Raw genomic sequence first — 115,343 nt, 5'->3', positions numbered from 1 at the left:
GAAATACTACAATGACATGACACTATCGGAAATCGCTGCAATCCTCCGCAAGCCAGAGGGTACGGTAAAGACATGGCAGCACAAGGGGCTGGAGCAGCTACGAAAATTAATGATTAATCGGGAGGTATGGCAAGATGAATAGTCCAGAAGAGCAGACGATGTATACTGAGGCGGCCATGATCCGACAGGAACAGAAGCAGCACTTGCAGACAATCGATGCTACATATGCCATTCAGCGTGGGTTAGCGATGGGGAGGAATCGTCGGAAAACACGAGCCTTTTCGATAAAAGTAGCTGCTATATCACTCACAATGATCATGGCTGCTGGTTTGTTATTGTTCAATCCCATTAAGGATACCTTCACATCACAGACAGTGCAGACAGCCCCGGAACAGACCTTGGATTGGGGCGCTCTAAATGACTTTAAGCAGTTGGCTGTACATGATATCGATCGGAGTACATTAGAGTCGGCGATAAGAAACGATTACATTCAGATGGTCAACCAGTCGGCGAAATCGGGACCTTACGAGATTACGATCAATGCCGTAACTGCTGACGAGAACAAGTTAATATTGTTATATACGGGTACGTCGGATTCCAGTCAGGAAATCTACAGTGTGAGTAGTGTTCGTCTTACAGATGCACAAACAGGTCGTTATCTAGGAAACACATCGAAAATAGGCAGCTCTGCAGATAGTCAAAGCTGGCAAGGGCGAGCAACATTGGAGCTCGATCGAAACGATCCATTACCGGATCGAATTGAAGCCGACTTTCAAATTGCATCCGTAGATCCCGGAAAATTGTCCGATCCCAAGACCGGTACCGTCCGCTCAGAGATGAATTACTCAGAGAGAATGAAAATAGAGTTCGATTTGGATTCAAAATTCTCTTCAATTAAGACAGAAACCTATAAACCTGATCAAATCATCATGCTAGGCGGCCACCAGGTGTTGTTATCGAAAGTGGAGATTTCACCGCTCATGACAAAAGCATCGTTCGTTTTCGATCCGGGCAAGAAAAATGACTTTCAGACAAGGATTTCAATAAGTGACATGTTAAATCCTTATGAAATTGTATCAAAAACAGCTGATAGGCGTGTATTTAAATCATCTCGCGTGTCAGGAAGCGGAACCAAGGATGGAATTCAATATATATTTGGCAGCAATATGCTGGATGCCCCTCAATCTATCGTAATGAAGTTGTATCCAGAATTCAGTCAATCATTTGCATCCGTACAGGAAGCTAAAGAAAATGCGCTAGAGTTCATCATAAAATGAAAATGAGAGTGAATCGGTGATAATTCATGATAATAATCGTGTACACCATTTGTAATCGGTATCATGAACTTAATTTTAACATTTTTAAACTCATATGTGCTTCTATGGTTCTTTACAGTAAGTGCCTGATGGGAGTAAGATTCATTCGTAATCATGAATGAGATTACAAATTGGAATATAAATTGAATATTCCTAGATCGCTTAATTCTGTAACCAGAAGCGGGGGAACCAACAAGATGAGAGGATACTCATCTCAGGGGTGAATCACTGGCTATTATGGCAAGTGTAGGGATACTTTCTATCCCGAATCCGTCAGCTAACCTCGTAAGCGTTAAGAAAGAGGAATTTGTCGTGAGCTTTGTTTATTAAAGTCACGGGAAAGTCCAACTTTCCTGTGGCTTTTTTGTTGTGTCTAAATTGCGGGCAGGACGCGCTTAGACACATTGATTCCACTATTTTATACACTGGCGGTGAGCTAACGATGGCAGCATTAAAAAGATTATTAATTGGTCGTCCACTGAAATCAAATGAGTTGGGAGAACAAAAGCTGAACAAGAAAAAGGCGTTAGCTATCCTGTCCTCCGACGCTTTATCTTCCGTTGCTTATGGTCCGGAACAAATCCTGCTTGTTCTGATCACAATCAGTGGAGCGGCTCTCTGGTATTCCATACCGATTGGAATTGGAGTATTGGTTCTATTAACGGCGCTGGTGCTTTCATACCGGCAGATCATATACGCTTATCCGCAGGGTGGAGGAGCGTATGTCGTATCCAAGGAGAATCTAGGAATTCTTCCTGGACTTATTGCCGGAGGCTCTTTGCTTGTAGATTATATTTTAACCGTGGCTGTCAGTGTTTCGGCAGGTACGGATGCATTAACTTCAGCTTTCCCGGCTCTGCATGAACATAAAGTGGCGATCGCGGTTACGTTTGTTATCTTGCTTACTATTTTGAATTTAAGAGGGGTTACCGAGTCTGCTACCGTATTGGCTTACCCTGTTTATCTATTCGTGTTCGCGTTACTCCTGCTGATTGTGGTGGGGATATATAATATTCTTACAGGTCATGTTTCCCCGGAGCTACATGCTCCCATAGGAACACCGGTGGCAGGCATTAGTTTGTTCTTACTCTTAAGAGCATTCGCTTCAGGAAGTTCAGCTCTCACAGGAGTTGAGGCTATATCTAACGCAATCCCGAACTTTAAAGATCCTGCACCCAAAAATGCAGCTAGAACGTTAATGGCGATGGGAATTTTGCTGGCGGTGTTGTTCTCAGGTATTGTATTCCTTGCGTATTATTTAGGCATAACCCCTACGGCTCAAGAAACTGTCGTATCCCAGATCGCTAATCAAACCTTTGGACGTAATATAATGTATTTCTTTATTCAGGGTACTACGGCTTTGATCTTAATTCTTGCAGCGAATACGGGTTATTCAGCGTTTCCGCTGCTTGCAGTCAATCTTGCCAAGGATAAGTTCATTCCCAGAATGTTCACAGCGCGGGGAGACCGACTCGGCTATTCGAATGGCATATTGATTCTCGGTCTATTATCTATCCTGCTGATCATTGCTTTTCACGGACAAACGGAACATCTCATTCCGCTATATGCGGTTGGCGTATTCATACCTTTTACGCTTTCACAGACGGGGATGATGCTCAAATGGATTCGTGAAAAACCGGCAGGCTGGGTCCCTAAACTAGTCATAAATACGATTGGTGCTCTGATTAGTTTGACGGTGTTTTTGATGTTCTTCATGACGAAATTTATGCAGGTTTGGCCATTCTTTATTTTCTTACCCTTCATGGTGTATCTGTTCTATTCCATTAAGAAGCACTATGATGCTGTTGGTGAACAATTGCGGATTACAACTTGTGAACCTTCCGTCGAGATTAAAGGTAATGTTGTTATTGTGCCGGTATCCGGTATTACACATGTCGTCGAGCATTCCTTAAATTATGCGAAGTCATTATCGGCTGATCAAATTATTGCGGTGTACATCCCGTTCGAACGGGAGGAGTTATCTCGGTTTGACGAAAAGTGGAAAAAGTGGCGCCCCGATGTGCGGCTTGTAACGTTGCATTCGCCTTACCGGAGTATCATTCATCCATTAAGCAAGTTTATTGATACGATACAACGCAAAGCCACGGAGTCCCAGTATCAAGTAACGGTAGTAATTCCGCAATTCATCCCTAAAAAAAGCTGGCAAAACCTACTTCATAACCAAACCAGCTTTATGCTTCGTGCATATTTGTTGTATCGCAAAGATGTCATTGTTACGACCGTTCCGTATCACCTGAAAAAGTAATGACAACCTATGCAGCTCCCAGAGGGTCGCTCGATTGAGACGAAGATGATTCAGCTTTATGTAGGATGAGGGCAGACTGTTCAACCTTTTAGCGGATGTACAAAAATATGATTGCAGCAGAAAATCCCCTTTGAAGGGGATTTTCTGCTTTCTTCTGGGGGAAGGTGCCGGTTGCCGGTTATGCCCATGACAACGCATGTAGTAGACTTCATTGGAGTCTAATGTTCCTTCCTTACGGTAATGAACAGAATTGAATGATCCTGCTGTCTTATGTCTAAATCCATGTGATGAATGACATTACAGTGATATATTGCATAATCTGTGAGGGATACTTTAACAGAAGGGAATAGGGAATGTCTTATCCTATTTAGTCATCTCCTATGGAAATATGGACTGCCTATGGGGTTTGAGATTCAGCGCATCGCGTCGAGTATAAGCCCATGGAGAACGGAAGCGGCCAAGGAACTCATTCGCAAGTTTTCGCCGGGGAAGGACTGGGTAACAGCAGGAAATAAGGAGGAAATGCAGAAAACAATTAAATACTATCTGAATCATCCGGCTGAAAGAAAGGCGATACAGCTTCAAGGACAATCTACTATCAAAAAGCATATGTACAAGTACAGAGCGAAGGAGATATTGCAAGTTCTTAAACGGGAAGGTGTTATAACTGCGGATGTTTAATATGATGAAGCCTGATTCCTGGCTTTATCTCGGGAGAGTGAATACATGAATATTCAAGTCAAACGGAAGCCCAAATTAACCATCAAAACTAGCGGTGAAAAGATCATAAAAGAAGGCTGCAAATATTTATCTACACCCTATCGTTGGGGAGCAAAGCCATTTCAGACGAGTGAATTTGACTGTAGCTCATTTGTTCAATTTTTATATGGCCGGTTTCGTATTATTTTTCCGCGAACATCTCGCGAGCAGTGTTTACTTGGTGAAAAAGTAGAAAAAGATCAACTCAAACGAGGCGACTTGTTATTCTTTACGAATCGCATGCGTTGCAAAAAGAAAGGGATCGAGAGGGTAGCTCATATTGCCATCTTCCTGGGGGACAACAAAATGCTGCATTCTTGCAGATATAAGGGAGTCACCGTGTCTAAATTCTCCGAGATTATTAATGAAGCCAAACAAAAGCGCTGGAGCGATTACTATCTTTTTGCAAGGAGACTTCCGGATTATATGGAATCTTTAGTGGGGGATAACACAAGCAGCGCCAAGAAGGAATATCAAGTGTCTGTAAGCACTAGTGCCAGAGTTACAGCAGGGAAGAGGAAGAAGCAGAAGGCGGGCTTGATTTAAAGTGAGGAACAGCATCAAGTGCGATACTCCCTGAGTTTTCGGGGGCTATCGCACTACTCTTCAATCAGCACTTTAAATGCATATGAACGACCTCTTCAGTCGCAGCAGATTTGCAGGCAGGCTTCTGGCAAGTCTTTCACTCAAGTTACCCAGTTTCATTATTTTCTGATCGTAACCGTAGATATTCCAACGGGTATCTGACGGTCTTTATGGGTGTATCCACTTCTATGAGTTGGACGAGCCCATGTCCGAGCAGGGTGTTGATTTTTAAGAGGGAGGTGAATCGAGCGGTGGACAACATAATGATTACAAACAATACAGCGATGGATTTTGAACGAAAGATTGAACACATCCTTGCCTGTGTAAAGAAATGTCTTGAGGAAGAAGAGATCGAGTTATTGAATGTGTGCTGCGACGATATCGGATACAAAACACCAAACTTTACGACATCCGGCATCTATCGTTTACATGGGTCCGCAAGAATCCAGAACCGCGAAGAAAAAACATGGAGTATGATCGTTAAGGTGATTAAACCGGACAGCGAAGAGAAGAATTCTGCCACACATCACAATTATTGGCGGCGCGAAGCTCAGGTGTTCCAGTCGGGCATTTTGAATGATCTGCCGAATGATATCAAGGTTACAAGATGTTTTGGTGTAGAAGAGCTAACAGACGCTACCACATGGATATGGATGGAGCATATTAGAGGCAAATATGCAGAAACGTTAGATGAGTTTTCTTTTATCGCAGAACAAATAGGACGGTTTAATGGTGCTTTTCTAACCGGAGACAAGATATTGCCACGCTATGATTGGTTATGCGAAGCATGGCTTACATCCTGGACGACAGCCAGCTGTAACTATGCGCCTGATGTTGCTACATATGCTGAAAGGATCTCTAACGATCGTTTGCAAATGTTATGGTCTTGGTATCAAAATCTGCTTGCGGAACTTGATCAGACGCTTGAATCGCTTCAGCAATTACCTCGTGTGTTGGCACATCAAGATTTGAGCCAAATGAATATGCTCCTTGTGACAGATGATCACCACCCCACACAGCTTGCATTAATCGATTGGCAGTTTATGAGTATTTCTGGTGTAGGGGAGGATTTAGGCAAGTTGTATGGCGTAAATATGAGTCTAGGAATTATTCAGCCTGATCAGTATGAGGAATTCCAAACCATACTATATCGATCATATTTGGAAGGATTGCGAGCAGCAGGCTGGAAGGGAGACGAGAGGCTTGTTCGATATGGATTCTGTTTAAGTACGGCCTTAAGGAGCGTATGGGAAGTTCCTCAATATTTCTCCATGTTAGCTCAGCTTGAGACAGACCCGCACAACACCAATCGCAGAGATCGTTTGTCCAGGCTGGAAAGAATTTTGTGGATTCATAAGGCTATGTATACGGAAGTTCAATTTATGATGCCTCAGTTATTGTAAGGTACCAACCATTAATCTGACATGGAACAATTTTAACTTCGAATTTGGAATCCATATAAAAAAAGTAGGAGGTCTTTATGCAGAAACAATTGATCATCGGAGACGCCATGCATGAGCTTGCCGCGACGCGTCGCATACTGAATGTTTTACCCGAGGAGCATATGAAGTGGAAGCCGCATGTAAAATCTATGACATTGGGCGGATTAGCCACCCATTTGATCAATCTGCTGAACTGGCAATTAGCGATTCTTCAATACCCTGTACTCGATCTAGCGGCCGTATCGTCTCGGCGAGAAGCTTTGGCAAGTCGTGAAGATGTTCTGAAGGAATTTGATGCGAACTTGACCAAGATTGAACAGATGTTAGCCGATTGTGACGAGAAGACGCTCAGCGAGGAATGGACACTGCGGAACGGGGATCATATCATACTGCGCCAACCACGGGCGATGGCGCTGCGCACCTTCGGATTGAGCCATATGATTCACCATCGGGCACAGCTCGGGGTATATTTGCGGTTGCTAGATGTTCCGGTGCCGGGCATGTACGGTCTCTCGGCCGATGAGGTGAAACAATAAAGGCAGATTTGTGTAGCCGCAGTGCATCGGCATGTCCGCCGATACACTGCGGTTTTCTTTGTAGTGGCATCAATATGCTCAATTGGTAAGATATGAAACTTAATTAATATTTGGCGCGTCTACATGTTTGAAAGGAGCTGGCGGCCAAGTTGAGAAGAGGAAGGCTTGTTGGGAGAATCGTCGTAGGATCGATTAGTTTGTTTTTGCTGCTGCTTGTTATAGGCGTGCTGGAATTTCACTACGGCATGATTCAAAAAACAGTTTATTCATACAAAGTGAGACATTATCTCGAACAAACATATAACGAGCCAATGGTTATCAAAAAAGTCACCTATTTATGGGATAATATTGAACCTATCAGTGCACGAGTGCATCCCAAAAGCTCAGGCAATCTGGAATTCAGTGTATATCCAGGCAAGGATACACCTTCAGGGTATAGGGATGATTATGCAGAAACATTATGGCTTCATCAAGTAAAAGAAGATGTGGAACAACGTTTGTTGAACATAGACAGCGATATCAAGAGTCAGCCTTTTATAGATTTCACTTGTTGTGCAGAAGTAAAGGACCAGGTGAAAGTAATCGAAGGGACGATCCCATCTTACACCCAGTCAAACCTGCAATTCGATTTAATATTTCAACTGGATAGGGGCTTGCAAAAAAATGACCTGGAGCAAATGTTTCATATCCTAACGGCTTTAAAACCCTATGAACAGCCTCGATTTGGCATCATTGTATTCCTGCTGCAGCCAGAAGACAAGCCTTATCGCATCGAATATAAGATACCAGGGGCAAAGCTGAAGGATATCCATACGATAGAAGACCTTAAGGCTTATAATGAAAGCCGCATGCCGGCTAGGGAACTTGCAGAAAGGATTGAAGCTGAAATATCATGGGATGCATCAAACTCTCGGGTCGTATTTTCAAAAGGGGATACTGTGTTAGAGATGAAGCATTGGGGAGAGGAAGTTCTGCTGAACGGAGTCCTGTTACCAGATGCTTTGCCCTCTTTCCTCGGAGAGCAAGGTAACTTGCTTGTACCAGTGGCCCTGCTTGAACAGGCTTTTCAAGTTGAGATTCCTTTAATTGAGTAGGTCTTATCTTCAAGTAGTTTAATTATACGGAAGGACGCTTTCTTAGGATAAAGAGAGCGTCCTTTATATATTTAAATATAAGTGTGTTTGGAAGATTTGAACTCCTTGCTGGATTCGTCTCAAATATTGGGAACATGGTCACATAACCTATGCCTTAATAGTTATACATTGTGAAAGCAAAAGTAAGAAACTTGGTAGGAAGGAGGTTATGTTGAAAATGAAAGTGCAAGAAGTAATCCGAAGGGTTGCTGAAGGCGAGACCGAAGCATTTGAAACTATTGTTCAACAATACCAACAAAAAATTTACATGTTCTGTTATTTTATGCTGGGACACCGACAGGAAGCAGAAGATGCGGCGCAAGAAGTCTTTTTCAAAGCCTATAGAAGTCTGTCCAATTACAACCATGAGAGCGAGGATATGTTCTTGGCTTGGTTGTACCGGATTGCATCCAACTATTGCAATACGCTGCTGAAACGTAAAAAGAAAGGGCAGCTTCTCCTGTTGTTATTCCGCAGCATACGTGACGAGCAGAGCGCGGAGCAGGCTTATGCCGAGCAGGAAGATCATCGTCTGGATTGGCTACAAGGGATGACGGCCGAAGAAAAAGAAATTCTGGCTTTAAGGGTCATTGAAGACAAGCCTTTTGATGAAATTTCAGTGATATTGGATATAAGTTCGGCGACAGTTCGCAAACGATTTCAACGGATCAGGTTGAAACTAAAAAACAATAAAGAGCAGTGGGAGGGAACCATATATGAACAACGATTCGAAAGTCAATGAACTAATCCAAGGCATGAAGGAAGTCCGGATAGGAGAGGTCGATGTGAGCGGTAAAGTCATGCAGCAAGTGCGAAACTATCAATATAGGAATAAGGTTCCTCAGCAGCGAAGGTCCTATGGAGTGAAACTGATTTGGACATTAGCCGGAGCTCTGTTATTAATAACAACAGCAACTGTCAGTGCGGCCACTTATTTCAATGTCAATTGGAACGGTGTCTCGGTTAAGATAGAACCTCCGGACACAACTGTGGATGCTTTCCTCGATCACAGTCAACAACCGTACACGCAGCAACTTGAAACAGCACTTGCAAATGCAGAAGAGGTGTGGAAGAAGGTCACTACAGAAGAAGCAGCATTACATTATTCGTTTCTTCCGCTAAAAGCAGCAGATCCGGAGTATTCCCTTGAGACATCGTATGGAGTCGTTCCGCAGGAACGGGACTACCGTGTGAAATCGGCTGATGAATGGTGGCTCGGCGGATTGTACGAAATATACAGTTGGAAAGGGCATGTTATTGTGGTAAGACAAAATCTGGACGGAGAAATGACCCGAACCTTGCAGGACCCACATGCTACCATGTCGCTTACCTTCAATGAAGGCCCTTGGGAATCGATTGATATGACCGGAGATTCGCTCGCGATGTACCTGCCCGGCCAACTGGAGAATCTACTGGTTGTAAAGCATGCTACAGTCGATCGTAAGGTTGTAACGCTTGAATTAAGGGCGGATATTGCGAAAGAACAACTTGTGCGGCTGGCCGAGCTTTATGTAAATACCGACTAAGGAGATTCCAGCTCAATAAATAGAAGAAGGAGTTGGTCAGCGCCACCTGGTCATCTTAAAGATTGAGGATTGTTCTGGAATCTATGAAAGTTTAAAAATAGAAATCATTGCACCCACGTGAGAATGAATCACATGGGTGTATTTGTGTCCGCTTCGTTTTGACAATCTAACCGCTCCATTAACATTAACAAATAATCTCCCTGATTGTTCGATATTATCCCTTATGTGGCCAACCTATTATCCTGATAATGGAAGAGTAGGAGAGCGTCAAGTAATAACAATTGGCGTCCTGCACAATCCAACACATAAAGGAGGGGAAGGATCTCACCAGACTTTGGAATTTATGTAAACGCCATCATAAGGCGTAATACGAAGGAGGTAAATGAAGAATGGCTATGAAAGGTAAAACGTTACGCAAGCCGATTGTGATGATTCTGATCGCTGTCCTGATTCTGTCGTTATTTCAAGTTCATCTGTTTACAACTCCGGCCCGCGCTGCAGTAGTAAGCAAAACAATGGTCGGTTATTGGCACAACTTTGACAATGGTTCCGGGTTTATTAAGCTGCGTGATGTGTCACCGAAGTTTGATGTCATCAATGTGTCTTTTGCAGAACCTACTTCGGGCGTAAGCAGCGGGGTGATTGGATTCACGCCTTATAATTATACGGTTGCTGAATTTAAAGCCGATGTGGCTTATCTGCAAAGTCAAGGCAAGAAAGTCATCATTTCCATCGGAGGGGCTAACGGTCAAGTACAGCTTCCCACCACGGCAGCGAGGGATCAATTTGTAAGCTCCGTGACTTCCATAATTGAAACCTATGGATTTGATGGTCTGGACGTTGATTTTGAAGGTCATTCCCTGTTCCTAAATGCAGGCGACAATGATTTCCGAAATCCTACGACTCCCGTCATCGTCAATCTGATTTCCGCACTTCGAACGATTAATAACCATTTTGGGACCGAGAATTTTTATTTGACGATGGCGCCTGAGACTTTCTTTGTGCAGTTGGGTTACTCCTTCTACGGAGGCAGCTGCATCAGTTGTGACAATCGTGCCGGGTCTTATTTGCCTGTTATCTATGCGACACGCGATATCCTGGATTGGATTCAGGTACAGAATTACAATTCGGGACCAATCACCGGGCTTGACGATCAATACCATACGATGGGCAATGCCGATTTCCATGTTGCCATGGCAGATATGCTGCTGACGGGTTTCCCGGTAGCTAAAAATCCGAATCATCAATTCCCGGCTCTACGGCCAGATCAAGTATTGCTGGGATTGCCGGCCAACGCGAATGCAGGGGGAGGCTTTACCTCGGTAGCCGAAGTGCAGAAAGCGCTGGATGCACTGATAAAAGGTGTACAATTACCAAGCTACAAAACACGAGGCAGTACGAATGGATATCCGGGCTTCCGCGGAGTCATGACCTGGTCGATCAACTGGGACAAATTTAACAATTTTGAATTCTCAAATAGTCATCGTGCATATCTAGATAATTTGACTCCATCGACGCCAGATACGCAGCCTCCAACAGCGCCGACGAATGTTGTCGCGAATTCCGTAACCTCGACCAGCGTGAACTTAAGTTGGAATGCCTCCACTGATAATGTCGGGGTAACAGGTTATACCGTATACTTCGGTACACAAGCCGTGAACGCAACGGGTACGAGCGCATCGATTGCCGGCCTGAGCCCTTCAACATCCTATGTATTTACCGTTAAAGCCAGGGATGCCGCAGGTAATCAGTCGGCTGCCAGCAATCCCGTAACTGTCACCACATCTGCGGTGGGTGGAGGGGATCAGGTAGCCCCTACAGCTCCAAGCAATGTCCAATTAACGAATAAATCGGCGAGCAGTGTAAGTTTGAGCTGGACAGCATCTACAGATAATGTTGGCGTTACAGGATATACAATAACTTATGGAACCAATAATCTTGATGTAAACGGGACAACGGCTGTGATCAACGGCCTGTCTGCTAACACCACGTACCAATTCACGATAAAAGCGAAGGATGCCGCAGGCAATCTCTCACCGGGCACGACGATAAGTGTGACTACAGACGCGTCCCCGGGAGGTCCACAGGCATGGGCTCCCAATGTGAGTTATAAAGCAAATGACGAGGTCACATATGGCGGGAAAACTTATAAATGCCGTCAGCCGCATACTTCATTAACGGGATGGGAGCCACCAAATGTTCCGGCCCTATGGCTGGTGAAATAAACGTCACCGGAAGTTGATTCAGACAAATACCGGGCATGCTCTGGGTGCCCGGTGTTTGTTCTTTTATATCTCACTGTAAAGTGATTTGTATGTGATGATTAAAGGATGTATCAACGACAGCATTCATACACATATATCGGGTTGAAGTCGCGTATTCCGCGACTTTTTTCGCGTGTCAAGAGATAGCGGTGATTGGGTTTGGATTGACCCTATCAATTTGTGTTATCATTGGGTTAAATAATATAAAGCTGAGCTACTACTTGGAGGGAATCGTCATTAATAACATCGCCCTGAATGAAGCAATGACCATGTTGAAGGACACAAGCCGTACTTTCTATATACCGATAAGTTATCTGGATGTAGGAATAAAAGAGGCTGTTGCATCTGCTTACCTATGTATGCGTGCAATAGATGAAATCGAAGACCATAACGATCTCAGTGACGAATTGAAGGTGGAACTGCTGCTTGGCATTTCCGAAATATTCGAATCACAAGATATTAAGGAAGCACCACAAACACATAAAATTCTATCTCCGTATCGGACGGTACTACCAGCGGTTTCTATGCAACTGGATGACTGGGCACTTCTTTGTCCGCCTTCCGCAGCCTCAATTGTATATCGTTATACTGCAAAGATGTCATTGCATATGGCTGAATGGGTGAAGAACGGGTGGAAGATTCATACGGAAGAGGACTTGGACGGATATACCTATAGCGTTGCTGGGATGGTTGGAGAAATGTTATCAGAGCTGTGGTTCTGGCATGATGGAACGCAATCTGATTCCACGAAAGCGATTGCTTTCGGAAGAGGGCTCCAAGCGGTAAATATCCTCCGAAATAGAGATGAAGATATTAAGCGTGGTGTTGACTTCTTTCCGGATGGTTGGGGATTTAAAGAGATGCAGCAGTACACCCGTCGCAATTTACAAATCGCCGACTCTTATATTGCAGACTTGAAGAATGGTCCGGCATTAAAATTCTGCAAAATTCCGCTAGCGTTAGCTCATGCTACCCTCAAGGTCATTTCTGCTGGTGGAAGCAAGTTAACGAGGAATGCAGTTCTGAAAATCGTGAATACTGTGACTGGATAAGGCATCAATATAAGCTGTTAAGCACAATTGTAAACACCCTGGAAAGCTTATATTTTTAATAATACGGGCGCTAATCAAATAGAGGGGTGACTTTACAAATGTTTCTCATCAGTATCGTTTTGTATGCGATTGTAGTCATTGTCGGGTACCTATGGGATCAAAAAAAAGCTGAGATTATCTGACAATTCAGATAGTCCGATGTATAAGCATATTAATCGATTTCATCTAATTGGGGAGCTCATCATTGTAGCTGTTTCCCTAATCGCCATTTTCTACATGAGATTTGTGATGAAATGGAGATTATCGGCTTATCATGACATTATTCTTATACTGGCTATACTGCACGCTTTCCGATCCGTTGCTGAAAGACGTTTTGAAAAGAACTCCAAGCGATACCTCCTCAGTGCTTATGCAAGTGTTAGCGGTCTGCTTCTATTTCTTGGTCTTGAGCTATTAGTAAATAGCAATCATATCTAAAGGGTGTACAAATAAATGCATCGAACCTGACAGGTTCGATGCATTTATTATTGTATCGGGTTATAGCAAACAATGAAAACGGCTTGTTCATGTCTCAAATAAGATTTCCCCTGTGCGGGACAAATCAAACCCTGGAATCGACTGCAGCTCCTTCTTGAAGGTGTCCGATTGCAATATTTGCAAAAGGGTAGGAATCCAAGTCTGGGACCAAGTTGTTTTAAGCAGTACAAGATCATAACGCTCCTGAATCAAAGGGATAAAATCAACTTGCCCGACGATCGAAGCAGCTTTTTCTATGCCAACGCCCACGTCGGCATCACCGGAAGCGACTTTCGTCGCCACACCGAGGTGATTGGTCTGAATATTATCATAACCGGCAAGCTGTTCTGGCCTGATTCCATGAAGGCGGATTTGCTCGTCAAGCAGTACTCTGGCACCTGATCCTTTCTCCCGATTGACAAATCGCAATCCTGGACGGCTTAAATCGGACCACTGCTTCAGATCGAAGGGGTTTCCCGGCTGGACATAGAGACCTGCATGTCTGGATAGCAAATTAACGACCACATAGGAAGATCCAACGAGCAGTCTTCGTATATACGGCAGGTTGTATTCACCGGTATCACCATCCAAGAGGTGGGTGCTAACAATATCTGCCTCGCCTCGATACATGGAAATTAAGCTGTCGAGACTACCGACAAATGAACGCAAAGGCCGAATGGAGGGGATGGCCTTCTCCATATGCTTGGCCAAGATATCTAAGCTAATGTCATGCCCGGTTATTACGATTGGACGGTTTGCAGTGTCGGAAACCGAAGGCTGGGCAGGTGCAGGTGAATGGGTCTGAATCGACTGGACAAGCACTGGAACCGTTCTCGTGCGTTGTTTGTAAGCCTCCAGGTCAGCGGCGTCCACACGCATTTGCTTGCCGACTCGATAGGATGGCAGCTCTCCTTTTTTGATCAGATCATACACGGTGAGTTTTGATATTTTTAAGAGTTTGGCGATTTCTTCAGTTGTATAGGACATGTCGTTGGACATATCATGATCCTCCCAGTTAGCTATATAAGTTGGTTAACATCTATCTATGGCTAATTATATCACAATAAGAAGAAGGCAGGCGCAGCTGCATATCCTTGCACGATTGAGTACGAAAGTAGAGTTGTTTAATTATAATTAAATATAAATAGATATATTTAATTTACAATCCATGCCGCTTATAAGTATAATGTTTATGTTCAATTATAACTAGATATAACTTCGGAGGAGAAACCATGTTTAAAAAGGCGAAGATTTGTGCAATATTAACTCTTGTTTTAGCCTTGCTGCTGATCGTAGCAGGCTGTGGTACGGCAGCAAGCGGAATTACCGGTTCACAAGCTTCAAGTGTGGAGAAACAAAGCCCGGAAGCGGATGAAAAGGTGGAGTTGATTATATCCGCCGCAGCAAGCATGACAGATGCACTCAAGGAAATTCAACTGGCATATGAAACGCAAAATCCAACTATTAAATTGAATTTTAACTTTGGCGCGTCCGGCGCATTGCAGCAGCAAATTGAGCAGGGGGCACCGGCGGACTTGTTCCTTTCTGCCGCAACCAAAAACATGAAAGCGCTCGTGGACAAGCAACTTATAGATGTTGACCAACAAAACAATGTATTAAGCAATGAAGTGGTCGCTGTCGTTTCCACTGATGGACAAGTATCCGTTACGGGTTTGGATGATTTGCCCAAGTCCGATGTGAAGAATATTGCTATCGGCATTCCTGAAAGTGTACCCGCGGGTGGATACGCCAAAGAAGCGCTCACTAGTGCGAAGCTTTGGGACTCGCTCCAATCCAAAATGGTACAAGCTAAAGATGTAAGACAAGTGCTTCAATATGTGGAAACCGGAAATGCAGATGTCGGGTTTGTCTATAAAACAGATGCATTAACCTCGGACAAAGTAAAAGTCGCCTTCGCTGTAGATTCCACAACCTACACGCCGGTTGAATATCCGATAGGCATTGTAAAGGCAACGAAGCATAGCAAAGAGGCGGAAGATTTCTACGCCTATCTGCAGACACAGGATGCGCTGGACGTGTTTGTGAAATACGGATTCTCCGTTATACACTAATGGAGGCCCTATGAATTGGAACGAATTCTGGATCCCCATTAAACTATCACTGCAGGTGTCCGTGCTATCCAGCCTAATCGTTATCCTGCTTGGTGTGGCTGCCGCCTGGTGGATGTCTCGAAAATCCTTTAAAGGCAAAACGATGCTTGAAACAGCCTTTATGCTGCCGCTAGTACTTCCCCCAACCGTGGTGGGTTTTATACTGTTAGTTATGTTGGGTCGAAAAAGCTGGTTTGGGCAATGGGTGGAATGGCTCTTTGCCGCTCCGATCATTTTCTCATGGTGGGCTGCAGTGATCGCCTCGATTGTGGTAGCCTTCCCGCTGGTGTACCAAACGATGAAGGTAGGATTCTCTTCCGTTGATCGAAGGTTGGAGGAAGCTGCTCGTTCAACCGGAGCTAATGAATGGCAGGTTTTCAGGCACATAACACTTCCCATGACTTATCGCTCATTGGTCTCCGCATATATTCTGGGGTTTGCCCGTGGTTTGGGCGAATTCGGGGCGACATTAATGATTGCTGGAAATATACCGGGTAAAACCCAGACCATCCCCACAGCGATATTCGTTGCAGTTGATGCAGGGAATATGACGATGGCATGGGCTTGGACAGGGGCGATGATCATCATTTCGTTTATCATGCTGCTTCTTACAAGACAAAGAGAATAGCATACAGCATAAAAAAGCCGCAGATTATAGGGGCTTTTTTATGTTGATCGCATTTCATGGAAAAAGATCGCATGAAGCTGACGGGTTCGATTAGTCAAATGCGCATTTATGTGCCGAATCGAGCCAACATAAGACGTCGTTCATACCGATTGGCTAATGCTGACAGTAGGTTCTACTATCGTTATTCTGGTGTTGACCGAATCCAGATTCACGGTTGCGCCAATCGGCAAAGCGGCTTTATAAATACCATGTCCACTGGCAAGGTTCGTGATCATCGGCTTGCCGAGAGGTATTAGAAATTCGGTGATTACATCCTCATAGGATTGGCCATAAGCTGCCAAGCAGCCTGTGCATTCCCCCATAATAATTCCGATACAATCACGAAATTTTCCGGCAAGCTTCAAATCATTCAAGTATCTGTACACTGTATTAGTAGGTTCATGTGTTTCTTCAAGAAGCAGAATTTTGCCTCGTGTATCGATTTCGAAAGGTGTTCCGAGCGTATCGACAAACGATGTCAGATTACCACCTACAAGCTGCCCCGTAACGTTACCTGGAATACGGCTTATGAGCGGCATCCCTGGCGGGTTTAAGATGGTCCGGGTTAATGAATATACAGATGTTGCCGAGAAAAACTGATCGAAATTATAATCGGGCGTTCCGGATTTGAAATCAATAAGCAGCAGGCTATGGAATGTTATTAAATCCACATATTGATGCAGTACGTTTAATAGCACGGTTATATCGCTGTAGCCAGTAACGATTTTCGGATTGTTTCGGATCACACGATAATCCAAGTAGGGGAGAATACCGGCCACTCCTGTACCGCCTCGGGTAGGCAGAATCATTCTTACCTGATCGTCTTGAAACATCCTCATCAAATCGGATGCCCGCTGTTCGTCTGTTCCGGCAAGAAACCCGTTTTGAGCATATACATATTGACCCAATACAACATTGAAGTCCAGCGCTCTCAAAAATTCGATTCGGGCATTGATAATACTTGCAGCGAGCGGGCTGCCCAAGGTAACGATTCCAATGGTATCGCCCCTCCGCAAGATTGGCGGACGTATCGACATATCTTTATCTTCCTCCCTTAATATAGAAGAAAGCCCAACTAAATAGCATTCCTTTAAAATATATTGGCGAAGTCTGCAGCGCAGTACTTAAAAGGAGCTTGAATGAACAAGAAACTGCTCTTTCATAATGGTTGAACGAACTTCCAATTTAAGGATGCATGATTAAATTCCTCTTGCAGAAAAAAGAAGAGGAAGAAGGGAAACGCATATACTACACGGATGCTGGTATATTGTCGGGCGTATCTAAGCCGCTTTGATTGCGGCTTTTTTTGTTTTAACTATATAAGTTCTCGTTGTTAATCAACGACAAGAACTTATATAGTGTATAGTTGAGAACCAGTATCATTTATGATATATTGTTAACTAATTAACAATATTCATCTCAATTCTTGTTTTACTTTTATTATTTAAGCAATTTTGATTATTCACGAGTAAAAAAGGAGTTGATCGAAGGATGGACACAGAAGCTCGAACCAAACAACTGCTATATGAGCAGTATATCCATTTTTTACATGTGTACGAGGGTTATAAGGATATGGAAATCGAACATTTTCTCGGTATCGCCCAAAGGGAAACCATCGAGAAATTACCCCAGAATTTGACCGCGGTTCATGTGATTGATTGCATCGGTCGGCATGAGCCGATTAACAATACGGGGATTGCCGAGGCGATGAATTTGTCCAAGGCGAGTATTACCAAGATCGGCAGCAAACTACTGGAGGAAGGATTTGTCAAACGTGCGCAAATGAATGACAACAAGAAGGAGAGTTTTTTCCGATTGACCCCGCAAGGCAAAAAGATCTTCAAACTGCATGAACGTCTTCATGAGCTTGAAGCTGAAGGCTTCTACCGTTTTTTGGACAAATATTCGGATAGGGAATTGAAGGTGATCCATAAATTTCTTCATGATATTAGTATAGACATCGAATCCAGATGAACCGAAGGAGGGTGAAGGGTATGAATTTGTCTGAATTGATCAGGGAACGCAGAAGTATCCGTAAAAGTAATTCCAGGCCGGTGGAACAAGAGCTGGTAGTTGAATTGCTGAGCAGCGCAGCCCGGCTGCAACCACCCATAGACGCTGGATCCTGGCGCGTTGTGTATGCCGGAACTCCCGAAGCTAACAAACGGCTGGTCGATTGTATGCTTGCACAGATGTCCCAGAGCAAGCTGGGTAAGTTGATCCCTGGAAAACTATTAGATGTATTTAAAAAGAGATTCACCGATATCCCCGCCCATGTCATTGTCATGTCCACAGTAGGGCCCGACCGTCTGACTAACGACCGTAATTATGCGTCCGTCTGCGGGATGATGCAGAACTTCCAGCTGCTAGGCTGGGAACGCGGGTTAGGCATGCTGTGGGATACGGAGTCCATAATTCAGCATGAAGGTTTCTTCAAAGGAATTGGCCTGCGTAAGGATGAAAGATTCGTCGGCATTCTCCATCTGGGTTACTATGACAAAGCACCAAGAAGCCGCAAAAGAACGCCAGCCGAGCAGAAGTGGACCGTATTTCAGGGACATGCCACATAAAGGAGGAGGGTGAGAAGATGAAACTATCCGATTTGGTCGGAGAAATGAGCAATCCGATACATTTTTTAAATCGTCCAGTGCCGCAGGAGCTGATGCTGGAGCTGCTTAATTATGCAATATGGGCGCCGAACGATGGGCTCCGCGAGCCATGGCGGTTTATTTTTGCCGATAACCAGAATGGGGGACTCATGCAGGGGTTGCAGGAACCGGCTCCGGCGTATCTGCTAGTAGTGATGAGAGAAGAGGCGGACCGTCATAAGCGGGAGGAGGACTTTGCAGCCGTCTGTTGTATGATCCAAAATTTCCGCCTGCTGGCCCATGAGCATGATTTGGGTGTGCGCTGCACACTGCATGACTGGATGTATGACCGGAGCCGTGCAGAAACTTTTGGTGTTCTGGGCAGCGAGCGTATCGCTGCGGTACTGGAATTGGGGTACGTCACAGCTCACCTTAAAGAGAAGCCCGAGGCTCCTGAGCTCCAGTTGAGGTTCGAACTGCTGTAGGAGCGTTGACACGGGCATAACTCAGCTTAACCTGCTTGAAAAATATGAATCCGATTTGGATTCTTGAGCATTTAAAAATATGGGTAACATTTGTGTCAAAATTGCCGTCAAAAATCAAATTGTCGGAGGACAACAACATATACGCATTCAAAGTCGCGGAATTCGCGGCTTTTTTTGTTTTAACAATGTACGTAATTGTCCTGATCTGAGGACAAGAACTCACATCGTTAACCAAAAGGGACAATACAGGAAGCCCAAAGGATTCTAATCCAACAAACAGTTCTTTGTGTATATCTATAAGCTGCAGTGTGGTTCTCAGACAGAGGCTTCGTGACAGATCAAGGGATTTCCCGAGAAGAAATAGGAACATTCCCTAATAGGAAGCAGAGTGTGAGCCTTTCATAATGTAGGTATAAGAATAGACAAATCATTGATTCCCGTCATATTTTGTCATTCTGCAGAAGGAGTGTTGAGTTCCTATGAAGCGAAAATTCGGACTAAAGTTCTTCAAACCTACAGAGAGCTACTCGGGAAACTGGTCGATACTCGAAGAGAAAGATCGTACTTGGGAAAACATGTATCGTGGGCGCTGGTCGCATGACAAGGTCGTACGCACAACGCACGGGGTCAATTGTACAGGTTCCTGCAGTTGGAAAGTATTTGTGAAAAACGGAATTATTACATGGGAGAACCAGCAAATAGATTACCCGTCCTGCGGCCCGGACATGCCGGAATTTGAACCGCGCGGCTGCCCGCGTGGCGCATCATTCTCGTGGTATGAATATAGTCCGCTGCGAGTGAAATACCCTTATATGCGCGGCCGATTATGGCGCATGTGGAAGCAGGCGCTGGCGGAATCGTCAGATCCGGTCGAGGCCTGGGCAAGCATTGTTGAAGATCCGGAGAAAGCAGCGTCTTATAAGAAAATGCGCGGGAAGGGCGGGCATGTTCGCGTCTCTTGGGAAGCAGCAACCCAATTAATCGTTGCGCAGCTGATCTACACAATTCGCAAGTATGGACCGGATCGTATTGCAGGGTTTACCCCTATTCCGGCGATGTCGATGATCAGTTATGCTTCAGGCGCTCGGCTGATTTCACTGCTCGGCGGCGAAATGCTCAGCTTCTATGACTGGTACGCCGATCTTCCTCCAGCTTCGCCGCAAATATGGGGCGAACAGACCGATGTGCCTGAATCAAGTGATTGGTACAATTCGGGTTATCTGATCATGTGGGGCTCGAATGTTCCCTTAACACGCACCCCGGACGCTCATTTTATGACGGAAGTCCGTTACAAAGGGACGAAGGTGGTGTCCGTCGCGCCGGACTATGCGGAAAACGTCAAATTTGCAGATAACTGGCTGGCTCCGAATCCGGGAACCGATGCGGCTATCGCGCAGGCAATGACACATGTAATTCTGAATGAATTCTACCATGAGCGCCAGGAGCCGATGTTCCTGAATTACGCCAAACAATATACCGATATGCCATTCCTAATCCTGCTGGATAAGCATGAAGGCAGTTATAAAGCAGGCCGCTTTCTACGGGCCAGCGATCTCGGAGATGTATCGCAGCATGCCGAGTGGAAGCCGGTTATTTTGGATGAAGAGACGGATGAAATCATAGTTCCGAACGGAACGATGGGCCAGAGATGGGAAGAGGACAAGAAGTGGAATCTGATCCTGGAACGTGAGGACGGCACAAAGATCGACCCTGCGCTATCGGTTGCAGATCATGGTGCACAGTGGCAAGAGATTGTATTCCCGTTCTTTGATAATGCCGGCAACGGGATCTTCAAGCGGACGATACCGGTACGGAAGATACAGCTTGCCGATGGAACGGAAAGATTCGCTGCCACCGTATACGATTTGATGATGAGCCAATATGGGATAGACCGCCTCGGCAGCGATACAGAGGGGAAAGGCTACAACGACACAGACTCTCGTTATACACCTGCATGGCAGGAGGCGATTACGGGTGTGAAGCCGTCAGTCGTCATACAAATTGCCCGCGAGTTCGCTCAGAATTCACTGGATACCGGTGGACGCTCCATGATTATTATGGGTGCGGGCATTAACCACTGGTTTAACAGCGACACGATCTACCGCGCGATTCTGAACCTGGTTATCCTGACCGCATCACAAGGCGTGAACGGTGGAGGTTGGGCTCACTATGTTGGGCAAGAGAAATGCCGTCCGATCGAAGGCTGGTCCACGGTCGCTTTTGCGAAGGATTGGCAGGGAGCGCCGCGACAACAGAATGCCACTTCCTTCTTCTATTTCGCAACAGACCAATGGAAGTATGAGGAGATGGGCGCTGAATCGCTGAAATCGCCGACAGGTGGAGAAATACGCTATCAGCATCCTGCTGATTACAATGTGTTAGCCGCTCGCCTTGGATGGCTGCCATCCTACCCTCAATTTAACAAGAGCAGCTTAGCGTTTGCGAAAGAAGCCGAAGCCGCCCAGCAGGGAGCGGTGAAGAACGAAGATATTATTCAGCATACACTGGACCAGATAGTATCCGGAGAGACGAAGTTTGCAGTAGAGGATCCGGACGCACCGGAGAACTTCCCGCGTTCCTTATTCGTTTGGCGATCCAATCTGATCTCCAGCTCGGCAAAGGGCCAGGAATACTTTATGAAGCACTTGCTTGGTACTCATGACGGATTATTGTCCATGCCGAATGAAGAAGACAAGCCGGAGGAGATCGTTTGGCGGGATGAGGTGGAAGGAAAGCTTGATCTGCTTGTTGCACTGGATTTCCGCATGACCTCAACACCAATGTACGCCGATGTTGTACTGCCTGCTGCAACTTGGTACGAGAAAACGGATCTGTCCTCGACGGATATGCACCCGTTCGTGCATCCGTTCAACCCGGCGGTCGATCCGTTGTGGGAATCCCGCTCAGATTGGGATATTTTCCGGACAATTGCAAAAGAGTTCTCAGCTATAGCCAAGGAGCATCTGCCAGGTGTATACAAGGATGTCGTATCCTCACCGCTTGCGCATGACTCGGTAAGCGAGATTGCCCAACCGTATGGTGCAGTCAAGGATTGGCGCAAGGGTGAAGTCAAGCCGATTCCGGGTAAAACCATGCCAAACTTAAGCATTGTTGAGCGGGATTATACAAAGATATACGACAAATATATAACTCTCGGACCGAACCTCGCTACAGGAAAAGTGGGTGCTCATGGTGTCAGCTTCTCTGTTGCCGAGGAGTACGAGGAATTAAAACGTATCAACGGCGCTTATCACGATGACACGATAAAGAACGGCCTGCCGAAGCTTGAAACAGCGCGTCATGCTGCCGATGCCATTCTGAATTTATCATCTGCAACGAACGGCAAGGTATCCCAGCGGGCATGGGAATCTGCTGAGCAGGATACAGGTGTTGCGCTTAAGGACATATCCGCCGATCGTGCAGCCGAACGAATCACGTTCCAGAGTATTACGATTCAGCCGCGAGAAGTCATTCCGACACCGGTATTCAGCGGGTCCAACAAGATGGGCAGACGTTATTCACCATTCACGACGAATATCGAACGTCTTGTACCATTCCGAACGCTAACAGGAAGACAGCATTTCTATATCGATCATGAACTGTTCCTGCAATTTGGAGAAGCACTGCCCGTGTATAAACCAACCCTGCCGCCTATGGTGTTCGGATCAAGGGATAAACAGGTTGAAGGCGGAAAAGATGCGCTGGTGCTGCGTTATTTAACACCGCACGGCAAGTGGAATATCCACAGTATGTATCAGGATAACTTGCATATGCTGACCTTATTCCGCGGTGGTCCGACCGTATGGATAAACGATGAGGATGCGGCGGCGCATCAAATCCAGGATAACGACTGGCTAGAAGTGTACAACCGTAATGGTGTTGTTACCGCAAGAGCCGTTGTCAGCCATCGTATGCCGCGAGGTACTATGTTCATGTATCACGCGCAGGATAAGCATATTAATGTGCCGGGCTCGGAGATTACAAAAGAGCGCGGCGGAAGTCACAATGCACCGACAAGAATTCACGTCAAGCCTACGCAAATGGTTGGAGGTTATGCTCAGCTCAGCTATGGCTTTAACTATTACGGCCCGATTGGAAACCAGCGGGATGTCTATGTCGCGGTCCGCAAGATGAAGGAGGTAGATTGGCTTGAAGATTAAAGCACAAATCGGCATGGTGATGAATCTGGATAAGTGCATCGGATGCCATACCTGCAGCGTAACTTGCAAAAGCACATGGACCAACCGACCGGGTGCCGAATATGTGTGGTTCAATAACGTAGAGACGAAGCCAGGCATCGGGTATCCGATGCGCTGGGAGGATCAGGAGCATTACAAGGGCGGTTGGAAGCTGAAAAACGGCAAGCTCGAATTGAAATCGGGCAACAAGCTGTCCAAGATCGCTTTAGGCAAAATCTTTCATAACCCGGATATGCCGGAGATGAAGGACTACTATGAACCCTGGACATACAATTATGAGCATCTAACGAATGCAGGCGAGAAGAAGCATCAGCCAGTGGCACGTCCGAAGTCGGCCATAACGGGAGACAACATGGACTTGAAATGGGGACCGAACTGGGAAGATGATCTGGCTGGCGCGCATGTTACGGGCCCTCAGGACCCTAATATCGAGAAAATTGAAGAAGAAATCAAGTTTAACTTTGAGCAAGCGTTCATGATGTATCTGCCTCGTCTATGCGAGCACTGTTTGAATCCTAGCTGCGTGGCATCCTGTCCTTCCGGCGCAATGTACAAACGCGATGAAGATGGCATTGTTCTCGTGGACCAGGAGGCTTGCCGCGGCTGGCGTTACTGTATGACAGGCTGTCCTTATAAGAAAGTGTACTTTAACTGGCAGACAAATAAGGCAGAAAAATGCACCTTCTGTTTCCCTCGTATTGAAGCTGGACTTCCTACAGTGTGTTCCGAAACGTGTACAGGACGTATCCGGTATCTGGGCGTATTATTATATGACGCTGACCGGGTGCAGGAAGCCGCTTCGGTACCGGATGAGAAGGATCTGTATCAGGCCCAATGTGACTTGTTCCTGGACCCGAACGACCCGGCTGTCATCGCGCAGGCCCGAGCGGACGGCATTTCAGAAGAGTGGATCGAGGCAGCGCAGAATTCACCTGTATATAAGCTGGCCATTGAATACAAGCTAGCCTTCCCGCTGCATCCGGAATACCGGACGCTGCCAATGGTTTGGTACGTTCCGCCGCTTAGCCCGATCATGAATTATTTTGAAGGCAAAGATTCCCTTCAGAACCCGGATATGATCTTCCCGGCAATCGAAGAAATGCGGATGCCGATTCAATATCTGGCTAATATGCTCACGGCAGGCGATCCGGAGCCAGTGAAGGAATCACTGCAGCGCTTGGCGATGATGCGGTCTTACATGCGGTCCTTCTCGACCGGTAAATCATTCGAAGAGCAGAAGCTGGCACGTCTTGGCTTAACAGCTCATCAGACAGAACAAATCTATCGTTTGCTTGCTATTGCTAAATACGAGGATCGATTCGTCATCCCAACGTCGCACAAAGAAACATACCTGGATACCTATCATGCACAAGGCTCTGAAGGCTTCGGCATGAATTGCGGGGGCTGTGGTATTTCCGGTTCATCGGCAGACAAGAACGCGAAAGATTCGGAGTATTTCTATGGGGGAATTTGGCGTGATTAATCTTGATAAGCTGTACTCATATAAGCACTTGTTCGGTTTTTTTGCCCAACAGCTGACCTACCCGGATAAACTGGATTTTCACCCTTCGGTTCTGGAGGGATTAACAGAAGAAACGGACCCGGCATATGAACATATCGAACGGTTCTGGAAACTTATTCACGGCTACAGCATGGAAGAAATTGAAGAGATGTACGTACAGACATTTGACTTTCAAAAGGATTCGACGCTGTACATGACATACTTCAAATTCGAGGATTCGAAGGAACGCGGGCAGATGCTGGCCAAGCTGAAAATTTTGTATCAGATGTTTGGATTAGATATGCCAGAGGAAGAACTCTCGGATTATCTGCCGCTGATGTGTGAATTTATATACGCAGCGGAGTGGAAGGGATATTCGCAAGCAGAGAAGGATTTCAGTGTGTTTATAAGTGTAATTGAGGACGGTACTTATCATCTGCTGAAGTCGCTTGAGAAGAACAACAGTCCCTATTATCATCTCGTCAAAGCTTTGCGAGAAACGCTTAAGGCTTGTGTAAGGCAGGAGGCTTCCGACCATGAACTGGCTTGATCAATTCCTGTGGGTCATATTCCCTTACTTATGTATGGTTATATTTGTTGGCGGTCATATCTATCGCTATCGACATGATCAGTTTAACTGGACAGCCAAGTCCAGCGAATTCATCGAGAAGAAGCATCTCAAGCTTGGCAGTCTTATGTTCCATCTTGGCATTATACCCGTGATCGGAGGCCATATCGCAGGCTTGGGCATCCCAAAGGAATGGATGGAGGCCATCGGCGTCAGCGACCATCTGTATCACATCGGAGCGATGTATATCGGAAGCCTGTTCGGCTTTCTCACGCTGGGCGGTATGCTACTGCTGACGGCTCGCCGATTGACGATCCGAAATGTTCGCAAGTTAAGCTCTGCGTCGGATATCATCGTGAACTTGCTGCTGCTGTTCATCGTGCTCATGGGCATGTACAGCACGATCGTGACCAATGTGGTCGATCCCGCTTTCGATTATCGCTCGACCATCTCAGTCTGGTTCCGCAATCTCTTTATACTGCGTCCAGATGCCGGATTAATGGGAACTGTTCCAATCTCATTTCAGATTCACATCTTGGCCGGCTTTTTCATTTTTGCATTATGGCCATTTACAAGGCTGGTTCATGTCTGGAGCGTTCCGTTGAATTATGTAGGAAGAAGTTATATCCTATATAGGAAGAATCGCAAACAAGGAATGTAGGAGAGAAGGCTTCGGCCTTTTTTCTTTTGACCGCCATGTTTAAAGAGGTTCTGATCTTCGGATAACTTCTTCGGAAATTTTCTTAATAAGCAAGGGAGTATAACAGTATGAAGGATGAACCGGTTTTTGACTTTCAGCAGGCCATCGACGCTCTTCGGGAACGGTTTGAGTTCGATCTTGTATCGATCGCTTTCGTCCAATCGGCAACTGACCAATTTGTTTTAACATGGCAATATGCCTCAGGCAACTTAAATGAACGTTATAAACGCATCGTTTTGCATTCAGGTAAAGGTTTGGCCGGAATCGTATTCAAAACAGGGAAACCTGTGCTCATTCAAAATGTGGCCGAAGAACTTGACCCCAATGATTTATTTAACTATCCTATTATCGCAGCGGAGCAGCTTCTTAGCGTAGGCGCCGTTCCATTATGGAAGGATAGCCGCGTTGCGGGTGTGTTGTTAGCAGGTTATCGTCAGGAGAACCGGTTAACCTCTTCCCGGCTGCATGAATTCCAGCAGGAGATTGAGCCGTCCATCGGCCCATTTCTCACCAAGGAGTTGGAAGAATATGATTCAATTCAATGATACGGATAAGCATGATCTGTTGAAGAAAATGTATGAAAACAGCATGGAGGCTATCTTCTTCATCAATAATGAGGGAGAGATATTGGATATGAATCCTGCTGCGGAGAATATTCTTGATCTTGATGTGATCGAAGGTATTCATAAAGGAAATAAAATATCGATCTGCCAAACTTGCGCGGGCTATACGAATGAGGAAGCGATGATGTCCTGCCTCAATTGCTTTGTGGGGAATACGAAGGGAGACTTTTCTTCTTTTCAGGTCTACCTGAATACCCGGGGGCAGGGGATTGTGCCATATGCAGCCAGCTTTCATACCATTGATGAGGCAGAAGGTGTACGTGTCTTCATGCTGCTCAACCTGACGAAGCAGTACCGGACTCAGGAAAAGCTGTATAAGACGAATATGACCAAGTACGTAATTAAAGCGCAGGAGGACGAACGGAAGCGGATTTCCCGTGAACTGCATGACAGTGTAGCGCAGGAATTGCTGAGCTCACTCGTTGATCTGCGCGTATTAAAATATATCAACGCAGATGATGCGGTGTTGAACAAGGTTAAGCAAACAGAAGCCTCCTTAACCCGATTGTTAGATGACATCCGGCATATGGCTGTTGAATTACGACCGGCATCTTTGGATGACTTCGGATTGGAAGCAGCCTTTCGTTCCCATTTCAAATGGATAGACAAAAATTATGGCCTTGTAGTAGATTTCGTAACAGAGCTTTCTTCGGCCCGCTACAGCAATGAGATCGAGACGGTGGTCTACCGGATCTGCCAGGAAGCGGTGCTCAACGCCTTGAAATATGCCAATACGGATGAAATTCATGTGCGACTGTTCGAAGGCGAAGGGGATCTGCAGCTTATTGTGGAGGATGAGGGTGCCGGTTTTCAATTGAATACAAGGGACCCTAAAGGAACGGGACTCGGTCTGTTCGGCATGCGGGAGCGGGCAGAGCTGGTACATGGTCAATTGATGATCAAATCGGAGGTGGGGGCTGGAACAACCATCCACCTGCGCATTCCTTTACCGCCGATGCAAAGCGAGGAGGGAAATAATGAATGAAAATTGTCATTGCCGATGATCATGCCGTTGTACGCAGCGGATTCTCCATGATTTTGAATTACCAACCCGATATGGAGGTTGTAGCCACGGCAGCCGACGGGATTGAAGCGTACCAGATGGTAGCCAAGCATCATCCTGACGTGTTATTAATGGATTTAAGCATGCCTCCAGGCGAGAGCGGATTAATAGCGACAGGGAAGATCAGCAGCGACTATCCGGATACGAAGATATTGATTCTCACCATGTATGATGATGAAGAGTATTTGTTCCATGTTCTGAAGAATGGGGCTGCAGGTTATGTGCTTAAGAATGCACCTGATGAGGAGCTTCTGTCTGCAATTCGCACCGTTCATCAGGGCGGAACTTATATCCACTCCAAGATGGCGACCTCCCTTGTAAGGGAGTTTATTAAGAAGGATCAGGAATCGCGCGATACCGATCCATTTAATCTTTTAACCAAACGTGAGATCGAGATTCTGCCTTTGGTTGCTAAGGGCTACGGGAACAAGGAAATAGCGGAGAAACTGTTCATTTCCGTTAAGACCGTCGAGGTGCACAAGGCGAAGATTATGGAGAAGCTAAACCTAAAAAGTCGACCGGAATTGGTTGAATATGCTCTTAAGAAAAAGCTGCTCGATATTTAACGCATATATAGGGATTTCCTCTTTCGAATAAGGGGATTTCCCTATTATTTTTTTGTCTTCATACCACTTACAATAGAGATGGGAATCAAGATGTTGTCTATCAAGACATGTTGAATAGGTGATGTGATGATGAAAAAAATGCAACTGCCTTTGCAAACGCTGAATTTGACGCTTGGTTTTATGGTATGGGTTATCATTTCTGCGCTATTGCCTTTTATTAAAGAAGATATTCCCATTCCGACTGAGCGATTGGCGCTATTAACGGCCATCCCGGTCGTGCTGGGATCGATTCTAAGAATTCCGTTTGGCTATTATGCCAATGTGCTGGGAGCCCGCAAGGTGTTTCTGGCGAGCTTTATCCTGTTGCTATTTCCGGTATTCTATATTAGCGAGGCATCATCTTATACCGATCTGGTGATCGGTGGTCTGTTCCTCGGTATCGGCGGCGCCGTGTTTTCCGTGGGTGTAACCTCTCTGCCGAAATATTATCCGAAGGAAAAGCACGGGCTCATAAATGGAGTATACGGGCTCGGCAACCTGGGAACAGCGATCACAACTTTTACAGCGCCTTTAATTGCTGCGACTGCGGGTTGGTCCTTCACAATCAAGCTGTTCATTGTACTTCTATTAATCTTCACGGCTTTAAACTTTGTGCTCGGCGATCGTAAGGAAGCCAAAGTGAAGACGCCGATTATGGATGAAATAAAAGGTGTTTATAAGAACGATAAATTGTGGTTATTCTCTCTATTTTACTTTATTACTTTCGGCGCCTTCGTCGCTTTCACTGTATATTTACCGAATTTCTTGGTCTCGCATTTTGAACTGGATAAGGTAGATGCGGGTATGCGCACAGCCGGTTTTATCGCGTTGGCTACGTTTTTGCGTCCGGTGGGCGGCTGGCTCGGAGATAAATTCAAGCCATTGTTCTTACTGATGGGAGTATTCTCGGGTCTCACAATATCGGCTATTCTGCTTGCCTTCTCACCATCGATCGGATTATACACATTAGGCAGCTTGACGATCGCGGTGTGTGCGGGTCTCGGTAATGGGGTCATATTCAAGCTGGTCCCTCAATACTTCAGTAAGCAGGCTGGTACGGTGAATGGAATCGTATCGATGATGGGTGGTTTAGGCGGCTTCTTCCCTCCGCTGATGCTATCGGCCATTAATTCGATTACGGGGCAGTATTCGATTGGCTTTATGGCTCTGTCCCAAGTCGCGCTTGCCAGCTTGATTCTCGTCATATGGATGTACTATCAAGATCGACTTGCCCTATCGGATGAAGTATTCCGTTCCACGGGTCAAGGAATTCTGGTCACTGATCAGTCGGGAGTCATTCGAGCGGTAAACCCGGAATTCACGCAACTTACGGGTTATTCGGAGGAGGAAGTCGTTGGTCATAAACCGAGCATTCTAAAATCGGGTAGGCAGTCTGGCTCATTCTACGCTGATATGTGGAAGATCATTACCCGGACCGGCCAATGGCAAGGACAGATTTGGAATCGTCGGAAGAATGGTGAGGAATACCTGGAACTGCTGACAATCAATGCGGTTCGAAACGATGCGGGAGAGGTCATTCGTTACGTAGGATCGTTCAGTGATATCACAACAACCTATTGATTGGTTGTGGAATCGCTGTGAGCCTTTCCATCATCAGATGGAAAAAAATCTGATTTCGGGTCATGCAGGAAACTTGCTTAGCATGAACGTCAAGGGAGGCAAATAACTTGGAGCATCGGTATTCCAGGCAAGTGTTATTTAAGCCTATTGGTGAAGCGGGACAGACGCGCTTATCTAAAGCGTCAGTGGCGATTATTGGCTGTGGGGCGCTGGGTACAGCCGCTGCTGAAATGATTGTCCGGGCGGGTATTGGAACGCTCCATATTGCCGATCGGGATGTAGTTGAATATTCCAACCTGCAGCGGCAGCAGCTTTTTACGGAAGCAGATGCTGCAGGTATGATGCCGAAGGTGCATGCAGCGAGGAATAGACTCATGGAGATTCGGTCAGATATCGAGCTGTATACGTATTTCGAGCATGTGGACGAAGCTCTGATGGAAGATTTAGCGGGGCAAACAGATCTGATTATCGATGCGACAGATAATTTTGAAACTCGCCTCTTAATTAATGATGCCGCCCATAAATATGCAATTCCTTGGATTTACGGTGCATGTGTGGGAGGTGCTGGTACGGTATTTGCCTTTGCGCCGGGAGAATCAGCCTGTTTTCGGTGTCTGCTGCCCATACTTCCGGTAATGAATGAGACATGCGACACGGCGGGCATCATCGCGCCAGCAGTACAAATGACAGCATCCTGCCAGTGCGCGGAAGCGCTGAAATGGCTGACGGGCAACCGGGAAACTATGCGTAAGAAAATGTATAACTTTGATCTATGGCACTCTGAACAGCTGGAAGTTGGAATTACGCGTATTCGCAACGAGAACTGTGAAACATGCGGAAACCATCCTACATTTCCGTCACTTATCAAGCATGAGCAAATGAAATACGCAGTCTTATGCGGACGAGATGCCGTTCAGATCTTAGCCGACCATGGCCGCAGTCTTAGCTTGGACGATGCGGAGCAGCTTGCTGGAAGGCTCGGTTCCAGGTGCAAGAGAACGCCCTATTTTGTGGAGTTTTATGCGGAAGGATATCGCATGGTGCTATTTAATACTGGCAGGCTCATTATCCATGGGCTGCGTGATGTAAATACTGGACGGAGCCTGTATCACAAGCTGTTCGGGTAAGTCAGTTTATTGAGAACCATCTATATGAAAGAAGAGTATTGTTGGTAATTTGTTCCCTTCTGGGTTCAGACAAATGCTGTCACTTCAATAACTTGAGGTAACGTGATCATCATACTTTCTTGCAAGTCTCTTTTTTATCGTACATTGGGCTTGTGATCGTTTATAATGGAGTAGATGTTCCATTGTGGGGATAGGCGAACTTTCCAAAATCATGTGCACGAGTTTTTGATCAATCAATGGATGCTAGATTATATAGAAGGTGATCAATAGATGAAACCATATGCAATTGTAGCGGAGCCCATTAATGTCCAGGATTACATCGATTATGTTCTGCATCCGGGGGCAGGGGCGGTGACCACGTTTACGGGTCATGTCCGTGAATGGACGCATGGAGTCAGAACCTTGTATTTGGCTTACGAGGCATATGTACCCATGGCAGAGAAGAAGCTGGCTCAGGTAGGCCTTGAGATTGAAGAGAAATGGCCAGGTGCACGCGTGGCGATTGCCCACCGGATCGGTGAACTGCATATTTCGGATATTGCCGTTGTGATCGCGGTATCATCGCCGCACCGCAAGGCAGCATATGAAGCTAATGAGTATGCGATTGAACGGATTAAGGAAATGGTTCCGATCTGGAAGAAGGAAATATGGGAAGATGGCGAGGAATGGATAGGGGATCAGAAGAAGAAGCCTAGTCAGGGGGAAACGATGGTATGATTCAGGTGTATTATTTTGCAGGCCTGCGTGATGCTGCCGGAAAGGCCGAAGAGACGATTGATCGAGCAGAGTGGAAGGTGCAAGAGCTTCTCGATTGGGTAGAAGAAGCCTACCCGGCGTTTCGAAACAAGACGGTATTTGTTGCTGTGAACGAGGAGTATGCCAGCCGGGAAGATGTTATCACTTCCGGTGATATCGTGGCCCTTATCCCACCGGTCAGCGGCGGATGATGAATACGCTTGGAATCGTTCTGGCAGGTGGATTGTCCAGTCGCTACGGTTCCCCCAAAGCTTTCGCCCAGGCGGACGGCATGGCTTATTACGAGATTGCGGTCCATGCGCTTAAAGGTATATGTTCGCAAGTTATCATTGTAGGGCGTGAGGAACACCGGGAATGTTATCATCCAGAAATGAGCATGGTGACGGATGTTGAACCTTTTCGCGGATGTGGACCACTCGCCGGTATCTATTCAGCGATGACGATCTCCCCCGCTTCGCGGTATGCTGTATTACCCTGCGATATGCCTAATATGCGTCCTGAAGTGATGGAAACACTTGTGAAATATTGTGCAGATGAAGATGTGATCGCTGTACAAGCAGATGGTGTGTACCATCCGCTGGTTGCCATTTTTGATCAACGATTAAAGTCTGCGATTCGCCAATCGCTGGAGCATGGTCAATACAGTGTGATGAAATTACTAAAGCAAGTTAAGACAACATGGATTCAAGCAAACGAATTAACCGTGAATACAGAATTGGTGTTTCGGAATATGAATACGCCGGGATAGCATGACAAGAGAGGAAGAGGATATATGACAACCATACCCATGCGAGATCAGCTGCAACGACCGATCCGCGATTTGCGCATATCCGTGACCGATCGCTGCAATTTCCGCTGCACCTATTGCATGCCGAAGGAAATATTCGGCGATGACTTTCCATTCCTCCCGAAACAAGAGCTGCTGTCTTTTGAGGAGATCAGCCGTGTCGCACGGCTGTTCGCATCGCTTGGAGTGAAGAAAATCCGTTTAACCGGCGGTGAACCGCTCTTGCGAAGAGATCTGCCGGTGCTTGTAGGTATGCTTACTGAGGTTGAGGGAATCGAAGACATCGGACTGACGACCAACGGACTTTTACTGAAGCAGTATGCCCAGCCATTGTATGATCAAGGTTTACGCCGACTCAACATTAGCCTTGATGCACTCGATCCGGAGCTGTTTGCCAGTATCAACGGCCGCGGGATTAAACCGGATCTTATTCTGGAGAATATCAAGCATGCTCGGGATATAGGTTTTCAGATCAAAGTCAATATGGTCGTGCAAAAAGGCATGAATGATCAGGAAATACTGCCCATGGCGGCTTATTTTAAGAAACAGGGAATAATGCTGTGTTTTATCGAGTTTATGGATGTGGGCAATGACAACGGCTGGAGCTTTGAGCGTGTCGTCACGAAGAAAGAGATTTATGAACGAATGGCCTCTTCTTATGAATTAGAGCCGCTTGAGCAGCATTATTATGGAGAAGTTGCGAAGCGTTATCGATATAAAGACAATGGTGCAGAGGTTGGCTTTATTACTTCTGTATCGGAATCATTCTGTTCATCATGTACACGAGCCCGATTATCTTCGGACGGAAAAATGTATACCTGTCTGTTTGCTTCACAGGGATATGATGTGCGTGAACTTGTTCGCGGCGGGGCGACAGATGAACAGATTCTGGCTGCGATTCGCGGCGTATGGGAGAAGAGAGCGGATCGTTACTCTGATGAAAGAACGGAGCAGACCGCGATCCGGCGCAATAAAATAAACATGTCCTATATCGGCGGGTAGATGTGTAACCCTTGAGAGGAGTCATGAGTTGTGAAGAAGCAGGGAATGGTCATTCCCCATGAACATGGTGGGTGGGCGATGGTCAGCATTCCATTCGTGATCGGTATGTTATCCGGTAAACCGAATTGGATGCACGTATTCTTATTTGTAGCATGGCTATTTCTTTATTTGTCATCCTATCCGTTTCTACAATCGTTAAAGAAGCGTGCTGATCGAGCCCGCATGATCAAGTGGGGGGCAATTTACGGGGCGATCGCTGTTCTAAGTCTGATTCCACCGCTGCTGACATTGCCGCAGCTTGCCTTATTCGCACCCATTCTGCTCGTGCTTCTCATGGTCAACATATGGAACGTTAAGCGGAAGAAGGAGCGGGCAGTATTTAACGATTTATGTGCAATTCTCATATTTTCGTTAGGGGGCGCAGCTGCCTATCTGCTTGGCGGAGGAGGATGGGACCGTATGATGGTTCTCATTATCCTGTACAATGTTCTTTATTTCATGGGGAGTGTTTTCTTTGTCAAGTCGGTATTTCGCGAGCGGAAGAACAAACGCTGGACCGTTTATGCCAAAAGCTATCACATCATCTTGTTGGTAGTGCCCTGGATTGTGGGGAATCCCTGGATGGCAGTTGCCTATCTCTTCTCGCTGCTCCGTACCTTCCTGTATGCCGGACGAGTCATACGTCCGATGAAGGTGGGGATTATTGAAATCATAGGCTCCATTCAATTTCTGATACTTGCGATGTTGTGGTTGTAGAGTGATTGTGAAAAAGTCTTGAACATGTTCTTACGAAATATTGCCGCGCGGCAGTAACTTCGACAAGGCTCGGTATCTATGATATGATGTATGAAACCCATGGGCATTCCACTCTTTTTTGAGTGGGGTGCCTTCGTCTGTATTTCCGGGTTTTTTACATTTAATGTATGGCTAACTATCTGACAGGATTTGGAGGGTCGTGATGCTATGTTTCTCTATTTGTCCCCTGGCAGGGGAGGTTCTGGGGTCGCTGTTACAGCGCTAAGATCACTCATATAAAGGAGAGGTAGAGCATGGCTACATGCATTCATACTGAAAGACGTCCGAGATTGAATTCTTCCGGACTGCGTAATTTGCGTCAAAAGGGGCGTTTGCCCGGGGTCGTATTTGGAAAGAACGTAGACAACGAGATCATACACATTTCCACCATAGAATTTGAGAAGTGGCTTAAAAAAGGGGAGTCCGGGTTCATCGAACTGAAGATGGATGGCGACAAGTCGCTGACCGTATTGCTGGAGGATCTTCAGCGGAACCCTGTGACCGGAGCTCCGGTACATGTTGATTTTCAGCTTGTACAAACGGGCGAAATTATTCGTACGAAACTTGCGGTGAAGTTCATTGGTACTCCTGTTGGGACGAAGACGGGGGGCGTCGTGCATATGCAGGACCCTTTTGTGGAAGTCGAAGCATTGCCGAAGTACCTGCCATCTTCCGTAGAGCTGGATATCAGCGCGATGGAAGTGGGAGATACACTGTTTGTGAAGGATCTGGATTTGCCGTCTGAGCTGACGGTTATTTCAGGCGGGAACGAGCTTCTTGTATCCGTGGCGAAACCATAGTTTTCATTACGAACAAGTTCCCATTATATAAAAGCAACCTTGAAGGTTACATATAGATTAGTTTTTCTTACTTATTGAGTCCGGTCCTGTACCGGGCTCTTTTTTTATGACAAAAGCTCTTCTATTCAGCAAGTTCATCGTTTCCCTTGGCCTGCTTATGGGCAGAATAAACTTAATCTCTTTTGTAAACCCGCTAAGACGGCATCTGGCATCTCCCTGACCGCAATATCTTCACCTAGAAAAAGCAGCCAATTAATGATTTCGGATAATTCTTCTGCGTGATCCACATGGATAAAAGTTTTAAGAATGGCAGTGGTTTGGTAAGGATTTGTATAGGCAATTGAAAACTTTAAAGGATGGTATTTCTTGAACTGGGCAATCGCCTTAGATCCAAGCTCAAGGACAAGATTAGTGGCTTCTTCCTGTTTGCTGAGCTGTTCTAAAATCTTTTTCTTGCTTACTTTTTTTTTCGTCTGGAATCGTTCTACATGGGTGAGATTATCGACAGGAATAATCCGTCTCTTTTCTTCCTCCAAGTCAAAACCTTCAATTAACCATAAACTCTTCTCCCGATATAGGTGCAGGAGATAAATGGGATACGATTTTATTTCTTTCTCTTCTTGGATGGAAACCAATAAACAGCTGTCGAGCAGAATAATTTGGATGAGTTTTTCTAGCATCGGATGGGGCAGGTCTGACAGATCAAGCAAGTCGGGATTATTGGGATTGGTCCCTTCGAACAGTAATATTTGATTTAAAAGAACAAGGGCATCTTGCTGGTTTTCTGAGATAAGCCCAAGTAACTTTTCAGCTAAAGAATGACGACTCTTTAAATAAGGGAGCTGTTGATTTCTTGTAGCCATAAAGGCAATAAACAAAGCTTTAATTTCAGTGTCAGTAAAGCGGACTGTGGGCAGGACGGAGTTATTCATGACAAAATAACCGCCATCCCGCCCAACTTCAGCGACAAGCGGCATCCCCATAGCTTCGATCTCCCGGATATCCCGAATAGCTGTCGAACGAGAGATGTTAAATTCTCGCATGATTTCAGAAATGGAAAAGTGGGCACGGTTGTTGATATACCGCATGATGACATTAATCCGTTCAACTTTTTTCATAGGGGCCCCCTAAACAGTATCATTTTTTGACATGATTTAAGGATATTATAAACCTATCAAGTGAAAAGACAAATCATTTGGTAAATTTAAAACAAAGGAAGGTTTTGAACATGGCAGAATATACGCTTGAAGAAAAAGACAGCTTTATCGTATTAGGAATTGGAACTGAGCTTAAGAGCCATTACACAGACTATGCTGGTATAAACAAGGAAAAGGCAGACTTTTGGTCGGCAGTCAAAGAAGATGGAACGCTTGACACTTTAAAAGGTGTGGCCGACAATGACTACATTTTCGCAGTGAACGAAGCGGTGAATAACAAGATGATGTTTTATGCTGGTGTCATGTCTAAGGCATCGTTACCGGAAGCCACCAGAGTCATTCAATTTCCTAAGGGGGAATATCTTGTCGTCAAAGGGGAAGGGAATTCTGCCGAAGAGTTGAGCAACAAGCTGACTGGCATTGCATTTGGTCAAGTTCTGCCGGAAGCTACAAATTTCGCTTATGTTGGTGGGCCGAATGCAACCGTTGAAATGGAACATCAGAATGGCTTGGTCATTGGTGAATTATGGATTCCAGTCGTAAAGAAATAATGAATTAATAATGCATTCAAGGCGAGTTTTACGCGAAGTACGATTAAGAAGTAAAACTCGCAAAACTTTTAGGAGGAATGATTGAACATGTCCTATATCGTTGACTTTAAGAATGTGTCTACAGCTGGTTTAGAGTCATCGCCTGTAGCAGAGGCTCTTGCTGGTTTACGAGCGAATGAAGCCCGTTATTTTATGAACAAATATAAGCATGAATTTACAGTTGTACCCGCCAGTGAAAGCCAAGAGACCCTTGATTATGTTAACCGCATTTTGAAAGAAGAACGTGATCTTGCGTTTGCGGCAAAACCATTAGAAACATCCCGTTTTCAAGTGGAGAACATTCAATTTTCCTATGTTTTTTATGAGGATGGTCTCGGACTCAATGTCATGTATACGGTTGATGATCCTAAGAAGCGGGCCGTTGGCTTTAAGCTTTCGGAAGGGATGGAGGTACCCGAGGAGCTGGAAGGGAAGTTTAAGTTTGCAAGACAGAAGTCTAAATTAGCCGGAACCATTCGGGGCTCGTTCTTTGTAATAAAAGGAGAGTATTAAGATCGAAAGTTCATAGCATACGTGGTATTAACGCTGCGCAAAGCGTGGATGACGAGAATATGATGGGACACAAGTCGCGAATGGAATCGCGGCTTTTTGTTATTGAACGATGGAAGCCTTGTCACCAAACTGAGGACAAGGCTTCCGAGGAAGATCAAATGAGATTGTGTTCGGATAGGATAGCGGAATAGAAGGACAGTAAACAGTTTATAGGGATTTACTCAGTCTCTTCCAGAATAGCCGAGAAGTAATCATTTACATGCTTTACGAGATTCAGCATGCGCTCATTGAACTGATTCGAAGTAATACTGCCTTTATTGTAATCATTTATCAGCTCTTTGACGGTTGAAGTTTTAAATTTGGTGATTTCTTTTAAATCGTTATTGGCAGCTTTTTTCAGCTCAGCAGTCTTGATACTACAGGCTTTCTTAGCTTCACTAAGACTCTTCTTGGACTTATCAAGTGCTGTCTTGGCTTGGTTTAGTGCTGTTTTGTCGGCCTTGGATTTCTTGAGATTATTGTAATTCGTTGTTAATTGCTTGTACTGGCTCGAGAGTGAAGCTACGTTTTGGCACACTGGAGCTTTAATTTTGCTTATGTTGCTCTTCACCTGTTTCAGCCTGACATTGTACTCCTCGAAGTAGATTTTGTTTACCTCGGAAGTAGACATTTTGACTTGGGGGGCGGCCAAGGCCTGCGATGGCAGAATAAATAATGCCAACATGATGAGTAGGGCTAAAGTCTTTTTCATATGTAGTACACCTCTAATAAGTAGTACATATATCATATCCGATAATCTTGAGCTGAACAATCTCGAAATGAACAAGATTTACTAACAAATTCTATTCGAAATCGATAGAAGGAGAGGCAACTCAGAGGAACACCGACATACTGATGTCCACATTAGACCTGTATTATCAGATGTAGGAGGGAGAACAACACGCAAAATCGGATTAATTCGGATAGATGACGATGAAACCTAAATCATCAAGGAGGAATATATGAAATACGCTTATGTTTATGTACTGGATACGATGGCCGATTGAGAGCTTGGTTATGTCATTGCAGAGCTCAACTCAGGTCAATATTTTAAAAATCGAAAGGGGCGTATCCCCGTTAAAACGGTGGGCGCTACCAAATCTCCCATAACAACCAAGGGTGGAATGACGATCCTGCCTGATACAACGATAGAAGAGATCACCCTTGAAAGCACCGCTATATTGCTCCTGCCAGGGGCAGACCAATGGCATGTTCCCGAACATACACCCATTGTTGCAAAAGCAAAACAACTGCTTGATGCAGGCGGCAATGTTGCTGCAATATGCGGAGCAACCGCTGCGCTCGCCAATGCCGGTATATTAAATCATCGTCAACATATGAGCAACAGTCTGGAGTATTTGGCTATATGCTGCCCCGCATACGAGGGCGCTGCTTGCTACAGAAATGAGAAGATCGTTGTAGACGGCAACCTGATCACGACCAGTGCTGCCGGCGGATTATTACTAGCACGCGAGGTTATTAAGCTGTTGGATTTGTTCCATCATGAAACATTAGAAGCGTGGTATCGCTACTTCCTGACTGACGATTCTCAATATTACGATGTCATGATGCAGACCATGCAAGGGAGCGATTCATCCCTCTATAATTAATCCATAGACCCGAGATCATCGTGCAATCTGCGCAGGCGGTAAGCATTCATGGCGAATTCACGCAGCTCCTCAAGAATGGAGTAATTTGCCCATGCACCTGCGATGGCACCGATGCCTGGCACCATCTGCAGCATTTTCCGAAAGTCCATGGCGTCGCGATACTCGATCTGAAAGGTCTCCCAGTCCATATTCTTGGAATACTCCGCTTCAGAATGCCATTGCTCCTTCTCAATATGCCAACGCTTGATAGAATCGAGCAGACGGGCACGGTTTTCCGGCCCAGAGAAAGTCATCTGAAATACCTTAAGAATAAATACACGCTCGGAGAAGTGTTTGGTGTCATAACCATAAACATGTGCCATCTCAAACAGAAATTTCATTTTGATGGCAATTAGTGCCGGGAAATCGACCATGCTGAGCATCATGCCGCCAGCTCCCGTACCAGCGCCTTCGGCGACCGCGATTTTTTGATAGAGGGCAAATAACTCTTTAGCTTCTTGGTCAGCGGACTCCAGCTGTAGTCTTTTTTGCACTGGACGGCTAGGCGTATATTCCGCACCGAAGAGAGCTGTGCGCACGATTGATCGAATGGTGGTCGTAATGATGCTATGCACTTTCGGCGGAATCCAATGATTGATCCGACTGCCGATGCTTTTCGATGTTTTTTCCAGCCATCCTGGCGGTTTGAACAGGGTTTGTTCCCAATCGGCAATTTCCTTCTGTATTTCTTGCTCATAATTCATGATCAATCGCTCCTCCGTAAATCTTCCCTTTATTGTACGAAAATCTCCGGCATTCGAAAACCGTCCTCGGCAGGTAGCGAACCTCGACTAAGGTCCAGTTTTTATTGAATCCATTTTTGAATCCATTGTGCAGTTATTTCCGGGTGAGAAATAGGAAATTGATGTCCTAACGGTAAGTGAGTGATTGGTTTGCGGCTCCATTCATCCGGAACAGAATACTCCAAATCTTTATCTCCCCAAAGGATGTTGAGCTTGTTCAAATCAATCTCGTCAGGATTCGCTTGAATCGAATGGGGGGTTGAAATAGCAGCCATAACTTCCGCTGAAGATGTTCTAACTCGAGGCGACTCCAAATCTTCCATTACGTAATTTAAATAGGACTCGGGGATCTCCTTCTCATTTACAAAGCTTCCGTTTGCCAAGAGCCTTCTTTTGAACATCGATTCATTCATCAGTGATAAAAAGAACTTTGTTACTTTGGGAGAACGATATATGTAAGGTGCTGGTTGTAAGACCGGTTGTAAGAGAATTAACTTATGGAGTCTCTCTTGAATTAGTCCTGCTGCTTGTGCTGCGACCAATCCCCCAAAAGAGTGTCCAACCAAGATAACCTGTGATTGAAAGCTAAGGATCAAATCAACAACGGAATTAATGTAACCAACCATCGTTTGGGGATTGTGGTGATAAGGTGTACGCCCAAAACCAGGCAGATCTACAAGCCAAATCGGCCTTTGAGGCAAGGAGTTTGCCAATGGAATGAGGCAATCCGCCCCAGAAAATGTACCATGGAGCATGATAATCGGTATTCCAATTCCCTCCCTAACTAGTGCAGTCAAATTCCCAATTCGGCTATTGTGGAATCTATCGGGGAGGGTTGAATCCTTATGGGATAAACGATGGTCCAAGTCAGTAATAACAAATGGCAGGATAGTTTGTTGAAGCGATACATTCAAATTGTGTTTAACACTCATATCTGTTTTTGACTTGGTAGGGAAATCTGGTTTCACAATAAAATCCATGGAGGCTTCAGGGATTTTCACTAAGTTCCCTCCTCCCAAACGAAGTAAACTTTTCATTAATTTTAGTGAAACTGCGCCTACAGGAGGTTTTACACGAACTTCTTTTGCGATTGCTGTAACGAGTTCCTTCATATTAGGGGTATTATATTTCTCATCCAGCAAAAAGTACGTGTTGTTTTCTGGCTGATCCTCCTCAACTAAGGCAGAAACCAAAGAAGCAACATGATCCACATGAACCATAGGAATCCAGTATTCTTTTCCTCCAGGGACGAGAGGCATTAGTTTTCTCCTCGTGGAATCGACCAAAATACTTAAACCGCCGAGCTGCTCTGTCTTTCCCGTTACGGAATCTCCGATTACGACGCCGGGGTTAACGACAGACAAAGGTATGCCTAGATCACGCATGGTTTGTCGAATATACATATCCGCTTTGAATTTCATTTGTTCATAGGGTGGGGCTTTCTCTAGATGGAAGCCCGTCTGATCGTCTGAGAAATTCTCCTCGTTATAAGGGCTCATAAATCCGACTATGTGTATGAATTGCTTCAAAGCTTTTTTCTGATGAACCAATTGAGCAATTGCGGCGATTTCCTTGGAGGCTTGTAGAAAGACCCGTTCTGCTGTGCCTTGATCCAGTTCTATATTCATAGGGCCACCTGCATGAATAATGATATCGGCATCCATGACAAGGTGTAGGTCATTTCCCTTTAAACCCAGGTTCGGCTGTGTAAGGTCGCCCAAGACGGGAACCACATTTTGTTGTCCAGTGGGCACTAAGGAGTCTACCAATTTATTGAATTTGTTGATGGAACGAACTAAAACAATGGTGCGATGATGTTTTGGAATAAGCTTTATGATCTGTTTTCCGATAAAACCTGTCCCGCCTGTCAAAAATATATTCATGTTATAAATTTACTCCTTTGATATAGTACTGATTAGTACTAGTAATGAGAAAAAAATTACTTCTTTAGCAAAAATGCTACAGAAGTAAGGATATTATTTAACAACAAGGGGTTGTTTGTGGCTTTGGTGAGGAACAATCCTCCTTCTATGGAAGAAATAATCAATGCTGCTGTTTGTTTGATGGGGGTTTGTTCCGGTAATTCTTTATTTTGAATGGCTTCCGATAACAGTTGTTCCAGTAAAGTGGTTTGATGTTCGAAGAAATCCTTAACCATTTCCTGAACTTTAATCAAGTCATTAGAAACTTGAGTATAGAAGGTAATAAATGGACATCCCGCTAAATAATCAGTTCCAGTATTATCTTCAGCTATAACATTGATGAAACTTCCTAGCTTGTCAATGACGGACAAGTCCGTTCGCGCCAGTACGGTGTCAATCCGTTCTTGGTAATGAATCATAAACTGGCTCATAATTTGTAGCAACAAATCCTCCTTACTTTTGAAGTGATAATAGATGTTTGTTTTTGAAACTTTAGAGTGGTCAACGATTTCATCCATGCTTGTTAGCTGATAGCCTTTTGTTAGGAACAAATGTGCGGCAACTTGTAGTACGGTATCACGATTCGATTTTCTTTTTCTTAGTTTTTCCATACTAGTACTATATAGTACTAGTTCATGAGTGTCAACTAGATCCCATCACATATCTAATGATAATTCCCCTGAATACAGCCATCCGAGGAAGTAGCCTTAAACAAAGATACAGTATCGCATAGAGGATAGACAAAAAGGGAATATTCAACTCAAAGGCTATCGTAAGTTTCTAATACGAGAGGAAAGCGATTTAAATTTTGTCTTGACGAAAACCATTTTCATGATTAATATTGTTGTGAAAATGATTATTGGAAGGTGGTCGCCTAAGTGAAACGTTATTTTGAGAAGGCGCAGAAGTTTGGTAAGTCCTTCATGCTTCCGATTGCCGTACTTCCGGCTGCGGGTTTATTATTAGGCATCGGCGGAGCATTATCGAATGCGAATACGATCAAATCGTATCCATTTCTGCAAATAGAATGGCTGCAGCAAGTATTCACCGTCATGAGCAGCGCCGGAAGCATTGTATTTGATAATCTGGCATTGATCTTTGCTATTGGCGTGGCAGTGGGGATGGCAAGAGCGGATAAAGGAACGGCAGGATTGGCTGCGGGTTTATCCTACCTTGTCATGAATGCATCCATCAATGCCATGCTGGTGAATACCGGGCAGCTTGCTGTAGATAATCTCGCAGGTGCGGGACAGGGAATGGTCTTAGGGATACAAACGTTACAGACAGGCGTACTTGGAGGTATCGTTGTTGGATTGGTTACAGCATGGCTGCATAATCGGTACAACAAAATAGAGCTTCCTCAGTTCCTCGGATTTTTCGGCGGTTCACGATTTATTCCGATTGTTTCGTCCTTTGCCGCCATTTTCATTGGAATCGCTCTATTTTTGATCTGGCCAACAGTCCAGCTCGGGATCTCAGGGCTTGGAAATCTGGTCGACAAAACCGGTTACATTGGTACTTTCATCTATGGGTTCTTATTACGGATGCTTGGACCACTTGGACTGCATCACATTTTCTATCTTCCTTTTTGGCAAACCGGAATCGGCGGCATTATGGAAGTTGGCGGTAAAGTTTACGAAGGGACGCAAAATATCTTTTTCGCACAACTAGGGGATCCGACAACCGAGAAATTCTTCTCCGGAACATCAAGATTTATGTCAGGCCGTTTTATTACGATGATGTTTGGACTCATGGGTGCAGCACTGGCTATTTACCATACGGCTAAACCGGAACGTAAAAAAGTGGTTGGTGGGCTGATGTTATCTGCCGCTCTGACTTCATTTTTAACTGGAATTACGGAGCCTTTGGAGTTCTCCTTCTTGTTCGTAGCTCCAATCTTGTATGTCATCCACGCCGTATTTGATGGACTGGCGTTCATGTTGTCGCACATCTTACAGATTACCATCGGTCAGACGTTCTCCGGTGGACTCATCGACTTTATCCTGTTCGGAATATTGCAAGGCAATGATAAAACGAATTGGATATGGGTACCGATCATCGGTGTAGTATGGTTCTTGTTGTATTACTTCACATTTAGAATCTTGATCGTCAAGATGAATCTGAAGACGTCCGGACGCGAGGATGAAGCTGTTGCTGATCAAGAAGCAGGTATGAAAGAAGATAGCAGCGCATCTGCGCAAACCGGAAATGCCAGATCGATTGCCATTCTGAATGCTCTTGGAGGAAAGGACAATATTACAGATTTGGACTGCTGCGCTACACGGCTTCGAGTGTCCGTCGTTGATAAAGATAAGGTGCAGAAGGATGCATTTACGGAAACTGGAGCAAAAGCGGTTGTGTTTGTCGGGAATGGTGTACAAGTGATTTACGGACCGCAGGTAACCGTGATCAAGAATGAAATTGAAGAATATTTGGAAACGGAGTAATTGTAATGATGGATATAGACAAATTAGGCTTAAAAGGCGGTCTTGTTGTATCATGCCAAGCTTTGGAGCATGAGCCGCTGCACAGTCCGTATATTATGAGCAGAATGGCGGTTGCAGCTGCACAAGGCGGAGCCATTGGGATTCGAGCGAACTCGGCACAGGATGTTAAAGAAATTAAAACCCAGGTCGATTTACCCGTAATTGGGATTGTAAAAAGAAACTACGGAACCAACCCGGTATTTATCACGCCGACCATGCGCGAAATTGATGAGCTTGCCGAGACAGGGGCAGAAATTGTGGCCCTTGATGCAACATTGCGTGAAAGACCAGACGGCAAGACATTGAAAGAGTTGGTCAGCGATATTCGTAGCAAGTACCCTCATCTCTATCTGATGGCAGATATCTCGACAAGAGAGGAAGCCATATATGCGGAACAACTCGGTTTCGATTTGATATCCTCTACGCTTGTTGGTTATACAGAAGAGACGGCGGGGCAGAAGATTTATGCTCAGGATTTTGCCATACTGAAAGATATTGTGTCGCATGTAAAAACTCCGGTCGTTGCGGAAGGGAATGTGATGACTCCGGAAATGGCGGCAGCTTGCCTTAAGGCTGGGGTGTATTGCGTTGTTGTTGGTGGAGCGATCACTCGTCCGCAGCAAATCACGGAACGTTTTGTGTCAGAGATATCGAAGTTAAATCCGGCAACTTCCGGAAAATAAAATCATGAAAGAAAAGACAAACAGCCAACTTGATCAAGTTGGCTGTTTTGTTTTGTCATTCTTCCGAGTACAATGCATTGAGGGTTTGCTGCCGTGCCTGTAGCAATTTCTCATCTTCAAGTAAGAGAAGGGACACGACGTCCAAAATATAAATAATAGCGAGTTGGCTATTGATGAAATTCACGTCTCCCGATCGGCCGATATCCGGAGTAAACAGGCAAATATCCGAAACTTCAGATAGAGGGGTATGGTCAAAATTTGTGATCCCAATCGTCGTGGCGCCTCTTTTTCTGGCTTCCTCCATAGCGTGACTCACCTCTGTAGTAAGTCCGGAGTTAGATATCCCAATGACAAGATCATGTTTCCCTAGAAGGGAAGCGCTCATCATCATCATATGTGCATCCGTTATGGCATCCACGACGATATTCATCCGGGAGAGTCTGTATTTAAACTCCAGGGCGGATAGCCCTGAACTTCCAAGCCCGTATATGTAGATTCTGCGCGATACTTTAATGAGTTTAACGACTTCTTCAATTCTTGAGGTATCTAGCATCTCCGCCGTAGCATTGACAATATCGTTATATAGATGTTGGGTCTTCATAAAAAAGTTCGCATCATTACGAGGTTTTTGCACCTCACGATTCAGGCGGATTTTAAATTCGACAAACGTATCACAGCCCGCTTTTTTGCAAAATCGAGTGATCGTCGATGTTGAAGTATTTGTATGCGCAGCTAATTCTTTAATATTGATATTGTTAATGGATGATCGATTACGCATGACATAATCAGCAATTTCTTTTTCTTTCGCAGAAAAACGTTGATATTCAAGCTGCAGTATATCAATTACACTGGACGACATCACATAAAGCCCCATTTCAAATATGTTTGTTATAGGGTCTATTCTACCAGCCAGCCGCCTCGAAGTAAAAAAGCAGATGGATTTAGCATGATCTGAAATAGCATTTAATCTGACAGCAAAAAGCGCCTCAAGTAGCCGTCAATAACGAGAGAATCCGCTTCGTTGGCTCCGATCCCAAAGCAATGTCCCCACTTAGATTCAATGAGTTGATACGTAGCATTCGGCATATGTTGAACGTCATACGCACTGTCCTCTGGGGTGAAAAACAAATCGCTTGAACCCGGCATAACGAGTGCAGGGGAGGTGATTTTGCGTAATGCCTGTTCGAAGTTACAGCGGTCCACTGAATTATCACTTATGTCTCCATGTATTCCTGTACGCAACATGGCAATCAAGTCGTTAGCATCGAAAGACAAAAATACCTGATCCCAGTAATCTTCTACATAAGACTTCAAGGAATAGTAACCCTCAGAATGATACAAATTCTCCAAGTAGTACGCCTGCGAAAATCCCCAGGGAGCATAGGCTCTTCCCATCGCTGCGAGACCGGCAACCGGAGGATGCTCATACTTTCCTTTTCTAAAATTCGTGTCCGCTTGCAGTGCCGCTATCATTCCTTCAAATACGAGCTGTGCATGTGGTCTGGTCTTTGCCGTTCCGCCAAACGGGGCAATACGTTCGACCATTTCAGGATAACTCGTTCCCCATTGAAATACTTGCATAGCTCCAAGGGACCAGCCCACAACGAGTTTGATTTTGTTAATACCGAATTGCTGAGTGATTAGCTGATGCTGAAAGCGTACATTGTCATACATGGAGATGAGAGGGAAATCCGCCTTGTCAAATGGAGCGGGCGTATTGCTGGGCGAAGACGACAATCCATTCCCCAACATATTGGGCACGATGATAAAATACCGATTGGGATCGAGCGCTTTATCCTCACCAATCAACCATTCATTATCAGTGTGCCGACCGGCAAACCAAGTCGGGTATACAATGACATTGTCTTTCTCTGCATTTAAGGTTCCGTAGGTCTTGTAAGCAAGAAAAGCTTGAGGGAGTTGCTGGCCCGATTGAAGCAAGATATCTCCAAGATGATATGTATCATAATCGTTCATAGATGGATGCTCCTTCAAAATAAAATGAGTAATAACTTGATTTTCACTCTACAATACGCATATCATCAAATCAACGAAACGTTTTTGATCGATACATTCATTTTTTTTGAACGAAGAGGGTGCTAAACTTATGGAAATACGACAACTAAAAACATTCTGCACTCTTGCAACTACGAGAAGCTTTAGTCAAACTGCTGAACTATTGAGTTATGTTCCTTCAACCATAACCATGCAAATAAAAGCACTGGAAGAAGAGTTGGGCGTGAAATTGCTGGATCGTTTAGGCAAGAATGTCGTTTTAACGGATGCCGGTCGCCAATTCTTGCCGTATGCCCATAAAATATTGAATGATGTTGAAGAGGCAAAAAGTGTATCCAGTCAGCTTGGAGAATTGGCTGGAACTGTTGTAATAGGAGCAGATGAAGTTCTTTGCGCATACTTCCTTCCCCCCTTGCTCAAACATTTTCGTGATCATTATCCAGACGTTCGGCTTTTGTTCCGTCCCTTGTCTGGCCATGAGCTTAAAGAAAGTCTGAGAGAAGGGCTTGCTGATATTGTTTTTGTATTGGATGAAACCGTTGCAGCCAAAGACCTTCATTCAGAGTTTTTGAAGGATGAGTCATTTCAAATGGTGGTTTCTCCTGATCATCTGCTGTCATCCCGTTCCCAGCTGGTCCTTGATGATTTTCATGGAGAACATTTTTTGTTGACCGAGAAGAGCTGTTCTTATCGCTCTCATATTCACCAGTCCATCTTGAAAGAAGCCAACGCCTTAAACGAACTAGAGTTTCACAGCGTAGAAGCGATTAAACAATGTGTCATGGCGGGCCTTGGGATTGCCCTGTTGCCAGAAATGGCTTTAAAGGATGAGTTGAGAGAGGGGGAGTTGGTTGCTTTACCGTGGGATTTATCAAGTATTTCATTTTCGGCGCAAATGCTTTGGCATCGTGAAAAATGGATTTCTCCTTCGATGGCAGCCTTCATTCATGCAGCAAAGTGTAAATTACAAACTAAGTAAAGTGACAAAAATGTCATGCGAAACTGAATAATGTCATGTTAATCGATGGGAAACCTATGGATGTCCCCCTTATACTGGAAATGGTTATACGAGATTAATTCCGATGGGGGGAAAACGACTAATGACGGACGTAGTTAAAGCAATCATCCTTGGCATCATAGAGGGCTTAACTGAGTTTTTACCAGTATCGTCAACCGGGCATCTGATTTTGGCGGGCGATTTGCTCAATTTTGATGGAGAGGCTGCCATAACTTTTAAAATTGTGATTCAATTGGGTGCTGTGATGGCTGTTCTGATCCTTTATTGGAAAAGATATATGGAGATTGGTGCTAATCTGGTTAGAATGGATTTTGCCCAAAGTAAAGGGTTAAATGTCATTCATATGATCTTGGCGATGTTACCAGCATTAATCTTATATCTTCTCTTAAAGGACACGATAAAAAGCCAGTTATTCGGCCCGGCCCCTGTCTTGATCGGTCTAATTGCAGGAGGGCTGTTGATGATCCTCGCAGCACGGAGCAAGAGGACGAAAACCGCTGATACGATGGATGATATGAATTATAGACAAGCTTTGGGGATTGGCCTGTTCCAATGTTTGGCGTTGTGGCCGGGATTCTCGAGGTCGGGAACGACCATTTCGGCTGGTCTGCTGCTCGGTGCTAGCCAAAAAGCCGCGGCTGATTTTACCTTCCTGATATCTGTGCCTGTTATGTTTGGAGCAAGTTTGTTGGATTTATACGATAGCCGCAATTTACTGAATGCCGATGATCTTATTCTGATGGTAATTGGCTTTATAACATCCTTTCTTGTGGCATTGATTGCCGTTGCAACGTTCATTAAACTGATTAAGCGGCTTCGATTGGAATGGTTTGCTCTATACCGTTTTGCTTTAGCAGCTATCTTCTATTTCATCGTTATACGGTAATGCTCCTTCTTTCATACAGTGTTCTGCTCTTCCACAATCACAAATAAAAAATGTGGACTATAGGCTGCTACTTTGATAGAATGTCATCCCATGTATGTAATCAAAAGCAGATTAGAGAGGTGGATGCTAATGGGAAATACTGATAAGTTTGAAATGATTGCTCATACCTATGACACGCCGGAGAGAATTCAAATTGCACAGGCATCTGCTGATGCCCTTCGCGAATATATCGTTGATGCCAAGAGTAAGAAAGCTATGGATTTCGGGTGTGGTACTGGCCTAGTCGGTATGAACTTGATAGATGGTTTTGATTCGATGCTATTTGTGGATACTTCTCCTAGTATGGTTCAGCAAATAGAGCATAAAATTTCTGATCTACATATTCATAATGCTGCTACATTATGCTTTGATATTGAAAAGGAAGAACTGGCAGGCGTACATGCTGATTATATATTCATGGCTCAGGTGCTGCTCCATATTCAAGATATTGAATTGGTGTTGTCCAGGCTTTACCGTGTTCTGAATGATGGAGGGCATCTACTGATCATAGATTTTAATAAGAACGAAAATGTGGTTTCCGATATGGTTCATAACGGATTTGATCAAGCCAAGCTCACTGACATGATGACGCAAATAGGGTATAGGCATATTCAGTCTAAAACCTTCTATAACGGGAGTAAGCTATTCATGGGACAAGATGCATCGATGTTTATTCTTGATTCTCATAAATAATATCTGCTTCATCGGAGAGCCGCAGTGAATGCGGCTTTTATTGCGTTTATTTGCAATAATTTATCCATTTGCACAGGTATTCAAGCTTATATCTCAAAAGTGAAGAGTGGTCGATTCGTTTTTACATTTTCATGGGATAACAATATAAATACAATATTAATCGATACTTATTTATTGCAAAACGATAAATATTTTGCTAAAATCAATTTCATAATAATGAAGTGAGGTGCTTTTTATGAAGCGAGGGTCTACACTATTTCTAAGGATAGCCGTAATTCTCATTGGTATTCCAGTTCTTGCATTGTGCATATTTGTGGTGCCTGTGATAGCACATTTTATTGCACAATTGTATCCAGAACATAATTATTTGAAATATCTCGTTTTTATCGATTTGTATGCAGCCGCGATACCTTTTTATATTGCTTTGTATCAGGCTTATAAGCTTTTAGGCTATATTGACCAGAACAAAGCTTTTTCAGAACTATCTGTACGCGTATTAAAAAATATAAAATACTGTGCAACCATAATCAGCAGCATATTTGTGGTAGGCATGCCGCTGTTCTATCTGATAGCCGAGAAGGACGATGCTCCAGGCATCATAATCATTGGATTAGCTCTAATTTTTGCGTCCATGGTGATTGCTGTTTTTGCTGCTGTTCTTCAAAAGCTTCTAAAAGAGGCAATTGATATAAAATCTGAAAATGATTTGACGGTCTGAGGTGATAACTATGGCGATTATTATCAATATTGATGTCATGCTGGCTAAACGAAAGATGAGCGTAACCGAACTCTCGGAGAGGGTTGGAATAACCATGGCCAACCTGTCTATATTGAAAAACGGAAAGGCCAAAGCAATTAGGATCTCAACGTTAGAAGCTATTTGCAAAGCGCTCGATTGCCAACCAGGAGATATTTTAGAATACAAGAGTGATGAGTTCACGGAAGGAACATAAAGCAGCAACTAAAAAGCCGCCATTTCGGCGATTTTTTTTATTAAGTTTCACAGCCGACAGCCATCGTACGTTCTATAGCCCGAAGGAGCCATTTTCATATATAGACAATTAAGAGAAAATGAGAAAACCAGATGAATAATGAACAAATCATCTCGTATGGTGGCAGACAAAAATGGAAGGGAGGAACTATTAGAGATGAGTAAAACAGGAATTTGGTTATTCTTTGCATGGACTGTATCTGCTGTGGCAACTAGCGGAAGTTTGTTTCTTAGCGAGGTTTGGCATTTTACGCCATGTGTCTTATGTTGGTACCAAAGGATCTTTATGTACCCGTTAGTCATCGTGTTAGGAATTGCAGCATATCGGGAAAAGACACACATCGTCCCATACATCCTACCCCTTGTCATTATTGGCGGAGGTATATCTACTTATCACAGTATTATTCAAAAGCTCCCCAAAGCGTCGGATAGTGCAGCATGTGGGCCGGTGTCCTGCTTGAATGACTATTTGAATTGGTTCGGCTGGTTGACTATACCGATGCTGGCATTTACCGCGTTCGTGCTCATCGCAATTGCTTTATTGATGGCCGTTCGCTCGCAGAAACAACAAACAAGCCAGTAAAGAAGCAGTAACTTTATTCATACCAAAGAAAAAAGCCGGGTTGTTTACACATTATTCCTCGAATGATTTACGTTCACCCGTGCTACCTTTGTAGCTCGATGTTATATCATATTTATTACGCCAGCTCGGTTTACACATCCGATTCTTTTAATGTACAGTCGGAAGATTTTGACGAATAATTGCTGTATAAAATGTACAGAGTAAGGGGGGACTTGAAGAGAAAGGAAATATGTTCTTATGAATCAATATTGGGATGAGTTTTGGAAATCGCTTGTATTAATTATATTTGGAATGTTGCTGCTTCGTATTTCGGGAAGAAAGTCCATATCACAGATGACCATTCCTACAACGATTACCATGATTTCAATTGGCACTATCATTGTTCAACCCATTGCTGAAGAAAGTATACTCCTTACCGGCCTTGCCGCAATCGTGTTTATATTAGTATTAATATCTGTTGAGATTTTGCAGGTTCGCTTCAATCGGTTTGAGAAGTGGATTAAAGGGCCAGCCATTATTGTTATTGAGGGCGGACAATTGGATGAGCGTAATTTAAAAAAACTGAGATTAACCGTGGATGCTTTGGAAATGAAGCTGCGGCTGCAGGGAATATCAAAAATAAGCGATGTTAAGACAGCAACGATCGAACCAAACGGCCAACTCGGTTACGAACTGAAGGATTCGGCCAAACCGGTAACTGTTTCGCAATTGGAAAGCCTCTTATCTAAATACTTCAACGGTACAGAAGATGGGAGTGATGTTGCAATCTCGAACTTACCTAACCAAGAGACAACCTTATTTAACGAGATAAGAAAAGGAGATCAACACGTGACAAACAAACAGCTTCAGTAATCTCCAGCATATCTGTAATGCTAATTCAGGGAGCCCGCTGAACAAAAATATAACGCCGCGGGACCATGTACACACAATTTCTATTTACATACCTATTACTGTATTACGCCTTCTGATTAATTGTCAGAAGGTTTTTTAATGGTCAACATTCATATGGAAATTATTGAGGAGAAAAAGTAAGGGATTCCCCCCATGATTTTGGTTAGCATCTTGCTCTATCGACTGGGATATTATCATCGCTAAAAAGCAGATTTATAATTTTACATGCTTCGAGGCCTACTATACAATGAACAAAACAGCCTACAGTTTAAAAGAAGGGGAGGAATTCATTTGAAAGCAGCTATTCATCATGGTCGCAGTGGGCTGGATGGACTTCGGGTCGGCGATATGATATCGGAGCAACCGGGTCCCGGTGAGATCAGGGTCCGTTTAAAGACGGCCGGACTAAATCACCGTGATCTATTTATCATGAAGGGAAGAAGTTCATCGGATGGTCCGCTCATTCCGGGTTCCGACGGCGCAGGCATCATTGATGCTGTGGGTGAAGGAGTGAATGGATGGGATGTTGGCGCAAGCGTGATCATTCATCCAACAATCGGTTGGGATAAAATCGAAGAAGTACCGACCGTGCCGCAGATCCTTGGAGGACCCACAAATGGAACATTTGCAGAGAACGTCATTATTCCAGCGGAAAATGCCTTCAGCAAACCGGAGAACCTAAGCTGGGAGGAAGCAGGAGTGCTGCCACTATCAGCATTAACAGCCTATCGTGCGCTGTTCACAAGAGCGAAGCTCAAGGCAGGCGAGCATGTGCTCATCCCTGGAATTGGAGGCGGGGTCGCTACCTACGCCATGCTTATGGCGCAAGCTGTAGGAGCTGTCGTGAGCGTCACTTCACGGAACGAAACCAAGCTTGAACAAGCACGCCGCTTTTCTGTGCAACATGCTGTGCTCAGCGGAGGGGATTGGAATGAAGAACTGAAAGGAGAGAAGGTGGATGTGATCCTGGATAGCATCGGTCCGGCTACCTTCTCTAAATACTTGGAAGTGATCAAACCGAATGGGCGGATCGTCAGCTTTGGGGCCAGCTCTGGCGATGCGGTAGAGGTTCCGCTAAGGGCTTTGTTTTATCCGCAGCTTTCCTGGATCGGAACATCGATGGGAAGTCGGGAGGAGTTCGGAGATATGTTAAGGTTTATGGAAGAGCACGCCATTCGGCCGCTGATCGACCAGATGTACCCGCTAGATGAGACAGTGGAAGCATTCCGCCGGATGAGGGCTGGCGAACAGTTTGGCAATATTGGGTTGGATCTGACTAGTTTGAGCAGATAATGCATGCGCACACCCTAAAAGCCTATCATCACATGTTCATTCATATATAAATCTAAGGGTCGCATAATATGAGACCTTTTTTTATTTTAGTATAATGCACATTATAAAAGGAAATTTTCCCTCCCGAGTGAATAATTAAGGAGAGGCAGATACACCCGAGTATCGAACAATATCAATTTAGGAGGTAACTATGGTCTATGTCGCATTACTCCGCGGGATCAATGTAGGCGGAAATAATAAAATCGATATGAAGCAGCTAAAAATATCTTTCGAGCAGGCCGGTATGAACAATGTCGTTACGTATATCAATTCAGGCAATATTGTTTTCACATGCCATACCGGAACTAAGGCGGAAATATCCCGCATTTTGGAATTATCTATTCAAGAAAACTTTGGATTACAAATCAAAGTACTGGTTCTTAATTTTGATGATATGAAAACAATCATGTCCGTGCTTCCGGAAACGTGGACAAACGACGCTAATATGAAATGCGATGTGCTTTTTTTATGGGACGAAATCAATAATAAAACTGTTCTGGACAGCTTGGTCATCAAACCCGATATTGATACGGTGATATATGTTGCAGGAGCAATCATCTGGTCCGTTGATAAGCAGAATCTCACAAGAAGTGGCATGACCAAAATTATCGGATCTAATATATATCGCAAAATAACAGCAAGAAATGTAAATACAACTCGCAAAATATATGATCTTATGCTGGCATCTGAAAAGTAATACTGGGAGTATTACTAATTAAATCAATTGATGAATAAGTGCTCATATGTTAATATAGCATCTAAAATTGCAGGAGGCTGCATACTTTGATGTTGGATACGATCATTATCGGCGGTGGACAAGCTGGGCTAGCGGCTGCTTATTATCTCAAACAAAATTCGCGGGATTTTATTATTCTGGATCAACATAAGGAGGTAGGTGATTCTTGGAGAAACCGATATGATTCACTTCATCTGTTTACACCAAGAATGTACAATAGCTTACCGGCTGTCCCCTTTAGCGGAGATCCTCAGGGCCTACCTCATAAAGATGAGGTTGCTGATTATCTGAAGAATTATGTTAGGCGAATGGAGCTTTCAGTACAAGGAAATACTCAAGTATTTTCATTAATAAAGAGATCCGGGGTATTTGAAGCAGCTACATCCCATGGACTGTTTACCTCGAAGAATGTCATCGTAGCGACAGGACCTTTTCAGAAACCATTCATACCTTCCATTCAAGAACAATTGGGGAGTAACATAATCCAATTGCATTCATCACATTATCGTAACCGTAAGCAGCTTAAGAAAGGGGTAGTTCTTGTAGTCGGTGCAGGCAATTCGGGAGCACAGATTGCCTGTGAACTGGCAAAGACCCATGAAGTACATCTATCCGCGAGCGGTGAAATTAGATATAAACCATTACATATTTTCGGTAAAAGTATTTTTTGGTACTTCAATAAAATGGGCTTCTTAACGGCGAATAGGAATAGTACGCTGGGTCGTTGGTTGTATAAACAACCTGAACAAATATATGGAAAAGAATTAAAACATCTCATCAAAAGAGGAAGCATAAAACTTCATTCACGAACCGTGAAGATGTCGAACCATGAGGCATATTTTCAGAATGAGGCAGCACCTATACATATCGATAACTTGATCTGGGCTACAGGTTTCAGGCAAGATCATGAGTGGATCGAAATTAAGGAAGCATTTCATAATGGACATATTGCACACCAGGAAGGTGTGTCTGTCGTGAACGGTCTTTATTTTGTAGGATTTCCATGGCAAACAAGCAGAGGTTCTGCATTACTGGGATGGGTAAAGTACGATGCCAAGAGAATTGTTGATCATTTAGTGAACCAGCCTTGAAGAGATAACGATAATGAGATTATGTATATTTTCAATCAATTCGGGTTTCTTAATCGTAATCCTTCCGTTTTTCTTGCCTTTGCTATACAATAAGTAGTAATGGTAAATAGGATGGTGGAACATAAATGGAGCATAAAAATCCCTTGGTTGAAGATTGTGATGGATCATGCTTTGGCACTGATGCTGATTTGCAGCAAGTTAGATCAGGCATGATCGATGAGCAGGCAGCTATTAAAGTGGCAGACTGGTTTAAAGCTTTCAGTGATCCAACTCGAATTAAATTAATCAATGCTCTATTACAGAAAGAATTATGTGTCCATGATCTTTCTGTACTACTTGAGATGGGACAGTCCGCGATCTCGCATCAGCTGCGGTATCTGCGCAATATGAGAATTGTGAAACGTCGTAAAGTTGGTAAGACTGTGTTTTATTCTTTGGATGATACGCATATCGAGCAAATCTTCACACAAACCCTAGAACATACCATGCATGCATAATACTATTAAAAGCACCGGCAGGCGACTGCTGGTGTTTTTTTATGTCAGTGAGACTATTTCTCATTTCATTTGTTAAGAATATGCGAAATCATTGACATCTGACTTTTCATTTGAATATAATGGGTTTAATAATATATGAATAAGTGTTCAAGTGTTATCGGGAGTGCTGATGGAAGGAGAATAAGGAATGAATGCTCAAACTACATCAAAAGCGAAAAAAGAATTGATCCTGGAAGGATTAGATTGCGCAAATTGTGCAATGAAGATTGAGAATGGCGTAAAGAAAATTGATGGAATTACAACCTGCTCCGTCAATTTCGTAACCAAAACGCTAACCTTGGAAACGGCGGCGGGGCACGAGGAAAGTGCCGTAACCAAAGCCAAGGCGAAAGTAAACATTCTGGAACCTCATATTCGTGTGATCGAAAAAGGGAATGCCGGAACTGGCACTGTGCGATCGGAAGAGGATCAGCATGATCATGAGCATGGCCATTCACATGATCACGGAAATGAAAATATAAAACGTATCATTATTCGATTAGTGATCGGTTCGATCCTTACAGTAATTGGTTTCCTCACATCATTCTCAGGCTATGTCGAATTCGCACTTTTTGCAGCGGCATATATCATTATCGGTGGAGATGTTGTCCTTCGAGCTGTGAAGAACATCGTTCGTGGACAGGTATTTGATGAGAATTTCCTCATGACAATTGCGACACTGGGTGCTTTTGCAATTCAACAATACCCTGAGGGTGTAGCTGTTATGTTGTTTTATCAAATCGGGGAGATGTTTCAGGGGATTGCGGTTAACCGCTCTCGGAAGTCAATCAGTGCCCTAATGGATATACGTCCGGATCATGCGAATTTAAAAGTGGGGAATGACACCAAGCGTGTTTCTCCCGAGGAAGTCAAAGTTGGCGACTATATAGTCGTAAGACCTGGTGAAAGAGTACCGCTTGATGGGAAGGTTATCGAAGGTAAATCCGCTATGGATACTTCAGCTCTAACCGGGGAATCCGTACCGCGAGAAGTGGAGCCCGGCATTGAAGTATTGAGTGGTTTTATTAACAAAAACGGTGTGTTGACGATCGAGGTCGCCAAAGAGTTTGGCGAATCAACGGTCTCCAAAATTCTAGACCTGGTTCAGAATGCTAGCAATAAGAAAGCTCCAACGGAGAATTTCATTACAAAGTTTGCACGTTATTATACACCGGTGGTTGTGATTGTTGCGGTTCTCCTTGCCGTAATCCCGCCTTTGGTTATTAATGGGGCTACATTCTCTGAATGGGTATATCGTGCTCTTATATTCCTTGTTATCTCGTGTCCTTGTGCTTTAGTGGTTTCAATCCCCCTTGGATTCTTTGGCGGTATTGGAGCAGCTTCCAAGAAGGGTGTGCTGGTGAAGGGCAGCAATTATCTTGAGGCACTGAACGATGTGAAATATGTTGTGTTTGATAAGACGGGAACGCTTACGAAAGGTGCATTTAAAGTAACAAAAATTCAGCCAAAAGGAACAATGACACAAGCGGAATTGCTTAAGTTTGCGGCTTATGCTGAAATGCATTCTACCCATCCCATTGCTGAGTCCATAAGAGCTGCGTATGGACAAGAAATACATGAGCAAGAATTAGAGGATTATAATGAGATATCAGGTCATGGTATTCAAGTAAAAGTAAGCGGCAGGGAAGTTCTCGCTGGAAATGCCAAGTTAATGATCAAAGAGAACATTCCTTTTGAGCAGCCGGAAGATCTGGGTACCATCGTACACGTTAGTATGGATGGGGAATATGCAGGCTACATTGTCATTTCCGATGAAGTGAAAGAGGACTCGGCCGAAGCCATTCGAGCTTTGAAGAAACTGGGCATCAAAAAGACGGTTATGTTAACAGGTGATTCGAAAACGGTAGGTGAAGCAGTCGGACGTCAGCTTGGTCTGGACCAAGTTCATGCTGAACTTCTCCCACAACATAAAGTCGAAGAGATTGAAAAATTGGATCGTGAAAAGAACCCGAAAGAGAAAATCGCCTTTGTCGGTGATGGTATCAATGATACGCCGGTATTGGCCAGAGCGGATGTCGGGATTGCCATGGGCGGACTTGGTTCCGATGCAGCTATTGAAGCAGCAGATATCGTGATCATGACAGATGAACCCTCCAAGATATCGACTGCCATTCATATTGCAAAGCGTACAAGAAGAATCGTATGGCAAAATATTATCTTCGCATTAGGAGTAAAATCGATATTCTTGATCCTTGGGGCATTCGGAATTGCGACCATGTGGGAAGCTGTATTCTCAGATGTTGGTGTAACACTGTTAGCCGTTTTGAACGCGGTACGTATTCTTAGAAGCTAAATAATAAGAGAGAGCCGGTCACGGCTCTTTTTTTACTTACAAACAGGAAAGTTTGTTACCAAACGTATTCATTAAAAATAACTTGACTCTGACACTAATGTCAGGGTTTACAATGATTACGAATCGTTCACTAAGGAGGTGTTGAAGTATGAAGATCGGGGAATTATCCCTCCGCACCGGTGTCAGCATTCGATCTCTCCGATATTACGAACAGCAAGGATTAATTACACCGGTACGAAGTGAGAACGGTTATCGTGAATATTCTCCTTTTGCGGAGGAGCAGGTCAAGAGTATCAAATTGTACCTTAATCTTGGATTATCGACAGAACAAATTGCTGGCTTTTTACAGTGTGTTTTAAAGAACAAAGAAGCTTTCTGCCAAGAGGTGCTTCCTATTTATCGCCAAAAGCTTGATGAAATTGAGACACAAATTCAGTTGTTAAATAACATCAAGTCTAATTTAGAAGAACGTATCCAGTCCATTCTGGATGAACAAAATACAATTGAAGGGGAGTTTTAATGATGAGTTTACCTATGATTGATCAAGTAAGTTTTCAAAGTGCAATTAATGAAAAGTCCATCACTTTAGTTGAGTTCGGTGCGAGCTGGTGCCCGCCTTGTAAAGTGCTTAAGCCAATTCTTGAAGAGCTGAGAAATGAAGAAGAGTATCTGGAAGTCCTTCAGGTGGATTGTGACCTGTCACCAGAGCTTGCAGCTGAGTTCGGGATCATGTCGATGCCGACAGTGATTGTATATCATCATGGAGAGCCTCAAGATAAAATTATAGGACTTAGACCGAAAATCGTATACCAAGCAGCGGCCTCTAGTTTTAAATCCTGACACTATGTATCAGGTTGAACAATTAAAGAACATTCTCTGTATAAAACTGGTACCTTCAGACATACAGAGGAGCAGATAAATGTACGTAGCAAAAGGATTATGGAGATCGTTGTTAACTGCTTGAAAGGTGACTAGAAAGCGGATATTGCTGCAACCGACAAAAACGAGATCCATATGATTCATTTAGCGGATATCCTCACAGAAGGGATTATCAAACAGTTTCCTGAAAAGTTTTAAGATAGAAGTTGCATAGCAGATACGCTTTTCATAATCATCCTTAGGGGTGGCTATGAAAAGCTTTTTTTATATATACATAGCAATCAAAAAAACAAATCACAGATGCAATTTTCTGGTAAAATGTAAGCAGGCAAATCATTCTTTGAATCTTATTTTAAAAAGTGTAATCAATCGTACTAAATTTAAAGGAGGCTGTATTATGGCATCAACGATTACAGTGGAAACCGTTGTTCATTCCCCTATTGAAAAGGTGTGGGAATATTGGACAGAGCCGAAGCATATTACAGGGTGGAATGCTGCTTCGGAAGATTGGCACACCCCATATGCGGAGAATGATTTAAAGGTTGGCGGTACGTTTGTCTCGAGAATGGAAGCGAAAGACGGGAGTTTTGGGTTTGATTTTACCGGAGTCTATGACGAAGTGAATAAGAACGAAAGAATATCGTATACGATCCCTGACGGCAGAAAAGTAAAAGTTGAGTTTTTCAGTCAAGATAACGACACACGGGTCGTCGAATCGTTCGATGCAGAAGATAGCAACGAAATTGAAATGCAGCGAGCCGGATGGCAAGCGATACTGGACAATTTTAAGAAGTATGTGGAGTCGTCTATACATAAATAAAAGATCATATGGATTTCATAGGTGCGTGCCGACTGCGGTACGCGCTTTTTCTATCTCTAAATCAGAAAAAAGTCCAACAAAAAAAGAACCTGTGCAAAATCATCAGATTCTTTGTTATTGCTTATGTACAGAGTCAATGATACAATCAGAAAGCAAATCGTATCTTACATTTAGACATGAGAATTTCATCTTATATATCAAGAATAACATGCGGGTGAATCTCTTGTCAAATGTTTTTTTAGCAAACTGAATGGGTGGGAGAGATGCTTAGTGAATTCTTTAGCTGTGAGCTTTCAGGAAACGGATAAAACTCAGCTTTTACTCGTTGGCGGAAAAGGATTAAATCTGGGTGAGTTATCAAACATCGAAGGAATACAGGTACCCGAAGGGTTTTGTGTTACTACGGTTGGATTTCAACGAGCAATCGAACAAAACGAGATGTATCATGGGTTGCTGGGTCGATTAACTAAGCTAAAAACAGAAGATCGGGAGCAAATTAGTGAAATTAGCAGAAGAATTCGGCAGCTCATTTTAGAAACTGAAATTCCTTCTGATGTGGTGCAAGCAGTGACTCATTATCTCTTCCAGTATGGCGAAGAACATGCTTATGCCGTGCGTTCCAGTGCAACAGCCGAAGATTTGCCGCATGCTTCTTTTGCTGGTCAACAAGACAGCTATCTAAATATTATCGGTACAGAAGCTATTCTAAGGCATATCAGCAAATGCTGGGCTTCCCTTTTTACGGATCGTGCAGTCATCTACCGTATGCAAAATGGATTTGATCATAGTCAAGTTTATATATCTGTTATCGTTCAGAGGATGGTCTTCCCCCAAGCGTCAGGAATTATGTTTACTGCAGATCCGATCTCCTCTAACCGAAAGCTGCTATCCATTGATGCAAGTTTTGGGCTAGGAGAAGCACTGGTCTCTGGCTTGGTATCTGCTGATGGCTATACAGTACAGGAAGAGGAAATAATCGATAAACGAATTGCAGCAAAAAAAATGGCTTTAGATGCACGGGCAGAAGGCGGCACAGAGACCCGCCAGCTTGATCCTGACCAGCAAAAGACTCAAACACTGACGGATCAACAAATTATGCAATTGGCTCGCATTGGCAGACAGATCGAAGCTCATTTTGGCCAGCCGCAGGATATCGAATGGTGTCTGTCCGATGATACATTTTATATTGTCCAGAGCCGGCCGATTACGACTTTATACCCGATTCCTGAAGCGAATGATCAAGACAATCACGTCTATGTATCTGTGGGTCACCAACAAATGATGACGGATCCGATCAAACCATTGGGATTGTCCTTCTATCTGCTTACAACTCCGGCGCCTATGCGTACAGCTGGGGGAAGATTATTTGTGGATGTTACACCTATGCTCATCTCACCTGCCAGCAGAGATATGATATTAAATACCTTGGGACAATCAGATCCGCTCATTAAAGACGCACTTATGACCATAATCGACCGGGGAGATTTTATACGATCAGAAACTGCTGGACCGGAAGGGGCGCAACCTAACCATAGCAGCAAAGGAGTAGCGTCCCTTGGTGTTCAAACACAGATTGAAAACGATTCGACCATCGTATCTGATTTGATCAAGCGTAGTCAAATATCAATCGAAGAGTTAAAACAACATATCCAGAGTAAAACAGGAGAAGATTTATTCGATTTTGTTCTGGAAGATATACAGCAGCTCAAGAAAATACTATTTGACCCACAGAGTTCTGCCGTGATTATGGCTGCTATGAATGCTGCAACATGGATCAATGAAAATATGCACAAGTGGTTGGGTGAAAAGAACGCAGCAGATACGCTAGCTCAATCTGTACCTGGTAATATAACTTCGGAAATGGGCCTGGCGCTGCTGGATGTCGCAGATGTAATTCGTCCATATCCGGAAGTCATTGAATTTTTGGATCAAGTAGAAGATGATCACTTTATGGATGAACTGGTTAAGCTGGAAGGTGGACCGGAGACCCGTGATGCGATCCATGATTACCTCAGCAAGTACGGCATGCGATGTGCCGGGGAAATCGATATCACCAGAACTCGGTGGAGCGAACAACCCATGACACTTGTCCCGTTAATTCTTGGCAACATCAAAAACACTCCGCCTAATGCCAGCCATCTAAAATTTGAGCAAGGACGCCGCGTTGCACTAGCAAAAGAACAAGAATTATTAAGTCGATTGAAGCAATTACCGGACGGTGAACATAAAGCCAAAGAAACCAAACGAATGATCGATTACATCCGAAATTTCAGCGGGTACAGGGAATATCCTAAGTACGGCATGGTTCATCGCTACTTTATTTATAAGCTGGCATTATTGGAAGAAGCCGAGCGACTTGTGCAAGCAGGCGTTATTCAGGAAAAAGAAGACATATACTATTTCACTTTTGAAGAACTTCGCGAAGTCGTACGTTCAAACGAACGGAAAGACCCGGGATCCATGGTCGAGCAGCAAGCGAAGCTTGCGACCAGACAGATCATTAGCCAGCGAAAAGCCGAGTACAGATTATATGAAAAACTAACTCCACCACGTGTGATGACGTCTGACGGTGAAATTATTACAGGTACGTACAAACGAGACAATCTCCCTAACGATGCGATTGTAGGGCTGCCTGTTTCATCCGGAGTGATCGAAGGAAGGGCACGCGTCATCTTAAACATGGAGGATGCAGAACTGGAGAACGGGGATATTTTAGTCACCGCATTTACTGATCCTAGCTGGACACCATTGTTTGTATCCATAAAAGGGCTGGTTACCGAAGTCGGTGGACTGATGACTCATGGAGCCGTTATTGCCCGTGAATATGGTTTGCCTGCTGTTGTAGGAGTGGATAATGCCACCAAGCGGATCAAAGACGGGCAACGGATTCGCGTGCATGGGACAGATGGATATATCGAAATATTATGATAACGACTGCATCGAAGTTTTTCATAGTATCATAGTAGGTGAACTCAATTACCACACGAAGGAGGGATTATCATATGCAATATGGACCTGATCCTAATGCAATCTATCCTAATGAGGCAATCAAAAGTATATGTTATATTAAAAATGTTGTAACACGCTCAAACATTATTGTCGGTGACTACACCTATTATGACGACATTAACGGTCCAGAAAAGTTCGAAGAGCATGTCACACATCATTATGAATTTATTGGAGATAAGCTGATTATCGGTAAATTTTGCGCAATAGCAAAGGGTATTGAATTTGTAATGAATGGTGCTAACCATAGAATGAACAGTGTCACTACCTATCCATTTAACATTATGGGCAATGGTTGGGAGAAATCGACTCCAACACTGGATGACTTACCTCTTAAGGGTGACACTGTAGTTGGAAACGATGTATGGATCGGTCAAAATGTCACTGTAATGCCCGGTGTGCATATTGGTGATGGAGCAATCATTGCAGCTAATTCTGTCGTTGTAAAAGATGTTCCGCCGTACCATATTGCAGGCGGGAATCCCTCCAAAATAATTAAGAAAAGATTTGATGACGAACTCATCGCTCATCTCCTCAACATTAAATGGTGGGAATGGCCTGCTCGTAAAGTTTTCGATAATCTTGAGACTCTATGCAGCGGTGATCTGACAAAAATTAAGGGTATTTCCTAACTATAAAAGTAAATTGGTAAGTGAATATCAAGAGTCTAGCAATATAACATGAAACGCAGCCGAAAGGCTGCGTTTTTTTAGTATCTTGAGGAAGATCATGTTCAAGGTTACGATTACAATCAGGGGAAAATCCTTATTATAAATCTATTTTTTAACATTTTAATGAACCTTATTGGGCTATCGGGCCAATATCAGGTGTAAGTCTTAAATGGAGGCCGGCCCTATGAATGAAATGGATGTAAAACCTTGGCTCATCCGGATGAGCCAGGGAGATGAAGAAGCATTCCAGGCAGTTTATGATCTAACGCGTGATCAGGCTTACGGTTTGATCTATTACCTTGCTCCCAACAAGCACGATGTCCCAGATATTATGAGTGAGGTGTATATCGAATTATTCAAGAGTCTGGACAATTATCAGCAGGAGCAGAAATTCAGTTCTTGGTTCAATGGCTTGATTATTCGGCAAGTTCGAAACTGGAAGCGAAAGAGCTGGCGTAGAATTCGCATAATGGAAAGAATGAAAGGGATGTCTTTTGAACCGCTCCATATGGTGATGGAAGATCGCGCCTCTCTTCTTAGCGACCGTCTTGAGCTACTTCCGATGCTAGAAGATCTGCCTTTGAAGCTCAGAGAGGTTGTCGTGCTCAGATACTATGAGGACTGCACACTTGAAGAAATCGCCCAATTGTTAAAGATTCCGTTAGGTACCGTTAAATCCAGGCACCATCATGCCCTGAAGCGACTGCGCTCTATGTATAGTCAGCGGGACCACAGAAAGGAGCAGGACGGCTATGTCTATTGAAGAACAATTGAAAGAAGAGTTTAAACATAACGCTAAAAATATTGTGTGTCCTCCTACTATAGATCTGCGTGTAATGAACGCCTGCAGAGAGCAGATGCTGGAAAAGAAGGGAGTACAACCAATGAGAAGAAGAGGAAAATTGTATAAATCTATAATGTTCATCTTAGTGATCGCTGTCGTAAGTGGCTTTGCTTATGCGGGTCGGACACTGCTGTTCGAAGAGACGAAAGGTAATATGACGATGTCTGCCGCTAAGTTAGAGGAGTTCAAGTTAAGTAACACCCAGATTGAAAGCATTCGCGAGGCTCGAAAAGAAGTGAAAGCACAGTTGAATCCCGGAGAGTCCGCTGTCGTCTATTTAACCGAATTGGATAAAATCACGGACCTACCGTTTATTACTGTTTCTAAGCCGGAAGTGAATGAGGATCTGGATAACTGGAGCAAGGCAATGGCTCATCAATTCAATGTTCTGCCTCCGGATTCCCTGCTTGGATCGTATAGTTTTGCAGGAGGTATGGAATTGTCTCCTTTCGGCGTTTTTTGGGGATCTGAAACGGACATGACAACACTTAAGAAGGAAATGAAGGATGAGAGTGAAGCGAGTGGAAAAGACATGGTATGGCGTATTACGCAGGCGCCGAGTTCATTACCAATGTTGTCTTACACCACCACATACCGAAACTCAGAACAGGAAACCTTGTACTTGGTTATGGAAACCGCCCTTGATTCCAAAATTAAAGTACAATTGGTTACTCCACCGTCAACGAAATATGAAAAAATGGATCTGAATGGATATTCGGCCCATTATTTTAAAAACGATTCCTATATCTATACCGATAACAATTTCTACCAAGAAATCAGCTGGATGACCGAACGAGAGGGGCGGGCGATTATTTATCGAATTGGAACCGATTCGCCTTCTATGACTAAAGAGAAACTGATGGAAGCCGCACAAAGTCTGTAGGGAACAAAGATTCAGTTGGATCGTACGATAACATACAGATATGATTAAACTAGGCGCAGGGACATTTCCCTGCGTTTTTGCATAATATCCCTAAAAGAGAAATTTCCACATAAGAAAACCGCCTTGGTGAAAAGGCGGTTTATTAAGTAGTACTGATCATTCCCCTTAGTGGAATATCAGTATAACTAAAATTATTAAAACTTACGCTTATGATAGGGGATACCTTCGCCATCTTCGCAATAGGATTTGAGACTATAAAGTAAAATAGCCCAGTTGTAGTTACATGAGCGATAAAATGGCGTTACTTCTTTCCAGTTCATATGACGTAAAGTAATAAAAGACTTCCCGATCTTCTCTTGAATATCAAAGGAAATAATCGTACCAATCCATTCTGGATCTGAATCTATACACTGCCAAACAACTTTTTTATTAGGGATCAATTCTTCTATTCTCATCTTAGTTATGTCATTGCTGCCAAAACGAAATTCATTAATAAAGCCAATCTGATTATTAATAATGAGTTCATTGGTCCATATTTCCGACAGCCCTTCAGCGGTGGTTAAAGATTCATACACCTTCGACGCTGGGACATGTACAGTTTGCAAGTGCTCGATATTTGCCATTTCCTACTCCTTTCTAACTGTAAAAATTAATGTTTAATGCTTATGCTAACATATGATGAATATAATATTTTCTTTTGGATTGCTATGTTGCAGTTATTACATTTATTTCTAAAAAAAAGATATTACATTTGTTACCATAAATACAAGATTACATCATCTTAGCTAAAGTTTCAATTCAGACACTGCCTTTCTTTCCTGGGATCGAAATTATAAATGGATTCATGTTTATATAATAAGGGAGAGGCCTTTGCAGGCATGTTTCCGCATTAATCAGTGAGCAAGGGGCAACCTATTTATGGAATTATGAAGGGACGGGAGATATGCATAAGCTGGTTTTGATTAGACATGGGGAAAGTGAGTGGAACAAAGCAAATTTATTTACAGGCTGGACGGATGTAGACTTAACGGATAAAGGTATTCAAGAGGCTCAGCATGCTGGCAGTTTACTTCAGGAAGAACAGTTCGTATTTGATATAGCGTACACCTCTTATTTGAAGCGAGCGATCAAAACATTGGATTATGTACTTGAAGAAATGGATTTGCTGTGGATCCCTGTGTATAAGACTTGGCAGCTGAATGAGCGGCATTATGGTTCGCTTCAAGGTTTAAGCAAAAAAACCACAGCTGAGTTATATGGAGAAGAGCAGGTTAAATTATGGCGCAGAAGCTATGATGTACTGCCTCCTGCTTTGACAAAAGATGATGAACGCTATCCAAAGCATGATCTTAAATATCGCAACATGGATGAGAAGCTTATCCCGTTATCGGAAAGCCTGAAGGAAACCATTGTTCGAGTAAAGGATTATTGGGATCGGGAAATTGCACCGCAAATCATGTCTGGTAAAAATGTAATTATTGCTGCACATGGCAATAGTTTGCGATCCTTAATTATGTTTCTGGACAATCTGAGTCCAAAAGAAATCATTGATTTGAATCTGCCAACGGGGATTCCACTTGTATATAATCTTGATGACCAATTATATCCGATTGAGAAATATTATCTGGGAAGCGAGAAGCATATAGAGAGAAAGATCAAGCAGGTTGCCGAGCCAGACAATATTATGGAATAAGTGTGTTAGCTGGTTATGGTTTGTCCATTAGTGATCACCTGGATACTCAATCAGAGAGTCCGTTCCATGAAAAGCCGCCTATATGGCGGCTTTTCATGCTGTGAACCCTTTGGATGCAGTATTATTTATACTGCTTTTCGTTTCAAATCTTATACTACTAGGTAGTCATTAAAGTAGATCGGCTGCAGGGGCTATCTAACCCCTGCAGTACTCATTCTTCACCAACTTCGAATCGTGTTCGTTTATTACTCTTGTGCTTACAGAGCTGCTTCGCTATAGTGTACCCGATAAGATATGCAGCAGAGGAGGTGTTTCCATCCACTGTAAAAGGTACGATGGATGCATCTGCAACAATCAGATCTTTAACTCCATGGACATGTCCTTTACGATCAACGACTCCTCCTTTAGATAAAGGGGCCATACGCAGAAAGCCCTGCTGATGGTGATTGTGATCGAAGTTTTCCTTAATAAATTCTTCAAGCAAGTTCTCATCTTCAATGATGTCAAATGAGGGTGATACGAGCTGATAAGAGGAATCAATTCTTTCCAATTCTTGCGCAATATCTTTGATATACGTTCGATAAATTCTTTTTATTGCTTCCATGTCGTCCGGATCAGAGAGAAATCCTTCGTCTGCAAGTACGATGTTTAGCGGATCTTTGCTCTGAATACGGATGGAACCCTTACTCTTCGGCTGCAAGTATAAAATTGCTAATGTCAAATGTTCTTCCGATCCGATGCCAACAAGCTGAACCGCCCGTTGATCATTAATACCCGATGGATCTGGCAGGAAAGCTCCTCCTGTATAAAGAGCATTCGGATCCAGGGCAGGGCGGGGATGATCTTTAGAATTGGTAGCAAATACAGCAGTATTTAAAGTATGGTTTTTTAATCTTTGTCCGACGTTTGGATTATTGAAGATAACCGGGATTCCCGACTTTTTCAAGATTTTTGCAGGTCCGATTCCAGATAGCATCAATAACTGAGGACTGTTGATTCCAGCCGATATGATAACTTTTTTGCTCGAATACGCACGCCGACACTTACCATCCTTCAAATATTCAACACCTATGGCACGCTTGCCGGAAAATAGGATTCGGAGAACCGTTGTCCGAAATTTAACAGTTAATTTTCGGTTATGAACTCCACGACCTGTTGGTGTCATAATATCCGAAGAGAGGAAGGCTGTGGAAGAGCTTTCCCTGCGGCCATCAGGCTGTTGGTATAACTGCCAACGAGTGAACGGTCCTAGAGGTGTATCCGGATCATTATAATCAAGAATGGCAGGATAACCTGTTGCACGCTCGATCGCAGTTGTCAGCTTGTGAGCCATCGGAGTTGGCGTGTCCGGTGCTTGCCTAATGTTAATTCTTCCATGATACCCGCGAGCAGCAGGATCTGTGGTTTCACCATTATAATTCTCCAGAGCTTTGAATCGTCTTGTGGCTTTATCAGGTGACCACTGAGGTCCAAGCAGTCGTTCCCACTTTTCCAGCACAGCCGCTGTTGGTCGTACATATTGTTCTCCGTTTATGGAAGAGCCGCCCCCTGACAACCGCCCTGTTGTCCATTCAAAAGCGCGTCCATCAAGTCCTTCCTGGGGTGTCCCTTCTCCCTGCCAAAAGTAATTCGGAAAGAAACTTTCCTCAAGTTCAAGTGCCATGGATGAATCCTTGATTGGTTTGTCTTTGTCATGATTACCGCCCGATTCCAAAACAAGCACGGAAGTCTGTAAGTCATCAGTTAGTGTCTCTGCGAGTACAGCCCCAGCTGGACCTGTGCCTACGATAATGTAATCGTAAGTTGTTTTTTTGTCCATTAACACACTCCTTTAGAAATCAACTAGTTCAGGATATTAATGTATTCTGACAAAGGTGCCTAATTCTGCTGTGGTCAAAGGGTGACGCACAGTTTTGTGTTTATATTCATAAACCGTGAAACATACTGCTTGTTTATTAGTTTTGAGTGGCTCCAAGCCTTAAAAACCGGGGATCGTTGATGTAGAGAATTAACCGTTGGATAATACTGACATTGACAAGAGAAGGCTTTTCCAAAATAATAGAAAGTAATTGAATACTGGTACCTTTAAATCAGTCCAGAGAGGCTGGCAAGGGCAGCGGATTTTTATGATCACGCGTAACTCAGGGCATATCCCGTCAGGGAATGTTCTGCGTCTTCGCGCGGGTTATGATGCAAAGAAGAGGCTACTTGTCAGTTTGAGACTTGACGAGTAGCCTCTTTTTTCTGCTTTTTTGGTATCAGGACACTTAAACTGGAGGTATTCTGATGAGCAAACTAGATAAGGAGTTTTCGTGGCAAGCGGTACCGAAAACGCAGAGAAATCACTTTGGAAAGACGTTCTCCGTCATGTTGGCGTTCACTTTCTTCTCGGCAAGCATGCTGGCGGGAGGGACGCTCGGAGTCAGCTTGACGTTCATGGAGTTTATGGCAATTGTGCTTGGTGGTAATTTGGTACTTGGTATTTATACGGGAGCACTCGCACATATCGCGGCCAAAACAGGCCTTTCCACACATTTGCTGGCGAAATATTCGTTTGGTAATAAAGGTTCGTACTTGCCTTCATTCCTGCTCGGCTTCACACAGGTCGGATGGTTTGGCGTCGGTGTAGCCATGTTCGCAGTTCCGGTTGCCAAAGCGATGGGGTGGAACGTGTACTTGCTGATCTTCTTGTTTGGTCTCGCGATGACAGCATCCGCTATCTTCGGTATGAAGTCGCTCGTTATACTGGGCTATGTAGCGGTTCCGGCCATAGCGATTCTCGGTGGCTACTCCGTATTCAAAGGAGTTAACACACTGGACGGCTTGCAAGGTTTGCTCGATTACACGCCAACACAGTCACTCACCGCGGCAGCAGCATTGACCATTTGTATTGGGTCCTTCATTAGCGGCGGAACACTGACGCCCGATTTTGCCCGATTCGCTCAGACGTCCAAGCAAGCAGTTACCGCAACCGTCATTTCATTCTTTTTGGGGAACTCACTCATGTTCCTGTTCGGTGCAGTCGGCGCAATGGCATATAATCTGTCCGATATTTCAGAGGTTATGTTCTTGCAAGGATTGATCGTTCCTGCGATCATCGTTCTGGGACTGAATATCTGGACGACCAACGATAACGCACTTTACGCTTCCGGGCTAGGTTTCGCCAACATCACTAAGATTTCGAAAAAGTTCTTTGTCGTCATAAACGGCATCGTGGGTACCGTATTCGCCATGTGGATGTACAACAATTTCGTCGGTTTCCTGAATGTACTGGGCGCAGCGATCCCGTCCATCGGTGCCATTATCATCGCGGATTACTTCTTCGTGAAGCGCAGAAACTACAAACCGTTTGCAGAAATGACATTTAAGAATGTAAACTGGATAGCGATGGCTGCTTGGGCTATCGGCGTTGCTTTCGCTCAACTGGCACCGGGAATCACGCCGTTGAACGCACTCATCGGTACGGCAGTGACCTACATCGTCTTGATGCTGATCATTCCTGCCAAAGAATCTACAGAAAAGGGGAAAAACAATGATTATACAGAACGCAAAATTGCGGGGTAAAGAAGGTTTATGGAATATCGTCGTGAAAGACGGGAAGTTTGAGCAAATTACGAAGTCACTTGAAACAACTGCGAATGAGGAAGTCGTTGATGTGGGTGGCTCGCTGGTACTGCCGCCATTCATCGAGCCGCATATTCATCTGGATACAACGTTAACGGCTGGTGAGCCGGAATGGAATTTGAGCGGTACGCTATTCGAAGGTATTCAGCGCTGGTCAGAACGCAAGGCATTTCTGACACATGACGACGTCAAAACACGTTCCAAAACAGCATTGAAATGGCAGATCGCGCAGGGCATCCAGCATGTACGTACACATGTGGACGTTACTGATCCAACCTTGACTGCTGTAAAAGCAATGCTTGAAGTGAAGGAAGAAATGGCGCCATATGTTGATATTCAACTCGTCGCTTTTCCACAGGAAGGTATTCACTCTTACCCGAACGGTGCAGAATTGCTGGAAGAGTCCTTGAAAATGGGCGTTGATGTCGTCGGCGGTATTCCTCACTTCGAATTTACGAGAGAGTATGGCGTAGATTCGATGAAGGTTGCATTTGACCTGGCAGAAAAATACGATCGTCTCATCGACATCCACTGCGATGAAATCGATGATGAGCAATCCCGTTTCGTGGAAGTTGTCGCCAAAGAAGCTTACGAACGCGGGCTAGGCTCCCGGACGACGGCAAGTCACACGACAGCGATGGGATCATATAATGATGCATATACTTACAAATTGTTTAGATTGCTGAAGATGGCTGACCTGAATTTTGTCTCCAATCCTTTGGTTAACATCCATCTGCAGGGACGCTTTGATACCTATCCGAAGAGAAGAGGGCTAACTCGCGTTAAAGAGCTTCAGGAAGCCGGTCTTAACGTGTGTTTTGGTCACGATGACATCTTTGATCCGTGGTATCCACTCGGTACAGGAAACATGCTTCAAGTATTGCACATGGGCATCCATGCTTCGCAGCTGCTTGGTTACGACCAAATCGTGAATTCGATTGATCTCATTACGAAGAATAGTGCAAGAACACTTCATATCGAAGATAAGTACGGCATTGAAGAAGGTAAGCCTGCCAACTTTATCGTTCTTGAAGCAGAGAACGAATATGAAGCCATTCGCAAACAGGCTGGAGTGCTGTATTCTTTCAGAGAAGGACGCAAAATCGCGGAAACGAAGCCGCGTGATACATCGATCATTCTGGAAGGTAGCTTGGAGAAAGTAACCTTCAATAAATAAGCTAACATGCAAAAAAATCCGCGGATTCCGCGGATTTTTTTGGTTTAGCGATGCCGATCACTATGGCTAACGCAAAGCTTAACACAGAGAGGAAGGGGGCTAGAAGCCCCTCTTCCACATTCATCCTAAATCATTTTAATGCTGTAATTTTCGGAAAACACGATAGCTTCTTTGAGCGCATTCGGAGATGGCAATGGGGTGAAAGCCACTGACATCGGCATACAACGTATCGTTTAGCGGCGAGATCCACTTCTCAGGGAGCGCCGCTACTCCAAGTGATGCGCCAAGAATGGAACCGACGGTGGCGCCATTGCAATCGGTGTCCCAGCCACCAAGTACGGCTGTCGTTATGCCTTTCTCAAAATCGCCTCCGGAATGAATGAGCGCAGCCGCGCATAATGCAGCATTGTTATTGGTATGAACAGGGTGATAGTGCTTAAATGCTTCCCATATTGTACTCACCAATTCTAATGAATCTTCCGTTTCCTCAGCAATGTTGACCGCTAATGCGATATCTTCTGCAAGACGGCTGCGTTTCGGAATTTCACTCAATCCGATCTCAACAATTCGCTTCATATCACGTTCAACGAATGCGGCGGCAATCATAGCCGAACAAAACATGGCGCCGTAAATACCATTCTTCACATGGGAGAAGGAAGCGTCCCGCCAAGCAAGCTCAGCTGCAAGCTGGGGCTGGCCGGCAGCGCCGTATGCATAGCCGTCCACACGGATTTGGGCGCCGATCCATTCGCGGTAGGGATTTAGATAAGAGCGTCCCCAATGGATATGTTTCTCCCAGTCGTCTGGCCGCTCGCCGCTAATATGTGAAGTGACACGAGCGAAATTAAGATAGGACTGCGCTTCAGCCGTAAATACCTGCCCGAATGACAAATGACGATGCCACAGCTTGCCCACATCCCAGGCGTTGAAATCAAGCCCGCGCTCCTCAAGCATGAGCAGGCCGAGAACGGTATAACGAATATCATCGTCTGTTTCCATAAAGCGAATGTTTTCCCGGCAGCTGGCCAAGCTGCTCCACCTTGCTATCTCGATACCGTACTCGGCTTCTGCAGTTGATTCGCCCGGTGTATAATGGCGAATTGGCCATTGCCCTGCGCCTTCGAACCACAATTTAATATTGTGCCAGCCTGGCCTTCCGCCGGAGCCTTGCATGAAGGAAGGAGCTTCGAGAGGTTTTCCGAGCGCACAACCAGCCGAACGGCCAAGCCACGCACCATGAAATTTATCCTGCCATTTAAGCTCATCCCAGTTTCCGGACAGGAATCTCGGTCCATCCGGACGTTCGGCGCGAATGGCTTCCAATTCCGACGGCTCGATATACTTGAAATCCGCACGTGGTTCAAGAGCCATTAAAGCCTGGTATACTTTCATTAGCTTTGCTTCGTCTGTGCCGGCTGCTTCCAGACGCTCGGACATCCCCTCAATATTACAACCTTCTTCTCCGCGCTGTTTTATTTCTTCCCGAACGAGTTCCCTCAGTCCAATCCATTTCGTCATCACAGTTGCCCTCCTGAAATTAGTGAAATTAATATGTACCTTGATTATATCCAGCCATGACGACAATGGCTTCTCAACTAATGAAAGCATTATTCTCATTATTTGCTCATTCTGTCATCCCTCCAGAGTGCCGATAACGGATCGGAGACATGCCAACATTCTCTTTAAACACGCGGTAAAAGGTCGGCAAGCTCTGAAAGCCGCATTCGAATGCAATATCAGAAACAGCTTTGTCCGTTCCCGCCAATTCTCGCTTGGCAGCCTGAACACGCAGCAAGGAAACATATTCCGAGAAGCGATAACCGGTCGTTTCCAGAAATGCCCGGCTCACGCGCGAGACGCTTAAACCAAGTTCATCAGCCAATTCCCCTAAGTTAACCGGCTCGTGGTAACGATGCTCAACCAAAGCGGCCAGCGAATGCGCCTGGCGAACGGAATGTACCATATGATGACGCTCATCATCGGTTAGCAAACCGTTGTAGTGCCGAAGGAGATGGCCGCACAGCTGAATGAGCGCGCTTTTGGCCATGACCAAATAACCCGGTGACTGCTCCTGCAGTTCTTCCGCTATAGCCAGCACCCATGGGGTAAGCTGATTGGCGAGGGGAGAGCCGCTCATAATATGATTGCAAAAATGAGTGGAGCGATAGGAGAAGGGCAGAAGCAGACTGGGCTCCTCCGCTAGCAGCAGCGCGGGATCAAAGTTAATAAAGAGATAGCGGCTCGGGTCGTCGGGAGCAGATTGGGCAATATGCCGTTCCTCATTATTGACCAGAAATAAGTCGCCAGGATTAGCTGCATATTGTTTGTTGCCAAAGAAAAAATAGCCTTTGCCTGTTAAACAGAGGCCGATCTCCAGACTCGCGTGCACATGAGGCGGCTGCCGATAAGTGGCAGGGGTCCATTCGAAAGCATTGATAGCAATGGGATGGTCATAGGCAATATGAAGTTTCATTATGTTCCAACGCCTCCAGACAATCATGAATTTCTGTGCTAAGTATATAGACAAGGGATGCGTTCAACCAGATACTGTAATTTACTTTTATACGTCAATCACGTAATTATTCATTTTCTCTGGTGTCAAGAGGTGTATACGAAAGTAAAGACTAGTATATAGAACAGCGGGGAGCTTCTTTCTATACTGGAATTATGAAAGGCTGCAGTACCATTTGCAGCGAACTATAACGAATTATACCGGAGGGGTTAAATTTGAAGAGCAAAAAGGCACTTGCAATGATCTCCTTGACGCTTGCACTGGCGATTTCAGGCTGCGGCTTCAAATCGTCGTCTGAGCCAAACCAACAGCTTGGAAACTCCAAGGATCCGATCCAAACAACAGGCACAGGAAACAGCGATGATATCATTGAGGTTTCAACGGTTTCGCCAAGCGATCCTTACTTGAAATTTGACGAAGGTGAAGACTTCGACAAAAACTCAGTTTATGACGCTTATGAACAAGATATCGGTGTCAAAATTACAAACAAGTGGATTGCAGATGTAAGCCAATTTAAAGAGAGAGTAAAAATTGCGATTGCATCCAACGATCTTCCGGATTTCTTGCTTGTAAACGCTTCACAACTTAAAGAGCTGACTGAAGCGGATATGATTATGGATTTGACAGAGATTTATGATCAGCATGCTACGGAAGAGACGAAAAAGTTTCTGACCGTGGACGGCGGCATGCAAATGAAAACAGCGATGTTCGACGGGAAAATGATGGGTATTCCAAGCTCATACAACCCGTTCAACTATCAATTCTTGTTCGTTCGTACAGACTGGCTGAAAGAACTGGGCCTGCCTGAGCCTAAAACAATGGATGATCTCATTGAAATTGCCGAAGCTTTTAAAGCGAAGAATCCTGGTGGTACAAAACAAGCTTACGGTATTTCGGTCAGCAAGAACCCATTTAGTACAGAGACAGGAGTTACCGGTCTGAGAGCGTTCTTGAACGGCTATCATGCTTATGAAAACACTTGGATGGAAGACGGGAACGGCGGTTTGATGAACAGTGATATTCAGCCCGAGATGAAGCAGGCCCTTGCAGCGCTGCAAGACATGTTCAAAAAAGGGCTGATCGATCCTGAGTTTGCGGTCAAAGATTCGGAAAAAGCCGCTGAGCTCATCTACGACGGCAGCATTGGCATGGTATTTGGCGCTTCCTGGACACCGGCGCAGCTTGCAAAAGGGGCTGTGAAAGACGGCAAGGTTGTTCAAGAATGGGGCGTATACCCGATTCCTTCTGTGGACGCTAGCCCAACGCTGAACCAAATCGGTTTAGGTGTTGACGAGTACTATGTTATTTCCAAAAAAGCTAAGCATCCTGAAGGCGTAATCAAATTGCTGAACCAATACATCGTAACGCAGTCTCATCCAACAGAAGAACAAAAGGTTTACGAATACGGTAAAGATCGGGTAGAAAAAGGAGCTAACTACTGGTTGCTTAACCCGCTTCGTGTAGGTAGACAAATCGATAATAATGGGGAGATCTTGCCGAAAGCGATCGAAACAAAAGATGCTAGCATTCTGGAAACAAAAGACCAAAAAACGCGTTATGAGCGTGCAATGAAATATGTTGACGGCAGCGATATCAACATGTGGTGGGAGTACCTGATTTCGGGTCCGAACGGAGCGGTATCGCATAACCCTAAAATCCAGCAAAACAAACAATACCTGCAAAACAAATTCTACGGAGCGCCTACTCCGACGATGGCAGACCGTCAAGAAATCTTAACGAAGAAACGTGATGAAATATTCATCAAAATTATAATGAACCAAGTATCCGTAGACGAGTTCGATACATTCGTTGAAGAGTGGAAGAAGCTTGGCGGCGATGAAATCACGAAAGAAGTTAACGAGTGGTATCAATCGCTTCAATAGGATCAGTAGCGCAAAGGAGGGGTTGAATCGATGCAATCCCTCCTTTTTTCAAGAACAATCAGGTTCTTGAGTAAGGAATGAACAGCATGAAAAGTGAATCAGCGAGGTGAATATATGAATAGTCTGACGCGCATGTGGAAGAAGGAATGGCCGCTTCATTTAATGCTGCTGCCGGGTTTGGCTTTTATTATTATTTTTAGTTACATTCCGATGTCAGGAATCATGATGGCTTTTCAAAAATATGTGCCGAATAAAGGGTTGTTCGGATCCCCGTTTATCGGATGGAGGAACTTCCAATTGTTAATGGATTATCCGGATATCCGCCGTGTCTTCTTTAACACGGTATATATTGCTGTAATGAAAATCGTTGCCGGTTTGTTCGTGCCGATTACCATTGCTATTTTGCTTAATGAATTGCGTAGAGAATGGATTAAGAGAACATTCCAAACCCTGGTCTATCTGCCCCATTTCCTATCATGGGTGTTGCTGAGCGGTATTTTGGTCGACATTTTGTCTCCATCCTCCGGCATATTCAATCAGATGCTTGGATGGTTTGGCATTAAGCCGATTTTCTTTCTTGGCGACAATAACTGGTTCCCTTATGTCATGGTCATCTCCGATGTATGGAAAGAATTTGGATTTGGCACCATTGTTTATTTGGCGGCGCTGACAGGAATTAATCCTACGCTTTATGAAGCCGCTGAAATTGATGGCGCGGGCCGCTGGAAACAAACGCTTCACGTGACCCTGCCGGGCATGATGCCGATCATCGTTCTTATGCTGACGCTTAATATCGGCAATGTGCTGAATGCCGGATTTGATCAAATATTTAACCTGTACAGCGCACCGGTTTATGAAAGTGCCGATATCATTGATACTTTCGTCTACCGCATGGGGATACAGCAAGCCCAGTTTGGATTTGCCACAGCTGTCGGCTTATTGAAATCCGTCGTATCCTTTATTTTCATTTCCGTATCCTACGTACTCGCCTACCGACTAGCGAATTACCGTATTTTCTAGTAACGGAAAAGTCGGTGATTCAGAAAGGAGACAGACCGTGGTCATTAAACCGTCATTCGGAAGAAGGGCTTTTCTCGTTAGCAATCTCATCTTTCTTGCGTTTATATCTTTTTTATGCTTAATGCCGATCATTCATATTTTGGCGATTTCCTTTAGCTCGGGTTCAGCGGCGGCAGCCGGCAAGGTTGCGCTGTGGCCTGTAGAGTTTACAACGGCGGCTTATGATAACGTGTTCGGCAAGCCTGAATATGTAAGAGCCTTCGGCATTTCTATTCAACGGGTTGTTGTCGGGACAGCATTAAGCATGCTATTAACGATTGTTACGGCTTATCCTTTATCCAAGGACCGCAATACGTTCCGTCTAAGAACCGTTTATGCCTGGATTTTCGTTTTTACGATTTTGTTCAACGGCGGACTCATTCCTACCTATTTGACGATTAAAAGCTTGGGACTTATTGATTCTCTCGGAGCGCTGGTGTTTCCTATGGCGATTAACGTGTTTAACGTCATCCTGCTGTTGAATTTTTACCGCAATTTGCCCAGGGAGCTTGAGGATGCTTCACGGATAGACGGAGCCGGGCATTTTTCAACACTTTGGAAAATATATGTTCCGCTATCGCTTCCCGCACTGGCGACAACGGGGCTGTTTACGATGGTAGGGCATTGGAATAGCTGGTTCGATGGCATGCTTTATATGAATCATCCGGAAAATTACCCGCTGCAAACCTTCTTGCAAACCGTTATTATTAAGATGGATTTTCGATTTCTTAAATCAGAAAATGTGGAACTCATGCTCCAGCTGTCTGACCGTACAAGCAGGGCAGCACAAATCTTCGTAGCGGCTTTCCCGATTCTTATTGTCTATCCATTCTTGCAGCGGTTTTTCATCAAAGGCATTGTAATGGGAAGTGTAAAAGAATAGACAAGGAAGGTCGTAGATCTCAGGCACAGGAGAACAAACGATGAAAAGTATATTCTTTTTACAGGATTCCTCTATATTCAGAAAAATAATGGCTGCCTTTTTGGCGGCCTTACTGCCGCTTATGGCATTTACCTGGATGATGAATGAGCAAGGGGCCGATCATATCCGTAGTGAAATATCCGATTCGATATTAAATACGACGCGGTTTTATTTAGACTCCTTGGATCAGGAAGCAGACCGGATCAGCCGATATTTGCCTAACTACGTCATGGACAGGGATTTAATGGAAGTAGCGGCGACAGGCGAGCAGATGAACTCCTATGAGCGGTCGTATAAAATATTGGATATTCAGCACCGCCTGGATTTAATGAAAAATTCTAGTCCGTTCATTCGCGAGGCGAAGGCGTACATTCCGCTTATCGAGCGCACCGTGCTGAGCAACAGCTTTGAAACCAGGCTGAATACGGAAGAATATGAAGCGATGCAGTCAGACAAGAAGCTTTATACGGAGCCCTTTATTTATTGGAAGGACCGGCTGTTTATTACGATGCAGTACCCTGCAAGCAAAAAAGACCCGCTCTATGTGGTAGGCGTAGAACTCTCAACCGGCAAAATGAAAGAAACATTAGCGCAAATCGGCAATAACAGGGGAGGCCAATCTGTATTATTTAATCTGGAGCGCGGCTGGGAAATCGATAGCGGTTCCGATCTTGAATTGCATGAATTGATGAAGCAGCTGGCTTTTGAAAAACAGGCAGGGAAAGTGGATGAAGGCTATGACACCATCCATTATAAAAATAAGCGATATCTAACCGTATTCAAGTATTCCAGCCTATGGAATTCATACATGGTAACGAGCATACCGGAGGAGATGATTCTCGGATCGCTCGAGGTATATAAAGCATTGTTTTGGTGGGCTTGCGCGCTTGCTGTTTTTATATTTTTATTCTTTACCTATTTTTTAATCCGGTTAATATACCGTCCGTTGATCAAGCTGGTGCGTTCCTTCCGCCGCATGCAGCAAAACGAGCTAGAGCCGATCCTGATCGACCGCAGAAAGGATGAGTTCGGCTATCTATACCAGGCCTTTAACGATACGGTGAAATCTTTGAAAACATTGATTGAGGAAAATTATGAGCAGCAAATTCGCAATCAGCGTTCGGAGCTGAAACGATTGCAATCGCAGATTAACCCTCATTTTTTATATAATTGCTTTTTCGTGCTTTGCCGCTTGATTAAATCCGATAATCAGAGGGAAAAAGCCTACCAGTTCTGTTTATACATCGGGCAATATTTTCAGTTCATTACCCGTCATCATGATGACGACATTCCGCTGGAGATGGAGCTTGAGCATTCCCGCACGTATGTGGAGATGCAGTCGATCTGTTACGGGGATCGAATCGAAGTGCTGTTTGAAGTTGAAACCCAGTCGATAGAAGTTCCCCGATTAATTTTGCAGCCTATTATTGAAAATGCTTACAAGTACGCCCTGGGCAATATGATCGGCACAGGCGAGCTATGGGTGCACAGCAAGCTGCGCAATGATGCTTATTACATTTATATAGAAGATAATGGCGAGTTCATTACGGACGATGAGATTGAAGCGCTTGACAAGAGGCTGCATTATTCAACCAACCTGATGGAGGAGACAACCGGCATGCTTAATGTTCATCGCAGAATTCGGCTTCGTTATGGAGAAGAGTATGGGATTACCGTATCACGCTCTGAGCTTGGCGGGCTTCAAGCTATTATTAAACTGAGTTTGAGCTAAGGAGGAATCGCCATGTACAGGCTATTAATCGTGGATGATCTGCCGATTATTGTAGATGGTCTTCTGGAGTTGTTCGAGAAGACGGAGCATTTGGAGCTTGAAGTCATGAAGGCCTATTCCGGCGAAGAGGCGCTTGAGGTGCTGTCCCATCATCGGATGGATATTGTGATTTCGGACATTAAGATGTCCGGCATCGAGGGCATTGAGCTGCTGCAGGAAATCAAATCGCAGTGGCCGGCGTGCAAAGTTATTTTATTGACAGGGTTCAATGATTTTCACTATGCGAAGAGCGCCCTTACATTTGGCGCTTTTGATTATTTGCTGAAAGTGGAAAGCGACGAGAAGATCATTCATACCGTTGAACGGGCCATAGAGGAAATTGAAGAGGAACAGGATCAGGCGCAAATGATCTTACGTGCCCAGTCCAAAATGAGAATAGCGATGCCTTCCTTGCAGAAGGAATATATTTGGGGCTTATTTCAAGGCAAGACGATGACGGGGCAGCAGCTTCGGGACGCTTTTGCGGAAATGGACATTCCGCTTGACGCATCGCTGCCTGTCTATTTACTGATTGGCCGGATCGATGCCTGGAAGGAAATGTTCACGGCGCCGGACAAGGCTTTGCTCGCTTACGCTCTTCAAAATATCGGCGATGAGTATTTATCCGCCCATATGCGCTGCTTCTCCGTCGTATTTGATATGAACAAAATGGCATGGATCTTTCAGCCTAAAGCCGGCCCGGAGTTAACGACGGATACCGGTACGATGGAATGGACCAGGGCATACCGCTATGTGAGCGGCAATTTGGAGACGATACAAGCTACCAGCAAAAAGTTGCTGAGCCTCTCCGTATCTTTTCTTATTGGCAGCGAGGCTGTCCCATGGAATCGGCTGTCGGATCGTTTTCATGCGATGAAATACGGTCTTATGCAAGGCCATGGCTTGTTCCATGAGGTCATCATGACAGATAAAGATATTCAGAAGTCCGAAGAAAAAGAGAAGGCGAACAGCTATCATGACAGCTTTTTACACGCTCGCGTACAGCTGCTGATGAGCTGTCTTGAAAATAATCACCGTGAGCAGTTTAATCATCTATTTGTTGAATTGACAGACATCTGGAACGATCCGGATACTCCTTATGAGCGCAAGATTGAGTTGTACCATTTTCTATCTGCGGTATTTCTGGCGCATTTGCACAAAAGTAAAGATATGCGAGACTATATGAATACTCAGATTAATTTGGATATGCTGTTCCGCCAGGAGAAAACGGCTTCATGGACGGAGCTCATTCCATACTATTGGCAAGTTGCGGACTGCTTTTTTGAATGGAATGCGATTAGGGGAACAGAGCTGCCGGCGGAGGTCGTCAATAAGGTGCATCGGTATATAGAGGAGCATATTGCGGGTGATATTTCCCTAACCGCTCTTGGGGATTATGTCAGCTTGAATCCATCCTATCTATCAAGGCTTTACAAGCAGATAACAGGAATTGGACTCTCTAAATACGTAAATGATTACCGCAATGTCATTGCAAAGGACATGCTGCTCAATACATCCATGAAGGTCAATGAAATTGCCGCCAAGCTCGGCTACAATTCAGCGCTTGCCTTTATCCGCTTCTTTAAAAAGCAAAATGATATGACACCGCAGGATTTTCGGACGGCCCGCACCGAAACGATGCAGCAAGGTCAATAAATGTATATGGAATGTAAGCAATGATCTATTTTGATGCGCGGAATCACCCCTTACAATGAAATTATGATGCAATTGTATAGGCAAGGGGGAAGAACATTGAAGACATTAACAGCTGTACTATTAGGCGCAGGCAGTAGAGGAAGATACATCTATGGACCGTATGCGGAAAAATTTCCGAATGAGCTGAAGTTTGTTGCCGTAGCCGAGCCGGATGATGAACGCAGACAACGTTTTGCAGAGATTCATCAAATCGCTGAAGAACACGTTTACAATTCGTGGGAAAAAGCATTCGAGCAAGGAAAAATAGCCGACGTGATGATCATCTGCACGCTTGATCGGATGCATTATATACCAGCAATGAAAGCGATGGAGCTTGGCTATCATGTCATGCTGGAGAAACCGATGTCGCCGAATGTGCAGGAATGTATAGAACTGGAGCAAGCTTCCCTTAAGCATAAGCGTTTGCTGGTGGTCACGCATGTGCTTCGCTATTCCCCGTTCTGGTCGGGCATCAAGAGATGCATTGAGGATGGGGAACTGGGCGCAATCGGCACCATTCAGCTGACCGAGAACGTAGGCTATCACCATATGGTTCATAGCTACGTACGCGGTAATTGGCGGAATTCCGAGGAAACAAGCCCGATGATTTTGGCTAAATCCTGCCATGACCTGGACCTCATCTCCTGGCTGATGGATGAGCCGTGCACAGCGGTCAGCTCATTCGGTTCTTTGCTTCATTTTAAAGCCGAGAACGCGCCGGAGGGTGCAACGGACCGCTGCATCGATGGCTGCGAAGCCGAGAGGGAATGTGCCTTTTCAGCGATTAAAATGTATTTAGAGCAACCTGCCGATCATTGGGCGCGCTATATGACGCACGATTTATCACAGGAAGGCATTATCGGGGCGCTCAAGGAAGGACCGTTCGGCCGCTGCGTCTATCGCTGCGATAACAATGTTGTTGACCATCAGGTCGTCAATATGGAATTTGCCAGCGGCGCCAACGCTAACTTTATTATGTCGGGTCTAACCCAAAGCGGTACTCGTCGTGTGCAGATTATGGGCACGCAGGGAGAGATCATTGGCGACATGGATAAGGGCTCATTTACGCTGTACCGCTATGCGACGGGCGAAGAGATTGAAATTAAATGCAGCGTGCAGGGAGATGGACACGGCGGAGGCGATGAGCGCATGATGAGCTCCTTCCTTAACAATGTACATAAGTTCGATCGCAACCCGTCCCAAGGCCTTACATCGGCTACAGCTTCCTTGCAAAGCCATTTGATTGCCTTCGCTTCCGAACGATCCCGTTTACAGCAAGGCAGAAGCATAAAGTTGACCGAGATGTATGAGAAAGAATCAGCGGGCGTTTAATTGTTGAAATCTGCGAGACGATGTGGCAAAGGCAAACTAGAACAGAATCACGTGCTGCGAAGTAATCATGGCGGACATCCGCGGCATCCGGGCTTGGGAAGTTCGTACCCCGGACGCCGCACAAGTTCGTGAGCAAAGAAGGAAATGGGGAATGAGATCTCTTGAATGGTGTAAGCGCTTACAAGTTAAGGCGTGTCAAATTTCGTGAAAGGAGGGATCCATTTATATATTCATCACAAAGCGGATAAAGATTTCAGGTACTTCTACAGTCAAGATTAAAAAAGGAGTTGACCGAGATGATTTCAAATAAGAAGTGGGGATCCGTCCTGATGGCAACCGTATTGCTGATGGCTCCGGTTTCTGCGGTGCAGGCGAAATCGCCTGTTCCGGCAGTGGTTCTTGCGCAGGCAGGAAATGCAGCGCAGATGGAAGGACAAGATGCAGAAAATCCAAAGTTCGACCTGAATCAACCGATGGATGCCGGAGAACCGGCTGTGGAACAGGCATCCTCAGTATCGAATACAAACCAGGCGGCAGCATCTTCGGCAGTGGAGGAGACGCAATTCCGCAATCTTGCGGCCGAACTCCCTTATGAATGGTCCGAGGAGCCGGAAGCGTCACGTCCTGACGGCGGGTACAAGCTTACGGACGGAAAATACGGCACATTGGATATGAATGACCCGGCATGGGTAGGGCATCTGCGTGGAAAAACGCGGGAAGTCGTCTTTGATCTCGGTGAGGAAAAATCAATCGGAAAGATTGCAGCTCACTTCTTCCAAGATTATCCTACGAACTCGATCCTCGTACCTTTGACGGTATCGATGTATGTCTCTGACGATAAAGAAAATTGGGGACTGCTTTCCCATAACGCTACCCAGCTGCTCTGGGGGGAAGGACCGCCAAGACAGGAGACCTTTGAATGGGACGGCAGCCGGGATGGAATCAAAGGCTGGAATACAGACGGTAAGCTGGCTTATGCCCGTTATGTTAAAGTTACCTTTACGATGCATCCTTCGCAATGGAGTTACATTGATGAAATCGAAATTATTGGTACAGACGGCAAGGCTGAAGGGGCGGTAAAGGTTCCTGCCGAACAGCCTCGTTTTTTGGAGCCGGGAGAAGCTACCGCCGGTATCCGTAATCTGAATCTGCTGTATAACGGTCAATATGCAAATGGTTTGGGTGATTGGAACAAGGAACGGATCATTCCCAACATCAGTTATGTAAATAAAGACGGCGAGCCTGTCGACTGGCTTTTTGACGGGATATTATATCTCGGACTGGCTTCGCCTGCCGGCCGTGACTTCGGTGTCGGACAAACGATCTTGGAGGACTGGAACTGGTATTTAGATAAAACCTTCGCAGCCGCGGGGGATATGCAGCAGCTGAATGAGGCTACAGTGGAAGTCGGAGCCAAGCTGAACCAGCCTGATCATAAAATGAAGGTCGTGCTCATGATTCCGAACCCGGGGGAATACGTAAATGACTTTGGCGACGTTGACGGTGACGGGGTATCCGATAGCTTTAACGACTCGGTTGTCGGCAAAGAGAAAGCGCTCGAAAACCGGATAAAAGCGATGCAGTGGTGGCTGGATCAGGTCCGCCAAAGATGGCAAGAGGCGAACTATTCCAATCTGGAGCTTGTCGGCATGTACTGGCTGGAAGAACAAATCAGCACAAGCGATACAGGCCCCGATTTACTTAAAGCTGTAAGCGGCAAAGTTCATGACTTGAACTTGAAATTTTTCTGGATTCCTCACTCATTGGCTTATAAAAGCTTTATGTGGAAAGAGGTAGGGTTTGATGCCGTGGCGCTTCAGCCTAACTATTTCTTCGGCGAAATGGATTCCGACCGCTTGGAAGACGCCGCGAACCTGGCCAAGCAGTATGGGATGTCGATCGAGCTTGAGTTCGATGACCGGATGCTGACGGAGGGCGTATTCCGCGATCGTTATATCGAATACTTGAACAGCGGCGTTGAAACCGGTTTGATGCAGAATGGATTTAGAGCTTATTACCAAGGCAATAATGCCATTTATAACTTAGGGGTAAACAAGGACCCGAGCTTGCGTTTAATGTATGACTGGCTGTACCAGTTCTTGAACGGAACGTACACGATTGACAGCAGCCCGGCGCTGGAGACAATGGAGGAGCTTGTACGGAGTTATGTCGCATCGAACGAAATCAATTCGGTTTTTGGCAATGAGTTGTTGTATCGTTTGCAGATCATCAAGCTGCTTCTGGAACAAAATAAGCCGAAGGACGCCGTAACGTATATGCAGGATTTCCTCGCACACATACACGACCCGGCCGTGCAAGCACAAGGGTTGATTTCGGCACCGGCAGCAACGGTGCTTGATACCTATGCCCAAATTCTCATGGAAACTTGGTCTGACGACTGGGGCCTCAGCAATCTGGCTCAAGGTCTAAGCTATACCATTTCGCGACCGTCGAACAGCAACTATCCCGATTCCGGGAATGAACTGACGAACGGCCTATTCGGCGGAACGGACTTCAGCAATGAACAGTGGCAGGGTCATGCGGGAAGCGCCTACCCTGAGGAACGAAGCCGCACCATCACATTGGATTTGGGCCGCAACAAATCGATCGGATCAATCAGAGCCCATTTTCTTCAGGATCAAGGACCCGGCATCTATTTCCCTCAGAACGTCGCTTTTTCCGTTTCAACGAACGGCCAAACCTGGAGCACGCTGGCAACCGTTTCTCCGCCACCGGCACAAGATGCTGCCTCTGCTGAATTCGTGAGATGGAGCGGGTCAGCAGACGGCGTGCCAGGGAAAGCGGGAGCCGATAAAGTATACGCCCGCTACGTCAAGATCGAGTTCCCGGTCAACGGCTGGGTATTCCTGGATGAAATCGAGGTTCTTGGCATTGACGGCAAGGCGAATGGAGCCGTAATTTTGCCACCGACGCCGTAAATACCGGGCATCCGGTAACTGCAGGGAATTCCCTGACAAATTATGTCGTACTCATGATGTACAATAACTTACGATTCCTAATAAAAGCCATGGGTAAAGCGTGATTTTTCACGCTGTGACCCATGGCTTCTGCTTATAGCTCTCTTGCTACCTACAAAGATTACATAACTTTTCCTGCAAATTCAGGATATCATTATATTTTGAATAGCTTCGATTTCATAACCCTCAGGTTGCTACAAAGGCACCCTGAGGGTTTTTGTATAAATTTAAGGTTGCTGTAAGGTTGGGATTAAGACGGTGTAAGATAGGGCCTTTAAGATTGGATTTACATTCATGAAATCCAACGATTAAGGAGAGACACCATGAAAACCATACTGCAAGCAAAAAATGTGAACAAAACCTTTGGCACAAAAGGAAATTTATATACGGCGCTGCAAAACATCAATCTGAGCATTGAAGAAGGGGAGTATGTCGGCATTATGGGCCCATCCGGAGCCGGGAAGTCGACGCTGTTGAACATCTTCTCGACCATCGATACGCCGACCTCCGGTGAAATTACGATCGATGGGCAAAACATTGTTGCTATGAACGAGGAGAAACTGTCTGATTTTCGTCGCAATAAACTCGGATTTATTTTTCAAGACTACAATCTGCTTGATACGTTGACAGTCAAGGAAAACATTCTACTTCCGCTGGCTCTTTCCAAAGTTCCGGCAGCCGAAATCGAAAAGAGAGTTGAAGAAATCGCCGATACATTCGGCATACGTCAGATTCTCGATAAGTACCCGTACCACATTTCGGGCGGTCAAAAACAGCGTGCGGCTGCGTCGCGGGCAATCGTGTCGAATCCGAGCCTGATTTTGGCGGACGAGCCGACCGGCGCGCTCGATTCGAAATCGGCGACCGGTCTTCTGGAAAGCTTGAGCAAGCTAAACCTTCACAATCGAGCGACCATTCTGATGGTTACGCACGACGCCTACGCGGCGAGCTACTGCAAGCGGGTCATTTTCATCAACGACGGCCGGCTGTTCAAAGAGCTCCATAAGGAAGGCATGACGAGACAAGCATTTTTCGGACAGATTATTGAAGTTTTGGCGACGCTCGGAGGTGGTCATCATGACACTATTTAAGATCGCCGGGAAGAACATCCGAAAGAACTTCACGAATTATTTTCTATATTTCGCCTCGATGATATTCAGCATCGTCATATATTTTACGTTCGTGTCCTTGAAATACGACAGCACTATTTCATCCGCAACAGAAGGATCACAGAAGATCAGCTCGGCCTTCAGCGGAGCCGCAGTCGTGCTGATCGTTTTCGTGGCCGTGTTCATCTGGTATTCGAATTCGTTTTTCACACGCAAACGCAAAAAAGAGGTCGGACTGTATTCGCTGCTTGGCGTCCGCAAAAAACAGATCGGGCGGATGCTGTTTTACGAAAATTTCCTGATGGGCATTCTGGCCCTGATCATCGGAATCGCGCTTGGAGCGGTGCTTAGCCGGTTTTTTGTGATGATTCTGATGAAAGTGATGGGTTACGCCGTCGTGGCGGATTTCACCATTTCCCCGGCTGCGATCCTGAATACATTCCTGGTGTTCATGATCATCTCGCTGATTACTTCGGTCCAAGGCTATCGCTTGATTTATCGATTCAAGCTAATCGAGCTGTTCAGGGCAGATCAAGAGCGTGAGAAAGAGCCAAAATCTTCCCTGATCATTGCGTTATTATCCGTAGCGCTCATCGGGTTCGGCTATTGGCTTGCGCTGCAAAATATACTTACGTCCAAGGCATGGGCGACCATCGGGTATATGCTTACTCCGCTCGTTATTTTGATATCGGTCATCCTGGGCACATACCTGCTGTTTAACACGTTGACCGTTACGCTGCTGAAGCTGGCCCGCAAACACAAAAAAAGCTACTGGCGTGGACTGAACCTGATCGGGACTTCCCAGCTGCTGTACCGGATGAAGGGCAACGCGCGGACGCTCACGATCATCGCTGTGCTAAGCGCAACGACGCTGACAGCGGTTGGAACGGCGTACAGCACGTATTACAACACGCGGACGAACGCGGCGCTTGCGAATCCGAACAGCTATATGTTTATCGGGGTGGACAGAACAGCCACAGGAAAAGCCGATCAGGCGATCGAGCAGGCTGCGGGACATAAAGTGCTGTACCATGAGTCCATACCTCTCCTCGAGGTAGATGCCGACACCTCCGGCTTAAACAATGCTCAAGGATCAGATGAGCAATCGTTTACCGTCATATCAAGCAGTGATTTTAACCGGTTGGCCAAGCTGCAGGGGCGGGATGATGTCATAAGTGTTAAAGGCAGCGAGGCAGCAGTGCTCGAACCTGCCTATTTGGAAGGCATATCGCCGGAGTACGTCGGTTCTTCGATTAAGCTGAAGGGCAACGGAATCCATAAAACCATCCAATTCAAAACTTTAAAAAACTACAACGTGCTGAATCTTGGAACGGTCTATTCCACCATTGTCGTCAGCGATGATATGTTTGCGGAGCTTAAGCCGAATGCCAAGGCCATGGCTGTAGAAGCATACGGCATCACGCATCAGGACAAGGCGAAAGAGCTGACAAAGCAATTGGAAGGGATTTTACCGGAGAACGCCGGGCTTTCAAGTTTTTACAGCGTTTATTCGCAGGGAATGGAATCATCCGGCCTCTTGATGTTTATGGGGGGATTCCTCGGCCTCGTGTTCCTTGCAGCAACGGGAAGCATCATTTACTTCAAACAGTTAACGGAAGCAGGCAGCGACAAAGCCCGTTATGTGATTTTGCATAAAATCGGCGTCAAAAAACGGGAAATTCGCAAATCTGTCGCCAAACAGGTGCTGTTCATTTTTGCCCTGCCGCTTGCTTTCGGCATCGCCCACTGCGCTGTCGCTCTGTCTGCATTGTCGAAGCTGATGATGACCAATCTGGTCGTTCCCGTCGTGAGCTGCATGGCGGTCTATGTTTGCATTTACCTGATCTATTATTTCGTTACTGTACATGCGTACTGCAAAATCGTTACCAATACAAAATAAGGAGTTGAATTGAAATGAAAAAGGGGATTATCACTTTAGCAGTTGTGGTGATCGTACTGGTCGGATTCGTTGTTTTCATCCAAAATGTGAATGTGAACCGCCTAGGCGCACAGCAATATTACGTGCAGATTAACCAAGACGGAAAGAGAATGGAAGATAAGTCGGACAGTGGAGAAAAGCATGTTTCTTACGAATACACCCTGGAAGGCTTTGATGCAAAAGGTAAGGAAAAAAGCCTGACTTTTACAGCAGGCAAGGAACTGCGCAAGGACGCATACCTTCGAGTCTATGTGAAGGGGAATGACGTCAGCTCTTACCAGGAAGTACAGGTCAGCGAGCTGCCCGAGCAAGCGAAACAAAAGCTCGAGGGTGCCGAGAAATAACTATTATACGAAAACAAAGATGTAGTCTACTAAACATATGCAAGAGGGAGAGAATTCAATGTATCGAACAACCTTCAAATCAGTATCACAAAAAACGCTGGCTTACTCGTTGGCTCTTACGCTTGCGGCCTGTCCGGTCGCCGGCGCTGGCCAAGCGCTTGCAAAACCAGCCGCCGCATCCACGGAGTCCATAGAAATGGCGCAAACGCATGCACAGGTTCAATATCGGATCAATGCAAGGCTAGATGAGAAGAATATGCGCATTCAAGGAAGCGAGACCGTCACTTACCGGAACACGTCCAACGATACGCTGCGTGAAATCGTCTTTCATACGTTTGCCGACGCCAACCGGTCCAAAGCGACCCAAACTTCCATGTTTGAGCGAAACAATGAGGAGATCCGGAAGGAAAATCCCGAAAAGAAGCCGGAGGACTATCTGGGTGGCATCTACATCCAGAGCGCTGCTGCTGACGGACAATCCTTGGATTTTTCGAACAGCAATCAGGCTTTGACCGTTAAACTGCAGCAGGAACTAAAACCTGGCGAAGCGGTGACGGTCGAAATCGGCTTTGAAGTGAAAATCCCTTATGGCATGCAGCGCCTGTCTTACTACAAAGACATCATCAACGGCGCACATTGGTTCCCGGTTATGTCAGTCTACGACGAGAACCAACATGAGTGGGACAAAACGCCTTATAGCCAGTCGTTCGAGACCGATTATTATGATTCATCCGATTTCGAAGTGCATTTTAACGTGCCGGAAGCCTATCAAATCCTGATGCCGGGAAATATTACGGCGAAGGCCCAACCGAAGGAGCCCGGCCGTAAAATCGTGACTGCCGTTGCTGATAACACCCGGGAGCTCGTTTTTTTTGCCAGCCCGAATTATAAGGTTGAGCGTGTAACGCGTGACGGCCTGACGGTTGAATATTATTACTTCGACAACATGCCGGATAAGAAAAAACTCGTGGACGGATACATCGATACAGCTTTTAAGGCCATTTCGTTTTTTAACGATAAATACGGGAAGTATCCTTACCCTGAGTTCCGGATCGCGGAGTCGTACGTAGAGGGGGTAGCGGTAGAGTTTGCCCGGGTCATTCAAATGGGACAAATCGGGGCGAAGAGCGATCCGGCTCAAGATTACGTGTTCGTGCATGAAATCGCCCACCAATGGTTCCATGCCTTGATCGGCAACAACTCGGAAACAGAGTCATTTTTAGACGAAGGGTTTGCCGACTTTTCGAAGGTGTATTTCGCAGAAAATCAAGGTGACAACTTTAACGGATTCAAATCGATTCAAATCGATGATTTGTCTTCGATAGACAAGCCGATCGCCGCCACCAATACGGAAGTGGGAGATTTGGAGAGTCCAACCTTTTACAATAAAGGTCGCCAGGCGATCTACCAGTTGTACCACATGGTGGGCGAGGACAATTTCGATGCGTTCATGCAGGAATATTTCAAGCGACACGTATACAAAAATGCGACGATACACGGTCTTTTGCAGACAATCCAGGATACGCTCGGTGATGAAGCGAGAAAGGAAATGGACAAGATCTTGCATGACCCGCATTTTGTCCTTAAACCCGAATATCAGTTGTCTGATGTAGAAGCAGCCGCATATTGGCATGAGCAGTTCAAGAACATGTACCGTTCATCCCTGACCCAAGTTCCGAATCTTCCGGAGGAAATGATGAGCCGTATCATGGATAAGGCACTGCAAGGAGAACCGCTGACGATCGTGCTGAGCGATCAGGCTGGCAGCAAAGCGAAAAAGCAGCAGCAGACAATCCTAGCCCAGCTTGAAGGGACTCTTGGGATCATGGGCATTCCATACGAGGTAGTTTCCGACCGACAAACACTTAAGAAAAAGCTGAAAAGGGAGCTCGGAACCAGCAATATCATTGTCATCGGCAGCGCGAAAACGAACGGACTCATCCAGGCGATTAAACCCGGAATTATCCAGAAATCGAAGGCCATCAGCTTCGACTGGAAAGGCAAGATGAACCAAAAAGCATCTTCTGGCGCATACGTGATTAAGCATCCTTACAATCAAAACCGCCTGCTGCTTCATTTTTTCTGGAACGGTGATGCATTGAGCGACAGCGGGGTCGAGCCTTTTGCTGAGCAGATGCTGCAATCGCTTGGCTTCAGCGGCGACTTTTATCAATATTACGTACTAGACCAATCAGGCAAAATAGTATCCGTCGAAAAGACTGATAACCCGATGGCGAGATATTTTGCCGAAGAATAATAGAGTCTCTGGCCAATATGACAATTTCAATATATGGTTATAGTAATGGAAGGGCGGGGAAGAGGATTACTGAAGACTCGACAGATTTTAGCTGTCGGTCTTTTTCCCTGCTTGCTGAAAGGAGGTCGACCCATTGCCGCTAAGTCAAAAAATACTCATCGTGGACGATGAGGAGGATATCGTTAAGCTTTTGAAAACCGTGCTGGTTAAGGAAGGCTTCGAGTATGTGTATACTGCCTCTTCCGCTGAAGAAGGCTGGATTCGGTTTCAGGATAAGCAGCCCGACCTCGTCATTTTGGACATTATGCTACCGGATGGCGAGGGGTATGACGTATGCAAACAGATTCGCAGTGTTTCGAACGTGCCGATATTCTTTTTATCAGCCAAAAATGAGGAAATCGATAAAATACTCGGATTTGCCATCGGTGGTGACGATTACATCACCAAGCCGTTTAGTCCGAAGGAAGTGGCTTATCGAATCAAGGCCCGTTTCAGAAGAACGGAGGCTGCCCCGGAGGAGAACAAGGACGAGCACACCGTGAAAGCTGGGCCTTTCGAGCTTGACGAACACAAATTCGAACTGAAGAAAAACGGTGAGATCATCGATCTCAAACCGAAAGAGATTGGCCTCATTAGCTATTTGCTGAAGCATCCGAACCGAATTATAAGTAAGGAAAGCCTGTATGATCAGGTGTGGGGGGAAGAATCCTTCGGTTATGACAACACGGTTATGGTTCATATTCGACGGCTGAGGGAAAAGATCGAGGAGGATCCTTCAAACCCGCAATATCTGGTGACCGTAAAGGGACTGGGATATAAGCTAGTCTTGGGAGAACAGGAGCGATGAAATGGCGGCTGACCGGCAGATACTTGGCATCCGTCGTTCTAATTGTTGTCGTTGTTATTTTTATTAACATTTTATTGGTAACGGGTTTTTTTATATACCAAAGTGTATCTCCCCAGTACCCGATCCAACAAGAAGAAGCTTCAGCCGAAGCCATTACCCGTTCATTCAGTAAAGAAATCGTTCTATCCGAGCCGGGGATCGCCATTACCAGTCAAGGGAAGGAGACGCTAGAGCACAATCACGCGTGGGTTCAGATTCTGGATGAAAACGGTAAAGAGGTCTATGGCTATCGGGTGCCGTCTGAAGCGAGAATCAAATATACGCCGATGGATATCATCCAAACCTACAAATATATGGAAAAAGAATTGATGTCGACCGTTTTTATCGGGGAAAAGCTTGAGAACGGGGATCGCTACAGTTATTTGATCGGTTTCCAAAACCCTTATCTGGAGCGGAATATACTTACCTATGATTTACGGAAGGTCGGGCGGTTCCTTCAAATCGGAATCCTTACCGTACTTTGTATCGACGGCTTCATCGCGCTTTGCATCGCTTATTTGTTCAGCAAAAGGTTAACCAGGCCGCTTTCCTCGCTCATTGAAGGGATTAAACAGCTGGCTCATAAAAACTACCGGGTGCGCTACGAAACGAAGGGCATCTACAAGGACGTGTTTTACAACGTCAATGTCCTGACGGAGGAGCTGCAGGCAAGCGAATTGGAACGAAAGAAACTGGACCGGATGAAAGAGGAGTGGATCGCGAACATTTCGCATGATATCAAAACACCGCTTGCTTCGATTCAGGGGTACGCCGAAATGATGCGGGACAAGGATTATGACTTTACATTCGAGGAAATGCGGGATTACGCGGAAATTATTGAACGGAAGTCGCTTTATTTGAAAGACGTGATCGAGGATCTGAACCTGTCCACCCGTCTGAAAAACAAGGAACTAGCGCTCAATTCAAAAAGCGTAAACATTGTCAGTCTGGTCCGGAACGTTGTCATCGATACGTTGAATGATGCTCGGTACGGCAATCGAAATATCGAATACAGGTACAGTGACGAAGTGATTCTTATCGAGGCCGACGACATCCTGATTCGCCGTGCCATCGCCAATTTGATCTACAACGCTGTCGTCCATAATGAAGAGGGTGTGGCCGTTGAAGTCAGTGTCGAGAAAGAAGGGGATTTCGTTCGCATCGTTGTCGAGGACCATGGTAAAGGGATCAAGAAAGAAGAGCTGGAACGGATTTTCGACCGTTATTATCGCGGAACGAACACGGGAGAGCTGCACAAGGGATCGGGCCTCGGCATGGCCATCGCGCACGATATCGTGAAGGCTCATGATGGGGAAATCCATGTGGAAAGCGAGCTTCACCAAGGAACGAAAATCGAAATTTTACTGAGATTTCAGCCGCACGTGAAGGCAATGCCCTCCGTCCTTTAAAGGATGCAGGGCTATTTCTGTACTATTGGCAGCTATAAAAAGGCGAGGTCTTGGATTCACCACTCAGGACATTTGACCATATTCTAATCATAACTTGAGAAGTAAAGGAGAAGTTTTAATGTATAAGCTTACTTTAACAGCAGCTAAGAAGTTATTAGAAATTGCCGAAGAGCGTGCCAGGCAATTAGGTCTAAGCTCTGATATCGCCATCGTCGATGAAGGAGGAAACCTGGTTGCTTTCTATAGAATGGATAATGCTCGAATTGCAGGTATAGACATTGCTCAAGGAAAAGCATGGACCAGTGTAGCTATGCAAATGCCGACAGCGAATTTAGCTCAGACAGCGCTTCCTGGAGGAGCAACATATGGAATCAACACAACGAATCAAGGCAGGCTTGTAATACTGGGTGGAGGAATTCCTCTCATAGACCAAGGCAAAGTTGTGGGTGGCATTGGTGTAAGTGGAGGAACAAGCGCCCAAGATATAGACGTTGCGAATGCAGCTGTTCAGGCGTTTGAAAAAAGACAACACACTGATAATGAATATACAAGAGCACGGATTGGGTCATCTAAACAATTTTATAATTATTAATTTCATGGAGGAACAAAGGGTCCCCACAACGTTTTATGTTAAGAGGGACCCATTAAGAATATATCTCTACCATTTCATATAAATAATTTCGAAATTCTTCTACATAGGTTAGGGGCTCAACTATTTTTAAATTTGTACCGAAACTCGCTAAAAACTGAAATCCAATACTGTTTTGAGGAACATGAATTGTGGCTAAGAATAATTCAGAACTATACTCAGCAATACTCTTACGGCCATACCTTTCTATAATTTGGTCCTTTATGCTGGGCGAAATAAGGGCCTTAATCGTGGCTAGTGGTGGCTGATAAGCTACTTCATGCTCTCGTTCCGATACATAATCTCGAGGGTTAAATGTTTGCTCATCTATGGAGAGATCATCAATTCTGGATAATTTAAATGTTCTATAACTCTGACGATCTAAACAGAAACCCTTCAAATACCAACTCATTTCGCTAAAATTAAGCTGATATGGCTCGACCTTCCTATTCGTTTGGACACCATCCTTATCCGTATAATTAAATGAAATTATCCTTCTTCTTGATATGGATTCTTGGCATGTCTTCAAGGTTTGAAGAATCTCAGCTCGACCCTCCCAATCATAAAATGACAGCTCTATTGAACCATTCAAAGAAAATGGGCTAACCATTGCTTCAATTTTTTTAATGGTCACTGCCACTTCTTCACTAATTAGAATTTGTTCCAATCCGCTGAGCGCAGTCAATATATTCTCCAGGTCGGAGCTGCTTAACAGTCGTTTATCAAACTTGTATTCATCCATAATGCCGTAACCACCATGAACTCCATGGATCGAATAGATGGGTATGTTTGATAGACTCAGTGTTTCCATATCGCGAAGAATCGTTCTTTTGGAAACATGAAATAATTGTGCAAATTCATTTGCAGAAACAATATCTCTTCTCAGCAAAATCATAATAATAGATATTAATCTCTCGACCTTCTCCATGGGCTACTCCTTTTTTGTAATTAATTTAGAAAAGACGACATACTGCTGTCACCATTCATAAATTATACTTCATTTATCACAAGAAGGAGGTATGACTTTATGTCAGCTGTTGCATACTTGAATTTTGATGGAATCGCAGAACAAGCGATTGAATTTTATTCGGAGGCATTAAATGCAAAGGAGGTAAAAAAGGTAAAGTTCAATGATTTTCCTCAAGATCCCAACTACCCATTGCCAGAGAATGAATTAAATATGATCATGGAATCCTCGATAGATTTCGCAGGCGGGAAACTCATGATGTCGGATATTTTACCTTCCATGAAGAGGCTAACAGGTGAGTTGGTGCAAGGAAATAATGTACTTATAAGTCTAGTCATTGATGATAAACAAACACTGACAGATTACTTTAATAATTTGTCTGTTGGTGGCAAAATTCTAATGCCTTTATCCAATACTCCTTGGTCTTCGTGCTTTGGAATGCTGGTTGATAAGTTCGGCATATCCTGGAAATTTAATCGTGATGCAGAACAGTTTCTTGATAGAGTTATGTCGAGTAAACAGTAAATTGAATGTTGACCAAATACTTGGAAGGCTTACTCCACTTATTGAAGAGGGAGTAAGCCTTTTTGGCATATTTTCAGACCCGCTTCAGGCGCTATGAAAAAGTGTCTATAAAAGAGTACATACATAATTTTCAGTTTCTCTTCTTTAACATATTGCGGATTTCACATTTCCCGCGTGTAAGGAGAACAGTTGAAATGTATCCCTGGAGAGTGGGCCTGCCTCACTCCTTTCTTTTTGGACAGGCATTATAATCCAATTTGACAGTGAAAAGTTTTAACGGAGGGAGGGCTTGATCGTCCGAAAAAATGGTAGCGCATTCATAGCGCCATAAACAAGAATACGGTTGGGCGAACGGAGCTGCGCTGCCTTATTATCGGTGGGAAGACGAATAATGTTGAGGAGGTATTAATGCTTACCATGACAAGAAAAGCAGTGAGTCTGTTGGTCGTGCTTGCCATTATAATCACCGGATTTTTACCCCGAGCTGCGAATGCGACCGAGATGGAGAGCCATTCTGTTTATTCGGCGGATATGATAGATGCCATTGATCCGGCATCGTTGACACAGGCCGCAAGTAGTCCAGCCACGATACAGAACTACCCGATGCCATCCATCTATACCGCATCCAGTCTGTTTTCATTAAAAGCGGATAACGAAGCGGTTCCTGTTATCAGTTATCTGGCTGACTATGATTACGCTCAATTTTCTTTTTCCGGCACGGTCAAGATCGAAGTTACTGTGAATGAGCCGATTACATCTTACTCCATCAGTCCGCAGGCCAAAAACATCGCAGGTACGGTCAATGGAAACAAGCTGACATTTACGCTTTCTTCCTCCACTTATGTGATCGTAAAAATCAACGACTGGAAAAAGAAAATTGTCATCGCAGCAGATCCCTTGGAGACAGATATTCCCCCGTCCACAGGTGCCGGGATTTATAATGTGACAGAGTCGCCATACAACGTGGATAACACGGGGACATGGATGGCATCGGATGGTATCCAGCAGGCTATCGATGACGCTAATCAAGCCGGCGGCGGTGTTGTATTTGTTCCGGCAGGTGTCTATAAAAGCGGGAACCTGACTTTAAAGAGCAATGTGACCTTTTACCTCGCCGGAGGTGCCGTGATTGTCGGCACAGGCAAGGGTGAGGACTACACGAATGATTTTCGCAAGGATTCACGTAATGCGGATGGAACGTATTTTATTCGTACGGCGACAGATTCCAGCAATATTACGATACGGGGACGAGGAACTATTGATGGTAAAGGCATAGCGATGCGCGAGCGGAAGATGCCGGCACCGAACAAAAATGAAGGATTCCTGAATAACCTGCTGGTTCCGATCGCAACCACGAATTTTAATTTTGATGGTTTAATATTGCGGGACGGCGGCTTCTGGTCGTTTATGGTTGTTCGTTCCGACAATGTGACGATAAAAAATCTGAAGGGCTTCCAGGATTTATACAAAATCGAGAATGACGTTATCGATATAAACGAAAGTCAGGACGTGCTGGTCCAGCACGCGATCGGGATATCGGATGATGACACATTTTCTACTAAAACCTGGCTGCAGACGGGCATGTCCAAAGGATGGCCGGGAGAGCTTGAACATTTGGAAAATGTGGTCTTTGACGACGTTCTTGCATGGACCCGATGTGCGGCTTTCAAGATTGGCATGGGGGTAGCTCAGCCGCAGATTGGCGTAACCATCCGAAATTCGTATGTGTATCAGAGCGCCCGAGCACTGCTCATTGACCATGGTTACCAATTGAATACCCTTCCGGAGGAAGGATACGCCCAGAATATTACATTTGAGAATATCGATATCGAACGAGTCGGTATCAATCAATTCGGGAATTATTGGTTCGGGGTTTCAACCAGTACTTCCGGCGATGTCAGCAATGTTACATTCAAGAACATCAATGTTCGTGAGACGGGATCTCAGAAATCCAGGCTTTCCGGGAATGCCACAAAAGGTGGAATGGTTAACGGTGTCACGTTCACGGATGTGTATGTTGAAGGCAAGCTCGCAACCAACTTGAACGACCTGAATGCCACCGCTAACAGTAATGTAAATGGTATCGTCTTCGCCAATTCCAAGCCACCGCTGTTCAGCGACAATTTTGAAGACGGAAATACGGCGGGATGGACACCGGTTTCTGGCGGCTGGACAGTACCGACAGACGGCACAAATAAAGTGTTATCCAGCGGGAACCAGACGACTACATCGCTGATTACCGCGAATGCCGGTGGCTCATGGAAGGACTATGCTTATGAAGCCAGAGTGAGAATGCCAATTACCAATGCCAATGCAGGTATTCTCTTCAGAGTACAGGATGCAGCGAATTTTTATATGTATCGAATCAATTCAGCAGCTAAACAGCTGGAGTTATTCAAATCTGTAAACGGACAATTGACGTCTGTAGCCAACACTCCGTTCACAGCCAGAGAGAAGCAGTGGTATAAGGTTAAGGCGGTTGTACAAGGGAACACGATTTCCTGTTATGTGGATGGAGAATTACTAATGGAATGGACCAATCCTGCAACAGAATTGACAGCAGGGGGAATCGGATTCCGGACAACCTCGGCGGGCGTCCATTTTGACGATGCCATTGTTTCCTCAATCAATAAAGCGCCTGAGGATATTGTGCTCTCCCACAGCAGCGTAGTTGAAAACACAACGGCAGGAGGTATGGTCGGAACATTCTCCACCATCGACCCTGATGAGGGGGAGACATTTGCTTACATGCTGACAGCAGGAGCCGGGGACGCGGACAACAAAAGCTTCACCATATCGGACAATGCATTGTTTCTTGCTGTGACGCCTGATTACGAAGTGCAGGACAGCTACAGTATCCGGGTGAAGAGCATAGACTCAGGGGGAATGTACTACGAGAAGATGTTTACGATCCAGGTCACGGATGTGAATGAACCTCCCGTTAATCCGGTCCCTACGTTCATCCAATTCAGCGACGATTTTGAAGATGGAGATACGACTGGATGGACGCCGGCTTCAGGATCCTGGAGCGTTGCAGCAGACGACACCAATGCTTTGATTCAGCATAGTTCAGCTGCTGCACTCATTACCGCCGGTGATGCATGGACGGACTATACGTATGAAGCCAAAGTGAAGATGCCCATTAGTAATGCCAATGCAGGCATTCTCTTCAGAGTACAGGACGCAGAGAATTTTTATATGTATCGAATCAATTCAGCAGCTAAAAAGCTGGAGTTGTACAAATCCGTAGATAACAACATGACGCTTGTATCCAGTACTCCGTTCACGGCGATGGAGAAGCAGTGGTATACGATTAAGGCTGCCATCCAAGGGAACACCATGAAATGTTATGTGGATGGAGAATTGAAAGTGGAATGGACCAATCCTGTAACGGAATTGACGGAAGGGAAGATAGGATTTCGGACAACCTCAGCCGGCGTAGCTTTTGATGAAGCTCTGGTTCTGGTTCCCGACCCGAATTAACGGTTACCGCATGACGCAGGCCCGTATTCGTCCAATATGAATCGAGTCATATATCGGCCAACGTAAATGGAATCCTGCGAAGGAGCTGCCCCAAAAGCCCAAAAAACGGCTTTTGGGGCCAGCTTCTTTTTTAACATTGTCGAACAGGGGACTGCGGTGACATAATCGAAGGATACAGATTTTAACGGAAGGCGTGAAAAGCTTGGATTATTTCCACAGGCAATCATTCCGCAACAAACTCAAAGTCGCATTTCTGGCCGTCATTGTGCTCTCTGTTCTGATGACCGGCGGGTTATCTTATTACATCTCGGCCGCTACCCTGGAGAAAAATGCGCTGAAGCTCACGCAGGACACGGTGGTCCGCTCGGCGCAAATTGTGGATGAGAAGCTGAATAAACTGATGCTGATTATGATGACGTTCATGGTCAGCCAGCCTTTCTACGATATGCTAAGGGATGCCGCCTCCGGCGAAACCGGCAGGTATTTTACACATTTGAACGATCTTGATAACGTTTTCTCACAGGCGCGGATCGCTGAGCCGCTAATCCAGTCAATCTATGTATCCACGCCAATTGGCGAGTTTTATCCCTCGTCTGCGAATCGCAACCGACTTACCGCATTCGAGGATACCTTCCTGTATGAGCGCATCGAACAGGAGAAAAAGAACCTTTGGGTGGAGGGGCATGAGGACATGCTCTTCTCGGGCAGAGAACGCGTTATTTCGCTGATTCTGGTGCCGATTTTTGACAACCCGGTAAACGATGTTTATATTGTCGTGAATATCCGGGAGGACGGCTTCCGAAAGCTGGTGCAGGGAGATAGCGGTGAAGGAGCGTCCAGCTTCCTGCTGAACGCTGAGGGCGAGGCGGTCTACCCTGTGAAGGAGCCGCTGGTTCGGCAGGCGGTTGATGAGGGTAACTTAAGCGGCGTCATGAACCGTCCTGAGGGCAGACAATCCTTTGAACTGAATGGTAAAACCTATTTGCTTAATTATGCCCAGCTTGGCATTGCGGATTGGACGATGACCACCATTCGGTCCCAGGCCGATGTTCTTCAGGACTTGGTGTATGTTAAATGGCTGATCGCCGGGGTAGCTTTGGTTGCTTTCGTGGTTACCATGCTGATCTCCGGCGCGTTTTCGCGCCATTTGTTAAAGCCGCTGCAAGGACTGCTGAAGGTGATGAAGCGGGTGGAGAATAACGATCTGACCGCCCGATTTGAGAGCAGCAGCGGAGATGAGCTGGGACAGGTGGGCTTTCGGTTCAACCGGATGCTGGAGCAGATTGTGGTGTTGATCGATGAGGTCACGGAAGCGCAGACGCATAAGCGGTCTGCGGAGATCAAAGCGCTGTCGGCGCAGATGGACCCACATTTTCTGTACAACACGTTGAACACCATCTACTGGAAGCTGAAATTAAAGCAGATCGAGCCGTCACAGCAGATGGTTATGTCGCTCTCCCGTCTGTTCCAACTTGGGCTGAACAATGGCCGGGAAATTACGACATTGTCCAAAGAGCTGGAGCATGTGCGCCAGTATATGGAGCTGCAGTCAAACTGCTATGAAGGCTTATTCTCTTATGAAATCCATGTACGCGAACCGGAATTGTCCGCGCTTTCGATTCCGCGCATCATGCTGCAGCCGCTGGTTGAGAACAGCATTTTGCACGGATTTCGCGACCTGAAGGACGGCGGTCGGATCGAGATCGACGTTGCCGGTGACAGGGAGCGCTGGACAATTGCCGTGCGCGATAACGGCAACGGCATGGATCAGACCCAAGTACGCGCGCTCTTTTGGCTGGAATCGAAGAAAGGGTATGCCGTGTCCAATATGATCCGGCGGCTCCAGCTCTATTATGGGGATGATGCGGAGTTGCATGTGAACAGTGCGCCGGAGCGCGGAACAGAAATACGGATTTCTTTACCAAGGAAAGGGGGGCATTGGGATGAGCAATCCTGAGGCGATCCGTCTTTGCATTATTGATGATATCAAAAGCGTGGTAGACGGGCTGACCGCGATGAACTGGGAAGAACAGGGCATTCAGGTCGCGGGTGTATCGAGCAATGGGGAAGATGGGCTTAAGCTGATCAACGAATTGCAGCCGGATCTGATCATTACCGATATAAGAATGCCGAGAATGGACGGGCTGAGTATGCTGCGCGCAGTTCTGGAAGAGAACCGCAGCTGCAAGGTTATTCTGATCAGCGGGTATGCGGACTTTGAATATGCGCAGCAGGCGGTGCAGCTGGGGGCATTTGATTTCGTGGTGAAACCCTTCTCGGAAGAAGATATTATGTCGGCAGTGCTGCGAGCCAAAGCGGAGATTATGGAAGAGAAGTCCAAGCTGCTAAGCCTGAGGGAATTGGAGAACAAGCTGCGTGAGAGCATGCCGGTGCTGCGGCAGGAATATTTTGCGCTGCTTGTCAGCCACCGCACTTCATGGGAAGAGGCCTCGGGACGGTGGGATTTTCTGAATATCGAGCTGGAGCCGCGGGGGTTCGTAGTGATGCTGATTGAAATTGACCGTTTTCGGGAGCAGGTTGCCGAGCAGTCCATCCGGGAGATGGAGCTGATCCGGTTCTCGTTGTTGAACATTATGCAGGAGACACTTGCCGAATATGCTTGCAGAGTTGTTTTTCGCGCCCGCCATGACCGGTACTTGGCCGTACTGAACGATACAGGACCGTCCAGTCCGATCGAAATTGCCGAGCAGTGCTGCCGGAATATTGAACACTATACCAAGTTCACGGTTTCGGTCGGTGTCGGCGGCAGAGTGGAGGAGATCAGCGAGCTGCCGGATTCCTATCGTCAGGCTCATCGCGCGCTCTCCCACCATCTATTCACCGAAGGCAATGCGGCTATTATGTATAACGACATTCATCAGAGCGGAAGTCAGGAGCCGCTGGCGCTGGAATACAAGGACGAGTTGCTGCTTGCCCTTCGTTCCGGGAACGTGGACCGGACGAACACTATTTTGTCCACAATTTCGGAAACGCTGCAGAAGCTGATCTCCAGGCAAAATCCGGACTATCTCCTCAGCTTGTACGATGAGCTGGCCGCTTCAGCAATCCGCACCTTTTATGAAATGGTTCCATATTCGGACATACAACCGCTGATCCAGAGATTCAGGGCAGGGCAAGGGACGACAGGGGTACCGCTGGCCTCTTTGCAGCGTCAACTGCTTGTCTTGTGCACGGAGGGAGCCGAACTGGTGCGCCGGAACAGCTTATCCGAAGGGCAGAAGGTTATTTATAAAGCCATTGACTATATCAAGCGCCGTTTGTCCGAGGATATTACCGTCGGCGATTGCGCGGCCCACGTGCATCTCAGCGCCAGCTATTTTTCCAGCTTGTTTAAGCAGGTGACCGGGATGACCGTCACACAGTATATGACCTCGGAACGTATCCAAAAAGCGAGGCTACTGCTTGTGGAGGGGGCGCAGGTGCAGGAGGTGGCTGCGGCTGTCGGGTATGAGGAGCGCAGATATTTCAGTGAAATGTTCAAGAAAATCACGGGGCAGACGCCTTCGGAGTTCAGGGCAGGCTATCATATGGACCGACCGGAGACGTAAGGTACATGCTGCACAGACCATAGAATTCTGTCCCTGGAGAGTGAAATTGCCGCACTCCTTTTCTGAATACGAGGGTCTATAATAACAACGAGTTCACAATATAAGAGTCAATCAAGGGGGAGAATGTATGCGAAAAAAATGGTTAGGCCTCGGCTTGAGCCTCGTTCTGGCCGTCGGCATCGCAGGCTGCGGCGGGAATGATAACAACAATGCGAATGGAGGTTCAACGAATGGAAAGTCCGAGGGCAGCACGGAAACTCCCACAGCCGAGACGGGCCAACCCGTACAGCTTAAATACTGGACCGACGACCGTCACGATCAAGAGTATATCAAGGAATTGATCAACAAGTTCAACGAGACAAACGAGGATAATATTCAGGTGGAATTGACGGTGATGTCTGAGAATTACACACAAAGCGTCGACATTGCATTTTCCAGCAACCAGGCACCGGATGTGCTGCGGCTAAAGAGCGCCAATACGTCCGGATTTGTCAAAAAAGGTTATCTCGCGCCAATTGACGAGTATCTTACCGATGATATGAATACGAAATTCGGCAGCCTGCTGATCGATGAGGTCAACCGTTTTGATGGCAAAGTGTATACGCTCGCCAATACTGGTCTCACCTTGCGTTTGGTCTATAACAAGGACCTCTTTGCCAAAGCGGGCATCGAGAATCCCCCGGTATCGCTTCAGGAAATGGTGGACGATGCCAAGAAAATTACCGAAGTTGGCAAAGCTGAAGGCATCTATGGCTTCGCGCTGAACTTCAAAAATCCGAAGCAGGCATTTGACCGTTCCATCCGGGAGATTCTTTCCTTGAGCGGTCATCAGGGACTTGGCTTTGATCTGAAAACAGGACAATTCGATTTTGAGCCTTACGCTCAAGTCATCGAATATTTCAAGCAAATGTATGCTGACGGCAGCATTCTGCCTGGGGCGGAGGCGCTGGACATCGACCCGCTGCGTGCTCAATTTGCCGCAGGCAAGATCGGTATGTATCTGTCCTTCTCGACGGAGCCGGGTGTGTACATGGATCAATTCCCGACTGAAATCAACTGGGGCGGTGCCCTGGCCCCAACATTGGACGGACAGATTAAAGGGACTTCCGAAATCGTGTCTGCCGGAACATGGCTCGGCATTAGCGCCCAATCGGCCAATAAGGAAGCCGCTTGGAAATTCATACAGTATATGTACGGTGACGAGATTCTGAAGACCTATCATGAAAAAGGCTTCGGTATCGCCATTGTGCCAAGTATTGTGGAACAGGCCAAAGAACCTGAGATCGGCGGCATGGAAGGCTTCCTGGTTGGAGAACACGACTCGCTCTGGCCTGTGTCGCCAAATATCACGCCGGAGGGTTCCAACTATGCGGACGCTTTCTTCAAATACATTCTCGAAGGTGGAGACACGAAAGCGATTACAGAAGATTTGAACACCAGGTATAACGCCGCATTGTCCACAGCGGTCGAGAAAGGCGAGGCCACTGCAACGCCGAACCCTGCCTTTGATCCAACCAAACCGCAGGGAGAATAACTGGCCAAGGATGGGGCTGCCGCGCACTTTTTGGCGGATGCCCCTTTTCTTTCCCCGAAGGAGGAACGAATCGTGAGTTTTAAATGGAAACGACTTGGGGAGAACTCCCTGTTTCTGGCCCCAAGCATTATTTTGACGACGGCCCTGGGAATCTACCCTTTGTTTTGGATGCTGCGCTATATGTTCTACGAATATGCCGGATACGGCCAGCCGCTGTTCGTTGGCCTGGATAATTTCCACCGGCTGATGCGAGACGCGCTGTTCTGGGAATCGGTGGGCAACACCTTTATCTATGCCGGAGGCAAGTTGCTGCTAACGCTGCCATTGTCCCTGCTGTTGGCTGTCATCCTGAATGGCAAGCTGCGCGGCGGAAATCTGCTGCGCGGGATCTATTTTATGCCAACGATCATCAGTACCGCAGTGATATCCGTTGTGTTCTATACGATCTTCAATTCCTACAACGGGATGGTGAACACGGTTTTGATGAAGCTGCACCTGGTCTCCCAGCCGATTGACTGGCTAGGTCCGAAGCATGCGATGCTTACGGTCATTCTTGTAGCCGTATGGGGCGCGGTCGGCAATTATATGCTGCTGTTTCTGGCCGGATTGCAAAGTATTCCGCAGGATTTGTACGAGAGTGCGGCCATTGACGGGGCGAACGCCGGAAGACGGTTCTGGAACATCACGCTTCCGATGCTGGCACCGGTTGCCCAGCTGGTCATTATGCTCGCCATTATCGCATCCCTGAAAGGGTATGAGAGCATTATGCTTATCACCGAGGGCGGACCGATCGGCAAAACCGAGGTCATGTATCTCTATCTGTATAAACTGTTGTTCCCGGTATCCACGGGTTCGCCTGTAGAGCAGCAGCTCGGATATGGCAGCGCGGTAGGCTTCGCAACCGCTGTTATTGTCGGGGCCATTACAGGCTTGTATTTCTTATTGAGCCGTAAAATGAACAAAATGTATTAGCGATTATGTATGACTTTAAGATTTGATGACAACGCCGCAGATCGGTTTAGAATGAACGGCTGCAGGCGTGCAGGAGGATCAGCAAATGAAAGAACAGGTGTTACCTCAAACCCAACAGCCGGCCAGACGCGGCAAAACCGAACGCCCGTTAACCGGTCGCGCAGGCAGAATTATGGGGCGTACGGTCATGTGGCTGTTTCTATTAATAACGGCGATCCTGACATTATTTCCTTTGTTGATGACATTGTCCGGTTCTCTCAAGACTGGAGCTGAAATGATGACTGGCGGTAGCCTGCTGCCAGCCAAGCTGCAGTTTGTCAACTATGCGGAAGCCTGGAAGCAGGCCAATTTTGCCCGTTATACCTGGAACAGTGCTTTTGTCAGCATTATGGTTACGGCAGGCACTCTGCTGGTAGCTGCGATGGCGGCTTATGTGGTAGATCGGCGCAATTTCCCCGGCAAATCTCTGTATGTGACAACTCAGGCTTCGATGATGTTTATATCCGTTGGTGCCATTGTGATGCGCCCGCAATTTGATTTGATGGTCGCGCTGAACCTGAATACCACGCTGTGGGGAGTTATCCTGATTCTGATCAGCGCGCATTCCAGTACATTTTTTATGCTGCTGGGTTTCTTCAAAGCGATTCCCCGCGAGCTGGATGAAGCGGCAATGGTGGACGGTTCCGGGTTCGCCCGCACCTTCTTCCGAATTATTCTGCCGCTCTTGACACCGGGGCTGGGCGTTGCCGGGCTGTTTGCCTTCCGCCATGCCTGGAACGAATACATTCTTCCGCTGGTGTTCACGATGACGAATCCGCACCTGCAGACGCTCACCGTCGGTCTGGCGAACCTCCGTTACGGCTCCTCTGCGGCGATGCAGATCCACTTGATGATGGCGGGAGCATGTCTGTCTATCCTGCCAATGCTGCTCGCTTATATTGTGGCAAACAAGTCATTTATTCAGGTGACAGCAGGTTCAGTCAAAGGTTAAATTCAATTCCATCTACAAGTGCGAGTTCGAAAAGGCCGGTTTTCAGCACCGAGAAGGTTGGATAAAGCTAGGGACTTCAGGAGCGGAGCGTACGTTTGGGGTACGTGAGCACCGGAAGGCCCGGCTGAATGCAAGATTCGATGCCGAGTTACTTCCTGATTCACTTCGTGTTAGATATAGAATTTATACGTTATCAGCAGAGCTGATGAAATTCTGTATCGCAAGAAAAACCAACCTTTGAATCGCGGTCGCTCATCCTTGAACTAACATCGATCAGGTTTTCTTATCAAAAGTGGACTTTTTGAACAACCTCTACAAGGAGCATGATGCAAATGAGAGATTCTACAATAGGACCTTTGTTTTCCAGCCCGGTTATGACCCGGCATGCCGCGAACCCGATTTTGTCCCCGGGTGATGTGCCTTACGGTCCGGCGATGGTCTTTAACGCCGGGGTTGCCAAGTTTAAAGGCAAATATGTGATGGTATTTCGCAATGACTACGGCGATGAACATCAGGGCCTTGTCGCCCCTCATCATACGACCAATCTCGGGCTGGCCTTCAGTGATGACGGCATAGCCTGGGATGTGCAGCCGACACCGTGCTGGTCCTGGCATGATGAAGAGGTCATCCGTGTGTATGATCCGCGTTTAACGGTAATCGGCGAACAATGTTATATGTGCTTTGCGGTCGATACCAAGCACGGGCTGCGCGGCGGCATCGCCGTGACCGAGGATTTCGCTTCCTTTAAGGTGCTGAGCCTGTCGCTGCCGGACAATCGAAACATGGTGTTGTTCCCGGAGCGGATCGGAGGTAGGTATGTTCGGCTCGAACGTCCAATGCCTGTATACAGCCGGGGCGGCATAGACCGCTTTGACATGTGGATGAGCGACTCGCCTGACTTGAAATACTGGGGCAACTCCAAGCTGCTGCTGGCGGTGGAAGATGTAGCCTATGCCAATGACAAGGTAGGGCCGGGCGCTCCGCCTGTCAAAACGGATAAAGGCTGGCTGACCCTGTTCCATGCGGTGGACATTGATCGCAGCCGGGGCAAGAACGGCTGGGAGGACAGTTGGCAGAAGCGTTACACTTCCGGCATTATGCTGTTGGATCTCGAAGATCCCAGCCGGATCATCGGCAGGGCGGAGACGCCGCTGCTGGCGCCGGAAGCTGCTTATGAGACCGAAGGGGGCTTCCGCAATGATGTTATTTTTCCAGGGGGCATGATTCTGGAAGAGTCCGGTGAAGTCAAAATCTACTACGGCGCCGCCGATACCGTAGAATGCCTGGCTACTGCGCACGTAGATGAGCTGCTGCATCTTTGTCTGAAAGGCACGGTCAAATAAGCAATGATAACATCATAAAGCTATACAGAAATGGGGAGATCTCTATGAACGGACATATGACGCTGCCATCGGTCAACATTCCGGTTGCCGATGAGGTGGATGTGCTGGTAATCGGCGGAGGAGCTTCCGGTATCGCCGCGGCTATTGCCGCTGCGCAAGGGGGAGCGCGAACGATGCTGGTGGAGCAGAGAGGATTCCTTGGCGGCATGGGCACTGTTGCGCTTGTCCCGGCCTTCTGTCCCTTTACGGATAAGCGGAAGCCGATTATCCGCGGTCTCGGACTTGAGCTGATGGAACGGATGAAGCAGGCATGCAATCCCCAGTACCGTGAGGAATATCAGGAGCTTCTGGATTGGGTGCCAATCGATCCCGAGGTGCTGAAGCGGGTTTATGACGATGCCATTCTGGAAAACGGCGTTACGCCGCTGTATCATACCTTTGTTTACGATGTGGTGCTGTCTGAGGACCGCCGGAAGATTGAAGGTGTCATTGTTGTCAACAAAACAGGACGTTCGTTCATTCCTTGCCGGTATATTATCGACTGCTCGGGAGATGGGGATATTGCCGCTCTGGCGGGAGTTCCTTTTCAAAAGGGCGGGGATGAAGGCGAACTTCAGCCCGGCAGCATGTGTTATCTGCTTGCGAATGTGGACCGTCCGAAGTTCAAGCGTTTCCTGGAAGAGAGTGGGGATACAGGTCAACTGCATAAGACGGTAGAACTGGCGATTGCCGATGGTGCACTGCCGGAGGGGAGAAAGTCGATCTCCGGCTTGGCTTGGGTCAGCGACTATTTGGTAGGGGTTAACTTCGGCCATGTATTCGGCGTGGACGGCACCCTTGCGGAGGATCTGACGCGCGGGGCAATTGAAGGACGCCGTACGGCGGAACGCCAGCTGCAGTTCTTCCGCCGCTATGTGCCGGGATTTGAGCACGCCCATATGGTGGCGAGCGGGGAGCAGCTCGGCATCCGGGAGACGCGGCGTATCGAAGGGGATTATATCCTGACAGTGGATGATTTTCTTGCTGCGCGTTCCTTCCCGGATGACATTGCCCGGAATGCATATTATATCGATATTCATCTCGCTAACAGCAAGAGCGACATGACCTTCAACCACTTGCCGCCGGGGGTTTCCCACGGCGTACCGTATCGGATCATGCTGCCTGTTGGCATCGACAACCTTTGGGTGGCCGGACGCAGCGTCTCTTCCGATCGTGCGGTGCAAGGCTCCCTGCGGGTGATGCCGAACTGCTTCTCCATGGGCCAGGCTTCTGGCACGGCAGCTGCATTGGCGCTGCGGGATGGTTCCGCCTCGCGCGGCATTTCCGTAGCCGAGCTTCAGCAGCGGCTGCTGGAGCAGGATGTATGGCTGGGAGAGGATTTCACACCGGCTGAGAAACAGAAGGAAGGGGATGCACCGTGAAGCAGCTTCCTTTAACGGATGAGTGGTTTCACGGCGCCGTGTCGCTCCAGCATCGGGAGGAGGGAATCAAGCCTTGGCGTATTCCTTACATGGATTACGAGCTGTATCCGCCTGCGGGCATTGATGGCAAGGCCGAGATTTGTGCCGGTGTTCGCCTGCGGCTGCGCACGGATTCCGCAGAGGTGGCAGTATCCTTCACATCTCTTGCGGATGCTGCCGTTATGGATTGTGTCGCAGAAGGAGAACTGCTCCAGAGAATTCGCCTGCCCGTCGGAGCCACAGAAGCCTTGTTTACCGGACTTCCCGCCGAAATTAAGGATGTGGAGATTTGGCTCCCGCAAAACATAGGAATGACCGTCACCGGCCTGCGGATTGGCACCCAAGCTGTCGGAGTCCCGCTGCCGGACACCCGGCCCCGCTGGATTACTTACGGCAGCTCTATTACCCAGTGTGTCGGGGCTTCCGGCCCCTCTCGCGCTTGGCCTGCCATTGCCGCCGAAGCCTGCGGCTTCAGTTTGACCAATCTCGGCTTCTCCGGCAACTGCCACATGGAACCGATGATCGGGCGGCTGATACGCGACCTGCCGGCCGAGTTCATCTCCATATGTGCGGGCGTAAACATCTATGGCGCAGGCACCTTAAGCCCTCGCATGTTCAAGCCGCAGCTGATTGGACTGCTGGAGACCATACGCGAAAAACACAGGGAGACTCCGCTGCTTGTCATCTCCCCGATTTATGGCACCGTCCGCGAAACGGAGCTCAATCCGCTGGGCTTCACCCTGCCCATGATGCGCCAAGCGATCCGCGAGACGGTGGAGATGCTCAGGGAGCGGGGCGATCGCCGATTATACTATCAGGATGGCCTGAACTGGCTTGGACCGGAGGATGAAGCCTTTCTGACGGACGGCCTGCATCCAGGAGCCGAGGGATATGAGCTGTTAGGCCGGCGTTTCCGGGATCTTTATGGTCAAACAAAATGAATTGAAAAAGCAGTTGACTTCATCACTACTCAGTGTTACGATATACTCGTAATAAGTATTACTCAATAGCTTTTGAATCCCCAAAAGCTATTGAGTAAAAATTCCCCTTGGTACTATGTCATACTGAATATAAGTTAGACTAATTAGAGGAGGGACGAAATAAAGGAGGATCTGAACATGGAAAATTTAACCGAAATGCTGAAGGGTTCGCTGGAAGGTTGCGTAATGGAAATCATTAGCCGACATGAAACATATGGCTACGAGATTACCCGCCGATTGAACGAACTTGGGTTTACCGAAGTCGTGGAAGGGACGGTTTACACCATCCTTGTGCGATTGGAAAAGAAAAAGCTGGTGAGCATCGAAAAGAAACCGTCCGATATGGGTCCGCCCCGTAAATTTTACTCGCTTAACGAGGCTGGCCGCCAAGAGCTTAAATTGTTTTGGGAAAAATGGGATTTTGTATCATCCAAAATCAACGTCTTGAAGTCAACCTAACGTCATAAGATATCCCGCACCATGATTTGGGAGTGTTTTGTTAAGCTTTATGATCAAAGGAGGAGAAATGATATGATGGAAATGTTCAAAAAATTGATTGGTGATAAAAAAGAGTACAAGATGATGATGGCACGTGTTGAAGCCTTGCCAGAGGACTACAAGTTTGTATTTAAGAAAATTCAAACCTATATGTGGAATTTTGCAACAGGCAACGGAATGGATATGCTGCACATTCAGTATGAGCTTATCGATTTATTCGAAGCAGGAGCAGCGGAGGGCAGACAAGTGCTGGATATCACAGGGGAGGACGTAGCAGGCTTTGCCGATGAGTTAGTCGCAAATGCTAAAACCTATGTTGCCAAGTACCGAGAAGATTTAAATCTTAGTATCAAAAAACGATTTGAAAACAAATAAATGTAATAAATACAGACTGATTAGCTGACTACGTATGTCAATCACTCCCGTGCTACTCAGTTATATTTTTACCTCAGTACTAAGTAATACTGATTATCAGTAGCACTCAATAGATGTGTGAAACCTATCTAGACCCACCTGGGGCTGGACCGTAATTTCTGTGTTTAAACGGCCTTGTGGGGCTACCTAAGGAGGAGTAACTATGAGTCATGAAGTGATCTCAGTAAAAGGGTTGAAAAAATCATTTAAAGACAAGGAAGTCCTTAAGGGAGTGGATTTTGAAGTGCGGCGTGGTGAAATATTCGCACTGCTGGGATCAAATGGAGCGGGAAAGACGACGACGGTTAACATCCTATCGACGCTGATGAAGCCCGATGGGGGCGAAGTAGGTATCTGCGGCTTTGACGTCCAGCGTCAAGCAGATCATGTTCGTCAAAGCATCAGCCTGACAGGGCAGTTCGCAGCTCTTGACGGCATGCTCACAGGGCGGGAAAACCTCATAATGATTGCCAAGTTACGCGGAGTTTCCGACCCCGTTCAAGTTGCCGATAATCTGCTTTCAAGATTCAGCTTGACCGATGCGGCGGGCCGCCGGGCGGACCAGTATTCCGGAGGGATGAAGCGCCGGCTTGACATCGCGATGAGTCTGATCGGCAGTCCAGCCGTCATTTTTCTCGACGAACCGACAACAGGGCTTGACCCGGAAGCGCGGATTGAGGTCTGGAATACCGTCAAAGAGCTTGCCGGTGGCGGTACGACCATCTTGTTGACGACGCAGTATCTGGAGGAAGCGGAACAATTGGCGGACCGTATCGCCATCTTGCATGGCGGAACCATAATCACGACCGGTACCCTTACCGAACTCAAAGCGATGTTCCCGCCAGCGAAAGTGGAGTACATCGAGAAGCAGCCGACTTTGGAGGAAATTTTCCTCGCGATCATCGGCAAGAAGGAGGAGATGTAAATGAAGAACAAAACAGGGGTATTACTAGAGCGTTTAATGCGCAACATTATGCGAAGTCCGGATACGATTATCACGGTGGCGATTACGCCGATTATGATGATGCTGCTGTTTGTCTACGTATTTGGCGGTGCTATAAACACAGGTGCTAACAATTACGTAAATTATTTACTACCTGGAATTTTGCTGATGGCTATCGCCTCTGGTGTCGCCTACACCTCACTGCGATTGTTTACGGACGTAAAAAGCGGTCTGATGGCACGTTTCATTACCATGCCCATCAAACGATCTTCGGTATTGTGGGCTCACGTGTTAACCTCGCTTGTTTCCAATGCTCTTACTGTCGTGGTGGTAATCCTCGTCGCGCTCTTGATGGGCTTCCGTTCAGACGCTGATATTCTAGATTGGCTCGCGGCAGCTGGGATACTCGGGTTGTTTACGTTGGCACTGACATGGCTGGCGGTCATTCCTGGATTGACAGCGAAGTCTATGGAAGGTGCGACAGCCTACTCGTATCCGCTGATTTTCCTGCCGTTTATTAGTTCGGCTTTTGTTCCCACCGAAACCATGCCTCGAATTGTCCGTGCGTTCGCTGAGAACCAACCCGTGACGTCAATCGTGAATACGAATCGTGCACTCTTGTATGATGGAGCTGTTGATAAGGATATCTGGATCGCGCTTGCCTGGTGTGTCGGCATCATGGTCATCGCATACTTCTTCGCTGGTAAAGCATTTAAACGACAGTTAGGATAAGTACTCTTTTAAAAAATCAAAAATTGATTAGGCTGTTACGATGTAATCCGGTAAAAGTTACTTTCACGGTTCGTGATTCAGCCTGAGGCATCCAAACTGGAAAATACAGTACTATCTCTAATTTCATTGGAACTCTATTGAGTTTGTCATAATCAAATCTAGAAACTGTTCAAGATGATTTGCTATTTTTTCAACTTCTTCAAATTCTGGTTCATGCCCGCGTACAATAGCACCTTTATCATTGTTTAAATCAATCGCGTAGAAAGAATAGCCGTCATCGACCGAGATTACAATTGGCAGGTAATTATCCCACCACGCTGTTATCTCTGATCTCCAAATATCGTTATCCATTGCTGCTTCTAAGCTGAGTAATTCAAATTCATTCCATTTAAATGCATCGTCTGAACGATTGTTATATTCATCCTCACAGAGAAACCAGGTCTTTTCATTAGGTGTGGTGCATTGTTTTACTGCACTTAGAAAACTTATATATTCATTAGGGATGACTTTATATCTGGATCTGATGCTATCACCTAGATTCAAATTGCAATCCTGATTTAGGGTGATAGTCCAACCGTTTTCTTTAGCCCAAATCATAAATTCATTAATCTTGTTATTCATAATTCACCTACTCCCGTAAATTCCACCAATTTCATTTTAGGTAATGTTAATAATTCTAGTCAATCTTCTATATATCCTTCATTAAACATTATTGGCTTCAGCCCATACGCACCATTGATTTCCTTCATACATTATACGGAATCCGCCTAATTCTTTAACAACAAGCAATTACTTATCAATTCTAGGGAGTTGGACAAATCCGTGAAGTCAGATTTGAAACTTACAGGACGGGTGATCTTCAGGGGAGACCCTGGGTATGAAGCTGCTCGAAAAAATTGGGATCCTCATACGGACAGATTTCCTAAGGTTTTTGTTTTTGCTCAGAACACAAAGGATGTAGCAAACGCGATCCGCTGGGCTCGCAAAAACAATGTCCCGATCCGCCCGAGAAGCGGCAGGCACGCCTTGGAAACCAACCTATCACAAGTGAATGGTGGCATTGTAATTGACGTTAGCGAAATGAAGAAAATTAAACTAAGCAAAAAAAGCGGCACAGCTGTAGTTGAGACAGGGAATCGTGTAGGGAGAATTGTGGATACACTTGCACGGCAAGGTTATATGGCGCCATTTGGGGATAGTCCGACAGTGGGCATTGGTGGAATAACACCTGGCGGCGGAATCGGGCCACTGCAAAGGACGATCGGACTCATTAGTGATAACCTCCTCGAGCTCGAAATGGTGGACGCCAAGGGAAGAATTATTCGGGCGAACAAAAATCAGAACGCCGACCTTCTGTGGGCAACCCGAGGCGGCGGCGGTGGCAACTTTGGCGTATATACCAAGTACAAATTCAAAGTGCTGCGCGCCCCGGCCAAAGCCACCGTATTCCGGATTACCTGGCCTTGGGAGCAATTCGAACAAGTCGTAAAGAAATGGCAGTTGTGGGCACCTAATGCCAGCACCAAGCTCGGAAGCGAATTAAATGTTGGTCCCAAAAAAGGCGGGAATGTCAGCATGTTGGGGATTTACCTCGGTTCAAAAAGCGAGGCCCTTCGCCAGCTGGAACCTATTCTTAGCGTAGCACCGACCCAAAAAGTCATCCGCAACTTGCCGTACACGGAAGCCACCAAGTTTTTGCTTGCTCCCGACCCGATCCTAACGCAAAGGTTCAGCAACCAGTTCTCCAGCGGTTTTGGCAGACGCCCATTTCCGGATAAAGCCTATAAAGCTATGCGCAAGTTTCTGGAAAAAGCGGAGGGAGGGACACCAGCCGGTTTCTTCTTCCTGAATTGGGGCGGAGCTATAAGCCGTATCGCTCCCAAAGAAACTGCATTCTACTGGAGAAAGGCTAAATTCTACGTGGAGTGGAACAGCTCATGGGTGAAGCCATCGCATGCGGCCAGGAATATTGCTTTAGCTCGAAATACGAGGAAGAAATTGCAGCCTTATATCGTAGGATCCTACATTAACGTTCCTGACCAAGGTATCAAACATTCGGGTCCAGTCTATTATGGAAAGAACTACCCAAGATTAAAGAAAATTAAAGCAAAATACGATCCGGGGAATGTATTTAACAATCCTCAAAGCATTCCTCCAGCAAAATAAAAACGAGCAGCGACATTGATGTAATAATACTAGAGGCCAGATGCTGTAATTAAATTTGATTCTTTAAGAACAACTCATATCGTCAGGTAGAAAAAAGAACAAGCCAAGGATGAACTGCACCCCAATTGTTAGACACACTCTAACAGTTGGAGGTGCAGTTTTTTATGACTAAATTTACGAAGGA

104 protein-coding genes, 1 pseudogene and 1 riboswitch (1 of these 106 cut by a window edge) are annotated in these 115,343 nt (G+C 45.7%); of the genes and pseudogenes, 90 read left to right on the top strand and 15 right to left on the bottom strand.

Going from position 1 to position 115,343, the window contains the following annotated elements; translation table 11 throughout:
• The 13 genes from AM231_RS10705 to AM231_RS28150 form a co-directional block, all read left to right on the top strand.
• Positions 1 to 142, top strand: partial view of a sigma-70 family RNA polymerase sigma factor gene (locus AM231_RS10705; protein ID WP_207383561.1) — the final stretch only. The gene continues 407 nt to the left of window position 1, outside the view; 142 of the gene's 549 nt are visible here — the last part of the coding sequence; its start codon lies beyond the left edge, outside the window; it ends in the stop codon at positions 140 to 142.
• On the top strand, positions 135 to 1,277 hold the full coding sequence (locus AM231_RS10700) for a DUF4179 domain-containing protein (RefSeq protein WP_054402600.1): 1,143 nt from the start codon (positions 135 to 137) through the stop codon (positions 1,275 to 1,277). Before AM231_RS10705 ends, AM231_RS10700 begins: the two co-directional genes overlap by 8 nt.
• Before the next feature lie 188 nt (positions 1,278 to 1,465).
• A riboswitch (cyclic di-AMP (ydaO/yuaA leader) is annotated at positions 1,466 to 1,624 on the top strand.
• A gap of 134 nt (positions 1,625 to 1,758) precedes the next feature.
• Positions 1,759 to 3,582, top strand: coding sequence for an APC family permease (locus AM231_RS10695; protein ID WP_054402599.1), 1,824 nt, complete (start codon positions 1,759 to 1,761; stop codon positions 3,580 to 3,582).
• 399 nt (positions 3,583 to 3,981) lie between these two features.
• Positions 3,982 to 4,263 carry a glycosyltransferase family protein gene (locus AM231_RS10690; RefSeq protein ID WP_053493109.1) on the top strand — a complete coding sequence of 94 codons (282 nt, stop codon included), beginning with the start codon at positions 3,982 to 3,984 and terminating at the stop codon, positions 4,261 to 4,263.
• A 45-nt stretch (positions 4,264 to 4,308) separates the two neighbouring features.
• Positions 4,309 to 4,887, top strand: coding sequence for a C40 family peptidase (locus tag AM231_RS10685; RefSeq protein ID WP_054402598.1), 579 nt, complete (start codon positions 4,309 to 4,311; stop codon positions 4,885 to 4,887).
• A 290-nt stretch (positions 4,888 to 5,177) separates the two neighbouring features.
• A complete protein-coding gene (locus AM231_RS10680; RefSeq protein WP_054402597.1) occupies positions 5,178 to 6,329 on the top strand; it encodes a phosphotransferase in 1,152 nt (383 codons plus the stop codon).
• A 77-nt stretch (positions 6,330 to 6,406) separates the two neighbouring features.
• Positions 6,407 to 6,904: a DinB family protein gene (locus AM231_RS10675; protein WP_054402596.1), complete on the top strand. Its 498-nt coding sequence runs from the start codon at positions 6,407 to 6,409 to the stop codon at positions 6,902 to 6,904.
• Positions 6,905 to 7,053: 149 nt separating this feature from the next.
• Entirely contained in the window at positions 7,054 to 7,998 is a 945-nt protein-coding gene (locus AM231_RS10670) for a stalk domain-containing protein (protein ID WP_054402595.1), read from the top strand.
• 217 nt (positions 7,999 to 8,215) lie between these two features.
• Positions 8,216 to 8,779 (top strand): RNA polymerase sigma factor, encoded by a 564-nt coding sequence (locus tag AM231_RS10665; protein WP_054402594.1) that lies wholly within the window; start codon positions 8,216 to 8,218, stop codon positions 8,777 to 8,779.
• On the top strand, positions 8,754 to 9,563 hold the full coding sequence (locus AM231_RS10660) for a hypothetical protein (protein WP_054402593.1): 810 nt from the start codon (positions 8,754 to 8,756) through the stop codon (positions 9,561 to 9,563). The genes AM231_RS10665 and AM231_RS10660 overlap by 26 nt, the downstream gene beginning before the upstream one ends.
• 389 nt (positions 9,564 to 9,952) lie before the next feature.
• On the top strand, positions 9,953 to 11,788 hold the full coding sequence (locus AM231_RS10655) for a fibronectin type III domain-containing protein (protein WP_054402592.1): 1,836 nt from the start codon (positions 9,953 to 9,955) through the stop codon (positions 11,786 to 11,788).
• Positions 11,789 to 12,048: 260 nt separating this feature from the next.
• Positions 12,049 to 12,879: a squalene/phytoene synthase family protein gene (locus tag AM231_RS10650; RefSeq protein ID WP_082341699.1), complete on the top strand. Its 831-nt coding sequence runs from the start codon at positions 12,049 to 12,051 to the stop codon at positions 12,877 to 12,879.
• A gap of 198 nt (positions 12,880 to 13,077) precedes the next feature.
• Positions 13,078 to 13,356 (top strand): DUF4181 domain-containing protein, encoded by a 279-nt coding sequence (locus AM231_RS28150; protein WP_242615117.1) that lies wholly within the window; start codon positions 13,078 to 13,080, stop codon positions 13,354 to 13,356.
• An 87-nt stretch (positions 13,357 to 13,443) separates the two neighbouring features.
• Here the strand turns inward: AM231_RS28150 and AM231_RS10645 are convergent, their stop codons facing one another.
• On the bottom strand, positions 13,444 to 14,394 hold the full coding sequence (locus AM231_RS10645) for a helix-turn-helix transcriptional regulator (RefSeq protein ID WP_054402591.1): 951 nt from the start codon (positions 14,392 to 14,394) through the stop codon (positions 13,444 to 13,446).
• Between the two features lie 233 nt (positions 14,395 to 14,627).
• Between AM231_RS10645 and modA the strand changes: the two genes are divergently transcribed.
• Together modA and modB are read left to right on the top strand one after the other, a co-directional pair.
• Positions 14,628 to 15,467, top strand: coding sequence for a molybdate ABC transporter substrate-binding protein (modA, locus tag AM231_RS10640; RefSeq protein WP_054402590.1), 840 nt, complete (start codon positions 14,628 to 14,630; stop codon positions 15,465 to 15,467).
• Between the two features lie 10 nt (positions 15,468 to 15,477).
• Complete coding sequence (modB, locus tag AM231_RS10635; RefSeq protein WP_054402589.1) at positions 15,478 to 16,134, top strand: molybdate ABC transporter permease subunit; 657 nt, start codon at positions 15,478 to 15,480, stop codon at positions 16,132 to 16,134.
• A gap of 140 nt (positions 16,135 to 16,274) precedes the next feature.
• Here the strand turns inward: modB and AM231_RS10630 are convergent, their stop codons facing one another.
• Positions 16,275 to 17,210, bottom strand: a complete 936-nt coding sequence (locus tag AM231_RS10630) for a S66 peptidase family protein (protein WP_054402588.1) — start codon at positions 17,208 to 17,210, stop codon at positions 16,275 to 16,277.
• 454 nt (positions 17,211 to 17,664) lie between these two features.
• Here AM231_RS10630 and AM231_RS10625 point away from each other — a divergent pair, with 454 nt between their 5' ends.
• The 18 genes from AM231_RS10625 (at position 17,665) to AM231_RS10540 (ending at position 35,353) form a co-directional block, all read left to right on the top strand.
• The gene (locus AM231_RS10625; protein WP_054402587.1) at positions 17,665 to 18,147 is read left to right on the top strand and encodes a MarR family transcriptional regulator; all 483 of its coding nucleotides are present in this window, start codon (positions 17,665 to 17,667) and stop codon (positions 18,145 to 18,147) included.
• Positions 18,148 to 18,167: 20 nt separating this feature from the next.
• Positions 18,168 to 18,743, top strand: a complete 576-nt coding sequence (locus tag AM231_RS10620) for a nitroreductase family protein (protein ID WP_054402586.1) — start codon at positions 18,168 to 18,170, stop codon at positions 18,741 to 18,743.
• 17 nt (positions 18,744 to 18,760) lie between these two features.
• Entirely contained in the window at positions 18,761 to 19,246 is a 486-nt protein-coding gene (locus tag AM231_RS10615; protein WP_054402585.1) for a nitroreductase family protein, read from the top strand.
• Between the two features lie 479 nt (positions 19,247 to 19,725).
• Positions 19,726 to 23,406 carry a nitrate reductase subunit alpha gene (locus AM231_RS10610; protein ID WP_054402584.1) on the top strand — a complete coding sequence of 1,227 codons (3,681 nt, stop codon included), beginning with the start codon at positions 19,726 to 19,728 and terminating at the stop codon, positions 23,404 to 23,406.
• On the top strand, positions 23,396 to 24,928 hold the full coding sequence (gene narH, locus AM231_RS10605) for a nitrate reductase subunit beta (RefSeq protein ID WP_054402583.1): 1,533 nt from the start codon (positions 23,396 to 23,398) through the stop codon (positions 24,926 to 24,928). Before AM231_RS10610 ends, narH begins: the two co-directional genes overlap by 11 nt.
• The gene (gene narJ / locus AM231_RS10600; protein WP_054403611.1) at positions 24,921 to 25,496 is read left to right on the top strand and encodes a nitrate reductase molybdenum cofactor assembly chaperone; all 576 of its coding nucleotides are present in this window, start codon (positions 24,921 to 24,923) and stop codon (positions 25,494 to 25,496) included. The genes narH and narJ overlap by 8 nt, the downstream gene beginning before the upstream one ends.
• On the top strand, positions 25,483 to 26,175 hold the full coding sequence (gene narI / locus AM231_RS10595; protein ID WP_054402582.1) for a respiratory nitrate reductase subunit gamma: 693 nt from the start codon (positions 25,483 to 25,485) through the stop codon (positions 26,173 to 26,175). Before narJ ends, narI begins: the two co-directional genes overlap by 14 nt.
• Before the next feature lie 107 nt (positions 26,176 to 26,282).
• On the top strand, positions 26,283 to 26,759 hold the full coding sequence (locus tag AM231_RS10590) for a GAF domain-containing protein (RefSeq protein WP_054402581.1): 477 nt from the start codon (positions 26,283 to 26,285) through the stop codon (positions 26,757 to 26,759).
• The gene (locus AM231_RS10585; protein WP_054402580.1) at positions 26,743 to 27,822 is read left to right on the top strand and encodes a sensor histidine kinase; all 1,080 of its coding nucleotides are present in this window, start codon (positions 26,743 to 26,745) and stop codon (positions 27,820 to 27,822) included. The genes AM231_RS10590 and AM231_RS10585 overlap by 17 nt, the downstream gene beginning before the upstream one ends.
• On the top strand, positions 27,819 to 28,466 hold the full coding sequence (locus AM231_RS10580) for a response regulator transcription factor (RefSeq protein ID WP_053493131.1): 648 nt from the start codon (positions 27,819 to 27,821) through the stop codon (positions 28,464 to 28,466). Before AM231_RS10585 ends, AM231_RS10580 begins: the two co-directional genes overlap by 4 nt.
• A gap of 126 nt (positions 28,467 to 28,592) precedes the next feature.
• A complete protein-coding gene (locus tag AM231_RS10575) occupies positions 28,593 to 30,086 on the top strand; it encodes an MFS transporter (RefSeq protein ID WP_054402579.1) in 1,494 nt (497 codons plus the stop codon).
• A gap of 107 nt (positions 30,087 to 30,193) precedes the next feature.
• Positions 30,194 to 31,213 (top strand): ThiF family adenylyltransferase, encoded by a 1,020-nt coding sequence (locus tag AM231_RS10570; protein WP_054402578.1) that lies wholly within the window; start codon positions 30,194 to 30,196, stop codon positions 31,211 to 31,213.
• 270 nt (positions 31,214 to 31,483) lie between these two features.
• Positions 31,484 to 31,930, top strand: coding sequence for a molybdenum cofactor biosynthesis protein MoaE (locus tag AM231_RS10565; RefSeq protein WP_054402577.1), 447 nt, complete (start codon positions 31,484 to 31,486; stop codon positions 31,928 to 31,930).
• Positions 31,927 to 32,160: a molybdopterin converting factor subunit 1 gene (gene moaD / locus AM231_RS10560; RefSeq protein WP_053493135.1), complete on the top strand. Its 234-nt coding sequence runs from the start codon at positions 31,927 to 31,929 to the stop codon at positions 32,158 to 32,160. Before AM231_RS10565 ends, moaD begins: the two co-directional genes overlap by 4 nt.
• Entirely contained in the window at positions 32,157 to 32,717 is a 561-nt protein-coding gene (mobA, locus tag AM231_RS10555) for a molybdenum cofactor guanylyltransferase (protein WP_053493136.1), read from the top strand. The genes moaD and mobA overlap by 4 nt, the downstream gene beginning before the upstream one ends.
• A gap of 24 nt (positions 32,718 to 32,741) precedes the next feature.
• Positions 32,742 to 33,758, top strand: a complete 1,017-nt coding sequence (moaA, locus tag AM231_RS10550) for a GTP 3',8-cyclase MoaA (RefSeq protein ID WP_054402576.1) — start codon at positions 32,742 to 32,744, stop codon at positions 33,756 to 33,758.
• A gap of 30 nt (positions 33,759 to 33,788) precedes the next feature.
• Positions 33,789 to 34,514 (top strand): YwiC-like family protein, encoded by a 726-nt coding sequence (locus AM231_RS10545; protein WP_054402575.1) that lies wholly within the window; start codon positions 33,789 to 33,791, stop codon positions 34,512 to 34,514.
• 293 nt (positions 34,515 to 34,807) lie between these two features.
• Positions 34,808 to 35,353: a 50S ribosomal protein L25 gene (locus tag AM231_RS10540; protein WP_054402574.1), complete on the top strand. Its 546-nt coding sequence runs from the start codon at positions 34,808 to 34,810 to the stop codon at positions 35,351 to 35,353.
• A 155-nt stretch (positions 35,354 to 35,508) separates the two neighbouring features.
• On the opposite strand, the gene AM231_RS10535 is transcribed toward AM231_RS10540, so the two are convergent.
• Entirely contained in the window at positions 35,509 to 36,471 is a 963-nt protein-coding gene (locus tag AM231_RS10535; RefSeq protein ID WP_054402573.1) for a helix-turn-helix transcriptional regulator, read from the bottom strand.
• A gap of 110 nt (positions 36,472 to 36,581) precedes the next feature.
• On the opposite strand from AM231_RS10535, the gene AM231_RS10530 reads away from it, so the two are divergent.
• Together AM231_RS10530 and AM231_RS10525 are read left to right on the top strand one after the other, a co-directional pair.
• Positions 36,582 to 37,061, top strand: coding sequence for a GyrI-like domain-containing protein (locus AM231_RS10530; RefSeq protein ID WP_054402572.1), 480 nt, complete (start codon positions 36,582 to 36,584; stop codon positions 37,059 to 37,061).
• An 87-nt stretch (positions 37,062 to 37,148) separates the two neighbouring features.
• Positions 37,149 to 37,613, top strand: a complete 465-nt coding sequence (locus tag AM231_RS10525) for a hypothetical protein (protein WP_053493142.1) — start codon at positions 37,149 to 37,151, stop codon at positions 37,611 to 37,613.
• A gap of 217 nt (positions 37,614 to 37,830) precedes the next feature.
• Here the strand turns inward: AM231_RS10525 and AM231_RS10520 are convergent, their stop codons facing one another.
• Complete coding sequence (locus AM231_RS10520) at positions 37,831 to 38,364, bottom strand: hypothetical protein (protein ID WP_054402571.1); 534 nt, start codon at positions 38,362 to 38,364, stop codon at positions 37,831 to 37,833.
• Between the two features lie 310 nt (positions 38,365 to 38,674).
• Between AM231_RS10520 and AM231_RS10515 the strand changes: the two genes are divergently transcribed.
• On the top strand, positions 38,675 to 39,262 hold the full coding sequence (locus AM231_RS10515) for a DJ-1/PfpI family protein (RefSeq protein ID WP_341271619.1): 588 nt from the start codon (positions 38,675 to 38,677) through the stop codon (positions 39,260 to 39,262).
• Here AM231_RS10515 and AM231_RS10510 read toward each other — a convergent pair.
• From AM231_RS10510 to AM231_RS10500, 3 genes are all read right to left on the bottom strand, one after another.
• Positions 39,259 to 40,005, bottom strand: a complete 747-nt coding sequence (locus tag AM231_RS10510; protein WP_054402570.1) for an EcsC family protein — start codon at positions 40,003 to 40,005, stop codon at positions 39,259 to 39,261. The genes AM231_RS10515 and AM231_RS10510 overlap by 4 nt on opposite strands.
• Before the next feature lie 101 nt (positions 40,006 to 40,106).
• Positions 40,107 to 41,927, bottom strand: coding sequence for an alpha/beta fold hydrolase (locus tag AM231_RS10505; RefSeq protein ID WP_054402569.1), 1,821 nt, complete (start codon positions 41,925 to 41,927; stop codon positions 40,107 to 40,109).
• A gap of 56 nt (positions 41,928 to 41,983) precedes the next feature.
• Positions 41,984 to 42,577, bottom strand: coding sequence for a TetR/AcrR family transcriptional regulator (locus AM231_RS10500; RefSeq protein WP_082341595.1), 594 nt, complete (start codon positions 42,575 to 42,577; stop codon positions 41,984 to 41,986).
• Positions 42,578 to 42,844: 267 nt separating this feature from the next.
• On the opposite strand from AM231_RS10500, the gene ptsG reads away from it, so the two are divergent.
• A complete protein-coding gene (gene ptsG, locus AM231_RS10495) occupies positions 42,845 to 44,413 on the top strand; it encodes a glucose-specific PTS transporter subunit IIBC (RefSeq protein ID WP_054402567.1) in 1,569 nt (522 codons plus the stop codon).
• A gap of 8 nt (positions 44,414 to 44,421) precedes the next feature.
• Positions 44,422 to 45,135, top strand: a complete 714-nt coding sequence (locus tag AM231_RS10490; protein WP_106406087.1) for an N-acetylmannosamine-6-phosphate 2-epimerase — start codon at positions 44,422 to 44,424, stop codon at positions 45,133 to 45,135.
• Positions 45,136 to 45,190: 55 nt separating this feature from the next.
• Here AM231_RS10490 and AM231_RS10485 read toward each other — a convergent pair whose 3' ends face one another.
• Positions 45,191 to 45,994 carry a MurR/RpiR family transcriptional regulator gene (locus AM231_RS10485; protein WP_242615115.1) on the bottom strand — a complete coding sequence of 268 codons (804 nt, stop codon included), beginning with the start codon at positions 45,992 to 45,994 and terminating at the stop codon, positions 45,191 to 45,193.
• A gap of 104 nt (positions 45,995 to 46,098) precedes the next feature.
• Positions 46,099 to 47,112, bottom strand: coding sequence for an alpha/beta fold hydrolase (locus AM231_RS10480; RefSeq protein ID WP_054402564.1), 1,014 nt, complete (start codon positions 47,110 to 47,112; stop codon positions 46,099 to 46,101).
• Between the two features lie 130 nt (positions 47,113 to 47,242).
• Here AM231_RS10480 and AM231_RS10475 point away from each other — a divergent pair, with 130 nt between their 5' ends.
• From AM231_RS10475 to AM231_RS10380, 20 genes and pseudogenes are all read left to right on the top strand, one after another.
• On the top strand, positions 47,243 to 48,130 hold the full coding sequence (locus tag AM231_RS10475; protein WP_054402563.1) for a LysR family transcriptional regulator: 888 nt from the start codon (positions 47,243 to 47,245) through the stop codon (positions 48,128 to 48,130).
• A 121-nt stretch (positions 48,131 to 48,251) separates the two neighbouring features.
• The gene (locus tag AM231_RS10470; protein WP_054402562.1) at positions 48,252 to 49,055 is read left to right on the top strand and encodes an undecaprenyl-diphosphate phosphatase; all 804 of its coding nucleotides are present in this window, start codon (positions 48,252 to 48,254) and stop codon (positions 49,053 to 49,055) included.
• Positions 49,056 to 49,184: 129 nt separating this feature from the next.
• A complete protein-coding gene (locus AM231_RS10465) occupies positions 49,185 to 49,787 on the top strand; it encodes a class I SAM-dependent methyltransferase (RefSeq protein ID WP_054402561.1) in 603 nt (200 codons plus the stop codon).
• 235 nt (positions 49,788 to 50,022) lie between these two features.
• The gene (locus AM231_RS10455) at positions 50,023 to 50,505 is read left to right on the top strand and encodes a DUF2975 domain-containing protein (RefSeq protein ID WP_054402559.1); all 483 of its coding nucleotides are present in this window, start codon (positions 50,023 to 50,025) and stop codon (positions 50,503 to 50,505) included.
• Positions 50,506 to 50,515: 10 nt separating this feature from the next.
• Positions 50,516 to 50,740, top strand: a complete 225-nt coding sequence (locus AM231_RS10450; protein WP_054402558.1) for a helix-turn-helix domain-containing protein — start codon at positions 50,516 to 50,518, stop codon at positions 50,738 to 50,740.
• Between the two features lie 195 nt (positions 50,741 to 50,935).
• The gene (locus AM231_RS10445; RefSeq protein WP_054402557.1) at positions 50,936 to 51,361 is read left to right on the top strand and encodes a disulfide oxidoreductase; all 426 of its coding nucleotides are present in this window, start codon (positions 50,936 to 50,938) and stop codon (positions 51,359 to 51,361) included.
• A 237-nt stretch (positions 51,362 to 51,598) separates the two neighbouring features.
• A complete protein-coding gene (locus AM231_RS10440) occupies positions 51,599 to 52,213 on the top strand; it encodes a DUF421 domain-containing protein (RefSeq protein ID WP_054402556.1) in 615 nt (204 codons plus the stop codon).
• 330 nt (positions 52,214 to 52,543) lie between these two features.
• On the top strand, positions 52,544 to 53,545 hold the full coding sequence (locus AM231_RS10435; protein WP_054402555.1) for a zinc-binding dehydrogenase: 1,002 nt from the start codon (positions 52,544 to 52,546) through the stop codon (positions 53,543 to 53,545).
• A gap of 190 nt (positions 53,546 to 53,735) precedes the next feature.
• Positions 53,736 to 54,281 (top strand): DUF1697 domain-containing protein, encoded by a 546-nt coding sequence (locus AM231_RS10430; RefSeq protein WP_054402554.1) that lies wholly within the window; start codon positions 53,736 to 53,738, stop codon positions 54,279 to 54,281.
• Positions 54,282 to 54,370: 89 nt separating this feature from the next.
• Entirely contained in the window at positions 54,371 to 55,411 is a 1,041-nt protein-coding gene (locus AM231_RS10425; RefSeq protein ID WP_054402553.1) for a flavin-containing monooxygenase, read from the top strand.
• A 125-nt stretch (positions 55,412 to 55,536) separates the two neighbouring features.
• Entirely contained in the window at positions 55,537 to 55,908 is a 372-nt protein-coding gene (locus AM231_RS10420) for an ArsR/SmtB family transcription factor (RefSeq protein WP_053493162.1), read from the top strand.
• A gap of 187 nt (positions 55,909 to 56,095) precedes the next feature.
• Positions 56,096 to 58,261 carry a heavy metal translocating P-type ATPase gene (locus AM231_RS10415; RefSeq protein ID WP_054402552.1) on the top strand — a complete coding sequence of 722 codons (2,166 nt, stop codon included), beginning with the start codon at positions 56,096 to 56,098 and terminating at the stop codon, positions 58,259 to 58,261.
• A gap of 148 nt (positions 58,262 to 58,409) precedes the next feature.
• Entirely contained in the window at positions 58,410 to 58,781 is a 372-nt protein-coding gene (locus AM231_RS10410) for a MerR family transcriptional regulator (RefSeq protein ID WP_054402551.1), read from the top strand.
• 2 nt (positions 58,782 to 58,783) lie between these two features.
• Entirely contained in the window at positions 58,784 to 59,101 is a 318-nt protein-coding gene (locus AM231_RS10405) for a thioredoxin family protein (RefSeq protein WP_054403610.1), read from the top strand.
• 96 nt (positions 59,102 to 59,197) lie between these two features.
• Positions 59,198 to 59,338, top strand: a pseudogene (locus AM231_RS29920) (glycosyltransferase); the annotation flags it as partial.
• 199 nt (positions 59,339 to 59,537) lie between these two features.
• A complete protein-coding gene (locus tag AM231_RS10400; RefSeq protein WP_054402550.1) occupies positions 59,538 to 59,960 on the top strand; it encodes an SRPBCC family protein in 423 nt (140 codons plus the stop codon).
• Between the two features lie 270 nt (positions 59,961 to 60,230).
• On the top strand, positions 60,231 to 62,888 hold the full coding sequence (gene ppsA, locus AM231_RS10395; protein WP_054402549.1) for a phosphoenolpyruvate synthase: 2,658 nt from the start codon (positions 60,231 to 60,233) through the stop codon (positions 62,886 to 62,888).
• A gap of 74 nt (positions 62,889 to 62,962) precedes the next feature.
• Entirely contained in the window at positions 62,963 to 63,598 is a 636-nt protein-coding gene (locus tag AM231_RS10390) for a Vat family streptogramin A O-acetyltransferase (protein WP_054402548.1), read from the top strand.
• Positions 63,599 to 63,821: 223 nt separating this feature from the next.
• On the top strand, positions 63,822 to 64,400 hold the full coding sequence (locus AM231_RS10385) for a sigma-70 family RNA polymerase sigma factor (RefSeq protein WP_054402547.1): 579 nt from the start codon (positions 63,822 to 63,824) through the stop codon (positions 64,398 to 64,400).
• Positions 64,390 to 65,364 carry a hypothetical protein gene (locus AM231_RS10380; RefSeq protein WP_054402546.1) on the top strand — a complete coding sequence of 325 codons (975 nt, stop codon included), beginning with the start codon at positions 64,390 to 64,392 and terminating at the stop codon, positions 65,362 to 65,364. The genes AM231_RS10385 and AM231_RS10380 overlap by 11 nt, the downstream gene beginning before the upstream one ends.
• A gap of 194 nt (positions 65,365 to 65,558) precedes the next feature.
• Here AM231_RS10380 and AM231_RS10375 read toward each other — a convergent pair whose 3' ends face one another.
• Complete coding sequence (locus AM231_RS10375) at positions 65,559 to 65,987, bottom strand: SRPBCC family protein (RefSeq protein WP_054402545.1); 429 nt, start codon at positions 65,985 to 65,987, stop codon at positions 65,559 to 65,561.
• Positions 65,988 to 66,307: 320 nt separating this feature from the next.
• Here AM231_RS10375 and gpmA point away from each other — a divergent pair, with 320 nt between their 5' ends.
• The gene (gene gpmA, locus AM231_RS10370; protein ID WP_054402544.1) at positions 66,308 to 67,057 is read left to right on the top strand and encodes a 2,3-diphosphoglycerate-dependent phosphoglycerate mutase; all 750 of its coding nucleotides are present in this window, start codon (positions 66,308 to 66,310) and stop codon (positions 67,055 to 67,057) included.
• A 211-nt stretch (positions 67,058 to 67,268) separates the two neighbouring features.
• Here the strand turns inward: gpmA and AM231_RS10365 are convergent, their stop codons facing one another.
• Positions 67,269 to 68,876, bottom strand: a complete 1,608-nt coding sequence (locus AM231_RS10365) for a GMC family oxidoreductase (RefSeq protein ID WP_054402543.1) — start codon at positions 68,874 to 68,876, stop codon at positions 67,269 to 67,271.
• A 467-nt stretch (positions 68,877 to 69,343) separates the two neighbouring features.
• Here AM231_RS10365 and codB point away from each other — a divergent pair, with 467 nt between their 5' ends.
• The gene (gene codB, locus AM231_RS10360; RefSeq protein WP_054402542.1) at positions 69,344 to 70,621 is read left to right on the top strand and encodes a cytosine permease; all 1,278 of its coding nucleotides are present in this window, start codon (positions 69,344 to 69,346) and stop codon (positions 70,619 to 70,621) included.
• Entirely contained in the window at positions 70,590 to 71,858 is a 1,269-nt protein-coding gene (locus AM231_RS10355) for a cytosine deaminase (protein WP_054402541.1), read from the top strand. Before codB ends, AM231_RS10355 begins: the two co-directional genes overlap by 32 nt.
• A 135-nt stretch (positions 71,859 to 71,993) precedes the next feature.
• On the opposite strand, the gene AM231_RS10350 is transcribed toward AM231_RS10355, so the two are convergent.
• Positions 71,994 to 73,376 (bottom strand): ADP-ribosylglycohydrolase family protein, encoded by a 1,383-nt coding sequence (locus tag AM231_RS10350; RefSeq protein WP_054402540.1) that lies wholly within the window; start codon positions 73,374 to 73,376, stop codon positions 71,994 to 71,996.
• 106 nt (positions 73,377 to 73,482) lie between these two features.
• Entirely contained in the window at positions 73,483 to 74,331 is an 849-nt protein-coding gene (locus tag AM231_RS10345; RefSeq protein WP_054402539.1) for a helix-turn-helix transcriptional regulator, read from the bottom strand.
• 254 nt (positions 74,332 to 74,585) lie between these two features.
• Between AM231_RS10345 and AM231_RS10340 the strand changes: the two genes are divergently transcribed.
• The 14 genes from AM231_RS10340 to AM231_RS10275 all read left to right on the top strand — a co-directional run bounded on the left by AM231_RS10340 (position 74,586) and on the right by AM231_RS10275 (position 94,546).
• Positions 74,586 to 76,253, top strand: a complete 1,668-nt coding sequence (locus tag AM231_RS10340; RefSeq protein WP_082341594.1) for an extracellular solute-binding protein — start codon at positions 74,586 to 74,588, stop codon at positions 76,251 to 76,253.
• Positions 76,254 to 76,367: 114 nt separating this feature from the next.
• Positions 76,368 to 77,273 (top strand): ABC transporter permease, encoded by a 906-nt coding sequence (locus AM231_RS10335; RefSeq protein WP_054402538.1) that lies wholly within the window; start codon positions 76,368 to 76,370, stop codon positions 77,271 to 77,273.
• A gap of 37 nt (positions 77,274 to 77,310) precedes the next feature.
• Positions 77,311 to 78,195 carry a carbohydrate ABC transporter permease gene (locus AM231_RS10330; protein WP_207383560.1) on the top strand — a complete coding sequence of 295 codons (885 nt, stop codon included), beginning with the start codon at positions 77,311 to 77,313 and terminating at the stop codon, positions 78,193 to 78,195.
• Between the two features lie 40 nt (positions 78,196 to 78,235).
• Positions 78,236 to 79,966, top strand: a complete 1,731-nt coding sequence (locus AM231_RS10325) for a sensor histidine kinase (protein WP_054402537.1) — start codon at positions 78,236 to 78,238, stop codon at positions 79,964 to 79,966.
• Positions 79,967 to 79,978: 12 nt separating this feature from the next.
• Positions 79,979 to 81,661 carry a response regulator gene (locus tag AM231_RS10320; RefSeq protein WP_054402536.1) on the top strand — a complete coding sequence of 561 codons (1,683 nt, stop codon included), beginning with the start codon at positions 79,979 to 79,981 and terminating at the stop codon, positions 81,659 to 81,661.
• Between the two features lie 96 nt (positions 81,662 to 81,757).
• Positions 81,758 to 83,032, top strand: a complete 1,275-nt coding sequence (locus AM231_RS10315) for a Gfo/Idh/MocA family protein (RefSeq protein ID WP_106406063.1) — start codon at positions 81,758 to 81,760, stop codon at positions 83,030 to 83,032.
• Between the two features lie 296 nt (positions 83,033 to 83,328).
• Positions 83,329 to 85,971, top strand: coding sequence for a DUF4855 domain-containing protein (locus AM231_RS10310; protein ID WP_242615114.1), 2,643 nt, complete (start codon positions 83,329 to 83,331; stop codon positions 85,969 to 85,971).
• Between the two features lie 362 nt (positions 85,972 to 86,333).
• Entirely contained in the window at positions 86,334 to 87,101 is a 768-nt protein-coding gene (locus AM231_RS10305) for an ABC transporter ATP-binding protein (RefSeq protein WP_054402535.1), read from the top strand.
• Entirely contained in the window at positions 87,088 to 89,019 is a 1,932-nt protein-coding gene (locus AM231_RS10300) for an ABC transporter permease (protein ID WP_054402534.1), read from the top strand. Before AM231_RS10305 ends, AM231_RS10300 begins: the two co-directional genes overlap by 14 nt.
• A 14-nt stretch (positions 89,020 to 89,033) precedes the next feature.
• Positions 89,034 to 89,402, top strand: a complete 369-nt coding sequence (locus AM231_RS10295; protein ID WP_054402533.1) for a YxeA family protein — start codon at positions 89,034 to 89,036, stop codon at positions 89,400 to 89,402.
• Positions 89,403 to 89,460: 58 nt separating this feature from the next.
• Complete coding sequence (locus tag AM231_RS10290) at positions 89,461 to 91,659, top strand: M1 family metallopeptidase (protein WP_054402532.1); 2,199 nt, start codon at positions 89,461 to 89,463, stop codon at positions 91,657 to 91,659.
• Between the two features lie 133 nt (positions 91,660 to 91,792).
• The gene (locus AM231_RS10285) at positions 91,793 to 92,506 is read left to right on the top strand and encodes a response regulator transcription factor (protein ID WP_054402531.1); all 714 of its coding nucleotides are present in this window, start codon (positions 91,793 to 91,795) and stop codon (positions 92,504 to 92,506) included.
• Positions 92,503 to 93,954 carry a sensor histidine kinase gene (locus AM231_RS10280; RefSeq protein WP_054402530.1) on the top strand — a complete coding sequence of 484 codons (1,452 nt, stop codon included), beginning with the start codon at positions 92,503 to 92,505 and terminating at the stop codon, positions 93,952 to 93,954. Before AM231_RS10285 ends, AM231_RS10280 begins: the two co-directional genes overlap by 4 nt.
• Positions 93,955 to 94,072: 118 nt before the next feature.
• Positions 94,073 to 94,546 carry a GlcG/HbpS family heme-binding protein gene (locus tag AM231_RS10275; protein WP_054402529.1) on the top strand — a complete coding sequence of 158 codons (474 nt, stop codon included), beginning with the start codon at positions 94,073 to 94,075 and terminating at the stop codon, positions 94,544 to 94,546.
• A 52-nt stretch (positions 94,547 to 94,598) separates the two neighbouring features.
• Here AM231_RS10275 and AM231_RS10270 read toward each other — a convergent pair whose 3' ends face one another.
• Entirely contained in the window at positions 94,599 to 95,510 is a 912-nt protein-coding gene (locus tag AM231_RS10270) for a helix-turn-helix transcriptional regulator (protein ID WP_054402528.1), read from the bottom strand.
• 99 nt (positions 95,511 to 95,609) lie between these two features.
• Between AM231_RS10270 and AM231_RS10265 the strand changes: the two genes are divergently transcribed.
• The 14 genes from AM231_RS10265 (at position 95,610) to AM231_RS10200 (ending at position 112,993) form a co-directional block, all read left to right on the top strand.
• Positions 95,610 to 96,074, top strand: coding sequence for a VOC family protein (locus AM231_RS10265; protein ID WP_054402527.1), 465 nt, complete (start codon positions 95,610 to 95,612; stop codon positions 96,072 to 96,074).
• A 417-nt stretch (positions 96,075 to 96,491) separates the two neighbouring features.
• A complete protein-coding gene (locus tag AM231_RS10260) occupies positions 96,492 to 99,557 on the top strand; it encodes a 3-keto-alpha-glucoside-1,2-lyase-like domain-containing protein (protein ID WP_242615113.1) in 3,066 nt (1,021 codons plus the stop codon).
• Between the two features lie 202 nt (positions 99,558 to 99,759).
• Complete coding sequence (locus AM231_RS10255) at positions 99,760 to 101,514, top strand: cache domain-containing sensor histidine kinase (protein WP_054402525.1); 1,755 nt, start codon at positions 99,760 to 99,762, stop codon at positions 101,512 to 101,514.
• Positions 101,501 to 103,126 carry a response regulator gene (locus tag AM231_RS10250; protein WP_054402524.1) on the top strand — a complete coding sequence of 542 codons (1,626 nt, stop codon included), beginning with the start codon at positions 101,501 to 101,503 and terminating at the stop codon, positions 103,124 to 103,126. Before AM231_RS10255 ends, AM231_RS10250 begins: the two co-directional genes overlap by 14 nt.
• Before the next feature lie 127 nt (positions 103,127 to 103,253).
• Complete coding sequence (locus AM231_RS10245) at positions 103,254 to 104,660, top strand: ABC transporter substrate-binding protein (RefSeq protein ID WP_054402523.1); 1,407 nt, start codon at positions 103,254 to 103,256, stop codon at positions 104,658 to 104,660.
• Positions 104,661 to 104,732: 72 nt separating this feature from the next.
• Positions 104,733 to 105,632 (top strand): carbohydrate ABC transporter permease, encoded by a 900-nt coding sequence (locus AM231_RS10240; protein ID WP_054402522.1) that lies wholly within the window; start codon positions 104,733 to 104,735, stop codon positions 105,630 to 105,632.
• Positions 105,633 to 105,717: 85 nt separating this feature from the next.
• The gene (locus AM231_RS10235) at positions 105,718 to 106,623 is read left to right on the top strand and encodes a carbohydrate ABC transporter permease (protein WP_054402521.1); all 906 of its coding nucleotides are present in this window, start codon (positions 105,718 to 105,720) and stop codon (positions 106,621 to 106,623) included.
• 332 nt (positions 106,624 to 106,955) lie between these two features.
• A complete protein-coding gene (locus AM231_RS10230; protein WP_054402520.1) occupies positions 106,956 to 107,966 on the top strand; it encodes a glycoside hydrolase family 130 protein in 1,011 nt (336 codons plus the stop codon).
• Between the two features lie 44 nt (positions 107,967 to 108,010).
• The gene (locus AM231_RS10225) at positions 108,011 to 109,387 is read left to right on the top strand and encodes an FAD-dependent oxidoreductase (protein WP_054402519.1); all 1,377 of its coding nucleotides are present in this window, start codon (positions 108,011 to 108,013) and stop codon (positions 109,385 to 109,387) included.
• Complete coding sequence (locus AM231_RS10220) at positions 109,384 to 110,367, top strand: SGNH/GDSL hydrolase family protein (RefSeq protein ID WP_054402518.1); 984 nt, start codon at positions 109,384 to 109,386, stop codon at positions 110,365 to 110,367. The genes AM231_RS10225 and AM231_RS10220 overlap by 4 nt, the downstream gene beginning before the upstream one ends.
• 177 nt (positions 110,368 to 110,544) lie before the next feature.
• Positions 110,545 to 110,865 (top strand): PadR family transcriptional regulator, encoded by a 321-nt coding sequence (locus AM231_RS10215; RefSeq protein ID WP_054402517.1) that lies wholly within the window; start codon positions 110,545 to 110,547, stop codon positions 110,863 to 110,865.
• Positions 110,866 to 110,937: 72 nt separating this feature from the next.
• Complete coding sequence (locus tag AM231_RS10210; RefSeq protein ID WP_053493202.1) at positions 110,938 to 111,279, top strand: DUF1048 domain-containing protein; 342 nt, start codon at positions 110,938 to 110,940, stop codon at positions 111,277 to 111,279.
• 202 nt (positions 111,280 to 111,481) lie between these two features.
• Positions 111,482 to 112,243 carry an ABC transporter ATP-binding protein gene (locus tag AM231_RS10205; RefSeq protein WP_054402516.1) on the top strand — a complete coding sequence of 254 codons (762 nt, stop codon included), beginning with the start codon at positions 111,482 to 111,484 and terminating at the stop codon, positions 112,241 to 112,243.
• Positions 112,244 to 112,993, top strand: a complete 750-nt coding sequence (locus AM231_RS10200) for an ABC transporter permease (protein ID WP_054402515.1) — start codon at positions 112,244 to 112,246, stop codon at positions 112,991 to 112,993.
• Positions 112,994 to 113,116: 123 nt separating this feature from the next.
• Here AM231_RS10200 and AM231_RS10195 read toward each other — a convergent pair whose 3' ends face one another.
• Positions 113,117 to 113,614, bottom strand: a complete 498-nt coding sequence (locus AM231_RS10195) for an SMI1/KNR4 family protein (protein ID WP_054402514.1) — start codon at positions 113,612 to 113,614, stop codon at positions 113,117 to 113,119.
• A gap of 201 nt (positions 113,615 to 113,815) precedes the next feature.
• Between AM231_RS10195 and AM231_RS10190 the strand changes: the two genes are divergently transcribed.
• Positions 113,816 to 115,159 (top strand): FAD-binding oxidoreductase, encoded by a 1,344-nt coding sequence (locus tag AM231_RS10190; RefSeq protein ID WP_054402513.1) that lies wholly within the window; start codon positions 113,816 to 113,818, stop codon positions 115,157 to 115,159.
• Positions 115,160 to 115,343 lie beyond the last annotated feature (184 nt).

The sequence above is a fragment of the Paenibacillus solani genome (assembly GCF_001277345.1).
Classification (GTDB): domain Bacteria; phylum Bacillota; class Bacilli; order Paenibacillales; family Paenibacillaceae; genus Paenibacillus_AQ; species Paenibacillus_AQ solani.
The sequence above is the reverse complement of the archived record's forward strand: the minus strand, read 5'-3'. Positions and strand labels throughout refer to the sequence as shown.

What these genes read in the sequence shown, in the direction of transcription:
- AM231_RS10410 (WP_054402551.1), top strand. Translation starts at nt 58,410, where the DNA reads ATGAAGATCGGGGAATTATCCCTCCGCACCGGTGTCAGCATTCGATCT.
- AM231_RS10500 (WP_082341595.1), bottom strand. Translation starts at nt 42,577, where the DNA reads ATGGAAAAACTAAGAAAAAGAAAATCGAATCGTGATACCGTACTACAA.
- AM231_RS10280 (WP_054402530.1), top strand. Translation starts at nt 92,503, where the DNA reads ATGAAATGGCGGCTGACCGGCAGATACTTGGCATCCGTCGTTCTAATT.
- AM231_RS10430 (WP_054402554.1), top strand. Translation starts at nt 53,736, where the DNA reads ATGGTCTATGTCGCATTACTCCGCGGGATCAATGTAGGCGGAAATAAT.
- AM231_RS10325 (WP_054402537.1), top strand. Translation starts at nt 78,236, where the DNA reads ATGAAAAGTATATTCTTTTTACAGGATTCCTCTATATTCAGAAAAATA.
- AM231_RS10215 (WP_054402517.1), top strand. Translation starts at nt 110,545, where the DNA reads ATGGAAAATTTAACCGAAATGCTGAAGGGTTCGCTGGAAGGTTGCGTA.
- AM231_RS10380 (WP_054402546.1), top strand. Translation starts at nt 64,390, where the DNA reads ATGTCTATTGAAGAACAATTGAAAGAAGAGTTTAAACATAACGCTAAA.
- AM231_RS10450 (WP_054402558.1), top strand. Translation starts at nt 50,516, where the DNA reads ATGGCGATTATTATCAATATTGATGTCATGCTGGCTAAACGAAAGATG.
- AM231_RS10655 (WP_054402592.1), top strand. Translation starts at nt 9,953, where the DNA reads ATGGCTATGAAAGGTAAAACGTTACGCAAGCCGATTGTGATGATTCTG.
- AM231_RS10260 (WP_242615113.1), top strand. Translation starts at nt 96,492, where the DNA reads ATGACAAGAAAAGCAGTGAGTCTGTTGGTCGTGCTTGCCATTATAATC.
- AM231_RS10685 (WP_054402598.1), top strand. Translation starts at nt 4,309, where the DNA reads ATGAATATTCAAGTCAAACGGAAGCCCAAATTAACCATCAAAACTAGC.
- AM231_RS10665 (WP_054402594.1), top strand. Translation starts at nt 8,216, where the DNA reads ATGAAAGTGCAAGAAGTAATCCGAAGGGTTGCTGAAGGCGAGACCGAA.
- AM231_RS10195 (WP_054402514.1), bottom strand. Translation starts at nt 113,614, where the DNA reads ATGAATAACAAGATTAATGAATTTATGATTTGGGCTAAAGAAAACGGT.
- codB (WP_054402542.1), top strand. Translation starts at nt 69,344, where the DNA reads ATGAGCAAACTAGATAAGGAGTTTTCGTGGCAAGCGGTACCGAAAACG.
- modA (WP_054402590.1), top strand. Translation starts at nt 14,628, where the DNA reads ATGTTTAAAAAGGCGAAGATTTGTGCAATATTAACTCTTGTTTTAGCC.
- AM231_RS10465 (WP_054402561.1), top strand. Translation starts at nt 49,185, where the DNA reads ATGGGAAATACTGATAAGTTTGAAATGATTGCTCATACCTATGACACG.
- AM231_RS10575 (WP_054402579.1), top strand. Translation starts at nt 28,593, where the DNA reads ATGATGAAAAAAATGCAACTGCCTTTGCAAACGCTGAATTTGACGCTT.
- AM231_RS10275 (WP_054402529.1), top strand. Translation starts at nt 94,073, where the DNA reads ATGTATAAGCTTACTTTAACAGCAGCTAAGAAGTTATTAGAAATTGCC.
- AM231_RS10400 (WP_054402550.1), top strand. Translation starts at nt 59,538, where the DNA reads ATGGCATCAACGATTACAGTGGAAACCGTTGTTCATTCCCCTATTGAA.
- AM231_RS10235 (WP_054402521.1), top strand. Translation starts at nt 105,718, where the DNA reads ATGAAAGAACAGGTGTTACCTCAAACCCAACAGCCGGCCAGACGCGGC.
- AM231_RS10580 (WP_053493131.1), top strand. Translation starts at nt 27,819, where the DNA reads ATGAAAATTGTCATTGCCGATGATCATGCCGTTGTACGCAGCGGATTC.
- AM231_RS10420 (WP_053493162.1), top strand. Translation starts at nt 55,537, where the DNA reads ATGGAGCATAAAAATCCCTTGGTTGAAGATTGTGATGGATCATGCTTT.
- AM231_RS10355 (WP_054402541.1), top strand. Translation starts at nt 70,590, where the DNA reads ATGATTATACAGAACGCAAAATTGCGGGGTAAAGAAGGTTTATGGAAT.
- modB (WP_054402589.1), top strand. Translation starts at nt 15,478, where the DNA reads ATGAATTGGAACGAATTCTGGATCCCCATTAAACTATCACTGCAGGTG.
- AM231_RS10455 (WP_054402559.1), top strand. Translation starts at nt 50,023, where the DNA reads ATGAAGCGAGGGTCTACACTATTTCTAAGGATAGCCGTAATTCTCATT.
- AM231_RS10365 (WP_054402543.1), bottom strand. Translation starts at nt 68,876, where the DNA reads ATGGACAAAAAAACAACTTACGATTACATTATCGTAGGCACAGGTCCA.
- AM231_RS10415 (WP_054402552.1), top strand. Translation starts at nt 56,096, where the DNA reads ATGAATGCTCAAACTACATCAAAAGCGAAAAAAGAATTGATCCTGGAA.
- AM231_RS10530 (WP_054402572.1), top strand. Translation starts at nt 36,582, where the DNA reads ATGGCAGAATATACGCTTGAAGAAAAAGACAGCTTTATCGTATTAGGA.
- narI (WP_054402582.1), top strand. Translation starts at nt 25,483, where the DNA reads ATGAACTGGCTTGATCAATTCCTGTGGGTCATATTCCCTTACTTATGT.
- AM231_RS10630 (WP_054402588.1), bottom strand. Translation starts at nt 17,210, where the DNA reads ATGTCGATACGTCCGCCAATCTTGCGGAGGGGCGATACCATTGGAATC.
- mobA (WP_053493136.1), top strand. Translation starts at nt 32,157, where the DNA reads ATGATGAATACGCTTGGAATCGTTCTGGCAGGTGGATTGTCCAGTCGC.
- AM231_RS10375 (WP_054402545.1), bottom strand. Translation starts at nt 65,987, where the DNA reads ATGGCAAATATCGAGCACTTGCAAACTGTACATGTCCCAGCGTCGAAG.
- AM231_RS10585 (WP_054402580.1), top strand. Translation starts at nt 26,743, where the DNA reads ATGATTCAATTCAATGATACGGATAAGCATGATCTGTTGAAGAAAATG.
- AM231_RS10205 (WP_054402516.1), top strand. Translation starts at nt 111,482, where the DNA reads ATGAGTCATGAAGTGATCTCAGTAAAAGGGTTGAAAAAATCATTTAAA.
- AM231_RS10200 (WP_054402515.1), top strand. Translation starts at nt 112,244, where the DNA reads ATGAAGAACAAAACAGGGGTATTACTAGAGCGTTTAATGCGCAACATT.
- AM231_RS10520 (WP_054402571.1), bottom strand. Translation starts at nt 38,364, where the DNA reads ATGAAAAAGACTTTAGCCCTACTCATCATGTTGGCATTATTTATTCTG.
- AM231_RS10690 (WP_053493109.1), top strand. Translation starts at nt 3,982, where the DNA reads ATGGGGTTTGAGATTCAGCGCATCGCGTCGAGTATAAGCCCATGGAGA.
- AM231_RS10335 (WP_054402538.1), top strand. Translation starts at nt 76,368, where the DNA reads ATGAATAGTCTGACGCGCATGTGGAAGAAGGAATGGCCGCTTCATTTA.
- AM231_RS10425 (WP_054402553.1), top strand. Translation starts at nt 54,371, where the DNA reads ATGTTGGATACGATCATTATCGGCGGTGGACAAGCTGGGCTAGCGGCT.
- AM231_RS10620 (WP_054402586.1), top strand. Translation starts at nt 18,168, where the DNA reads ATGAATTTGTCTGAATTGATCAGGGAACGCAGAAGTATCCGTAAAAGT.
- AM231_RS10505 (WP_054402569.1), bottom strand. Translation starts at nt 41,927, where the DNA reads ATGAATATATTTTTGACAGGCGGGACAGGTTTTATCGGAAAACAGATC.
- AM231_RS10245 (WP_054402523.1), top strand. Translation starts at nt 103,254, where the DNA reads ATGCGAAAAAAATGGTTAGGCCTCGGCTTGAGCCTCGTTCTGGCCGTC.
- AM231_RS10440 (WP_054402556.1), top strand. Translation starts at nt 51,599, where the DNA reads ATGAATCAATATTGGGATGAGTTTTGGAAATCGCTTGTATTAATTATA.
- AM231_RS10405 (WP_054403610.1), top strand. Translation starts at nt 58,784, where the DNA reads ATGAGTTTACCTATGATTGATCAAGTAAGTTTTCAAAGTGCAATTAAT.
- AM231_RS10540 (WP_054402574.1), top strand. Translation starts at nt 34,808, where the DNA reads ATGGCTACATGCATTCATACTGAAAGACGTCCGAGATTGAATTCTTCC.
- AM231_RS10390 (WP_054402548.1), top strand. Translation starts at nt 62,963, where the DNA reads ATGCAATATGGACCTGATCCTAATGCAATCTATCCTAATGAGGCAATC.
- AM231_RS10270 (WP_054402528.1), bottom strand. Translation starts at nt 95,510, where the DNA reads ATGGAGAAGGTCGAGAGATTAATATCTATTATTATGATTTTGCTGAGA.
- moaA (WP_054402576.1), top strand. Translation starts at nt 32,742, where the DNA reads ATGACAACCATACCCATGCGAGATCAGCTGCAACGACCGATCCGCGAT.
- AM231_RS10535 (WP_054402573.1), bottom strand. Translation starts at nt 36,471, where the DNA reads ATGAAAAAAGTTGAACGGATTAATGTCATCATGCGGTATATCAACAAC.
- AM231_RS10250 (WP_054402524.1), top strand. Translation starts at nt 101,501, where the DNA reads ATGAGCAATCCTGAGGCGATCCGTCTTTGCATTATTGATGATATCAAA.
- AM231_RS10345 (WP_054402539.1), bottom strand. Translation starts at nt 74,331, where the DNA reads ATGAAACTTCATATTGCCTATGACCATCCCATTGCTATCAATGCTTTC.
- AM231_RS10385 (WP_054402547.1), top strand. Translation starts at nt 63,822, where the DNA reads ATGAATGAAATGGATGTAAAACCTTGGCTCATCCGGATGAGCCAGGGA.
- AM231_RS10295 (WP_054402533.1), top strand. Translation starts at nt 89,034, where the DNA reads ATGAAAAAGGGGATTATCACTTTAGCAGTTGTGGTGATCGTACTGGTC.
- AM231_RS10305 (WP_054402535.1), top strand. Translation starts at nt 86,334, where the DNA reads ATGAAAACCATACTGCAAGCAAAAAATGTGAACAAAACCTTTGGCACA.
- AM231_RS10490 (WP_106406087.1), top strand. Translation starts at nt 44,422, where the DNA reads ATGGATATAGACAAATTAGGCTTAAAAGGCGGTCTTGTTGTATCATGC.
- AM231_RS10445 (WP_054402557.1), top strand. Translation starts at nt 50,936, where the DNA reads ATGAGTAAAACAGGAATTTGGTTATTCTTTGCATGGACTGTATCTGCT.
- AM231_RS10470 (WP_054402562.1), top strand. Translation starts at nt 48,252, where the DNA reads ATGACGGACGTAGTTAAAGCAATCATCCTTGGCATCATAGAGGGCTTA.
- AM231_RS10625 (WP_054402587.1), top strand. Translation starts at nt 17,665, where the DNA reads ATGGACACAGAAGCTCGAACCAAACAACTGCTATATGAGCAGTATATC.
- AM231_RS10565 (WP_054402577.1), top strand. Translation starts at nt 31,484, where the DNA reads ATGAAACCATATGCAATTGTAGCGGAGCCCATTAATGTCCAGGATTAC.
- AM231_RS10485 (WP_242615115.1), bottom strand. Translation starts at nt 45,994, where the DNA reads ATGTCGTCCAGTGTAATTGATATACTGCAGCTTGAATATCAACGTTTT.
- AM231_RS10300 (WP_054402534.1), top strand. Translation starts at nt 87,088, where the DNA reads ATGACACTATTTAAGATCGCCGGGAAGAACATCCGAAAGAACTTCACG.
- AM231_RS10660 (WP_054402593.1), top strand. Translation starts at nt 8,754, where the DNA reads ATGAACAACGATTCGAAAGTCAATGAACTAATCCAAGGCATGAAGGAA.
- AM231_RS10230 (WP_054402520.1), top strand. Translation starts at nt 106,956, where the DNA reads ATGAGAGATTCTACAATAGGACCTTTGTTTTCCAGCCCGGTTATGACC.
- AM231_RS10700 (WP_054402600.1), top strand. Translation starts at nt 135, where the DNA reads ATGAATAGTCCAGAAGAGCAGACGATGTATACTGAGGCGGCCATGATC.
- AM231_RS10610 (WP_054402584.1), top strand. Translation starts at nt 19,726, where the DNA reads ATGAAGCGAAAATTCGGACTAAAGTTCTTCAAACCTACAGAGAGCTAC.
- AM231_RS10210 (WP_053493202.1), top strand. Translation starts at nt 110,938, where the DNA reads ATGATGGAAATGTTCAAAAAATTGATTGGTGATAAAAAAGAGTACAAG.
- AM231_RS10225 (WP_054402519.1), top strand. Translation starts at nt 108,011, where the DNA reads ATGAACGGACATATGACGCTGCCATCGGTCAACATTCCGGTTGCCGAT.
- AM231_RS28150 (WP_242615117.1), top strand. Translation starts at nt 13,078, where the DNA reads ATGTATAAGCATATTAATCGATTTCATCTAATTGGGGAGCTCATCATT.
- AM231_RS10290 (WP_054402532.1), top strand. Translation starts at nt 89,461, where the DNA reads ATGTATCGAACAACCTTCAAATCAGTATCACAAAAAACGCTGGCTTAC.
- moaD (WP_053493135.1), top strand. Translation starts at nt 31,927, where the DNA reads ATGATTCAGGTGTATTATTTTGCAGGCCTGCGTGATGCTGCCGGAAAG.
- AM231_RS10510 (WP_054402570.1), bottom strand. Translation starts at nt 40,005, where the DNA reads ATGAATTATGAGCAAGAAATACAGAAGGAAATTGCCGATTGGGAACAA.
- AM231_RS10350 (WP_054402540.1), bottom strand. Translation starts at nt 73,376, where the DNA reads ATGACGAAATGGATTGGACTGAGGGAACTCGTTCGGGAAGAAATAAAA.
- AM231_RS10265 (WP_054402527.1), top strand. Translation starts at nt 95,610, where the DNA reads ATGTCAGCTGTTGCATACTTGAATTTTGATGGAATCGCAGAACAAGCG.
- AM231_RS10590 (WP_054402581.1), top strand. Translation starts at nt 26,283, where the DNA reads ATGAAGGATGAACCGGTTTTTGACTTTCAGCAGGCCATCGACGCTCTT.
- AM231_RS10475 (WP_054402563.1), top strand. Translation starts at nt 47,243, where the DNA reads ATGGAAATACGACAACTAAAAACATTCTGCACTCTTGCAACTACGAGA.
- AM231_RS10695 (WP_054402599.1), top strand. Translation starts at nt 1,759, where the DNA reads ATGGCAGCATTAAAAAGATTATTAATTGGTCGTCCACTGAAATCAAAT.
- AM231_RS10525 (WP_053493142.1), top strand. Translation starts at nt 37,149, where the DNA reads ATGTCCTATATCGTTGACTTTAAGAATGTGTCTACAGCTGGTTTAGAG.
- AM231_RS10645 (WP_054402591.1), bottom strand. Translation starts at nt 14,394, where the DNA reads ATGTCCAACGACATGTCCTATACAACTGAAGAAATCGCCAAACTCTTA.
- AM231_RS10675 (WP_054402596.1), top strand. Translation starts at nt 6,407, where the DNA reads ATGCAGAAACAATTGATCATCGGAGACGCCATGCATGAGCTTGCCGCG.
- AM231_RS10480 (WP_054402564.1), bottom strand. Translation starts at nt 47,112, where the DNA reads ATGAACGATTATGATACATATCATCTTGGAGATATCTTGCTTCAATCG.
- AM231_RS10310 (WP_242615114.1), top strand. Translation starts at nt 83,329, where the DNA reads ATGATTTCAAATAAGAAGTGGGGATCCGTCCTGATGGCAACCGTATTG.
- AM231_RS10615 (WP_054402585.1), top strand. Translation starts at nt 18,761, where the DNA reads ATGAAACTATCCGATTTGGTCGGAGAAATGAGCAATCCGATACATTTT.
- AM231_RS10320 (WP_054402536.1), top strand. Translation starts at nt 79,979, where the DNA reads ATGTACAGGCTATTAATCGTGGATGATCTGCCGATTATTGTAGATGGT.
- gpmA (WP_054402544.1), top strand. Translation starts at nt 66,308, where the DNA reads ATGCATAAGCTGGTTTTGATTAGACATGGGGAAAGTGAGTGGAACAAA.